The organism is Lacinutrix algicola (assembly GCF_001418085.1).
Taxonomy (GTDB): domain Bacteria; phylum Bacteroidota; class Bacteroidia; order Flavobacteriales; family Flavobacteriaceae; genus Lacinutrix; species Lacinutrix algicola.
Genome location: NZ_LIQH01000039.1, coordinates 1 through 115,343, shown reverse-complemented (window position 1 = coordinate 115,343; position 115,343 = coordinate 1). Strand labels below are relative to the sequence as shown.

The following is a 115,343-nucleotide window of genomic DNA, read 5'->3' as shown; positions in this document are numbered from 1 at the left end:
CAATTGCACTTTCTGCTACTGCTGGATGCTCGTTAACGGCATCTTCTATTGGTGCGGTACCTAAGTTATGACCAGATACAATGATGACATCGTCTACTCTTCCTGTAATTCTATAATAGCCAACCTCATCTCTTAATGCACCATCTCCAGTAAAGTATTTATTTTCATACGCAGAGAAATAGGTGTCTTTATAACGTTGGTGATTTCCCCAAATGGTTCTAGCCATACTTGGCCAAGGAAACTTGATACATAAACGTCCATCGACCTGATTTCCTTTAATTTCGTTTCCATGCTCGTCCATTAATGCGGGCTGAATACCAATAAATGGTAGTGTTGCATAGGTTGGTTTTGTTGGTGTTGCGAAGGCTATTGGCGTTATCATAATCCCTCCAGTTTCGGTTTGCCACCAAGTATCTACAATTGGTGCTTTTTTCTTACCAACATTATCATCGTACCAATGCCATGCTTCCTCGTTTATTGGTTCTCCCACGGTACCTAATACTTTTAGGGATGATAAATCGTGCTTTTCTAAATGCTCTACTCCTTCTTTTGCCAAAGCTCTAATGGCTGTTGGTGCTGTATAAAATTGGTTGACTTTATGTTTTTCTACAATCTCCCAGAAGCGTCCAAAATCTGGATAACTTGGTACACCTTCAAACATAACCGTTGTTGCTCCATTACAAAGCGGACCGTATACGATGTAACTATGCCCAGTAATCCACCCTATATCTGCAGTACACCAATACACATCTTGTTCTCTATATTGAAACACGTTTTTAAACGTATATGCTGTGTATACCATGTAACCTGCAGTGGTATGCACCATTCCTTTTGGTTTCCCAGTAGATCCTGAAGTATATAGAATAAACAAAGGATCTTCTGCATCCATAATTTCTGGTACACAATCGTGATAAGCTTCATCCAATAAAGGTTGTAACCATTTGTCACGTCCTTCTTGCATGCTTATATCTGAATTAATACGTTTTGCTACCAAAACAGTATTTACGTTTGGACACTCTTCTAAAGCCTCGTCTACAATCCCTTTTAAATCGATTGTTTTCGCACCACGATAAGAACCATCACTTGTAATTACTAATTTACAATCGCTATCGTTAATTCTTGTTCCTAATGCTGTTGAAGAAAATCCTGCAAATACTACAGAATGTATTGCTCCAATACGTGCACAGGCTAAGACAGAGACTGCTAATTCAGGAATCATTGGTAAATAAATACAAACACGATCTCCTTTACCAACTCCTTGTTCTTTAAGTACGTTAGCAAATCGGCACACGCGTTCGTGCAATTCTCGATATGTAATATGAAGCGCCGCTTCGTCTGGACTATTTGGTTCAAAAATAATTGCTGTTTTATCTCCTCTTGTATATAAATGCCTGTCTATACAGTTTTCTGTGATGTTTAACTTTGCACCTTCAAACCATTTGACTTCTGGTTTAGAAAAATCCCAACTTAATACGTTGTCCCATTTTTTACGCCACATAAAATGTTCTTCGGCAATTTCTTCCCAAAAACTTTCTGGATTTCTGACGGATTTACGGTAAACTTGGTAGTATTCTTCTAAGTGTTTTATGTGATAATTACTCATAATGTATTAGTTAAGATTTGTTTGAATACTTAGACTATGTAAGTACTCAAAATTATTTGTTTTATTTATGAATCCCAATACTATGGGCTTGATATACTGATTTTATTTCGTCTATTATTGCAACATCATCTATTGTTGATGGTATATTATACTGCTGCTCGTCTGCGATATTACGCAACAATTTACGAAGAATTTTCCCGCTTCGTGTCTTTGGTAATCGGTTAACGACTAACACCTCTCTAAATGAGGCTACTGCTCCAATTTCTCGTCGTACATCTTGTATAATTTCTTTCTGAATGGTATGGTTTCCAGAAGACTCTTCGGTTTTTAAAACGACTAATCCCAAAGGTTTTTGACCTTTAAGTTCGCAATGCACACCAAATACGGCACATTCTGCAACAGATTGGTGTGAGGCTACAATTTCTTCCATTTCGGCAGTAGATAAACGGTGTCCTGCAACGTTAATAATATCGTCTACTCTACCTGTAATAAACACATATCCATCTTCGTCTTTATAACCGCCATCTCCAGAGAAATAATAACCTGGAAAACGGTCTAAATAACCAGATTTAAAACGTTCCGGATTTCCCCAAAGGTTACTTAATGTTCCTGGTGGTAACGGCAGTTTTATTACAACGTAACCTTCAACCGAAGATTCTACTTCTTCGCCTTCTTCGTTTAATATTCTAATATCGTAACCAGAAACAGGTAAGCCTGCAGAACCTGGTTTTACTTCTTGCAATCCTACACCAACCATATTGCAAATCATTGGCCAACCACTTTCCGTTTGCCACCAATGGTCTATTACTGGAACTTTTAGTTTTTCTTCTGTCCAACTTAGCGTCGCGACATCACAACGTTCTCCGGCTAAAAACAAATTTTTAAAGCAAGACAAATCGAAACGTTTAATCATGTTTCCATTTGGATCTTCTTTTTTTATTGCTCTAATTGCTGTGGGTGCTGTAAACATTGCTTTTACATTATGCTCACTAATAACACGCCAAAAAGTAGATGCATCTGGTGTCTTAATCGGTTTTCCTTCAAATAGAATAGTTGTGTTTCTATTTATTAAGGGTCCATATGTAATAAAACTATGACCTACAACCCAACCAACATCACTTGCTGCCCAAAACGTTTCGCCTTCATTTACGCCATAAATGTATTTCATAGAGAATTTTAAAGCAGTGGCATAACCACCTGTATCTCTAATTATACCTTTGGGAGTTCCTGTGGTTCCTGAAGTATATAATATATATGACGGATGAGTGGATTCTATTGAAATAGCTTCAATTGAAGGAGAATCTTCTACTAAAGTAGTGTAATTTACGTCGTAGTTTTTCTTCGGAATTTCAACACCTAATTGTCGGTCGAAAACAATAACATATTCTGGCTTATTTTTAGCTTTAACAATAGCCTGATCTACAAAGGGTTTGTAAGGAATAATTTTCTCTATTTCAATTCCGTTAGATGCAGTAATTATTGCTTTTGGCTTACAATCGTCTATTCTAATTGCCAACTCATGTGGTGCAAAACCACCAAATACCACCGAATGTATTACACCTATTCTAGCACAGGCTAACATAGCATATAATGCTTGCGGAATCATAGGCATATAAATAATACACGTGTCTCCTTTTTGCAGTCCTAAACCTTGTAATCCACCTGCTAATTTTGATACTTCGTGGTGTAATTTATTAAAGGTAATATGCTCTTTTGCATTGGTAACTGGCGAATCGTAAATAATAGCATTCTGTTCTCCAAAACCATCTTTTATGTGCTTGTCTATACACAGATAACTTAGGTTAAGTTGCCCATCTTGAAACCATTGATCGTACTCATATTTATCTTTAGATAATATGCCTTTTGGTGCTTTAAACCAATCCAATTGCATCGCTTGTTCTTGCCAAAAAAGCACTGGCTGCTCAATACTTTTTTTATAAAATTCTTGATAATACATAGTTAAGCTTTTTTAGAATTAAATAAGCCAAACCAGTTAGGATTAAGTATTTTGAGTTTGATAAGTACCCAAATAATAACCACAAAACAGATACCCAAAACTATAGAAAGTATAGGGCTTGCGTTTGTGTTATTTTCAAATTTTAACCTTAAATAAAGCGTTACTATTACATAAATACTTATAATAATATCTGACGCTAATGGGTTGATGTGAAATTTCATGTCTTTAAACTTTAATTAAACTTAGTTTGTTTGCACACAAAACCAATTTTAATAAAACTCAAAAATTATTTCTAAGTCACTAGTTCCAATATTTCTGAAACTATTTTTTTATAGAAAAAGGTTTTGTTAAATACTTATCTGCTCCAAGTTTTAAACCTTTTTCAATATCTGAAGCTTTATTTTTAGCTGTTAAAAACACCACTTTGGTCTCTTTTAAGCTGTCTGTATTTTTAATGTGTGTTAAGGTTTGATACCCATCTACATTTGGCATCATAACATCTAACAAAATAACATTAGGAATATGATGTTTTAAAATCTCTAAAGCTTCACTTCCATCTCTTGCAATAAACACTTCAAAATCTTGTTTTTTGAAAGCGTATTCTAACGACATTACAATATTGGGCTCGTCGTCAACAATTAAAATTTTCTTCTTCATACTTTATATGACAACAATTTACTTAAAAGGTATGGTAAAAACAAGCGTTGCGCCTTTTTTAACGTCTTTTTTTGCCCAAATTTTTCCGTTATGCTTTTCTACTATTTGTTTTGTGATTGCTAAACCTAGTCCACTGCCTTGTGGCTTAATAGTATTTTGATGTTTTGATTGGTAAAATTTATCGAAAATATAATCATGATCTTCTTCGGGAATCCCTTTACCGTTATCGGTTACCGATATTTCAAGCAACTCGTTTCCTAATTTATAATCTACTTGTATGACTCCTGTTTTTGATGGACAAAATTTAATTGCATTGGATAATAAATTGGTAAACACTTGAAGAATACGATCTTCGTCATAATTGGTTTTAAAACTGTGCACATTCTTATTTACAATTTTCACTTCTTTTTTTACAGCAATTTGATAAATACTACCAATAGCTTTAGCAATAGTTTTTTGAATGTCTTGATATTGCATATCTAAATGCAAACGTCCAGTTTCAAGTTTTTCGAAATCTAGAATATTATGTATTAATCGTCCCAAACGATCGGAATCTTGAAGGATGTTTTTTAAAAATTGTGCCTTTATCTCTTTCGGCATATCATCGTCTTCATCCATTAACAACTCTGTTGCAGCTCTAATACCTGTAATTGGTGTTTTAAGTTCGTGCGCTACAGTATCTAAAAACTCATCTTTTTGCTTGTCTTTACTTATTAATTCTTCATTGGCATCTTTAAGTTTTGAAGATAGCAAAGACAATTCATTAGACTTATCTAAAAGTACTTTATTACTGATGATGTTTTCCTTAGATTCTTCTAAAATCTTCAACACTTCTACTAAGCTAATTTGCTCTTCTTTTACCACACTTGCAATTAATATTTTAGCTGAAGCCGAACCAATACTACCAGTTAACAGTGTTTCAGAAAAATTAATTAATCGTGCATCTGCCAATTGTGTATCTTGAGGTAGCTTATATTTAGTGAAGAAAATTCTTAAGGCTCTGGTTGCTTTTTTTTCACCTAAAAATCGAATTAAAACATTTTTAATATCTGTAACATACGCTTCACCTTTCCAAACAAATGCACTGTCTTGAAGTTTAGTGAAATTTTGATTATCTACAAACATTTCGGCATAATTACGTTCTCTATAATTTCCTTTAGACATTAATGAAAACACTAAATAACTCATAATATTAAACGTCATACTCCAGAAAAACGCATGTGCTGGCGGACTTAAAAAATCGACACCAAATAATGCATAAGGTTTTAAAGCTGAAATACCGAACAAGCCATACTGCGTAAAATCGTCCGTACCTGTGTACGCTTGTAATGTAAATGGTAATACCAAAGTATATATAGCTATAAAAAAACCTATAAGTATACCTATAATTGCTGCTTTTGAAGACCCTCGATTCCAGTACAAGCCAATAAAAAAAGAAGGTGCCAATTGCGAAATAATAACAAACGAGATTAAGCCAATAGAATACAACGATAACTCCTTTGAAAATATTACATAAAAGAAATACGCTGTAATAATTATGGTAAAAATAGAAATACGACGAATATTCTTAATGTATTTGGAATTTCGCTCTGGTTGGTTTTTTATAAATTTATCAAGAAAACCATAAGGTATAATTAAGTTGTTACTTACCATAGTTGATAATGCCAATGTAGATACAATAACCATTGATATTACTGCCGAAAACCCACCTAAAAAAACGAGTGTGGCTAAAAAAGAATTCCCGTTTTCGAGAGGCAACAACAATGAGTAGTATTCTGCATTTTGTGTGGATCCAAAAGTTAGTTTTCCTGCCCAAGCAATAAATATAACAAACAGATTAAAGAGTAATAGATACAAGGGAAACAACCAAATAGCCTTTTTAAGATGTTTCTCTCTATTGTTTTCTAAAACAGAAACTTGAAATTGTCTCGGCAATAAAAATATAGCCATAAAAGACAACCCTATTAAGAAAAACCAGTTAAAACCGTCCTCTACACCACTAAGCGTAGTGAGTTCTTTAAAGTTTTCTGTATTTGAAATCTGATTGTAAATATCTGTAGTACCATCAAATAGGTAAAAAGTAACATAAATACCAATGGCTAAAAAGAATACGAGTTTTAAAACCGACTCGAATGCTACAGTAGCAATGATGCCTTTGTGTTTTTCGGAAGCATCTGTATTTTGCGTGCCAAAAAAAGTAGCGAATATTGCTAATAATAAAGCGACGTAAAATGTAGAATCGTCAATTACAGTTGTAGATACATAACTAGTATCGTCGGACATGATTTCGAACGTTTCTGACACTGCTTTTAATTGCAACGAAATGTATGGCAAGGTTCCGAACAAGCAAATTAAAGTCACTAATGCTCCTAAAAACCTATTGTTACCATAACGTAATGAAATAAAATCGGCAATAGATGAAATTTTATGTTGTTTGGAAATTCTGATAATTTTCCGAAGTACAACAATCCACAAAGGTGCTGCTATAACTGGCCCTAAATAGATTGTTAAAAAGTTAATACCCGAATTTGCGGCAATACCAACACTACCATAATAGGTCCAAGCAGAACAATACACTGCTAAAGACAAAGTGTAAACGTATGGATTGTTAACCCATTTACTTTGTCGTTTTTTTTCACCTAAAAAAGCAATGTAAAACAAGACTGCTAAATAGATAACAATTATAATTATTAATGCGTAGTTATTCATAATGGCGTTTTAAAACTATGTATGAAATAACAATAGATAGCAACCAAATTGAAAATATAGAAAAGTATAACGTAGGAATACCATAAACAGCACCTTCAAAATTAAAAATAAGAATGAATGGTATATTAAAAATTAAACATAATGCTATCGATAATACCACTAGCTTTTGTTCGTGCCGTTTTTTCATTTGGATGATTGGTTTTCTTTTCCGCGAAAGCGAAAAAATAATAACTTTACTAATATAAGAAAATCAGCACTACAAAATGTAATGCTGATTTGCTAACTAACTAAATTTAAATTAAGTTCAATATTCTTTAGCTTTCGCTGAAAAATATTCAGACAGAACTCAATACTTTAATGGTCTTGAGCCTCACCTGCTCCTGAAGGTATTCTAATACTTTCAACCATATCTTGTACATCTTGCGGTGGCTCAGGCGTCATACGTGATACTATTAATGATATTACAATGTTTACCGTCATTGCAATGGTACCAAATCCTTCGGGAGACGTACCAAACCACCAATCTTCACTTGTACCACCACCAAACATGTCTAGTTTGAATTTCATCATATAGAATAGCATTAAAACGATACCTACAACCATTCCTGAAATGGCACCTTGGCTATTCATTCGCTTATCGAATATTCCTAAAATAATGGCCGGAAAAAAGGAGGCTGCTGCGAGACCAAAGGCGAGCGCGACGACTGCAGCTACAAATCCTGGCGGATTAATACCAAAATATCCTGCAATTAAGATAGCTACAAAAATTGCTATTCTTGCTACTTTTAATTCATCTTTATCTGAAATATCTGGCTTTAATTGTTTTTTAACTAAATCGTGAGAGACCGACGTTGAGATTACTAATAATAATCCTGCTGCAGTTGATAATGCTGCTGCCAATCCACCTGCTGCTACTAATCCAATCACCCAATTTGGTAAGTTGGCAATCTCAGGATTTGCTAATACCATAATATCTCTATCGACATATAATTCGTTTTCAGCATTACTTGGATTAGAAACTATACGTTCTCCGTTTGCTCCTCTCGCTTCTGTATATTCTGGTTTTTTACCTGATAACGAATTACCAGCTACATATTGAATTTTTCCATCTCCATTTTTATCAGACCAAGCAATTAATCCTGTATTCTCCCAGTTTTTAAACCATTCTGGAATTTCTTTATACTCTTTATTACTAACCGTTTCTATTAAATTTGTTCTTGAAAACACTGCAATTGCAGGTGCTGTTGTATAAAGAATGGCAATTAAAAATAATGCATAACCTGCAGATTTACGTGCATCTTTTACTTTAGGCACTGTAAAGAAACGTACAATTACGTGTGGTAATCCTGCTGTACCTGTCATTAATGCTAAGGTAATTGCAAAAACATCCCAAGTAGATTTTGTTCCGCTTGTGTATTCGTTAAAACCAAGTTCTACATGTAACTTATCTAATTTATCTAATAAAAACTCACCACCTTCAACGGTTCCTCCCATTCCTAATTGTGGAATAATGTTTCCTGTCATTTGCATAGAAATAAAGAATGCAGGTACCATAAAAGCAAAAATTAATACACAATATTGTGCTACTTGTGTGTATGTAATCCCTTTCATACCTCCTAAAAGTGCGAAGGTTAAAACAACTGTCATCCCGATAATTACACCTATGTTAATATCGACTTGTAAGAATTGTGAAAATACAATACCAACACCACGCATTTGACCTGCAACGTAAGTAAACGATACAATTAATGCGCAAATTACTGCTACTGTTCTTGCGGTGTTAGAGTAATATCTATCACCAATAAAATCTGGCACTGTAAACTTTCCAAACTTACGTAAATATGGTGCTAAAAGTAACGCTAAAAGCACGTATCCACCAGTCCAACCCATTAAGTAAACAGAACCATCATATCCTGAAAAGGAAATAATTCCTGCCATACTTATAAAGGAGGCTGCACTCATCCAATCAGCTGCAGTAGCCATACCATTTGCTAAAGGAGAAACACCTCCACCTGCAACATAAAACTCTTTTGTTGAGCCTGCTCTTGCCCAAATTGCTATTCCAAAATATAAGGCAAAAGTAATTCCTACTAATAACCATGTCCAAAATTGTACACTCATAATATTATTGTTTTTAAGTTATTAGTTAGACTACTCGTCGTAACCGTATTTTTTATCTAGTTTGTTCATTAATCTTACATACACGAATATTAATATTACGAATACATATATAGAGCCTTGTTGGGCAAACCAGAAACCTAGTTTAAAACCACCAAGTCTAATTTGATTTAATTCTTCTCTAAAGAGAATGCCACACCCAAAGGATACAACAAACCATATAACAAGTAATATTGCTAAATACTTTATGTTCTCTTTCCAATACGCCGAAGCGTTTTTTTGTTTTTCACTCATAGTTGTTCGTTTTATAGGTATATCATGGCTTGAAGCGAAATAGTATTCGAATCTAAAGCTCCAAATTCTTGATTTTTATATTCTAAAGTTAATTTTGAATTGTGTCCACTCATATAAGCATTTACACCAATGCCTAAAGTAGATCTATCGTCTCCTACAGCATCATAACTATGCGTGCCGTAACTAACATAAGGTTGGTATCTTGTTTTGGTTTTATCGCCTTTAAAAACGTAACCTACATGACCATAAACCATACTTCCTGTTCCATAAGCACTGTATAAATAGTCTTTACCATAATCACTATTTTGGTATACAGCATACGCGGTAATTGCACTTCCTTCTTCTCCAATTGGAGCATCATAAAATGCATCTACTGCAAATATTGATACGTCTTCACCTTCCAAATTTGGCGTTAAAGCAGTACCAGAATCTATTACAGATCCTTTAGGATGTAAAAAGAAACCTGCTCCTACATTAAATATTTTTTTTCCACCTAAATAACTACCTACTTTATAAGGCAGAAAGTTAGATTCTTGATCTAAGAAATTATAATCGAAATAACCTGCGTAAGTTTTACCAGCATCTTTAGAACCTAAAGTTGCGCGACCATTATAGACAGCATCTCCACCTGCAACAGCAGTTCGAGCATCTAAAGTTGAAACTGATGCATCATTAATAGCAACACGATATTGCAATTTATCGAATTTACCTTTTGCAAAAACACCTAAATGACGTGCAAATTGATCGGACAAGCCAATAGTTGCCCAAGATTGACGATTATTATCTAACGTCATCATGTTAAGCGTACTTTGATTGTTTAATCTAGAAATACCATTAAAGTAATGCAAACCACCACCAACTGTGTGGTCTTTACCTAAATTGTATTGTGCCCAAACATCATGAAAAAAGAGTTGTGAGCCATCTCCTTTTCCTGTTGGACTAAGTGTAGAACTTGTTAAGCTGTTTAATCCGAAATGTGTTACAATTAAAAAGTCTTTATTAATTTGTGCAAACATTAATATACGAGCACGACGTAAATTAAAATTTAATTTACTGTTTTCGTTTCCGTTGGCATCAAAAGTATCGTCTGTATTGTAATTGGCTTGAACTTGCGCCCAAGAAATAAGCCGAAGATATTTAGATCCATCTTCGTTAAATTTAAACTTAAGACCACCATCGTAATCTGGAGAGCCTTGAGCGGTCATAAATTGAAAGGACATTAAAAAGAGTCCGGCCAATAAAAGGGTTTGTTTTCTCATTGTTTAAAGGATTAATTAGTACTTAATTAGTTTTGTGTGCACTACTAAGCTCTTAAAAACAATGTGTTAACAAAAAATTAATATATTTTTATGTTAATTTAATATACTAATCTTTAAAACGCTCCCATTTAATTAACATGAATTTATCTCCTAACTCTGTAACAACAACACCTGCTCCTTTTATGTTTTCAGAATTACTAAAATAAATTGCTAATTCTGAAGCATTTAAAATCTTGTAAGTAGGATGGTAATTTGAGTTATAAGGTCGTTTAATATTATACTTTTTCACCCAATTCATGATACTAACGTGAGAAATACCTAAAATGCGTTCAATTTCTCGATACGTTAAGCCTTCTAAATATAATTGTAACGATTTGTTAACGTAGTAGTCGTCTATCTTCTTTCCTATCTTATTTACAGAGAAGAAATAGTTGCATTTTTTACACTTATAACGCTGTCTATTATTGACAATTCCGCTTTTAATGTAATGGTCTGACCCACAATTTGGACATAAATCTACTGTCATATATATTAATTTAGCATAAATATATCAATTTAGCAATATAAATAAAAGCATATTGTTAAAAACTTAAGAATTAGCAATAAAAAAAGCTCTAAAACTAAGATTATACTTAATTTTTAGAGCTTATATTATTAAAATGAAAATATAGCTAGTTACATATAAGTGTTAACCATTAAAAAAAGACTCTTCTTCTTTAGTTAATAATCGTGAATGAATTAAGAAACGAAGACCTAGCGGAATCTCTAAAGAGAAACTAGCACCTCGCCCTTCGGTTACATCTACTGTTAAATGTGTGTGTTTCCAATATTCGAATTGATCTTGATTCATATAAAAATTGACATCATTCAAAGTTCCCAAAAGAATATCGCTTTCATCTAAATACATATCTCCTTTTTCGAAAACCATAGGTGCAGAACCATCGCAACAGCCTCCACTTTGATGAAAAATTAAATCGCCATGTTTTACTTTTAACTGCTCTAAAACCTTCGTTGCCGCTTCTGTAATTGCTACTCTTTCCATACTATTGATTTAAATTTATTAAAAAAAAGCTGAACTACAAGTTGTAATCCAGCTCTTCTCGCTATTCAACTTCTATTAAAAGAAACCTAATTTATTTTTATCGTAAGAAATTAGCATGTTTTTAGTTTGACGATAGTAATTAAGCATCATCACATGGTTTTCTCTACCAAATCCAGATTTTTTATAACCTCCAAAAGGCGCATGTGCAGGATAAGCATGATAGCAATTTACCCAAACACGACCTGCTTTTATAGCTCTTGGTATTTGGTATAGTTGGTGTGCGTCTCGCGTCCAAACACCAGCTCCTAGTCCGTAAAGTGTATCGTTAGCAATTTCTAAAGCTTCAGCTTCGTCTTTAAATTTAGTCACACAAACTACTGGTCCGAAAATTTCTTCTTGGAACACTCTCATTTTATTATGACCTTCAAGTATTGTTGGCTTAATATAGAATCCGTTTGCTAGATTACCTTCTAATTTATTAGCAGAACCTCCTGCCAGTACTTTTGCACCTTCCTCTTTTCCTATTTCTATATAGGACTGTATTTTTTCGTATTGATCTTTAGACGCTTGCGCACCAACCATTGTATTTGCATTGTATGGATTGTCTTGAATTATTGCATTGGTTCTTTCTACAACACGTTTCATAAAAGCATCATAAATATCTTCTTGAACCAAAATTCTAGAAGGAGCAGTACACACTTCACCTTGATTAAATGCAAATAAAACAGCACCTTCAACGGCTTTGTCTAAATAAGCATCGTCATGATCCATAACCGAATTAAAGAATACATTAGGCGATTTACCACCTAGTTCCATCGTTACAGGATTTAAGTTTTTAGACGCGTATTGCATGATTAACTGACCTGTTGTGGTTTCACCAGTAAACGCTACTTTATCGACCTTAGAACTTGATGCTAATGGCTTTCCTGCTTCTGGACCAAAACCGTGTACAATATTTATAACTCCTGGAGGAAAGACTTCAGCAATTTTCTCCATTAATAAAGTTGCTGTAGATGGCGTTTGTTCTGCAGGTTTTAAAACCACACAGTTACCAGTAACTAAAGCTGGAGGTAATTTCCATGATAACATTAAAAGTGGAAAATTCCATGGAATAATCTGACCAATAACACCTAATGGTTCTTTTATATTTAAGGATAATGTATTTTGGTCTAGCTCTGCTGCGCTTCCTTCTTCCGAACGAATACAAGCTGCAAAGTAACGCCAATGATCTACAGCTAAAGGAATATCTGCATTTAATGTTTCGCGAATAGGTTTTCCGTTATCGCAAGTTTCCATAATAGCAAATTCCTCTAAATTAGCTTCAATAATATCTGCTACTTTATTTAATAACGTTGCTCTTTCTGTTGCTGAGGTATTTCCCCAAGCTTCTTTTGCTGCATTTGCTGCGCCTAAAGCCATCTCTACATCTTCTTTTTGAGAACGCGGATATTTAGCTATTAAACTATTATCGATTGGAGACGTATTTTCGAAATATTGTCCACCTATGGGTTCTACAAATTTTCCGTTTATAAAATTGCCATATTTCTCTTTAAATACTGGTTTAGAATAACTCATATAAAATCGTGTTAAATTATTAATTAGATAATTTTTTTATGTAAAAAATATATTATCTTTATTTTTGATAAAGTTATTTTATCATATCCTAATTATCTTGAACGTATATATCATAATTGTGAACATATCTATTATTAACAGATTTGTTAACAAAAAAATTTAACATTAAGTATGGAATCGCTATTAAATCATCATAAAAACCATAGAAAACTAACCACTTTGGTAGAAAACAGAACGACTTATAGCGCTGATTATGCTGAACTTAATATTTTTGAAACTCACGCTTATGCGGAAAAAGTATCGTTGACCTTTAATTTTCCAATTATAGCAAGTATGCTTACCGGAAAGAAAACGATGCACATTGATGGTTTTGAAGCTTTCGATTTTTTTCCAGGTGAATCTGTAGTTATGCCAACCAATAAGGAAATGGTTATCGATTTTCCTTTAGCCACAAAAGAGAGTCCGACACAATGTTTAGCATTAGGTATTGATGCTTTTAAAATTGATGAGGTTGTTGAAAAATTCAATCAACAAGTTGCCATTGAAAATGAGAATAAAGATTGGAATTTAGATGAAACCGCTTCGCATTTAATAAATAATATAGATGTTAATCATTTAATTGAACGCCTAACCTACACCTTTACAAACAATAATAAATCTAAAGATGTACTCTTAGATTTAATGATACAAGAATTGATTATTAGATTGTTACAAACCAAAGCAAAGTCCTTAATTATAAACGATCCGAATCAAATTTTTAACGATACAAGAATAGGCACCGTTATAAAGTTTATTAAAGAGAACTTAACTAATAAAGATATTAGCGTAGACTTACTAGCAAAAAAGGCTTACATGAGTACGTCTCATTTTCATAAACAGTTTAAAAATACTTTAGGAATCTCTCCTATTGATTACATAAATTCTGAAAAGATTAAGTTTTCGAAAAAGCTTATTAAAGAATCTAAAGATTTTAGAATGTCGGACATTGCATTTAAATCTGGTTTTAATAATACCAGTTACTTTAACAGGCAATTTAAAAAAATGGAACTAATGACACCTCAACAATTTAAGGCGTCTATTAATAGAGCTTAAGCATTTTTCATTCTCTTAAAATAAGCTTTCGCTTCTTTTACAACTCTTGGTGCTAAAATTAATGTTGCTGTCATTGTTGGTATTGCCATTAGTGCAAATATGCCATCTATTAAATTAATCATTAAGGCCAACGAAGTTGTCGCTCCTAAAATGATGCTTAATATATAGAAGTAATTATAATAATGCTTGTTTTTATCTCCTATTAAAAACGACAAACATTTTCCGCCATAATAAGCATACGAGAATAAAGAAGATACACTAAAAACCACAATGCAAAGTAATAATAAATACCTACCATAAACTGGCATTGCCGCTCCAAAAGCATTTGCGGTTAAACTTACTCCATTAGCTTCTGTTGTTTGCCAAACTCCTGTAACTAAAATAGCTAAAGCGGTTAATGTACACACAATTAATGTATCTATTGCCGGACCCAACATTGCAACTAAACCTTCACGAATAGGCTCGTTAGTTTTTGCTGCTCCATGTGCTAAAGGTGCTGTACCAATACCGGCTTCGTTAGAAAAAGCACCTCTACGAACCCCTAAAACTATTAATCCACCTAAAAGACCACCTAAAAAAGCATCACCTTTATAGTTTTCTGCTGCAAAAGCATCTGTAAAAATAAGCTTGAAATAGGTCGGAACAACCTCCGCATTAGCGACTAAAATAATCATGATTAGTACGAAATAAAGCAATACCATACTTGGCACTAACTTAGAGGCTACTTTACTAATTCGGTTTAAACCTCCAAGAATTACTATAGAGGTTATTACTACTAAAACAATACCTATTATTAAGTTTGAAGTAAAATTTACTACTATTCCATTTGGTTTTAAAACGATATCGTTAATAGCTTGTGTTAATTGATTCACGTTAAAAACTGGCAATGCTCCTATTAAACCACAAAGACTAAAAAATACAGCTAACGGTTTCCAATGCTTACCAAGACCTTCTGTAATAAAATACATTGGTCCACCTTGAGTTTTACCTTCACTATCTTTACCTCTATACATAATTGCCAAACTCGAGGTGAAGAATTTTGTAGACATACCAATGATTGCGCTAATCCACATCCAAAAAACAGCTCCTGGTCCACCAATAGAAATAGCAACTGCAACTCCTGCAATATTCCCCATACCTATGGTAGATGATAATGCTGTTGTTAAGGCTTGGAAATGAGTTATTTCTCCTGAATCTTCAGGATTATCAAATTTACCTCGAAGCACTTGTATGGCATGACCTAAGTACCGAAATGGTAAAAATCGAGAAAGTACAAGTAGATAAAAACCACCTCCAATTAATAAAATAAGTAATGGAAGTCCCCAAACAAAAGAGGCGAAATCCGCTATAAAATCGTTTATTAATTTATACACGTAAATTGAGTTTAGACTTTAAATATAACCTATTATCTTTACACTTTTAAATATCTCTTTTATTTGAACCCAAATAGATTATATTTTATTGATGCCGTACGTGCATTTGCTATTTTAATGATGCTTCAAGGCCATTTTATTAGCACACTCCTAGACCCAATTTATAACGACAATACTAACATCATTTACAACATATGGTACTATTTTAGAGGTATTACTGCTCCTGTTTTTTTTACTATATCTGGTTTAGTTTTTATTTACTTAATATTAAAAGCAAAGGCTAAAGGTTGCGATAAAGCTAGAATAAAAAAAGGCTTAGAACGTGGTTTAATGCTAATTGCAATAGGTTATCTATTACGTATTCCTTTTTTAGGTTGGCTCTATGGTAGTTTTAATACTTACTTTTTAATAATAGACGTCTTACAGTGTATAGGCTTATCCTTAATATTACTTATTGGTTTATATATTTTATCACTTAAAAAAGATCGTATATTATCTGTTGTATTATTAGTTATTGGGATTTTATGTTTTTTATACGAACCTATTTATAAAGATCTTAATTTTAATTGGCTACCAGAGTTCTTTGCGAATTACCTAACCAAAGCTAACGGCTCGATTTTTACCATTTTACCGTGGTTTGGATTCGTTGCTTTTGGTGGTTTTTTAGCTACAGTATTTTTTAGACATGTACACAAAAAACGGTTTAGATTAATAACCTCAATTCTGTTTTTTATCATCGGTTATTTATTAATCTCATGCTCTTCATGGGCTTTAATGAGGCTTTATTACATAACAGATATAGAAATATTTAAGGCTTCTGCATATTATAACTACCTGTTTACTCGCTTTGGAAATGTGCTTTTATTTTTTGGTGTTTTTTATAGTTTAGAAGACTTTTTAAAACAGTCTATAATTACCAAAATTGGAGAGAAAACGCTCTCTATCTATTTTATACATTTTGTAATTATTTTTGGAAGTTTTACAGGCATTGGATTAAAACATTTTTTCTACAAAAGTCTAACACCAATAGAAGCTGTTATTGGTGCTATATTATTTATTATAATGGTTTGTCTTATTTCTTTTTATTATGTAAAAACGAATGCATTTATTTATAAACAGATTCGTAAAGTGTATTTTAAATTGAAGCGATAAAACTTTAAAGGAAACCCACTTGTTTTATGAACAAAAAAAAAAAAAACCTCACTAGTCTATACAACAAGTGAGGCTTATCTATTTTGCAAAATGCTTTTAAGCTAAATATGCCAAAACATTTTTTTCTATGCGCTCATTAATATTAGAAACATCTGCTTTTACAAATGGCTCTCCCATTATATTCTCGAAAAGCTCGATATAACGTTCTGAAACCGTTTCAATGTATTCATCACTCATTACAGGAACAGTTTGACCTTCTAATCCTTGAAAATCGTTAGCAATTAACCATTGTCTTACAAATTCTTTAGACAATTGCTTTTGTGTTTCACCCTTATCCTGACGCTCTTGATAACCATCTGCGTAAAAATAACGTGAAGAATCTGGTGTATGGATTTCATCGATTAAAACAATTTTTCCATCTTTAGTTTTTCCAAATTCATATTTAGTATCTACAAGAATTAATCCGCGAGATGCTGCTATTTCTGTTCCTCTTTGAAATAATTTACGTGTATAATCTTCTAAAATGATATAATCTTCTTCGCTAACAATTCCTTTTGCAAGAATATCTTCGCGCGAGATATCTTCATCATGATCTCCCATTTCTGCTTTAGTTGCAGGTGTAATAATAGGATTAGGAAATTTATCGTTTTCTTTCATTCCTTCAGGCATTGCAACGCCACAAAGCATACGTTTTCCTGCTTTATATTCTCTAGACGCATGACCAGACATATAACCACGAATTACCATTTCTACTTTAAAAGGTTCGCACAAATGACCCACAGCTACATTAGGATCTGGAGTTGCTGTTAACCAATTTGGCACTAAATCTTCGGTAGCTTTCATCATACTTGTTGCTATCTGGTTTAGTATTTGCCCTTTGTATGGAATTCCTTTAGGCATGACAACATCGAACGCACTTAAACGATCTGTTGCAATCATTACTAATTCTTCGTCGTTTATATTATAAACAGCCCTTACTTTGCCTTTATAAAGACTTTTCTGATTTGGAAACTTAAAATTGGTATCTGTAATTGTGTTATTAGCCACGAGTGTAATAGTTTTTAGTTGTGTGTTGTGTTACCTATATTTTAGGAGTTACAAAAATATTGATTAATTTTAAATTTAATGTCATTCTTAGCCTTTTGAATTAAGAAAATACCTGAAACCTTTTAAATAAAAAATCAATGTCTCTTATTATTGAGATTGCCACAATCGTTCCTCTTTAGCAATAAGGACATAAACGTTTAGCACTGATTACTTCATTCATTTTATTTACCTAAGTATCAATTATTGCATAGCCCTGATTGATACGGCATCCTTTTTTGCCATTAAAAGCAAAAAAGATATAGTGGAAAGCAGGTTCCTGGCTCCTAAAAAACTATGCTTCTATATTTTCTATGTTTCTATACGCTGCAATTACTGCCTTTACTAGTTTATGGCGCACAACATCTTTATCGTCTAAGAAAACCATGCCAATACCATCTATATCTTTTAAAACCAATAAGGCTTCTTTAAGTCCAGAAACGGTACGTCGTGGCAAATCTATTTGTCCGGGATCGCCTGTTAGCAAGAATTTTGCGTTTTTTCCCATACGCGTTAAAAACATCTTCATTTGTGCGTGCGTTGTGTTTTGTCCTTCGTCTAAAATCACGAATGCATTATCCAAAGTACGTCCACGCATGAAGGCTAAAGGTGCTATTTGTATGGTTCCATTTTCTATGTATTGTGCTAGTTTTTCGGGAGCAATCATATCACGAAGTGCATCGTAAAGTGGCTGCATGTATGGATCTAGTTTCTCTTTTAAATCTCCTGGAAGGAAACCTAAATTCTCACCTGCTTCTACTGCCGGTCGCGTTAAAATAATACGTTTTACTTCTTTATTTTTTAATGCTTTTACCGCTAAAGCAACGCCTGTATAAGTTTTTCCTGTTCCAGCTGGACCAATAGCAAACACCATATCGTTTTTACGCATAAGCTCTACTAGCTTACGTTGGTTTGCTGTTTGGGCTTTTATTAGCTTTCCATTTACACCATGCACTATGGTTTCTCCACTTTTTGCAGTGGTATTATAATCTTGGCTACTATTACTTGTTAATACGCGCTCTATTGCGTTCTCGTCTAACTTTTTATGTTTAACAAAATGCTTGGTTAACATTTTTAGCTTTCTGCTAAACTCGTCTAAAAGCTCCTCTTCACCAAAAGCTTTAATTTCGTTACCACGTGCAACAATTTTTAATTTAGGAAAATGTTTTTTTAAGAGTTTAATATTTTCGTTTCCAGGTCCAAAAAATTCTTTTGGAGTGATTTCTTCAAGTTGAATTATTATTTCGTTCAAAAGCGTATCGTTTTAATTAAGAATTTCTATTCTATTTTCTTAGTTTTGTTCTTTGTTATAAACTTAAGGAAGTTAGTTAACTTTTAGTACTATTAATCAATAAAAATATCAACAATTATTAAATGGCAATTATCACATTAACTACAGACTTTGGTGAGAAAGATCACTTTGCTGGTGCGATAAAAGGTGCTATTTATAGTGAATTACCAGATGTAAGGATTGTTGACATCTCGCATTCTGTATCACCATTTAATATTCCTGAGGCTGCTTATATTATACAAAATGCATATAGCAGTTTCCCAGATGGCACCATACATATTATTGGTCTTGACTCCGAAATCAATCAAGAAAACAAACATATTGCTATAGAATTAGATGGACACTTTTTTGTGTGTGCTAATAATGGAATTATGAGTATGATTTGTGCAGAGATAGTACCAAACCAAATTGTAGAAATTAATATTCACGATAAAATTGAAACCAGTTTTCCTGTACTAGACGTTTTTGTTAAGGTAGCCTGCCATATTGCTCGTGGAGGTACTTTAGGTGTTATTGGTAAAAGTATAAGTACTATTAAACCAATAAGAAATTTAGAGCCTTATGTTAACGAAGAGAAAACACAAATTATAGGTAGCATTATCTATATAGACAATTACGGCAACGTAGTTACAAATATTAAAAAGTCGTTTTTTGAGAATATACAAAAAGGACGTGCTTTTGAGGTTTCAGCAAGAAGCCATAAGTTTAAAAAAATACACGCTAAGTATAGCGATATTATAAATTTCGATATACCCGAAGAAAACAGAAACGATGAAGGTCGTGGTTTAGTGGTTTTTAACTCGTCTAACTACTTAGAGATTGCCATTTACAAAGGAAATACTGGCAACGTTGGTGGCGCTAGTAGTTTAATGGGTTTAAAATTACGAGATACTGTTACTATTAATTTTGTAAAACCAGTATCGAACGTTCCATTATAAGGGTTTAAATAAAATTACTTTTCGCTTACGCGGAAATAAATAAAATAGATATAATTTATGTTTGTAAGAATTGTTAAATTGAGTTTCGCTGAAGAAAACATAACATCTTTTTTAGCAAATTTTGAAACGGTAAAAGAAAAAATCCGCAGCTTTGAAGGTTGTCAACTTCTTGAATTATATCGCGATAAACACAATACAAACATCTTTTTTACGTATAGTTATTGGAATACCGAAGACGATTTAAATAACTACAGACATTCTGAGTTGTTTAAAGGGATTTGGGCAGAAACAAAGCCTATGTTTAATGCTAAGCCAGAGGCTTGGAGTGTCGATAAATTAGAGAGTTTAAAATAACAAGATTAATTCATGAACTTCAATAACAAAGTTATATGGATAACTGGCGCCTCTTCTGGAATAGGCAAGCATTTGGCTATAGAATTATCTAATCTGGGCGCCAAACTTATTTTATCTTCTAGAAACATTGAAGCATTAGAAACTGTTAAAAACCTCTGTAATCAATCATCCGAAATTAAATTAATCACTCTAGATTTAGAAAATTACAATACTTTAGAATCAAAAGTTGAAGAAGCTATTTCTGCTTTTAAGACTATCGATATATTAGTTAATAATGGAGGTATTAGCCAACGTTCTTTTGCAAAAGAAACAAGTATAGACGTAGACAAACGTATAATGGATGTTAATTATCTAGGAACGATTGCATTAACAAAAGCGTTATTACCTCACTTTATAAAAAACCAAAACGGTCATTTTGTTACAACAACAAGTATAGTTGGCAAAATTGGTACGCCCTTACGCTCTAGCTATGCTGCAAGTAAACATGCACTACATGGTTTTTTTGATAGTTTAAGAGCAGAAATACACACAAATAATATAGCTATTACTTTGGTTTGCCCTGGATTTGTTAACACCAATATATCTTTAAATGCATTAACTGGAAACGGTAAAGCACAAAACAAAATGGATAATGCTACCAAAAACGGAATAGCACCAGAACATTTTGCTCGATTAATGGCTAAAGCAATATATAAAAAGAAGCAAGAAGTCTATATTGCTGGCTTTAAAGAAAAATTAGGCGTTTATACAAAACGCTTTTTCCCAAAATTGTTATCTAAAATGATACGCAAATTAAGCGTAACCTAAATTTAGTAGTACTTTTACAAAAACACAAGAATTTAAATGTTAGCACTCTTAAAAAAAGAAATAAACTCGTTTTTCGCTTCACCAATTGGTTATTTGGTGATTGCTATATTTTTATTATTAAATGGCTTGTTTTTATGGCTATTTAAAGGTGAATTTAATGTTCTCGATTATGGTTTTGCAGACCTATCATCGTTCTTTTTATTATCGCCTTGGATTCTTATTTTTCTTATTCCTGCTGTTACAATGCGTAGTTTTAGCGACGAAAAAAAGCAAGGTACTTTAGAGCTTTTATTAACCAAACCAATTTCGCATTTACAAATTGTTCTTGGCAAATATTTTGGAGCATTTTTATTAATAATTTTAGCACTTATACCTACTCTACTCTATGTTTATACTGTTAACCAATTAGGTAAACCTGTTGGTAATTTAGACGTTGGTAGTACTTTAGGCTCGTACTTAGGATTACTTTTTTTAGTTGCTGCTTATACGGCAATTGGTATTTTCTCTTCTACTTTAAGCGATAATCAAATAGTGGCTTTTATTATAGCCGTTTTTCTATGTTTCTTATTTTATGTTGGTTTTGAAGGTTTAGCAGATATATTAGGAAACTTTGTAGAGCAAATAGGTATGGCATCTCATTTTAAAAGCATGAGTCGTGGCGTTCTAGACACAAGAGATATTATCTATTTTTTAAGTGTTACTGCGTTATTTATATTTTTAACTGTAAAACGTATAAATGCAGAAGGCTCTCAACCTATAAAATGGATACACCTAGTTATTATCCCTATAGCTTTGATTGTTTTAAATGTTGTTAGTACAACTATTTACAAACGTTTTGATTTAACTTCAGATAGTCGTTATACATTAAACGAAGCTTCATTAAATGTTATAAAAGATGTCGATTCTCCAATACTAATTGATGTCTTTTTAGAAGGTGAAGATTTTCCTTCAGAATTTAGAAGATTACAAACAGAAACAAGACAATTACTAGAAGAGTTTACGGCATATAATAGTAATATAAAATTCAATTTTATAAATCCTATTGAAGACGAAGCTACGCGCGAACGTAACATTGCTCAACTTACAGACCGCGGCTTAACACCAATGCAATTAAGCGTTCAAGATAATGGGAAACAATCGCAAACCGTAATTATACCTTGGGCTTTGGCAAGCTACAACAATCAAACGGTAGATATTCCTTTAGTTAAATACAAAGTAAATGCCAACCAACAAGAATTGGTAACAAACTCTGTACAACACTTAGAATATGCTTTTGCCGATGGTTTAAGCAAATTAATAAACCCAAAACGTAGAAAAATTGCTGTTTTAAAAGGTAATGCAGAACTTGAAGATCTTAAAATAGCAGACTTTCTAACCACACTTGGTCAATACTATTACATTGCTCCTTTTACTTTAGATAGCGTTGCTACAAATCCACAAAAAGCTTCGAAATCACTAAATACTTACGATTTAATAATTGCTGCAAAACCTACTGAAGCATTTTCTGAAGAAGAAAAATATGTGCTCGATCAATACACCATGAATGGCGGAAAAAGTCTCTGGCTTATAGATCAAATTAACATGGAGAAAGACAGTTTATTTAATCCTCAAGGTATGAATGTTGCCGTACCTCGTGATTTAAATTTAACCAACTTCTTTTTTAAATATGGTGCACGAATAAATCCTTTACTAACAAGTGTTAAGAGCCAGAATATTGGAAGAATAACCTTAGAAACTGGTCAAGATGAAAGTTTAAAGCTCCAACATTTTTTATGGCCCTATTCGCCTTTAGCATTAAGCGATGTAAACCACCCTATAACAAATAACATAAACTTTGTTAAGTTTGATTTTGCAAACCAAATAGACACGCTTAAAAACGATATAAAGAAGACTATTCTACTTAAAAGTGATAAACCAAGTCGTTTAGAAGGTACTCCTAAAGAGATAAACCTAAGTTTTGCTTTAACAGAGCCAGATTCTAAGCTTTTTACTAAAGACAGACAAAACCTTGCTGTGCTTTTAGAAGGCGAATTTACATCGGTTTATAACAATCGTGTAAAACCTCTTCAATTAGAAAATGACAAAACAAAAAGCACCGAAACTAAAATGATAATTATTGCCGATGGAGATGTTATTAAAAACGACATAGACAAAGGTAGACCAACAACTTTAGGGTTCGATAAGTGGACAAAAGAGACTTATGGCAATAAAGAATTTTTGCTTAATGCTGTCAATTATCTTTTAGATGACGACGGACTTATAAACATTCGAAGCAAGGAAGTAAAAGTTGCGTTTTTAGATCAAGCAAAAATTGCAAAAGAAAAAACTAAATGGCAAACCATTAATATTGTGTTGCCTTTACTGCTATTAGGCTTGTTTGGTTTTATTTTCAACTTTCTAAGAAAACGTAAATACGCTAAAAGAAGTTAAAATTAGCATCACTATTTTTTCTTTTTAATGAAAAAATTCTGTTAATAAGTTTCTTTCTGTTTTAGACAGTTAAACAATATATTTGTAATAACTAATTATTGAGAATTTAACGACCAATATACATATGAAGTTTATAGTATCAAGTACATACTTACTTAAGCAATTACAAGTATTAGGAGGAGTAATTAACAGCTCTAATACCTTACCTATTTTAGATAATTTTCTTTTCGATATCGATAATAACGCATTAACTGTTTCAGCTAGTGATTTAGAAACGACTATGTCTTCAACTTTAGACATAGAAAGCGATAGCAAAGGAAGTGTTGCTATTCCTGCACGTTTATTATTAGACACTTTAAAAACGTTTCCGGAACAACCGTTAACCTTTACTGTTGAAGAAAATAACACTGTAGAAATTAGCTCTAATCATGGTAAATACGCTTTAGCTTATGCAGATGGTGCAGAATTTCCTAAAGCTGTAGCGCTTGAAGATCCTTCTAGTACAACTATAGCCGGACATATTTTAGCAACTGCTATTAGTAAAACAATTTTTGCTGCCGGTAACGATGACTTAAGACCGGTAATGAGTGGTGTTTTCTTTCAGTTTTCTACAGACAACTTAACGTTTGTTGCTACTGATGCTCACAAACTTGTAAAATATACTCGTGAAGATGTTTCTGCTTCTCAAGTTGCAGAATTTATTATGCCTAAGAAACCTTTAACGTTGTTAAAAGGTATTTTATCTTCTAGTGAAGAAAATGTAACTATTGATTATAACGATTCTAATGCAAAATTCACTTTTGAGAATACTGTTTTAATCTGTCGTTTAATTGATGGAAAATATCCTAATTACGAAGCGGTAATCCCAAAGGAGAATCCGAATAAATTAAGTATTGATCGTACTCAGTTTTTAAACTCTGTTAAACGTGTTAGTATTTTCTCAAACAAAACAACACACCAAATTAGATTAAAAATTGCTGGTGCAGAACTTAATATTTCTGCAGAAGATATCGATTACTCTAATAAAGCTGAAGAGCGTTTAACTTGTGATTATCAAGGAGACGATATGCAAATAGGTTTTAACTCCCGTTTCTTAACAGAGATGTTAAACAACTTAAGTGCAACAGATGTACAATTAGAAATGAGTATGCCTAACAGAGCTGGAATTTTAACTCCTATTGATGGATTAGATGAAGGTGAACATGTAACAATGCTTGTTATGCCGGTTATGTTAAATAGCTAATTTTCTGAATATTAAATAAAATAGATTTTTTATTTTACTGAAAAATCTCCAATATTATAAAAACGCAACCTCTCGAGGTTGCGTTTAGCTTTTTAATACTACTGTAGAACGAATAATTTTGTCTTTAAAATAAATTTAATTGATGTTTGTTACTATGATAAATCATTATTCATTGATTTATCTCGCTAATTAATCTATACCACAATGAAACATCAAATTAAAATACTATTACTAACCCTGTCTTGTACAACATTATTTTACTGCAACACAGATGATGATTCAAATGAAAACATTAATAGTGCTAACGATTTTATTGGAGAATGGTTACGTAGCGACTCTACGGACGATATTAAGTATAAAATGGTTTTCACAGAACAAGTTTTAGAAAATGATTCTGAAAAAATAGGCTACATAATTAGCAGTGTTATCTATAGTACTGGAGAGGCTACATCTAGTTTAGGTGATTTTAATTGGAATATTAATAACGATGTATTGACTTTAGATAAAGTTGTAACAACTTTTCAATTTTCATCTAATAAAGAGTCGTTGCTTTTACCAAGTTTTTCGGAATTAGATTTTATAAAGCAATAGTAAATATATTATATCTATAAATTAAAAAACGCAACCTCTTCAGGTTGCGTTTCTCTTTATCTTAAAATAAAATTCAACTAACTAACAAAATTATAAGATAAAGGTATTTTCTTTTTACTTACTAGTTTATAAAATTATAGCTTAATGGATATGTTGGGTTTTCACCATTATTAGCTTTAATAGCATTAATAATTGGAAACAATACTGAAACAACTCCCAATACAATAAAGCCTACCAATCCAAGTCCAAATAATAGAATTAAAGGAATACAAATTATAAAGTTTACAATTAAACTTAACTGGAAGTTAATAATTTTTTTTCCTTGTTCGTCTATTTGGTAATTCTCATCTTTTTTAGTGAACCATATTATTAATGGTACTATTAAACCTCCAAAACCTGTTATTGCAGTTAATAACTGGCTTAAATGAGTTAATACTAATAATTGTTTATCTTCTTTCATAGCATTTTGATTTAGTGTGCTGAATAAATTCAACTGATTGATTGATACTTATATGACGCTAGTCTAACAAAATTGTTACAGTTTTACTCAAAAAAATTATGAAAACAAAAAAAACTCATTCTGCTCTAAAAATAGAGAAAAATGAGTTTTTGATAATTAATTATTTTACAGCTATAGTCTAGCTTGGCAACTCATTAAAATTAATGAGGCAATTTAGTCCTTAAAGCACCATAAACAAAAGTTCCTAAAAGTGCTCCTAGAATTAAAACTAAAATACTTGGTAGCATAGAACCTAACAATACATACATAGGTCCTGGACAAGCTCCTGCTAAAGCCCAACCTAAACCAAAAATAATACCTCCAGCAATATATCTTGTAAAGCCTTTGTCTTTTTCATTTATTATAATCTCATTGCCGTTAAAATCTTTAGATTGATTACGTTTTAAATACTTAACAACTATAATTCCTAAGACGATTGCAGATCCTATAATGCCATACATGTGGAAGCTTTTAAACTGAAACATTTCGTAGATACGAAACCATGAAGCAACTTCAGATTTAATAAACAATATGCCTAAAAATAAACCGATGCCAAAAAATGATAAAAATTTCTTCATAACTCTAAAAAATTAAAGGGAATATAAGGTGTACCATTATTAAACCACCAATAAAAAAGCCTATTACAGCTATTAAAGATGGGAGCTGTAAATTACTTAAACCTGAAATGGCATGACCAGAAGTACAACCTCCTGCATAGCGCGCTCCAAATCCAACTAAAAATCCACCGATTAAAATAATAGCAAAACCTTTAACAGTTAATAAACTTTCTATACTAAATAACTCTGTAGGTAAGAATTCTGTATTCGTACTATTGATACCCAATTCTTGAAGTTGAGCAACTACATCTGGATTTATTTGAGGAGCAGTAGGAGATAAAAATTGTAAAGCAATAAATCCTCCAACAATAACTCCAGCTACAACATATAAATTCCAAGCGTCTTTTTTCCAATCAAACTTGAAAAAATCCATCAACTTTCCTGCACCACCAATAGAACACATGGTTCTTAGACTTGAAGACATTCCGAATTTTTTACCCATTTTAAGAAGTAAAAACATTGTTAATGTAATTAATGGACCAGCAACGTACCATGGCCAAGTACTATAGATTATATCCATATTGAGTTTTTTATTTTTTAAGTGTTGTTGGACAAACAAAATCTGAAACAGGAATACCCGCTTTTTTAATAGCTGCCATTCCTCCTGCTACATCTACTAAATTATGAATACCTCTACTTTTTAATATAGAAGCTGCAATTACTGAACGGTAACCACCACCACAATACACGTAAAAAGATTCGTTTTTTGGAAATTCTGATAAATGAGCGTTTAAGTTATCTAAAGGAGTGAAATTTGCATTTTCAATATGTCCTGCAATAAACTCACCTTCTTTTCTTACGTCGAATACCGGAATGTTATCTTTTTCTAATCTGTTTTTAAATTCATCAGCAGAAATAGAAATTAAATTGTCTGTTTCCTTTCCTGCCTCTTTCCATGCCTCAAAACTACCATCTAAATAACCTAAAGTATTATCGAAACCAACACGAGACAATCTTGTAATAGCTTCCTCTTCATTTCCTTTATCTACAACCAATAATAATGGCTGTTTTACGTCTGCAATTAAAGCTCCAACCCAAGGAGCAAAACCACCTTTTAATCCTATAAATATAGAGCGTGGAATGTGACCTTTAATAAATTCTGATTGATGACGAACATCTAAAACCAATGCCTCAGTTTCGTTTGCTGCTGCTTCAAAAGCATCCGGAGACAAGGCTTTTGCTCCTTTTTTTATTACTTCATCTATATCTTCGTAACCTTCCTTATTCATTTTCACATTTAAAGGAAAATATTTTGGTGGAGGTAATAAACCATCTGTAACTTCTTTTATAAATTCAGCTTTAGTCATGTCTGCTCTCAAAGCGTAATTCATAACTTTTTGGTTACCTAATGTATCTACTGTTTCTTTCATCATGTTTTTTCCACATGCAGAACCTGCTCCATGTCCTGGATAAACAATAACATCGTCTGCTAACGGCATAATTTTAGAACGTAAACTATCAAAAGATAAACCTGCTAAATCTTCCATAGTCATATCTGCAGCTTTTTGAGCTAAATCTGGTCTACCAACATCACCTAAAAACAAAGTATCACCACTAAATATAGCATGGTCTTTTCCGTTTTCATCTTTTAACAAATATGTTGTACTTTCCATAGTATGGCCAGGAGTATGTAATGCTGTAATAGTTACTTTTCCTAGTTTAAAGACTTGATTATCTTCGGCTATTATCGCATCGAAAGATGGGTTTGCTGTTGGTCCATAAACTATTGGTGCTCCAGTTTCTTTAGATAGCGTTACATGTCCAGAAACAAAATCTGCATGGAAATGTGTTTCGAAAATATATTTAATTTTAGCGTTATTATTTTCCGCTTTAGCGATATAATTTTTCACTTCACGTAAAGGATCTATAATTGCTACTTCGCCTTCACTCTCTATGTAATATGCGCCTTGTGCAAGGCAACCCGTATATATTTGTTCTATTTTCATCTTAATTCTATTTTAAATTTTACCAAAAACTATATTTATTTTGTTGCTATTTATTTTTAATTTTTCAAATTTACTAATGTTTGTAAAAACCCAAAATAATATAGCTATAATACTAACTCCTTTAAAACTATATAAATTGACATCGCTAATACAAACCAGCCAAAACTCTTTTTTAATTTTTTCCCAGAAACAAATTTAGAAAAATAGCCACCTACTAAAATTCCAATTATTGTTAATAATGAAAATGTTAATAGAAAAAACCAATCTACGTCTAGGGTTTGCACATCTCCACAAAAACCTATTAAAGAGTTTATAGCTACAATAATTAAAGAGGTTCCAACTGCTTTTTTCATATCTAAACCAGCCCAAAGTACTAATGCTGGAACATACAAAAAGCCACCTCCTGCACCTATAAGACCTGTTATAACACCAATAATTACACCTTGAATAAAGGTTTTATAATAAGGCTGAGGAACATTGCTTACAGCCTTACTTTGTTTTGATTTAATCATAGAAAAGGCGGCTAAAAACATAATTATAGCAAAAAATATCATAATTGCCATTCCTTTAGACAATGAGAAATCTCCTATAGTAAAAAGTGTTTCAGGTATTGCTGGTACTAAATAACGTCTTGAAATAAAGACTGCAAGAAATGATGGAAAACAAAAGGCTAAACCTGTTTTAAAATCTACTAATCCTTTTTGATGCTTTTGAATAACTCCTACTAAAGACGAAGAGCCCACAACAAATAAAGAATAAGCTGTAGCAATAACTGGATTAAACCCTAAAAAATATACTAATAAAGGTACCGTAAGAATAGAACCTCCGCCTCCAATTAATCCTAATATTCCGCCAATAAAGAAAGCGCCTAAATATGTTACTATTTGTTGTAAATCCATTTTTTAAGAAAAGTTATTGAGTAAATTTAATTAACTTTTAAGTGTTTATTGTAACAATAGTTACACTAACTATAAATCTAGAATTTTAATACTGTTTCTACTAAGTTCTATTTTACCATTAATTTCAAGCTTTTTTAAAATTCTAGAAATTACAACTCTAGAGGTATGCAAATCGTTTGCGATATCTTGATGTGTTACTATAATAACTTCGTTATGGTTAACCATTGCCTTATCTTTTAAATATTTAAACAATCTCTCGTCCATTTTTAAAAATGCTATAGTATCTACAGCTTCTAGTAACTCTGTCATGCGATCGTGATAGCTTTGTAAAATAAACTTTTGCCAAGTTTTATATTTACCTAACCATGATTCCATTTTTTCTACAGGAATCATTATTAGTTTTGTATCAGTTTCTGCAATGGCTCTAATTTCACTTTTTGAACTACCTAAACAACAAGATAATGTCATGGCACAAGTATCACCTTGTTCTATAAAATATAAAATTAATTCATCTCCTTTTTCGTCTTCTCTAAGAATTTTTATAGCACCTTCAATAAGTAAAGGCATAGACTTAATATAGTCTCCTATCTCTATCAGTTTGGTTCCGGGATCAATTTCTTTGTAAATACCGACTTCGTTAATTTCTTGAAGTAAATCATCTTCAAATAAATATCCGTATTGTTCTGTAAGTGTTTTTAACATAACTGTTTTTAGTCATGCAAATTTAGGGTTTTGTCTTCCCTATCTTGCAAAATATTTTATATTTAACGCGAGAAACAAATTACAAAATTTATTAGAATTATTAATAATAAATTATATAACTCTTAAAAACTTGTTAAATAAACCACTTAAACGTATTTTACGGTTTTATACCGAAAATTAATTTTGTATTTATCTTAATTAATTCTTAAAATATAATATCTGCTATATTTGCTTTATGACAAAAATTATTAAATGTGCTTTACTAATTGACGACGATAAGGTTACAAACTTTTATAACAAAAGAGTTGTTAGTAAACTTGATAACTTTCAAGAAGTAAACACTGTAACTAATGGAGAAATGGCATTAGATTACATTATTAATTCTAAAAATGGTTTATGCAAAAAACCAGATTTAATTTTTTTAGATATTAATATGCCCGCAATGAATGGTTGGGAATTTATTGAAGAGTTTAACAAATTAGATACCTCTTTTACTTCAAGTATTAAAATAGTTATACTTACCACTTCTAATAGTAAAGAGGACTATGAAAAATCTTTATCTAATGCTACTGTAGACGATTTTATAAATAAACCTCTATCTGTTGATTTGTTATCAAACCTTATAGAAAATCACTTTTCTATAGAAACATATTAATTTAGTTATTATTACTTATTTTTAAAACAACTAACATTTGTGACTCCTTTAAAACAATCTAGAAAAACGTATTTACTATTTTCTATTCTATTCTTTACTTTAATTAATCTTTTTGCACAAGATAGAGCTACAATTAATGGTGTAGTTACTGATGATTATGGTGCTTTACCAGGAGCGACTGTTAGTATTGAAGGTAGCACTTATAAAACAACCACAGACTTAGATGGTAGTTATTCTTTTAATTTGGAAGAGGGAGATTACGTTGTTGTTGCGTCCTTTGTAATGTACGAAACTAAAGCAAATGCATTAAGTGTAAAAGTAGGAGAAACAGTATTACAAGACTTTAAGTTAAAAACAGGTTTCTCTATGGATGAACCAGTCTCTTTAGGTACAAGAGCACAACCACAATCTTTATTAAAAAATACAGCTGCAGTAGATATTATTTCACCAGAAGAAATAACAAATGCTTCGCAAATAGAATTAAGTCACCTACTCCATTATTTAGTTCCTTCTTTTCATTCTACAAACCAAACCATTGCAGATGGAACAGATCATATTGATCCTGCAACCTTAAGAGGTTTAGGTCCCGACCAAGTACTAGTCTTAATTAATGGAAAACGTAGACACAATAGTGCTTTACTAAATGTTAATGGAACCGTAGGACGTGGAACCGTTGGTACAGATTTTAACGCTATACCTGTAGCTTCAATACAACATATTGAAATTTTAAGAGATGGTGCAACTTCTCAATATGGTTCTGATGCTATAGCAGGTGTTGTTAATATTATTTTAAAAGAACAAATAGAGACCATAGAAATTGATGCACGTTACGGTTTAAATACAGAAGGTGATGGAAAATCTGTTTATATGGGAACTAATTTTGGTTTTAAAGTTGGAAACAAAGGTTTTATTAATGTTACTGGAGAATATAGAAAGAAAGATGCTGTAAATAGAGCGGGTAATTATAATGGAACTGTATATTCTAACAATGCAGATGAAGATGCGTTGCTAATAGCCGAAAATGATTTTTTCAGTACAACTGGTTTCGATAATAAACAAATAATGGAAATTGGAAGTGCCGAAACACAAAATTTATCTGTTTTTTTAAATAGTGAATTACCAATTTCTAATACTGCTCGCTTCTATTTTAATGCTGGTAGAAACTATCGAGAAGGAAAATCTAAAGGTTTTTTTAGACTGCCAAAAGATGAAGATAGAGTTGTTTTAGAACTCTATCCTAATGGGTTTTCTCCTGAAATATTAACAGATATTCAAGATGATGCAATTGTTATTGGTTTTAAAGGTGTAAAAAACAATTGGGATTTAGATTTTAGTCATTCTATTGGAAAAAACAGTTTAGACTATACTGTTAATAACTCCAACAATGCTTCTCTTGGTATTGCATCTCCTAACACCTTTTATTCTGGAGGATTTCAATACAAACAAAGTACTTCTAATATTGATATCTCACGACAATATGATTGGTTAAAAGGTTTAAACGTAGCTTTTGGAGCAGAAATTAGAGTAGAAAACTATCAAATTATTGCTGGAGAAGAAGCTTCTTACATTAATGGAGAATCTACTTATATAGATGAAAACGGAGACGAACAACCAAGAATACCCGGTGCTCAAGTATTTCCAGGTATACAACCAGAAAATGAATTAAGTAGATTTAGAACAAATTCTTCTGCCTATGTTGACTTAGAAACTAACATTACAGATAAGCTTTTAGTTAAAACAGCCGCTAGATATGAGTCTTACAACGATTTTGGTGGACAATTAATTTATAAACTATCTGGGCGTTATGCTTTTAATGATAATATAAGTTTAAGAACTGGATATGCTACAGGATTTAGAGCACCATCTTTACATCAAGTTTATTTTCAAAATATAAGTTCTCAGTTTATAAATGGTGAAATTGTACAAGTTGGTACTTTTAATAACGAAAGTGCTATTGCATCTGAAGCTTTTAAAATTGGTGAATTAAAACCTGAATTATCAAATCATTTTAGTGCAGGATTAAGTGGTAAAATAAAAGAGAGTTTTACTTTTACTCTAGACTATTATTACATAAAAATTAAAGATCGTATTGTTTTATCTGGACGTTTTGCCGAAGGATACGAAACCACTTTAGAACCTTTTAATGTTAGTGCTGCACAGTTTTTAACAAACGCCATAGATTCTAAAACCAATGGTTTTGACGCTGCAATAAATTACAGAAAACCTATTGCAAATGGAATGTTTAAAGCTTCTTTTGGAGCTAACTTTACAAAAACAAAGGTTGTTGGACCTATAAAAGTATCAGAATCTTTAATTGGCCAAGAAGAAGTACTTTTTAATAGAGAAGAAGTTGCTAGAGTTGAAAGCTCTCAACCAAATTTTAAAATGAATACAAGTTTTTCTTATAAAATTAACGACTTTAAAGTACAACTAAATAACACTTATTTTGGTGAGGTGGAATTTGTACATCCTACAGATGGTGACCAAGCTAATTGGGTATTAAATACATTAACAAATAAGATAGAAACAAGAGATCAAACATTTACCGCTAAACTAGTAACGGATTTACTACTATCTTACGATATAAATAAACAAGTAAAGTTTACGCTTGGTGGTAATAATATTTTTAATGTATATCCAGACAAACAAAAACACTCTGCTAACATAGATAATGGTAACTTTACCTATAGTAGACGTGTGCAACAATTTGGCGTTAATGGAGCAAATTACTATTTACGAGCGCTTATTAAATTATAAATGAATAACTCGCAATCTAAAATAAACCTCTTTATACTAAAAACAGCTCTAACATTGCTGTTTTTTCCTTTATTTGGCTACGCTCAAGTTAATACTACTAACCAACAAGTAAAGAGGTTACAACGTGCTATTTTTATATTTAATTTTGCCGAACAAGTAACTTGGCAAAACCAAGACGACCATTTAGAATTTAAAATTGGTGTTTTAGGTCCAGATCGAACGTTTATAGACTTAGCAGCACTTTCTCAAAAACGTAACATTAACAACAAGAAAGTAAAAATTATTAAATTTAATAGCGTAAAAGACGTGTCTAATGTTCAGTTGTTATACGTTAATAAATCTTTTAATTTTGATATCGATTATATTCTGAATAAGATATCTAATAAAAACATTCTATTAGTAAGTGAAGGTTATAGCTATAAGACTTCAATGATTAATATGGTTAATATTGGAAACACCTTTGAGTACGAAATAAATAATAACTTATTAAATGCTGAGAATTTTACAATAGCAAATTCTTTAAATGAACACAGTATTAGTTCTTCAGAAAAATGGAAAAAACTATTTAAAACTACAGAAGCCTCTTTAGAAGAAAACAAGAAGTTAACAGCAGAAAAACAAGCCGATTTAAAAAACAAAGAGCAAGAAATCGAGAATAACAAAGAAGCTATAGCTTATCAAAAAAATACTATAATAGAACAAAAAGACTCTATAGAAACTGTACAGAATCTTGCTAACGTAAGAAAAAAATGGCTAGACCTTTTGTCTCAAGAAAATAATTTACAAAAACAAGAACTAAACTCTAAAATAGAAATAGAGCAAGAACTCGAAAAAACTATTTTATCTCAATTAGAAATATTAAAAAATCAAGAGGATAGAATAAATTCTAGCAATGCCCTAATACTTAGCCAAGACGATAGTATTAAGAAACAACAAATTGAAATAAGAGAAAATTCAGAAATATTAAAAGGGAAAAATAATACTATAAATACACAACGCAGTATTAGTTATTTACTTGTTGGTATTATACTACTTGCACTGCTTGGTGCTTTTTTACTGTATAAAAACTATAAAATAAAGACGAAATTATCTCAAACTCTAAAAGTAAAAAATGCAGCTATATTAAAGCAATCTCAAGAATTAGAAATTAAAAATAATGAACTTGAGCAATTTGCATATATAGCGAGTCATGATTTAAAAGAGCCGTTAATTACCATTTCTAGTTTAATTGATCTTTTAGTCGAAGACTATGGAGAACAATTTGACGAAGACGGGCGTTTAAGTTTAAAATATGTAAAAGAATCTAGTTATAGAATGCAAAAACTAATTGAAGGCATTCTCTCTTATTCTAAATTAGGAAAGTCTAAAGTATTTTTAAATATTGATTGTAACAATCTAATAACTATACTAAGAGCAGATTTAGATAATGTTTTTACCAGAACAAAAACAGAACTTACAACTGCTAACCTACCAATAGTTAAAGGAACAGAATTAGAAATACGTTTATTGTTTCAAAATTTAATTAGCAATGCGATTAAGTTTACTAAACCAAATGTTACTCCTAAAATAAAAATTGAAGCTAGACAAACACTTATTAATAATGTAAAGTATTGGGAATTTTCTATAACAGATAATGGTATTGGAATTCCTAAAAAACATAAAGAAAGAATCTTCTCAATTTTTCAACGTTTACACTCTAGAGATCAATACCAAGGTACCGGAATAGGTTTAGCACATTGTAAGAAAATAGTCGAGGCTCATGATGGAAAAATATGGTTTGAATCGACTGTTAATGTAGGAAGTACTTTCTTTTTTACAATTCCTGTTTAAATTAATGATTACTTTTAGGTTGTTGAAAACATAAGGATAGCATTTTATATAATTCGGGATGCTTTTGTTTAAATAACTTTGGTCTTTCAAAAAAATACTCGGAAGCTACAGAGAAAAATTCAGCCTCACTTGTACCACCATATTTTCTAATATCTGAAGCATCGTTATTAATAGCTTCCATTTCTTTATACATTAATTCTAACCAAGGTTCAATATATTCTTTACCTAAAAAAAACTCTGGTATACCATCTGTTTGCCCATCCATTTTATCTAATAAATGTACAAACTCATGAACCGGTGTATTATGTTTGTCTGTTTTATTACTAAAAGCTAATCTAATTGCCTTTTTAGACAAAATCATTTGTTTTTCAAACCTTCCCGTGCCTACCATTCCTAGTATTTTCTTGTTTTCATCTTTATCAGAAAACTGTAAATCCTCATTAAAACTGTCTGGGTATACAATTATACCTGTTAAGTTATTATAACTCCAATTAGGAAAACCAAAAACAGGAATAATTCCGCTAGAAGCAATTAATATTTTATCTAATTCTTCTATTTCAGTATTAACGCCATCAATATTTATTTCACTTAAAAAAAGAGACATTCGTTTTCTAAATATTGCTTGGTCACCTATTGAGAGATTCTTGTAAAAAAGTACTTTATTAATTAATACATTATGCCAATGGTCTGGGACTTTTTCTACTTTCTTAGGCTTTGCTTTAGAAAAAGCATAGAATACAAAAACCACTAATACTATAAAAACAAGTGTGTAAATCATATTTATTTAATTGTTTTTGCAAAATATTCTAAATATAAGAGAGAAAAAAATATATGTTTAGTTAATAAGTGTACTGAATAATTATCTTAGCACAAAAACTAATAAAGATGTTAAAAGCTATATTATTTGATATGGACGGTGTTATTGTAGACACAGAACCACTTCATAAAAAAGCCTATTTTTTAATGTTTGATGCTTTTAATATTAAAGTATCTAATGAATTATATGAATCTACTACTGGACAATCTACAATTAATGTTTGTAGAAATCTTTGCAATATTTTTGGCTTGGAAAACAATCCTGAAGAATTAGTACAATGCAAACGTAAAATTTTTACTGGTCTATTTCATAGCGATCCAAGCTTAAAGCTTATAAGTGGTGTTTTAGACTTAATAAAGAATTATTACGATAATGGATTAACTTTAGTACTCGCCTCTTCTGCGTCTATGCAGACAATTAATAATGTATTTACACGCTTTGAATTAAATCAATATTTTAAAGCTAAAATTAGTGGTGCAGATTTAAAAGCTTCTAAACCACATCCTGAGATTTTTGAAAAAGCTGCAGAACTTTCAGGATTTCCTAGAGCAGCATGCATGGTTATTGAAGACTCTACAAATGGAATTAAAGCAGCAAAATCTGCAGGTGTTTATTGTATAGGCTATAACAGTTTTCATTCTAAAAATCAAGATTATAGTTTAGCAGATATAGTTGTAAATGATTTCTCTCACGTCCTATATGAAAAAATTAATGACCTTTTAGTGAAAAATTAAAAACTTAAATCCCTGTTTTTACGTAATTAATCTTCTAACACTTTTTATAAATTAAAAATTGAGTAAATTTAATAGAATCTGCTTATCGACGAGTCACAAATTACTATTAGAGATGCAAAAAGCTACAATTCTAAAAAATAATATCAATTTAAATTACCCAGATAATGACAAATAAAAAAAGATGCTAGATTATATTAATCTAACATCTTTTAATCCATTATTAAAAATAAGGAAAGTTTACAATTAGTCTCTTCTAAATTTTTTAAGCAAGGTGTAATACTGGTTTTTGAAAATATTAAATCTCTCTATTACTAATACATAGCTATCTCTCCTTTGTTCATGGACTTTTAGTCTATTTAAATCATATTCAGTAGTACCATACTCAAGTTCTCTATTAAGCTCTTGCTCATATTTACATAAACTTGCCATTAGCATTACATTTTTTCTACGCATTGCAAGAATTGTACTAGATACCGAAGCATTTTTTATTAATTGCTTTTCTATAACACTTAAGTGGTCTAGTTCTGTATTAAAAGCCTCTAAAGCGTTATGCCAAGAACACACCTCGTTTAAATCTTTTTTAATACATAGTCTTCTATGCAAATCTATTTTATGTAATGTTATCAAGTTTATGTTATTATTATAATTTAGTTAGACTTTACAAATGTAAACCTCCCTTGTACTTTACTAAAAAACTCATCTTTAAGCCTTCTATACTTATCTAAATGATATAAGTAGCTTCTTCTATAACTTTCGTGCTCTGTTATATACACCATATCGCATTCTGTGTCTTCACATTCCACGATATTTAATCTAGAATTTGAGTACTTGTTAAGAGCATTAAAAAGTATTTCATTTTCAACTTGTTTTTTTTCGAATCTCACTATAACACTATTATCATCTAACTTATCATTAAGTTCATTTTTACAAACATTAATAAGGTTTGATAGTTCTTTATTAATGTATTTTAAATGATTTATCCAATTATCAAGCTCCATAGTATTTACTTTATGTGTAACATCTACATTAGTATCGTGATTGAATATTTCTAAATTTTCTGTTTTCATAATATTAAGTTTTAAATAACTATATATAATCCCTTTAGTGTATCCTCTCTTTTAACGTCGACAATCTCAAGTTTTTGCTTTCCACCTGGAAAATCCCAATCCACAACATCTTCTTTAGAATAGCCTAAAAGAGCTGCTCCCATAGGCGCTAAAACAGATATTTTATTTAACGATAAGTTTTTATCTTGCGGGATAACTATTTCTAACATTCTTTCCCAACCTTTATCCGACTTTACGGTTACAATACTATTAAACCTAACTACATCTTTAGGCACTTCCTCTTCATCTACAATAGTTGCCGTTTTTAGTTCTTCGGATAATTTAAATAAAGACTTTTGCACTTCGTGATCATCTGCATAACCCGAAATATTAAGTATGCGTTTTAAATATACATACTCCTTTTTTTCTAAAATTAAACTTCCATACTTCATAATATCTTTCTTAAATTTTAATAAATCAAGGAAAAATTCCTCTTTGTATATATGCCTTTTCAATACGTTGTATTGCTATACAAAATGCAGCTGTACGCATATCTACACCTTCATTTTTTGAGTAATCGAAAACCTTATTAAAAGATTCTTTCATCTTTTTATCTAGTTTAGCCATAACTTCATCTAGTTGCCAAATTTCTCCATTTCGGTTTTGTAGCCATTCAAAATAACTACCAACAACACCACCAGAATTACATAAAATATCTGGAATAATTGAAACACCTCTTTCTAGAAGAATTTTTTCTCCTTCTACATTTGTTGGCCCGTTAGCACCTTCAGCAATAAGTTTTGCCTTTATTTTAGATGCATTTTCTTTAGTAATTTGGTTTCCTAATGCCGCAGGAATACAGATATCACAATCTAAAGTAAAAAACTTGTTTTTATCTACAGTTTTCGTGTCTGGAAAATTTACAATGCTACCATCGTTAATACGGCTGTAATTAAAAAGATCTTCTACTTTAATTCCTTTTTGGTTTTCAACACTTCCAAAAGCATCTTGAACACCTACTAAAATTGCACCATCTCTTTCTAAAAAGTGAGACGCCCAATAACCAACATTACCAAAACCTTGAACAATAAATGTTTTTCCTTTTAAGTTTGTTTCGTTTTTTTCTGCCCAAAATTTTATTGATAAATACACACCATATCCTGTTGCTCTATCTCTACCTTCTAATCCTCCACTTCCATCTGGTTTACCTGTAACAACATGTTGATTTGCTGTACGCTCTGCAGGTGGACGCGTACTCATGTAAGTGTCTGCAATCCAAGCCATAGTTTGGCTACTTGTATTAACATCTGGTGCTGGAATATCGTGTTCTGGCCCAATATTATCTGCTAAAGCAAATGTAAAACGTCTTGTAATACGTTCTAATTCGGATTGAGAGTACTTTGAAGGATCAATTTTAATTCCTCCTTTTCCTCCACCATATGGTAAACCTGCTAACGATGTTTTCCATGTCATCCACATTGCTAATGCTCTAGCAGCATCAATATCTACAGTTGGATGGTAGCGTAAACCTCCTTTATATGGTCCTAATGCATTATTATGTTGTACTCTATATCCTGTAAAAACCTCTACATCTCCATTATCCATTTTTACTGGAAAGTTGACAAGGATTTCGTTATTAGTAATACTTAAAATTTTTCTAATATTTGGATGAAGGTTAATATGGTCTGCAGCACTATTAAACTGCTCCATTACATTATCCATCATACCTCTTACTGGTACTTTTTTAGTTGCTTTTTTTATATTCGCTGTTGCTATTGTCATTATAAATGATTTTTTTTAATTCTTATTTGAAATATCTATTTGTAATTGATCTCTCGTTATACTTATCTATAATATATTTTTTTCTTGAAACTCTGCTGCTCTCGTTTTTATCTATTGTATTTCGAGTTGTAAATGCCGAAATTAATGTGTCGAAAATCATAATTTTAATTATTAATATTAAACTAATTCTAGTTCGCGTTTTGGTTGCTTTACATTATCCATAATAGCTTCGTGCGGCCTAAATTCATCAAACTCACTACACGACCAGACTTTCTCTTTTTGTGTTGTTAATGCACATGAATTGCTATGTTTACAACTCGGGCAAATATTAAAGTGATTCATATTAAAAACTTTTTTAATGTTATATATACACCAAAAAGCAATGCGTGTGCCAAAACATTAAAAAAAAAGCAGCAAAATACAGAAGCCCTTATAAACAAAGGCCTTCTAATAATAAGATGAAATAAATATGAATTATTGATATGGGAACAAATTACCCAACCGAGTAAAAATGTACCACCAAAAAGGTTAGTCTAAAAGTTTTTGACGAATAGTTTTGCGGTCTATTCCTAGAATTTCGGCAGCTTTAGTTTTATTGTTGCCTGTTGCTCGTAATACTTTTTCAATGTATTGTTTTTCTATGGTTTTTAGTGGTAGTAAATCACCTTCTCTAAAATTTAAAGCATATTTTAAATGTTCTGGCAAATGCTCTACATCAATAACTTTATCGCACATAATTACAGCACGTTGGATAACATTTTCCAATTCTCTAATGTTTCCAGGCCAATTGTAACGTTCTAAAACGGTTAGCGCTTCTGGAGTAATTTGAATATATTTATCCTTGTACTCTACTCCATATTTAAATAGAAACTTATCTACCAACAAAGTAATATCGTCTTTTCGTTCTCTTAAAGGTGCAATTTCAATTTCTACAACTGTAAGTCTATAAAACAAATCTTCTCTAAAAGTTTGTTTTGTTATCATTTCTCTTAAGTTACTATTTGTGGCAGCAACTATACGTACATCTATTTTTTCAGCCTTTGTAGCTCCAACTTTAACAACTTCCTTCTCTTGCAATACACGTAATAAACGCGATTGCACAGTTAAAGATGCGTTACCAATTTCGTCTAAAAAAATAGTACCTCCATTTGCTGCTTGAAAAAGACCTTCTCTATTGGTTTCGGCTCCTGTAAATGCGCCTTTTAAATAACCAAACAACTCGGCTTCCAAAAGATTTTCTGGAATTGCACCGCAATTTACAGCAATAAATGGCGCTCTAGAAAATTTACCTTGGTAATGAATTGCTCTTGCAACCAACTCTTTTCCGGTACCACTTTCTCCTTTAATAAAAATAGTAGCCTTATTATTTTTTACACGTTCTATAACCTGAATAACATTATTTATTTTTTCAGAATTACCTATAATTTCTCCGTAAGATTTATTTTTATCTACAAGTATTTTTTTAGATTCTATTTCTTTTTCTTCTGAAGAATTTAAAGACCTATCTAAAGCCGATTTTAATTCAGATTTTGTAAATGGTTTTGTTAAATAATCTACCACTCCAGATTTAATAGCTACTAAAGAATCTTGAACCGAAGGATAACCAGTAACTACTAGTTTTGGTAATTTCGGGTAATGTTCTGACACAAATTTTATAAGCTCAGACCCATCTACTTCGGGCATTTTTAAATCTGTGATTAACAAATTTATGCTAGTATCTCTTAAAATAGTAACGGCTTCTTTAACAGAGATAGCTTTAAAAACATGATAATTCCATGATTGCAAATGGCGTTGCAACAATTCTAGAATGTTTACATCGTCGTCTACAATAAGTATATTTTCTTTACGTAACTGCATAACTATATATTATTTAGGAAGTGTTACTGTAAAAATAGCACCTTTATTTTTATTGTTTTTAGCTGTTATTGTTCCTTTATGTGATGATACAATACCATGCACCACACTTAAACCAAGACCAGAACCATCACCAATAGGTTTAGTTGAAAAAAATGGTTGAAAAATTTTATTTTGATCGTCTGTTGATAAACCTTTTCCTTCATCAATTATTTTAAGAACAATCTCATTTTTTAATGCTTTAACTTCTATTGTTACCAACCCATTTACTGGCGAAAAATAAATAGCGTTTATTAATAGATTAAAAATTATTTGAGTTAATTGTATTGGATCTGCTTTAAGCCACATCTCCTCTTCTTCTATTTTTACAATATATTTTACCTGCTCTTTTCTAAAGGTTGCATCTAATAAATTAATAGCATTTTTAACATTAGGAACAATATTTACACGTTTCATTTCTTGAGGCATTTCGCAAGCAAAAAACATTAACTTTTTAACTACTTCTCTAGAAAAAATTGCATTTTTAATAATTTTATCTACATCATTAGTTTGCTTATTATTAGTCGTTAAATCTTCTTTTAATAATTCGGCAAAGCCTAAAATATTAGCTAAAGGTGTGTTGAGTTCATGAGCAATACCTGCGGTAATTTCTCCCAAAATCCCTAATCTATCGGCTCTTTCCATTTGCCTCTTTAAGGAGGTTTCATTTTTCTGAATTTCTAACCGCTCCAACAGGTTTCCAATTTTCATGGCAATATTATCAAGAAGTAATTGTTCTTCGTCTAAAAAATCTTCAATTTTAAACTTACTGGTTTCTAAATTTGCAATTAGTTGCCCTTTAACTTCATTAAAAAGAATTATTTCCGAACTAATCGCAATTATACTTCCTTCTCGTTTATCTGTAGAGATACAAAAGGCTTCTGTAATAATATCAACTTCAGTTTCAGCAGGAAATTGGAATCCTTTTTTTATACTGAAAGCAATAGCCTTAAGCGTATCTTCTATAAGTTCTTCATTTGCATTTACAATGATTGAAGATACTTCGTATAGACAAGTAAGCTCTTTAATACGCTCTTTTAATGCTTGCTCTGTTCTGTTCATTAAATTACTATTTCTAAGTTAATATTACAATTGTATTGAAAGACAGATTAATTAGTATAAACAACTTCGAAAACAGCTAAAGGAGCTCTTTTTCCAATACTTAAAGATAAAACATCATCTTTTATGGTGTAATTACCTGTTAAGTTAAAATTTTTTAAAAATTCAGTTTCGTTTATAGTAATATCTGGACATGCCATAAGTGTTGATAATACATTTGTAAAACGAATAGTATTTCTTTTCTCTAAAATAAATGTACCTCCAAAAGTATTACATCCAGCAAATCCTTTTAGTCTATTATCTTTAGATTTTAAAATGAAAAAAGTTTCGCATGTTTGATTTTCTACCATATTAATTTCTCTACTGTTTAAGGATTTTAGTTTCCAATATTTTTCGGTTATAGTATCACTTATTACTTCAGAATTTGTCTTTTTTTCAGAATTACAACTCATTATAGATATCATAATTATTGCTAATAATGTTATTCTTGTTTTTATAATACTATTTTTATTTACTTATATCTACAAATTTACTTTTACTTATTATATAGCCAATCAAAAAACTATAAAGTATAGCTATATTAATATTTAAGATTTATATAAATTCTTGTTTTAGTGAGAAACCGTAGAAATTACGTTGCTTACATAAAACATATTTAATCATTTTATCGTGTTTATTTACATTTAATCGTAAAGCTTTGTTTTTACGGTTTCAAAAAAATTACTCCTTTTTAAATAAAGTAAATTTAGCTTTTACCTAAAAGCAATCATTTAATGTTAGACAAAAACATAAACAAAACTGAGCTCACAAAAATTATTAGAACCTTAATTGCTTTTATAATTGTAGATGGAAAAACATTTGTAGCCGATGAACAAAAGGAGGCTTACATTAAACAATACATCTTTACGTTGTCTAAGTCTTTAAATGGTACAAACAATTTTATAAATGTAAATACGCTTTGGGAAACTATGGAAAAAGACATTTTAAATTATACAAAAATAGAACAGAATAAAAACACCACTAATCATGGATAAGAACTTATTCTTTATACTAGCAATTATTTGTATAGTGTTAATTGTTCTTGTTTTTAAAGTTTTAAAAGCCATAGAAAAAATTAAAAGAATACGATCTTCTGGATCTAATAGCTATAACAATGTCTTTTTTTACAAAGCAGTAAAAAATATTTTCCTTAGAAATTTACCTAATTAATATATTATTAAAAATGAAAAAACCACCCTTTCGAGTAGTTTTTTCTTAATTTAAAAATGAGTTTTTCTTTTAGTATTTCAACTGAATACTATTTGATATACTGCTTCAATATACTTTTAAGAAGTCTTACATCTTTATCTTTTTCACGACTTAAATTCTTTTTATCATCGCATTCGAATAAAGAATAATCAATTTCAATTAAATTGATATCCTTTTTTTCAAGGAAATCTTTTCGTCTTTTGTTGTATTTAAGAATCTGTTCTCCTCGAGTAATACCACTTACTGTCATTACATCAAGTTTTTCTAAATATTCTTTAGTTTTGTTCTGCTTTTCGGTAAACTCTATAGCTAAATTTGCTGTTTCATAAAAAGCTGCTAAAGGTAATTTTGTTCTTGTTTTTCCTTTTTTGTGCATGTCTCCTAACAAACCTGCAAAAGTGTGTTTACGTGAGGCCTTCTCTTTAAGCAACTCGTCGCAAAGATCTAAAATGTAATATTCATCGCTGTTTTCTCTTAATTCTTTAGATCTGTCTTTTTTAGAGACCTTAACTATAGCTTCATTTTCGGTAAACTCAGCACCTTCTCTTACTAAATACCAATACACAGCAGTTTCTATTCTTTGTGCATGAACAGATGGTATTGCATCTAGTTTATTTTCTTTATCTAAAGCTCTTAGTACTTTTCTAAGTGGTAAGCCTTTTTTATTATCTTTTGCAAAAACACCTGCTTCAATTAAAGCTGGCATAATATCTTTTACTGGAATCCAATCCTTTTTTGTATTTGTATTAAAGTAATTTTCTACTACTTTATTTATTTGGGTTACTCTGTCTTCTTTACTTTCCCTTTTCTCCATAATTGTTACTTTTATATTAATTGTATTAACTACAACTAAAACGGCTGCAAGATAACTCTATATTATTATACTTCTTACTTAATTTAAACGGTAATTATTATATTAATTTTAGAATAAAGCGCTTAGCTAAATTCTTAATAGACTCTAATTAACATTAATTAGCTGCTTCTTTTTGCGTACCAATTCTAAAACAACGTTCAACGGCTAAGTATAATGGATTACCATGTTTCTCAGACCAAAACCCATCCAAAATATCTTGAGTAATACATTTGTATACCACAACGCCTTTATAAATAAGCTCATCATCGCCTTTATAATTAAAATTAATAACCAAAATATTATCTTTAAAAAAGCCAGTTCCTTGTTGTACTTGGCTCTCGTTTATTACCCACTTAGCGTTAACTCTATTGTTTTCGTTTAAGGTTAATTCTAATGTGCCATTATAGGTTGTTCCTGCTTCGTCTTGATTGCTTCCTTTAATGTTATAGATTCCTGGTAGTTGGTTCAATTGCATGTAATTAAAATTTTGAATATGTTTTATCCTATCAATATTTAAACGAACTCTTGTATAAATTCTCTCATTTTATTAAATATACACTCCTATTTCATTTGCTTTTAAAATAGTGTTAGCATGTGTGCTAATAATACAATACTCAACAAAAAGCAAATTTTAGTATTTACTTTATAATTTTAAATATAAACCCTTATAATATAAAGGTTTATAACGTTTTTGTTTGTATTACTTTGTATACTTATTTACCGATACAAAAATTCGCAAAAATATTACCCAACAAATCGTCGCTTGTTATCGTACCAGTAATCTCACCAAAATGATACAACGCTTGCCTAACATCTATAGCTAATAAATCTCCCGAAATACCAGTTTCTAAACCAGATTTTACGCTGTTTATTTCTTGAAATGCTTTTAAAAGTGAATCGTAATGGCGTGTATTGGTTACTATCGTTTCGTTATTTCTAAGCGCTCCAGTATTTACAAAACCTATTAGTTTTTCTTTAAGTTCCTCTACTCCAACACCAGTTTTTGCAGATAATAAATGAAGTTCTTCAAACTGAGATTTTAAGGTGCTTAATTCGGCTTCATTTAAAGTATCTACTTTGTTAGAGATAATTATTAATGGCTTTAATGGGAAACGGTTTTTTATTTTCTCTATTTCTACCTTCAATCTTTTACTTTCGGTTTTAAACTCTTCAGCAGAAAACAATAAAACAACCACTTGGGCTTGCTCCATTTTTTCGAAAGTCTTTTTTATACCAATACTTTCTACAACATCTTCTGTCTCTCTAATTCCTGCAGTATCAATAAACCTAAAACCGATGCCTTCTATTACTAATTCGTCTTCAATAGTATCTCTAGTGGTACCTGCAATATCACTTACGATGGCGCGTTCTTCGTTTAAAAGGGCGTTTAAAAGTGTCGATTTACCCACATTAGGCTCACCAACAATAGCAACAGGAATTCCATTTTTAATTACGTTTCCTACAGCAAAACTGTCTATTAAACGCTTTAATACAAACTCTATGCGTACTATTAATTCTTTAAATTGCGTTCGGTCGGCAAATTCTACATCTTCCTCAGCAAAGTCCAATTCTAGTTCTATTAATGAAGCAAAATTCATTAATTCTTCGCGTAGTTTTGCAATTTCGCTAGAAAAACCACCACGCATTTGTTGCATCGCGATTTGGTGTGAGGCTTCGTTGTCACTGGCAATTAAATCTGCCACAGCTTCTGCCTGACTTAAATCTAACTTTGCGTTTAAAAAGGCACGTAAAGTAAACTCTCCTGCATTTGCCATTCTACAACCATTTCTAAGAAATAACTGAATAATTTCTTGCTGAATGTATATAGAACCGTGACAAGAAATTTCGACTACATTTTCTCCTGTGTAAGAGTTTGGGTTTTTAAAAACAGAAACTAAAACTTCGTCAATAGTACGTTTCCCATCCATTATATGTCCTAAATGGATAGTATGCGTTTTTTGCGTTGTTAATGATTTATTCTTTTTAACAGACTGAAAATTGGCGTCTGCAATAGTAATGGCGGCTTCACCAGATAATCTTATTATTGCTACTGCTCCAGCACCAGAGGCTGTTGCTAGCGCAACTATGGTATCGTTATTATAATTCATAAGACTATATTTTACCTATTTTTTTCATGACAAATAATACTACTATTGGTAAACCCATTAGTAACATCATCATTAAATCTTGTTGAAGTAAACTTGGCGCTAAAATTAGAGTCATTGCATAACCACCAACTGCACCTCCAAAATGGGCATCGTGCCCAATGTTGTCTGTTTTGTTTTTCATACCATAAATGGAGTATAGCAAGTAACCTATCCCGAAAACGAAACCTGGTATAAAGAAGTTAATTTCCATCCAAGGATCAAATAATATTGAAGAGTATATTATACCCATTACTGCTCCACTTGCTCCAACTGCCGAATATTGATATTCATTTTTATGAAAAAGGTAAGACAATAAACTACCTGTAATTAAACTAGCGAAATATATTATTACAAAACTTAATTCTCCAATGCGATAAATAACACCATTTGCAAAGAAAAATAATGTAAGCATATTAAATAATAAGTGCTGCGGATTTACATGAAGAAAACCAGACGTTAACATTCTTATTTTCTCACCTCTTTTTATAGCACCAATATTGAACTTATACTTTTCGAAAAAACTAAAGTCATTAAATCCTTTAATAGAGAATAGTACATTCGCTATTATTAATACAATTGTTACAACATTTAAATTACCCATTAAGTATTCTGTTTTTTTAAATATAGCATATATTTGCTGCTACAAATTTAAAACTAATTCATGCAATTAATAGCGTACATTTTAATTTATCCGTTTTTATGGCTAGTATCTATCCTTCCGTTTAGGTTATTATATGCTTTTTCAGATTTTCTGTACCTTTTTATCTATCGTATTTTCGGTTATCGTAAAAAAACTGTGCAAGAAAACTTAAATCTTGTTTTTCCAGAGAAATCTTCGGAAGAAATAAATACCATTACAAAAAAATTCTATCATCATTTATGCGATATGGTAGTTGAAGCTATAAAATCTATGTCGATTTCTGAAGCTCAAATGAAAAAACGCTACGCATTTACAAATATTGAAGTCCTTCAGAAACTAGAAAAAGAAAAACGAGACGTTATTATAATGTGTGGTCATTATGCGAGTTGGGAGTGGATTTTCATTCTTCAAACCTACGTTAGCCATAAAGGATTCGCCGTTTATAAAAGATTGAATAACAAATATTTCGATGGTTTAGTAAAACGTATTCGTGCGCGTTACAATAGTCATTTAATTACAACTAAAGAAACCATACAAACACTAAAAGACGTAAAAGCAAGTGGCGAATTAAGCATTACTGGTTTTGTTGCAGACCAATCTCCAAAAGTGGATAAAGCACACCATTGGAACGATTTTATGGGTATTAAAGTTCCTTTTTATACTGGTGCCGAAATGTTAGCCAAAGACCTAGATATGGCAGTTGTATTTTTTGATGTTAGAAAAATAAAACGTGGGTATTACGAAACGACGTTTAAAACAATTGCAGAACACCCAAAAGAATTTGATAATTACGAGATTACAGACGCTTTTAAGATGCTTGTTGAAGCACAAATAAAAGAGCAGCCTGAATATTACTTATGGACACACAAGCGTTGGAAACATCGTGATAAAGTACCTGCCAAATTCCTTTAAAAACATTAGGTCTTCAAATAAAAAAATCCAAATAAGAAAAGCTATGATTTTTTTGTTCAAGAATTACTTTTTGCTTGAGATGTTTCTTTTTATTCTAAAATATTACATTTCAAACCAATCGCTAACTCTTACGTCATTTTTTGGAACAAATGTTTTATGTATAAACTCATTATTAGCTTTGTTATACTCATAATCTTTAGCCCATTCTTTATGGTTCTCGGCTAAAGCAATTAAGCTTTCACAAACGTAATCTATCTCATCGCAAGTAGTTGTTGGATGAATAGACATACGTATCCAACCTGGCTTACGTATTAAATCTCCTAAAGAAATCTCATTCACTAAACTATGCGATTGTTCTTGATCTACGTGCAATAAGTAATGACCGTAAGTACCCGCACAACTGCAACCACCACGAGTTTGTATTCCGAATTTATCGTTTAATATTTTAACACCTAAATTAAAATGCAATTCTTCTACGTAAAAAGAAACTACACCCAAACGGTCTTTATGGTCACCAGCTAGAATTTTAATATTATCAACGCCATCTAAATTAGAAAACACTTGGTGTAATAATTCATGCTCACGATCAAGCATGTTTTTAACTCCCATTTTGTCTTTTAATTTAATACACAATGCTGTTTTTATGGTTTGTAAAAAACCTGGCGTACCACCATCTTCCCTATCTTCTATACTTTCAATATACTTGTGTTCTCCCCAAGGATTGGTCCATGATACAGTACCGCCACCTGGACAATCTGGCACCATATTTTTATATAGTTTTTTATTAAAAACTAATACACCAGAAGTTCCGGGTCCACCCAAAAATTTATGAGGCGAAAAGAAAATAGCATCTAGTGCTTCGTCTTCATTTTCAGGATGCATATCGATATCCACATACGGTGCAGAACATGCAAAATCTACAAAACAAACACCACCATGTTTGTGCATTAGTTTTGCTATTTTATGATGTGGTGTTTGGATACCTGTAACATTACTACCACCAATAACCGAAGCTATTTTTAGTGTACAGTCTTTATATTTTTCTAATAGTGTTTCTAAGTTTTCTAAACTGAATAAACCATCATCGCCAGCAGGAATTACTTCTACTTTTGCCATAGTTTCTAACCAAGACGTATGGTTAGAATGGTGCTCCATGTGCGTTACAAATACTACAGGACGAATTTCGTCTGGTATTTTAGCATATTTGGCAATATTCTCTGGTACTTTTAAACCTAAAATACGCTGAAACTTATTGACAACACTCGTCATGCCGTTTCCAGAAACAATTAAAACATCGTCCGCATTTGTATTTACATGACCTTTAATAATATGTCTTGCTTTATGGTAAGCATTCGTCATTGCTGTACCAGAAACAGTCGTTTCGGTATGCGTATTTGCTACAAAAGGACCAAATTGATTGACGATCTTATCTTCTATTGGTCTGTATAAACGACCAGAAGCTGTCCAATCTGTATAGATAATTTTTTGCTTTCCGTAAGGCGATTCAAATTCTTGATCTATACCAACAATATGTTTTCTAAATTGAGAAAAATAAGCTTCTAATTCAGACTGTCTTTCTCTTGGTGTTTTTGTAGTAATCATAATAATTATATTATTCTATTAATACTATATTTTAGCGATAGCTTTAATTTCATCAATAATCTTATTGGCTAAATCATCTGCTATTTGCTGCGACTTTGCTTCAGTATATATTCTAATAATTGGTTCTGTATTACTTTTTCTTAAGTGCACCCAATTTTCAGCAAAATCAATTTTTACACCATCAACAGTGTTTAAATTTTCATCTTTATACTTTGCTGCCATTTCCATTAAAATAGCATCGACATTAATTTGTGGTGTTAAGGCTATTTTCTTTTTACTCATAAAGTAACTAGTGTATGTTTTTTTTAGTTCACTTACACTTATTTTCTTTTCCGCTAAAAGTGTTAAAAATAAAGCCACACCAACTAAGGCATCACGCCCATAGTGAGACGCTGGATAAATAATACCACCATTACCTTCTCCACCAATTACAGCGTTATTTTTTTTCATTAACGTTACTACATTCACTTCTCCAACAGCACTAGCTTCGTAAGTTCCACCATGTTTTTCGGTAACATCGCGCAAGGCTCTTGTTGAGCTCATATTACTTACCGTATTTCCTGGGTTTCTACTTAAAACGAGATCTGCACAGGCTACTAATGTATATTCTTCGCCAAACATCTCTCCGTTTTCATCCATAAAAGCTAATCTATCTACATCTGGATCTACAACAATACCAAAATCTGCATGATGTTTTATTACTTCCGCAGATAAATCTGTTAAATGTTCTTTTAAAGGTTCTGGATTGTGCGGAAACTCTCCTGTTGGATCACAGTATAACTTTACAGCTTCTACGCCTAAACGTTCTAATAATAAAGGAATAGCAATACCTCCTGTTGAATTTACACCATCTACAACAACTTTAAAATTTGCTGCTGCAATCGCTTTTTTATCTACGTATTCTAATTCTAAAACTTCGTCGATATGGATATCGATATAAGCATCATTTTTAGTAATTTCTCCTAAACTATCTACATCTGCAAATTGCATATCATTGCTTTCTGCTATCTCTAAAATTTTGGCACCTTCAGCTGCATCTAAAAACTCTCCTTTAGCATTTAATAATTTTAAAGCATTCCATTGTTTTGGGTTATGACTTGCTGTTAAAATAATACCACCATCGGCATGTTCCATTGGTACTGCAATTTCAACAGTAGGTGTTGTAGACAAATCTAAATCTATAACATCAATACCTAAACCTACTAAAGTATTCATTACTAGGTTTTGAATCATTGCTCCAGAAATTCTAGCATCTCTGCCCACAACAACACGATAATTATCTTTAGTACGTTGTGTTTTTAACCAAGTACCGTATGCTGATGCAAACTTTACTGCATCAATTGGTGTAAGGTTTTCTCCAACGTTTCCTCCAATAGTACCTCGAATTCCTGAAATAGATTTTATAAGTGTCATGAAATATAATTTTTAAAATTGAACTACAAATATACTATTTCAAAAGCGGATTTATCTATTCTGAATTCGTAAATTCGACCTATGAATTTTCTCGCACACATATATTTATCTGGAAATAACAAAGACATAACTATTGGTAATTTTATTGCAGATGGTATTCGTGGTAAAAAATACCAGAAATATCCAACAGATATACAAACAGGTATTTTATTACATCGCCAAATAGATACGTTTACAGATGCTCACAAAACAGTAAGAATAAGCACTAAAAGGCTTCATAAAAATTATGGACATTATTCTGGAGTAATTGTAGATATTTTATACGATCATTTTTTAGCTAAAAACTGGAGTAATTATTCTAACGTGCCATTAGCTGAATATATTGATAATTTCTACAGTAGTTTACAAGATAATTTTGAAGTATTACCGGCTAGAATTCAAAAAATGATGCCTTATATGATTGCCGATAATTGGCTATTAAGCTATGCTACTATTGAAGGTATTGGAAAAGTTTTGGTTGGTATGAATAAAAGAACACAAAACCGATCTCAAATGAATTTAGCCGTAAACGAACTTCAAGAATTCTATGATGAATTTGAAGATGAATTTACCCGCTTTTTTGATGAATTGATTCAGTTTTCATCTAAAAAATTAAAAGAAATAGAAGACAGATAAACCTTACATTTTATCATTCAGAACGAAGTGAAGAATCGTTAAAAAACAGATACTAAAAATGAAGCTTAAAAATACACTACTCGTAATCGCGACAATTACAATCTGTTTTTCTTGTAAAAAGAAAGCACCTATTCGTGGTTTAGTTACACAACAAGCAATGGTTGTTTCGGCAAGAGTTGAAGCTTCTAACATTGCAAAACAAATTATGGAACAAGGCGGAAACTCTTTTGATGCTATGATGGCTACAGATCTTGCTTTAGCTGTGGCATATCCAAATGCAGGAAATATTGGTGGTGGCGGTTTTATGGTTTATAGATTAAACGATGGCAAAATTGGCGCTTTAGATTATAGAGAAAAAGCACCATTGGCAGCTACAAAAGACATGTATTTAGATTCTTTGGGAAATGTTATTCCGGATATAAGTACACGCGGTGCATTGGCTGTTGGAATTCCTGGTACAATTGCAGGTGTTTTTGAAGTACATAAAAAGTTTGGTTCATTACCTATTGAAACCATTTTAAAACCTGTTATCGCTTTAGCAAAAAGAGGTGTTATTGTTACTAAAAAGCAAGAAATTAGAATTGCAGAAAAGCAATCGGATTTTAAACTAACCAATAAAGATTCTATTCAGTTTCTTAAAAACTGGAAAGCAAATGATACTATTAAATATCCAGAATTAGCAGAAACACTAACGCAAATAATGAAAAACGGTCGTGATGAATTTTACAAAGGAAAAACGGCTAAAATATTAGCGCAGTTTATTCAAGATAATGGTGGTATAATTACTGAGGAAGATTTAGGGAACTACCAAGCAAAATGGAGAACACCTATTACTTTTAATTACGACGATTTACGTATTATTTCAATGTCTCCGCCTTCAAGTGGTGGTATTACTATGGCACAAGTATTAAAATCTGTTGAAAGTTACAACTTAGATGAATTTGGACACAACTCTGCAAAAACAATTCAGCTTTTAGCTGAAGCTGAACGTCGCGCTTATGCAGATAGAAGTTATTATTTAGGTGATCCTGATTTTGTTAAAGTCCCTCAAGATAAATTAGTAAGTGACACCTATTTAAAAGACAGAATGTCTAGTTTTTCTTTTGAAAAAGCAACACCTTCAACCGCAATTTCTCATGGTACTGTTGATATTGTAGAAAGTGATGAAACTACGCACTACTCTATTATCGATCAATTTGGAAATGCTATAGCTGTAACAACAACTTTAAATTCTTATTATGGTTCTAAATTATATTGTCAAGAATTAGGTTTCTTTTTAAACAATGAAATGGACGATTTTTCTAGCAAACCTGGCATACCAAACGTTTACGGACTTATTGGCGCTGAAGCCAATGCTATTTTACCAGAAAAACGTATGTTAAGCTCAATGACGCCAACTATTGTAGAAAAAAATGGAGAGTTATTAATGAGTGTTGGAACACCTGGAGGCTCCACAATTATTACTTCGGTTTTACAGACTATTTTAAATGTACACGAGTTTAAAATGGGTATGCAAGAAGCTGTTAATGCACCTCGTTTTCATCACCAATGGTTACCAGACGAAATTAGAATGGAACCTAATCGCTTTAATACAAAAACCATTACAAGTTTAGAACAAAAAGGCTATACTATAAACGAAGAACGCTCGCCAGTAATTGGTATTGTAGATGGCATTTTAGTATTACCCGACGGTTCTCTTGAAGGTGGAGCAGATTCTCGTGGTGATGATGCTGCTGCTGGTTTTTAAGTATCATTCCAAGGACGTAGGACGTGTAAATGTGTTGTACATAAAAATATAATTAATAAAAAAAATTTCCGTTTTAACGGAAACGAAAAAAAGCTTTTCGATGAGAAAAAAGAAAAAACTTACACCAAAAAGAATATTAAAATTTGTAGCAGGAACGGTTATATTTTTAACACTACCTACACTCCTACTCTTTGGTTTTTTATATATTAAGTACAATGAAGATTTACCTGTTGGAGAAAAAACAGCACAAGCAGATGTCTTAGCTAATAAAATGCTTAATGCCTTAAATTACGATGCATACAAGACAACAGACTATATAGAGTTCACCTTTAAAAAGCGTCATCATTATAAATGGAATAAAACTGAAAACACCTGTGAAGTCTATTGGAAAAACTACAAAGTTAATTTAGATTTAAATGATAGTTCTAAAAGCGAAGCGTTTCAAAATGATATAAAAATTGAAACTCAAGAAAGGAACGCATTAATAGAAAAAGCGATAAGTTATTTTAATAATGACACCTTTTGGGTTGTTGCGCCTTATAAAGTTTTCGATGAAGGCACAACACGAAGCATCGTTACTTTAGAGAATAACGAACAAGCCTTATTAGTGACTTATAGTTCTGGTGGCTCTACTCCTGGAGATTCCTATTTATGGCATTTAGATGAAGCTGGGAAACCTAAAAGTTTTCAAATGTGGGTAGGTATTTTACCAATTAATGGACTAGAAGCTTCTTGGAGCGATTGGACAACTACCGAAACAGGAGCTATGTTACCAACATTTCATAAAATGATGGTTTTAGGACTGGAAATTGAAGGGATTAAAACAATTCCTGATTCTGGTAGAACTTATTATTATCCAAATACTGAGTATTATATTAATTCCGAAGACAAAACTGAAATATCATTAGATTCAATAAAAGACTTTAAAAGTATAATTAAAAAAATAGATAGTATTACGTGTACAGAAAAAACTGCTGTAGTAACATTAAAAACAGAAAAATCTACTTTCAAATTTATACCATTTAGCAGCTGTAAACATCAATCTAATTGGTGCCCTAAAGGTCGAAACCTAATTGAAGTCTCACCAGGAAAAATTGTTCATTCTTCTTTTGGCGAAAAATCAATAGATAGTCTTCCTAGATATCTAGAAAAACATTTATTAAACAATGGAAAAGATATTGTATTTTCTGAAAACTTAACAAAACCTGTTATGATTTTCACTTCAGATTCTACAAAAAACAGGAATGAATTGAAAAATACTTTTCAAAAAATTTTCGAAGACTTTAATAGCATAAATAAATCTTCTGAAGAAATTTTATCATTAAGAATGGTACTATATACTACTTCAATAAGTGATTTACCTCCTCCACCAAGACCTAAATAAAGTTATTAATCAAATGAAGGACGCTTTTAAAATAACATACGAAATATTAATGTACCTCTCTAGACTAACTGGTTTTAGTTACAAAGAGATAAACATAATTGTTTGGTTTATTATTATTCCTTTGTCTTGGGCTTATTTAATTGACAAAATTTACAAATTCAATTATTTAAAAATTGTAACATCTATAATAATTAGCTTAACACTTCTTTTTACAGATGATTTTACTGTATTTTCAAATTGGCTATTTGATATCTCTGCTGATTTTTTAAGAAGTTTTAATGTTGTTGGAAGTAATTATATTGCTTCTTCTGTAATCATTTGTGTACTTATCCCTATTGTCATTTATTTTGTTTTAATAAAAAAAGCATTCTTCAAAAAGAATAAAAAAGCTACTTAGATTTCTGCCCAACAAACTGTTGTTCCTTTACCTTAAACAACACATTAAACGTTGTTAAACTTCCATAAATACGTGTAATATATTGTTGTAAATCTATCTTCTCTTGTTCTTCAAGATTACTAGAATTTACTTTTTGTTCCATTACACGTAGTCTATCGCGAACCATTGTAATTTTATGAAAGAAATCGTCAATCTTAATTTCCTTACTTTTTAAATTAGTGTCTGCTGGTTCCAGAATTAGTTTACCACCTTTCCATTTGTCACCAATATGTATTACTTCCGAGACATCGCTATACTTTTTAAGAATACTAACTAAGCTACTTTCAATATCAAAAAGACTAACGGCATCAACTTCGTTTTCGGCAGCTTCAATAACTTCAAACGCTTCGTTTAGTGGTATTGTTTCCAATCCATTTTCTATAAACGTTACCCAATAGTGTTCGCTATCAACGTTTGTTACCACTCCTTTCCCATGTACTTCGTGGCTAATTCTTGAGCCTATTCCTAGTATTTTCATTAAAAAACTTGTTTCTGCATTTCCGCGAAAACGGAAATTTAATTAATGTTAAACTTAATTTTAAAGAGGATTCCGTATTAACTGCGGAATGACAAAATATTTAAAATCGAAGTTAAAAATTAATTATGAAAAATTGAAGTCAATTTTAATAAAATCCTAACTTATTCCATTTCAAAAAGAAAGCTAAAAACCGTAACTTCGCAAATCTGCTTAAAAAGAGCAGAGTTATGCTTTTGCTATGACAAATTTTGAAGAAAATATTGAGGTACAAGGTGCCAGAGTTCATAATCTAAAAAATATAGACGTTACTATTCCGCGAGAAAAACTAGTTGTTATTACTGGTTTATCTGGTAGTGGTAAGTCGTCTCTTGCTTTCGATACTATTTATGCCGAAGGACAGCGTCGTTATATAGAAACGTTTTCGGCTTATGCGAGACAATTTTTAGGAGGTTTAGAAAGACCAGATGTAGATAAAATTGATGGGCTATCTCCTGTAATTGCAATAGAACAAAAAACGACTAGTAAATCACCACGTTCTACCGTTGGAACTATTACCGAAATCTACGATTTTTTACGTCTATTTTACGCTCGTGCCAGTGATGCGTACAGTTACAATACTGGCGAAAAAATGGTGAGTTATAGCGATGAGCAAATAAAGACGCTAATTATTGAAAGTTACAAAGGCAAAAAAATAAATATTCTATCTCCTGTCGTTCGTTCTAGAAAAGGACATTATCGAGAACTTTTTGAGCAAATTGGTAAGCAAGGTTTTGTAAAAGTGAGAACCGATGGCGAAATAAAGGATATTGTTAAAGGTATGAAGCTGGATCGTTATAAGATGCATGACATCGAAATTGTAATCGATAGACTTAAAATTGACGATAGCATTGCAGACGATAAACGTTTAGACGAAAGTATAAATACAGCCATGTATCATGGTGAGGATGTTTTAATGGTTATTGATCACGATACGCAAGAAGCACGTTATTTTAGTAGAAATTTAATGTGTCCTAGTTCGGGAATATCTTATCCAAATCCCGAGCCAAACAATTTCTCATTTAACTCACCAAAAGGTGCTTGCGATAATTGTAATGGTATTGGTGATTTATACCAAGTTAACGAAAACAAAATAGTCCCAGACGATAGTTTATCTATTAAAGCTGGTGCTTTAGCGCCTCATGGTCCAGAAAAGAAAAGTTGGATTTTTAAACAATTAGAATTAATTGCCGAACGCTTTAATTTTAAAATGACAGATGCTTACAAGGATATACCTAATGAAGCAAAACAAATTATATTATACGGAGGTAACGAAAAATTCTCTGTCGATAGTAAAACGTTAGGTGTAAAAAGAGATTATAAAATAGATTTTGAAGGTGTTGCTAATTTTATTGACAGCCAGTATAAAAATGCTGAATCTACCTCATTAAAACGTTGGGCAAAAGAATATATGGACAAAGTAAAATGTCCTGTTTGCGAAGGTTCTCGTTTAAGAAAAGAGTCTTTATACTTTAAAGTCGCGGGAAAAAACATAGCAGAATTAGCAAATAAAGATATTGTCGATTTAGCTGAATGGTTTAAAACTTTAGAAGAAAATTTATCTGAAAAACAAGTAATAATTGCTGAAGAGATTATTAAAGAAATTAAAGCAAGACTTCAATTTTTACTAGACGTTGGCCTAGCCTATTTATCTTTAAACAGAAGCTCTAAATCCCTTTCTGGTGGTGAAGCACAACGTATTCGTTTAGCTACACAAATAGGTTCGCAACTAGTTGGTGTTCTTTATATTTTAGATGAACCAAGTATTGGTTTACATCAACGTGATAACGAAAAATTAATTAATTCTCTTGTTGCACTTCGCGATATTGGAAACTCTGTTATTGTTGTAGAACACGACAAAGATATGATAGAACGTGCAGATCACGTTATAGACATTGGACCACGAGCAGGAAAATTTGGTGGTGAAATTATTAGTCAAGGCACACCAAAACAACTATTAAAAGAGAAAACTTTAACTGCAGAATATCTAAACGGTAAAAAGCAAATAGAAATCCCTGCAAAACGAAGAGAAGGTAATGGTAAGTTTATGGAGCTTAAAGGTTGTACAGGTAACAACCTTAAAAACGTATCTATAAAATTACCTTTGGGAAAAATGATAGGTATTACAGGTGTTTCAGGAAGTGGGAAATCTACTTTAATTAACGAAACGCTCTACCCTATTCTTAATGCTTACTACTTTAACGGTGTAAAAAAACCAATGCCTTACAAAAGCATAAAAGGTTTAGAACATTGTGATAAGGTTATAGATATTAACCAATCGCCAATTGGAAGAACACCAAGAAGTAATCCTGCAACATATACAGGTACTTTTGGAGAAATTAGAAGCCTATTCGCTAAAATTCCAGAAGCTATGATTCGTGGTTATAAACCTGGCCGTTTTAGTTTTAATGTGGCTGGTGGACGTTGTGAAACTTGTAAAGGAGGCGGATTAAGAGTTATAGAAATGAATTTCCTTCCAGACGTTTACGTAGAATGTGAAACCTGCCAAGGCAAACGTTTTAATCGTGAAACTTTAGAAATTAGATACAAAGGAAAAAGCATTAGTGATGTCTTGAATATGACTATTAATGAAAGTGTAGATTTCTTTGAAAACATACCTAAAATTCATAAAAAACTAAAAACCATTAAAGATGTTGGTTTGGGCTATATTACTTTAGGACAGCAAAGCACAACACTTTCTGGTGGTGAAGCACAGCGTATTAAATTAGCAACAGAATTAAGTAAACGCGATACAGGAAATACCTTCTATATTTTAGACGAACCAACAACTGGATTACATTTCGAAGACATTCGTGTATTAATGATTGTACTTAATAAACTTGCAGATAAAGGTAATACTGTACTAATTATAGAACACAATCTAGACGTTATTAAAACTGTAGATTATATTATAGATGTAGGTTACGAAGGTGGTAAAGGTGGTGGAGAAATAGTTGTGAAAGGTACTCCGGAAGAAGTTGCGAAACATAAAAAAAGTTATACCGCTAAATTTTTAAAAAAAGAACTAAATTAGCAAGCTTGATTTTTCAGAAAAAAGAGTGATATAAAAATAAATAACCGTTCTGTTACCGAAAACACATTAAGTTTAAATAACAGAAACAAAAACAAATAATATAGATGAGAAAAGAACAACATCACAAAGGTTGGAATGAGAAAAAAACAAACGATTCGTGGGCAATCTTCAAAATTATGGGAGAATTTGTTAACGGATTTGAAAAAATGAGTCAAATTGGTCCTTGTGTATCTATTTTTGGATCGGCAAGAACAAAACCAGATCATAAGTATTATAAATTAGCCGAAAGCGTAGCAAAAAGTATTTGCGATGCAGGTTATGGTGTTATTACTGGTGGTGGACCAGGTATTATGGAAGCTGGTAATAAAGGTGCACATTTAGCTGGTGGAACTTCTGTTGGATTAAACATAGAATTACCTTTCGAGCAACACGATAATCCATATATCGATAGCGACAAAAGCTTAGATTTCGATTACTTCTTTGTACGTAAAGTAATGTTTGTAAAGTATTCTCAAGGTTTTGTTGTAATGCCAGGAGGTTTTGGAACTTTAGATGAGTTATTTGAAGCCATCACTTTAATACAAACTAATAAAATAGGTAAATTCCCTATTATTTTAGTTGGTACAGATTTCTGGTCTGGATTAATGGATTGGATTAAAAGCACAATGTTAGATAAGTTTTCTAATGTTAGTCCTGGCGATTTAGATTTAATTCACTTAGTAGATACTGAAGATGAAGTTGTTACTATTCTAGACGCTTTCTACAAAGAATCTGGATTAAGCCCTAACTTCTAAAAAACACAATCGTGATAGTTTAAAAAGTAAAATTTTGAATTGTGCTTTTTACTACGCAAATTAATATGCAGGTTTTGCATAGAAAACCTTAGAGTTCTTGTGTTATAACAAGCCTATTCTCTTTGCAAAACCTTCTATTAATTAGAAAACAATTACTTCAAAAAATAAGTATACAATTTTAACAGCTGTAGTTTCGTTATTATGAATGTAACTACACCAAAACTTATCATTTAAAAGGTTTTAATAAAAAGTATTGCTTCTTTTAGTAATAATACTATTTTTAATCTAATTATATTTTTAGTAAATAAAACCAAGTTTCTCTATTTACGTAAGTATTTAGAATAGCATGAGACCATTAATAGAAACTATTTCTATTATTAAATGTGAAGAATTAATTATTAATACTACATCATATTTAAACGGAATGTGTTATGTTGCAGTAAATCAAGTTAATGTTAAACCTTTAAAGTTTATAAAATAAATTGAATCTAAATTACGCTTCCTTATTACTATGCCTACTCTTATGTTTTTCGGCTTCAAGCCAAAACAAAATAGATATTAATGCTACTTTCGATATAGAAAACAAAAGCATTACTATAGAGCAAACTATAGAGTATTTTAATACTTCTAATGTTGCATTAGATGCTATTTACTTAACAGACTGGAGCAATAGTTATTCAGAAAAAAATACACCTTTAGCAGAGCGATTTGCAGAAGAATTTAAAAACACCTTCCATTTTGCAAAAGATGAAGATCGTGGATTCACAAATATTACTTCAATTAAAGAAAATAATAGTGAAGCTAGTTATACGTATTTAGAAAAACATCCAGATATTATTAAGGTTGGTTTAAACCAAACTCTTCTACCAAATAAAAGTTATACACTAAACCTTAGTTATACAGTACAAGTGCCTAACGATAAATTTACACGTTATGGAATTACAAACGAAGGCGATTATAATTTAAGATATTGGTACATTACTCCTGCCGTTTTTAATGGTGAATGGAAATACTTTAGTAACAAAAATTTAGACGATGCCTTTGTGCCAAAAGCAGACATTAGTTTAGAGGTTAACTATCCTAATAATTATACTTTAATAAGTGAGCTGGACGAAGAATTTACTAAAGAGATAAATGAAAACAACACAAAATCTACACTACTAAAAGGTAAGGATAGAATTAATTCTAAATTATTTCTAAATAAAAAAGACACTTACAAAACTGTTGAAACTGATTTTTTTACGGTAGAATCTAATATAGACGAAGAAAATTTAAAACCTGAAGAAGTTGCTATTGTTACAGATAAAGTAGCAGGTTTTATAACTAAAAACTTAGGAAGTTATCCGCATAAAAAAGTATTATTAACAAAAATTGATTATAAGAAAAGCCCTATTTATGGATTAAACTTATTGCCAGATTTTGTGCGTCCGTTTTCTGATACGTTTCAATATGAGTTAAAAATATTAAAGTCGACTTTACACAATTATCTAGAAAACACTTTGCTACTTAATCCAAGAGAAGACCAGTGGTTAATAGATGGCATACAAACGTATTATTTAATGAAATACGTTGAAGAGTATTATCCAGACATGAAAATCCTGGGAAAGCTTGCAAATGTTTGGGGTGTTAGATCTTTTCATGCTTCAGATTTGAAATTTAACGATCAATACAACTTTTTATACATGCATATGGCACGTTCTAACCTAGATCAGCCATTAGATATGCCTAAAGATTCACTTTTAAAGTTTAATAAAAATATAGCTAATAAATACAAAGCTGGTGTCGGTTTAAAATACCTAGATGAATACATGGATTCTAATTCCATGAATAAAATGCTTACACAGTATTTAATAGAAAACAAACTAGAAACAACAACGTCTAAAGCTTTTAAAAACTATTTAAAAACGCATACAGATAAAAATATTAATTGGTTTTTTGAGGACTATGTAGGCACTAGTAAAAAAATAGATTTTAAAATTAAATCTGTTAAAAAAACCGATGACTCATTAATAATTACTATTAAAAATAAAAAAGACCATTTAATGCCGGTCTCTTTATTTACTATTAAAAACGACAGTGTATTATCTAAGCAATGGGTTGAAGGCTTTAAAGGTTATAAAACAATAACCATTGCAAATAATGATGCAGATAAGCTAGCATTAAATTACAATACCACTATTCCAGAAATGAACCTAAGAAATAACTGGAAATCTTTAGGTGGTTTTTTATCTAACAATAAACCATTACAGTTTAGATTGTTTAAGGATATTGAAGACCCTAACTATAGTCAAGTGTTTTTTATGCCAGAATTTGCTTATAACTTTTACGATGGTTTTTCACCAGGTTTAAAACTATATAATAAAACACTTTTATCTAAGAACTTCCTATACCGTTTAAGTCCTAAATATGCTATAAAAAGTAAGCAGCTTGTGGGTAGCGCTTCTGTAAGCTATGCAGATAGAAGAGAAAACAAAAGAAATTATTACACTAAATATGGTATTGGAGGTGAATATTACAACTACGCTCCTAACTTATCTTACACTTCTTACACTCCTTATGTAGATTTCAGGTTTAGAGATCCAAGTAATTTAAGAGACAATAGAAAGAGTTCTTTAAGTTTTAGATATGTGAATATAGACAGAGAAGTAGATCCAACTGGAGAGTTTGAAACAGATGGTGAGCCTAAATACAGTGTTTTTAATGCAAGATACGGAGAGAGTGATCCTAATTTAAAAAACTTTAGTGCTTGGAATACAGACTTACAATTGGCTAAAAACTTTGGTAAAATTTCTGCCACTGCAGAGTTTAGAAAGCTTACCGAAGGTAACAGACAATATAATTTACGTCTTTATGCAGGTTCGTTTATATACAATAAAACATATCAAGATACCGATTTCTTTAGTTTTGCTTTAGACAGACCTACAGATTACTTATTCGATTACGACTATTTAGGGCGCTCTGAAGAAGCAGGATTATTAAGTCAGCAATTGGTAGTGTCTGAAGGTGGCTTTAAATCGCAATTAGAACCAGCCTTTGCAAACCAATGGATAACAACAGCAAATACAAGTACAACCATTTGGCGTTATATTATGGCTTATGGAGATCTTGGTTTAGTTAAAAACCATGGTAAAAACCCAAAATTTGTTTACGATGCAGGAATTCGTTTAAATTTAGTTGAAGACTATTTTGAACTCTATCTACCTGTATATTCTAATTTAGGATGGGAAATAGCACAACCTAATTACGACCAAAGCATACGTTTTATAGTTACTTTATCTCCACAAACATTACTTAAATTATTTACCAGAAGATGGTATTAAACATTAAGTAATTCTCAACGTACTTTTTATTTATCGAATATTTTTTAACTATTCTTATATAAATCGTGTTTTTGTTAAAAATTTAGCAATTTTTTAAGACGATTTCGTATTGCAAAAATCACTTTTATTAATTAGATTTGTGTTTCTAAAAAACCATAACTATGAGCACAAATTCCGACTTAAAAAAAGAGCTATCCTTTAACGATTTTAAAGCACAGGTTTTAGAAGATTATAAGATTGCTGTTACAAGTCGAGAATGTAGTCTACTTGGTCGCCGTGAAGTTTTAACTGGAAAAGCCAAGTTTGGGATTTTTGGAGACGGAAAAGAAGTACCACAATTAGCTTGGGCTAAAGCCTTTGCAAATGGAGACTTTAGATCTGGTTACTACCGAGACCAAACTTTTATGATGGCTATTGGAGCGTTAGATATTCAAACCTTCTTCTCTGGTTTGTATGCCAACACAGACATTTCTTTAGAGCCAATGTCTGGTGGTCGCCAAATGGGTGGACACTTCTCTACTTTTAGTTTAGATGAAAACGGCCAATGGAATAACCTTACAAAACAAAAAAATTCAAGTTCAGATATATCTCCTACTGCTGGACAAATGCCAAGGCTTTTAGGTTTGGCTCAAGCCTCTAAAATTTACAGAAATGTAGAAGGGATTGATGATACTAAGTTTTCTAATAAAGGAAACGAGATTGCTTGGGGAACTATAGGTAACGCTAGTACAAGTGAAGGCCTATTTTTCGAAACCATTAATGCTGCTGGTGTTTTACAAGTACCAATGGTAATAAGTGTTTGGGATGATGAATATGGTATCTCAGTACATGCAAGACACCAAACTACAAAAGAAAATATTTCTGAAATTTTAAGCGGATTCCAACGCGATAACGAAGCAAAAGGTTACGAAATACTTCGTGTTAAAGGATGGGATTACGTTGCGCTTATTGAAACCTATCAAGAAGCTGCTAAAATTGCAAGAACAGAACATGTACCAGTATTAGTACATGTAAACGAATTAACGCAACCTCAAGGACACTCTACTTCTGGTTCTCACGAACGTTATAAAGATAAAGAGCGTTTAGCTTGGGAAGCAAAAACGGATTGTAATGTACAATTACGTAAGTGGATGGTAGAAACTGGGATTTCTACAGACGAAGAGTTAATTACAATAGAAAAGGGAATAAAAAAAGCAGTTCGCGAAGGAAAAAAAGCAGCATGGAATGCTTACTTAAATCCTATATTAAATGAAAGAATTACCATTTCTGAAATATTAACACAAGTAGCCGATTCAAGTGCAAATAGAGTATTTATTGAGAAAATAAATAATGAATTACTTGCAATTGCAGAGCCTGCTCGTAAAGATTTAGCTGTAGCAGCAAGACGTGTTTTAAGATATTTAGTTTCAGAAAATTCTTCAGCTAAAACTCAATTAACACAATGGATAGATTCTTATTTCGAAGCTATTCAGCCAAAATACAGTTCTCATTTACATAATGAAACTGCAACGGCAGCACAAAACATAAAAGAAATCAAACCTATTTATGATGGCAGCAACGAAGAAGTTGATGGTCGTGTGGTTTTAAGAGATAATTTTGACGCCATTTTTACTAAATATCCACAATCTCTAATTTTTGGTGAAGATGCTGGAGCTATTGGAGATGTAAATCAAGGTTTAGAAGGTTTACAAGAAAAATACGGAGAGTTACGTGTCGCAGATGCTGGTATTCGCGAAGCAACTATTATAGGTCAAGGTATTGGAATGGCTATGCGTGGTTTAAGACCAATTGCAGAGATTCAATATTTAGATTACATTATGTATGCGCTACAAATAATGAGCGATGATCTTGCAACAGTACACTACAGAACTAAAGGGCGCCAAAAAGCACCTTTAATTGTACGTACTCGTGGACATCGTTTAGAAGGTATTTGGCACTCTGGCTCACAAATGGGAGGTGTTTTAAACCTAATTCGTGGTATTCATGTTTTAGTACCAAGAAACATGACTAAAGCTGCTGGTTTTTATAACACTTTATTAGAAAGTGACGAACCTGCTTTAGTTGTAGAATGTTTAAACGGTTACAGACTTAAAGAGAAAAAACCAACCAATTTTGGAGAATTTAAAACACCAATAGGTGTTGTAGAAACTGTAAAAGAAGGAAACGATATTACAGTACTTTCTTATGGTTCTACATTAAGAATTGTACAAGATGTTGCAAAAGAATTATTGCAAGTTGGTATAGATGTAGAAGTTATTGATGCGCAATCTTTATTGCCTTTCGATATAAATCACGATGTTGTTAAGAGTTTAGCAAAAACAAATCGTTTAATGATTATTGATGAAGATGTTCCTGGAGGTGCTTCAGCTTATTTATTAGATAAAATTTTAAACGAACAAAATGGTTACCAATATTTAGATAGCCAGCCAAAAACACTTGCAGCAAAAGCACATAGACCTGCTTATGGTACAGATGGAGATTATTTCTCTAAACCATCAGCTGAGGATATTTACGAAGCTATTTATGCCGTAATGCATGAAAACAATCCAAATGACTATCCTAAATTGAGATAATATTTCTGCATAAAAATAATAAAACAGAGCGTTTACTTTTAGTAAACGCTTTTTTTATGCTTTAAATTATGATGTGTATTGAAGGCTTTATTTTTCTTGAATTTATAAAGAAAATAAGTTAATACCATTTATTACTTACTTCCTTAATTTCTTCTTTAGCATCCTCTATCATTTGTTCAGATTTATCAGCATATTGTATCATACCAAACTTATTGATAGTCTCTGCTGAAATACCAAGAAAATTGAAACTTGTTAATAAAAAGGGTGTTGCAAAATTAACACTTTTATAAGGTTCAATTCCAAAATCGCTTCCACTTGTCATTAATACTAGAGCTTTTGTGTTTTCACATAACCCTTTAATCCCTGTTTCAGTATATGTAAAGGTTCTTCCTGCTTGTATAACCGCATCAAACCAAGCTTTTACTGTTGCAGGAACCGAAAAATTATACATAGGACTTGCCAAAACAACAAAATCTGTATCCAGTAATTGTTGCATCATTTTATCATTTTTAGCTAAAACTTTCTGCTCTTCATTTGTAAGTTCTACACCTCCGAAGTTTCTATTTACATAAAGGTTTAAATTCTCTTTTAATAATAAATCTGGAGCTTCTTCTGCTAAATCAACAAATGTTATTTCTGTTTTATCTTGATTATTTTCTATGAAGAAATCAAGCATTTTTTTTGTATTTGAGTTATCTCGTGGAGTATAGCTTAAAATTAATGTCTTTTTCATTTTTAATATTCTTTATATGAGTATGAACAAATTTATATTAAATTTACTATAATATATATACTACTATACTAAAGTATATCAGTATACTTTAGTATAGTAGTATTATTCAAGTAAATCTAAAATAAATAAGAAATGAATAAAATAGACACTTATACACCTACAGAATGTAAAAAATTTATTCTCCCTGTTCGTGATGTAATAGATTTAATTGGAGGGAAATGGAGATTACCTATTATTATAGCTCTTTCGTTTAAAATTCATAGATTTAAAGAATTAGAGCGCCAAATTGAAGGAATAACTCCAAGAATGCTATCTAAAGAATTAAAGGAGTTAGAAATAAATGGATTAGTCAATAGAGAAGTATTTAATACTATGCCTGTATCCGTTCAATACAGTCTTACCGAATATGGAAAATCATTAGATAAAGTAATTGAAACAATGAGAGATTGGGGCTTAACTCATAGAAACAAAATAATTAGTGAATAAATAACAAAGCATAAAAAAATATAGAGTATCTGTATTAATTCCAAAGGTCTGTGTTTATTTACAAATTCCTTTAAATATAAAATTAGGTATTTATATGAAAAATAAGAACAAAATATTTATATTTAGCTAAGTAATAAACCGAAACGAAAGTGCTTATTTTTTACCCTACGTCTCTTATATTAAGCGTAAACGAATCTTCCTAAATCACTAAAAAAATTAAATCCTAAACTAACATTTCATTTTAAGTTCTAAAACATCAAAAATGCTAACAAAAAAAGATAAAGTTCAACTAAGAGGAAATATTTTCAGACATCTTGATGGCATTGCAACTGCAACCACAATGTTTTCGTTACATAAAAAAGGTGTTTTAACTTTTCTGTTCAAAAACAAAACAGTAGAACTTTCTAGACTAGTGTCACATTTTGAAGCTAACGAAGGTTATTTAAATGTGGCACTTCGCGTATTATGTTCGCAAGGTTGGTTAGAACAAGAATTAGATAACAAAAACAATACAGTTACCTACTCTACTAATAAAAACAGTGAAACTGCTTTTGCACTTGCTCACCTTTACGAAGATGCTGTAACTATTTTAAACTATGCTGTACACTTTCCTGTAGAACATATAAGAAGTGATGCCTTTATTGTTTTAGAACGTGTTTTTAAAAAATACAGTGATAACTACGGATTAAAGACACCTGAAGAAAATACAATAGAACATCAAGTTTTAAAACATATTGAAGGTTGTATTGTTGCGCCAATTACTGTAATGCTAGGCGTTAACGGTTTGTTTCATAAATACTTTATGGAAGCTTCTTTTGCTGCCGAAGAATACCATAAAGATCCAGAAAGTTTTAAAAAAATATTAGATTTCTTAAGTCATTTAGGATGGTTTAAAAAGAAAAACGGAAACTACCAGTTTACAGATCAAGGTTTGTTTTTTGCCAAACGTGCTTCGGCCTATGGTGTAACCGTTTCTTACTTACCTACATTTTTACAGTTAGACGAGTTGCTTTTTGGTAATCCATTGGTATTAAAGACTGAAGATGGAGAAACCGAAAAACACGTACACAGAGAAATGAATGTTTGGGGATCTGGAGGTGCACATTCAACTTATTTTAAGGTGATAGATCAAGTTATTATTAAGCTTTTTAATAAACCAATAGACGAGCAGCCAAAAGGTATTCTAGATATGGGTTGTGGTAATGGTGCTTTTATTCAGCATATATTCGATGTTATCGAACACCAAACGCTACGTGGTAAAATGCTTGAAGAATATCCATTACTGCTTGTTGGAGCAGATTTTAATAAGGCAGCATTAAAAGTAACACGCGCCAATTTAATTAAAGCAGATATTTGGGCAAAAGTAATTTGGGGAGATATTGGTAGACCCGATTTATTAGCAAACGATTTACGAGAAGATTATAATATTGAACTTAAAGATTTACTAAACGTACGTACCTTTTTAGATCATAATCGTATTTGGGAAGCACCTAAACATCCAACAAATCGTGTAAGTAACTCGTCTGGAGCATTTGCTTATAAAGGCAAACGTATTAGTAATAATCTGGTTGAAGATTCTTTATTAGAACATTTACAAAAATGGAAACCTTATGTAGAGCAATTTGGTTTGTTAATTATAGAGTTACATACTATAAACCCAAAATTAACAGCAAAAAACATAAGTAAAACTGCCGCAACGGCATACGATGCTACACATGGTTATAGCGATCAATATATTTTAGAAGTCGATGTTTTTAATAAAGTTGCAGCAGAAGCAGGATTAAAACCAGATTTAAATCATTTTTCTAGATTTCCAGATAGCGATTTAGCAACAGTAAGTGTAAATTTGCTTAAAGGATAAGTTATGCTGAAAGAAAACAATTTAACCACTAGAGATTGGCTTGCTATAGAACGTACCAAGTTAGCCAACGAACGTACATTTTTAGCCTATTTTAGAACGTTTATAGTCTTTTTAGCTTCTGGTTTCACCATATTAAAGCTTGAATTTTTAACCGAGCTTAAAAGCCTTGGAATAGCCTTACTAATAATAGCTCCAATAATTTTAATTATAGGTTTAGTACGCTTATTTAGAGTAAAAAACATAATTAAAAAACATTATAAAGTGTAATTTATCATTCCTGCTTAGACAGAAGTGTACACAATAAACAAAAGGTTTCTGTTTTTACGGGAACACAAAAAAGTATTTTTTTTTAATGAAAGCAGTTTCAGTAGTTACTATAAGAAAAGAATTAAAACATAAATCTAGCGAAGAACTTGCCGAGCTATGTTTACGTCTATCTCGTTTTAAAAAGGAAAACAAAGAACTACTTACCTATTTACTTTTTGAAGCAGATAGCGAAGCTGGTTATATAGAAACTGTAAAACAAGAAATCGACGAGCAGTTCAAAATTATAAACACAGACAGCTTTTTCTACATTAAAAAAAGTGTTCGTAAAATTCTACGAAACACAAAAAAATACATCCGCTATTCGCTTAACAAAGAAACCGAAGTAGAACTCCTACTCTATTTTTGTAAAAAGTTAAAAGCTATGAAACCTTCAATTTCTAGAAACACAACTTTAACAAATATCTACGATCGTAATATTGAAGCCATTGCTAAAAAAGTCTTGACTTTACATGAAGATTTACAGTACGATTACACATCGGCTTTAGAGGATATGTAATATCTAAACTATTTAGATTCTATAATTAGGTACACAGATGTACTATCGCCAACATTAAGTACTTCGTGTTCGCTTAACTCACTTTTAGACCAAGTAACACCTGTTGCAACCGGAATAGTACGTGTTCCTTTTGCATCTGTTATTTGAAAAGCACCTCCTGCTAGCGTGTAACCAAAATGTGGTCTATGGTAATGTTTTTGATGTCCTACATTAGGAGGAAACGTGCATTTTAAAATACGTTGCTTTTTAGTTTCGTTTAAAACTTCACATACCTTTTTACCTTCCCAACCTGCCTCTAAAGGATCTGGAAGTGTTTGTACAGATTTGCAAGAAACCATTAGTATTATTAATAAAAATATAGATTTTTTCATAGTACAAAACACTTCACAAAGCTAAGTGCGTTATTAAGTTTTAAAAGTAAATTAGTCTTAGTTTTATTGAAGACTACTCTTCTTTTGTAATTAATTTAAAATTCTAACAAGTAATTCTTTTAATAAGTCTTTTTGTGGTACAGCGTTAGAATTAACACCTTTACTTTTTAAATCGAATTCACGAATAGTAGCAATAATACCACTTACTTTTCGCATTGGAAACTTACGCGCAGCATCTAAAAATTCGTTAACAAAATAAGGATTCACTCGCAAAGCAGAAGCCACACTTCTTGGCGATTTATCGGTCATACCATGTAACTGCAACAATTGTGAAAAGAAATTAAATAGTAAAGCAACAGTAACTACCATTGGGTTATCTTTTGGGTTGTCGCCAAAGTAATTAATAATTTTAAATGCTTTCGCATCGTTACGAGCGCCAATGGCTTTTCGTAATTCGAAATTATTATAATCTTTACTAATTCCTATATTTTCTTCAATATGCGAAGGCGTAATTTCTGTACCTTGTGGTAAAATAATCTGAAGTTTTTCTAATTCATTATTAATTTTACCTAAATCTGTACCCAAAAACTCAACCAACATTTGTGACGCTTTTGGATCTATCTTATAGCCTTTTGTAGACAACGTTCGTCTTATCCAATCTGGCACTTGGTTGTCGTAAAACTTTTTACTCTCGAAAACAACACCAACTTTTTTTATGGTTTTATAAACAGCCTTACGTTTATCTACACTTTTATATTTATAACAAATAACCAAAACTGTAGACGGTTGTGGGTTTTTAGCATAATCTGCTAATTTATCGATAGTACGCGATAAATCTTGAGCCTCTTTTACAATAACAACTTGCTTATCTGCCATCATTGGAAAACGCTTAGCATTACCAACAATATCCTCTATGGTAACATCTCTACCATACAAAACCATTTGGTTAAAGCCTTTCTCCTCTTCTGCCAACACATTGTCTTGAATAAAATCTGAAATTTTATCAATGTAATATGCCTCTTCTCCCATTAGTAAATAAATAGGTGCAAGATTCTTATTCTTTATGTCTGTAACTAGTTTTTTAACCTCGTCCAAAGTAGTATAAATTCCAAATTAAATAATTCCAAATTCCAAAATTGAACGAATAAATAGTCCTTGTTATTTGGTTTTTGATTGTTGAAGCTTAACTTTGAAAAAACTATAAATTGCTTTGATGCAAGTACTCAATTTTCCGAAGTTTACGTTTCGTTTCAAAAATAGCGAAAATAAAGTATCTATATTCGATGCTATTCGTAAAAAGTTTGTGATTCTACAACCCGAAGAATGGGTAAGACAGCATTGTGTTCAATATTTAATGGATGTAAAAGGTTATCCTAAATCACTTATAAACGTAGAAAAAGAGCTTAAAGTCAACGATTTAAAAAAGCGTTACGACATTGTTATTTTTAATCCAGATGGTAGTATTCACTTAATTGTTGAGTGTAAAGCACCAAAAATAAAAATTAAACAAGATACTTTCGATCAAGTAGCACGTTATAACCTAGCATTAAACGCAACATATCTTATGGTAACTAATGGATTAAACCATTATTATTGTGTTATGGATTTTGAAGCCGAGAAGTATGGTTTTCTAGAGGATATTCCAGATTACAGTGAGCAGTATAAAAAAAAATGATAGAATTCTTAATTGAAATATTAGCATATATAGTTTTCTCTTATCCAGGAGCGGGCTTTAGATGGTTAATTTCTAGATTTTGGAAATCTGAAAAAACATTTAAAGAACTTCATGATGAAAACATTGAGTTAAATGGAGCGCTTGGGCTTATAATAATTGCATTACCAATAATAATTTATAACTTAATTTAAAATTGAAAATAGCAGTAGTCATATTAAATTGGAACGGAAAAGCACTTTTACAAAAGTTCCTTCCTTCTATTCTCGAACATTCTCAAGAAGCAACTATTTATGTCGCTGATAATGCATCTACAGATGATTCTATCGCTTTTGTAACTTCTAATTTTCCTGAAATAAAAATCATTAGAAACAAAGAAAACGGAGGTTATGCTAAAGGTTATAATGATGCCTTAAAGCATTTAGAGGAAGATATTTTTTGTTTGGTTAATAGCGATATAGAAGTTACCAAAAATTGGATCTCTCCTATTTTAAATACGTTTAAAACGGAAAGTAACACCGCTATTATTCAACCTAAAATACTAGACTACAAAAAGAAAACTCATTTTGAATATGCTGGTGCTGCTGGTGGTTTTATAGACAAATATGGTTATCCCTATTGTCGCGGACGCATTTTTGATACTATTGAAGAAGACAAAGGACAATACAATATTAATTCTGAAATATTTTGGGCTTCTGGAGCTTGTTTTTTTATTAGAAAAGATGTCTTTAATACTTTAAATGGTTTCGACGAATCGTTTTTTGCACACATGGAAGAAATAGATTTGTGTTGGCGCGCATTTAATTTAGGTTATGTATCTAAATATATTTCAGAATCTACAGTCTACCATGTTGGAGGTGCCACGCTTAGTTCTACCAATCCTAAAAAAACATATTTAAATTTTAGAAATAGCCTTGCTACCCTTACTAAAAATGCCTCAGGTAATATTTTTATTCTACTTTTTATTAGATTAACTTTAGATGGTTTAGCAGCTTTTAAATTTTTAATAGCATTTAAATTCGCTCACATAGCAGCTATTTTAAAAGCACATTTTAGCTTTTACACTCGTTTGCCTAAATTATTAAAACAAAGAAAGAAGCTGCAAAAGAAAAGCAATTATTACAACATAAAATCTGTGGTGTGGTCTTATTTTGCTAATAAAAAAAGGTACTTCTCCAATTTGTAACCGTTTTAGCAAAAATTTTGTTAATACTTCTTTTAACATTTTAAAATTCTCTATTTTTGAACTGTTTAAATTTAATTTTATTCTAAAATGATTATGAAAAAACTAATGATATTTAGTGCAGTAGCACTATTAACTTTAAGTTCTTGTGTCTCTAAAAAAGACTTTATGGCACTTGAAACAAAGCAGAAAGAAACTCAAGACCTTTTAAATACAGCAACTGTTAAACTAAATAGCTGTTTAGCAGACGAGGCAGCCTCGGCAGCACGTATTAAAGAACTTCGTGAACGCTTAGCAGACATGAAATCTAATAATTTAGCTTTAATTGAAAGTACTAAAGACATGACGGTTTTAACAACGCAAGGTGCTAAAAACGTTGAGAAGTCTTTAGAAAGCTTAAAAGAAAAAGATTTACGTATTACAAGATTACAAGATGCGTTAACTAAAAAAGATAGTGTAACACTAGCTTTAGTAACTAGCTTAAAGAAAGAAGTAGGTTTAAATGACGAAGACATTGAAATTAATGTTGAAAAGAGCGTTGTTTTTATCTCTTTATCTGACAAGTTATTATTTAAAACAGGAAGTTACAATATTAGCGATAGAGCAAATACTATTCTTGGTAAAGTAGCTACTGTAATTAACGGTAAGCCAAATTTTGAAGCAATGGTAGAAGGCCATACAGATAATGTACCTTATAACAGAGGTGGTGTTTTATTAGACAACTGGGATTTAAGTGTTAAACGTAGTACTTCTATTGTAAGAGCTTTACAAGAATTAGGTGTTAAACCAGAACAATTAATTGCTGCAGGTCGTGGAGATCATTTACCTTTAGTAGCTAACGATTCTCCTACTAATAAAGCTATTAACAGAAGAACTAAAATTTACATTTTACCAAAAATCGATCAGTTCTATGAAATGATTGAAACGGAAATGAAAAGCTTATCTCAAGAGAACTAAATCTCTTTAGAAGTTATAATAAAAAAGCCCAATCTTACGATTGGGCTTTTTCTTTTTCTAATATATCTAATTATATGTCCATACCGCAAGTTCGTTACCTGATGGATCTAAAAATTGAAATCGACTACCGCCAGGAAACATAAAAATATCGACTTTAATTTTTCCTCCAGCATCTATAACATTTTGTTTTGCTTCTATTAAATTCTCATGATAGAGTACTACTAATACTCCATTAACAATTGCATCTTCCGTTTTTTCGAAACCTCCATCTATTCCAGATTCTTTTTTAGAAAATGAAGTGTAGTGCTCTCCGTAATCTGTAAATTTCCAACCAAAAACTTTAATATAAAATGCTTTGGTTGCTTCAATATTGTTTGACTTAAATTCTATATAATTTACTGTATTGTTTGTAGGTTTCTTCATCTTAAAAAATTTCTAAACTACCTTTACCTTCTCTTACAACAACAGGCTCTTCATTAGATAAATCTACAATTGTAGAGCCTTCGTTACCTCCATAACCACCATCTATAACAAGGTCTACTAGTTTATCCCATTTTTCAAGAATTAGCTCTGGATCTGTAGTATATTCTAAAATTTCATCGTCATCTCTAATAGATGTAGAAACTAATGGATTACCTAAAGCTTTTACAATCTCTAAGGTTATGTTGTTATTTGGAATACGAATACCTACTTCTTTTTTCTTTTTAAAAACAGAAGGTAACGACTTAGAACCTGGTAATATAAAAGTATAAGGACCTGGTAATGCTCGTTTTAAAATTTTAAAAGTAGACGTATCAATCTGCTTTACATGATCGCTTAAATTACTTAAATCGTGACAGATAAAAGATAATTTTGCTTTTTCTAACTTAACACCTTTAATCCGTGCAATACGCTCTAAAGCTTTGTTATTATTAATATCGCATCCTAAAGCATAAACAGTATCTGTAGGGAAAATTATTAATCCTCCTCTTTTTAAAACGTTTATTACTTTTTTAATCTCCTTAGGATTAGGGTTTTCTTCGTAAATTCTAATAAAGTCTGCCATTATAAGTATCTTTAACTATCGTTTACTAAAGTAAATACTTATTTGTTTATGAAAAAAATATCTGTTCATTATTTATTAGCTTTATTACTATTATGTAGTCTTTTTTCATGTACTGAAGATTCTAATACCAACACAAGCATTCAAAACTCGGATACTTCTCTAGAAGCTAAACAATTACTAAATATAGCATATGGTAATGATAGCTCTCAAGTTTACGATATTTATTTACCTGAAAACAGAAACCTAAACACTAAAGTTATCATTCTTATTCATGGTGGTGGTTGGACATCTGGTGACAAAACAGATATGAATTCTTATAAAGACATTACTCAAGAAGAGTTTCCTGAATATGCTATAGTTAACATTAACTACCGTTTAGCATCCCAAGGCGTTTCTTCCTTTCCCAATGCAACTTAATGATATTACTGCCGTTGTAAACCACTTAAAATTAAACCAAGAAGAATATTCTATTTCTAACAATTTTGGTTTTATTGGTGTAAGTGCAGGTGCACATTTGGCGATGTTATGGAGTTATAGTTATGATGTGGATAATAACACCAAAATGGTTGCTAGTATAGTTGGGCCAACAAATTTAGCTGATACTGCCTACGCAAATAATCCACAATTACCAATAGACCAATTAATACTTTACTTTGGTTTAACGCCTACTACAGTTTTTTTAGAAACTTATAGTCCTTTTCACCAAGTAGAAACAACTTCTCCTCCTACTATTTTATTTTATGGAGGAATGGATCAATTAATACCGAACTCTCAAGGTATAGATATGGATGCCAAATTAACAGAATTAAATATTATCCATGAATTCACCTTTTACCCAAACGAAGGACATGGTTGGACTGGAACTAACCTATTTGATACTTGGTCAAAACTGAAGTCTTTTATTATAGCCCATCATTAAAAATTTAAAAATTTAAAAATCTTTTAAAGCTTCTTTTGTAAAAACTTGAGCTTTGATAGTTAAAAATGAAAATAAAAAAAACGAAAGTATTAATAGTGTCTTATATGTCTTCATAACTTAAACAATAGTTATATTAAGTCAATAAGTTCATCATTATAAACTTATTGACTTAAATATTTTAAACATTAAGACAGTTTCTTTAATTCAATTAAAACTTTTAATCTAAGAAAAAATAAGCCTTAACAAATGGCTTAGTAATTAAAATTCTAATTAACGCGTACGAGTACGTATGCGTTCTAGCTTAGCAAAACGAAGTAATAATTTCTTTTTACCACCAAATTCAAAGTCAATTTCAGCTTTAACATCTGCACCTTTGCCTTCGATGCTTAATACTTCTCCTCTACCAAATTTTAAATGTTTTACATTCATACCAACAACAAGGTCTTCTGTTTTTATGCTTAAGCGCGAATTCTCACTCGCACTTGCAACTACTTCAGCTTTTGTTGGAGCTTCAATTTCTGAAGCTTTTTTCATTTTCTTTGGTACGCTTATCTCGAAATTTACGGGTTCTTTCTTCTTTGCCACTTTCTTTTGAAATTTTGGTTGTACTGCTTTTTTAAATCTTATTTTATTTGGTGGTGCATCTCCAAATATATCTGCTGATAACATTGGATTTATGCGACGCTCTTCTATTGGTGTTGTAATATCTAAAAACTGATCGTCGATTTCTTCAATAAAACGACTTGGTTCTGAGTCAACTAACTTTCCCCAACGGTATCTAGACAATGCATAAGTTAAATATGCTTTCTTTTCTGCTCTGGTCAAAGCTACGTAAAATAATCGTCTTTCTTCCTCTAGCTCACTTCTGTTGTTCATACTCATGGCACTTGGAAACAAATCTTCCTCCAATCCTACTACAAAAACATGGTTAAACTCTAGTCCTTTTGAAGAGTGAATAGTCATTAAAGCAACATGGTTTGGATCGCCTTTATCGCCATCTAAATCTGTTGCCAATGCTACATCCTCTAAAAACTCTGCTAAATTATCTTTAGAATCGACAATTTCCATTTGTCCTTCAACAAAATCCTTAATACCGTTTAATAATTCTTCTACATTCTCTAAACGTAAAACACCTTCTGGAGTACCGTCTTTATTAAACTCTCTTATTAAGCCAGTCGTTTTTGTAACATATTCTGCTAAATCAAAAGCATTTGCTGTTTGATTCATGACTTGGAAACTTTTAATAAGCGTTACAAAATCTCTAAGCTTATTTTTGGTCCCTCCATTTATATTTATATCTACGGTATCTATATTCTCCAGCAAACCAAAAATGGTTTTACCAGATTCGTTAGCAGCAACCATTAATCTATCTATAGTTGTTTGACCAATACCACGTCCAGGATAATTGATTACACGTTTTAAAGCTTCCTCATCTGAAGTATTTAAAACTAAACGCAAATAAGCTATAACATCTTTTATTTCTTTTCTTTGATAGAAAGATAAACCTCCGTAAATACGGTAAGGAATACTTCTTTTTCTCAAAGCTTCTTCCATAGCACGCGATTGTGAGTTGGTACGGTATAAAATAGCAAAATCACTGTTTTGCAAGTGGTTTGTCATTTTTTCTTCCCAAATAGTACTTGCTACAAAACGTCCCTCATCACCATCGGTTAAAGAACGATTAACTTGTACTTTATCTCCATCATCGTTAGCTGTCCAAACTACTTTATCTAATTTTGTTTGGTTATGCTCGATAACCGAGTTTGCTGCACCGACAATATTTTTTGTAGAACGGTAGTTTTGCTCTAAGCGATACATTTTAACATCGGCATAATCCTTTTGGAAATTTAAGATGTTATTAATGTTTGCTCCACGGAAGGCATAAATACTTTGGGCATCATCACCTACCACACAAATATTTTGAAATCTATCTGCTAGTGCTCTAACAATTAAGTATTGAGAATGGTTTGTATCTTGATACTCATCTACTAATATGTATCTAAATTTGTCTTGATATTTTCTTAAAACTTCAGGGAAACGGGTTAATAACTCGTTGGTTCTTAGCAACAAATCATCAAAATCCATTGCTCCTGCTTTAAAACAACGATCAACATAATTTTTGTAAATCTCACCCATTCTTGGTCTACGAGCCATAGCATCGGCCTCAATTAAATCTGGATTTTTAAAATATGCTTTTACAGTTATTAAACTGTTTTTGTAAGAAGAGATTCTACTATAAACCTGCTTTGTTTTATAGATATCTTTCTCTAAACCCATTTCTCTAATAATAGAGCCCATAAGTTTTTGAGAATCTTGTGTATCGTAAATTGTAAAGTTACTTGGAAACCCTAAATGGTGTCCTTCGAAACGAAGAATTTTAGCAAAAACAGAGTGAAAAGTTCCCATCCACAGGTTTTTTGCTTCTCCATCTCCTACGATCTCAGCAATTCTGCCTTTCATTTCTTTGGCAGCTTTGTTTGTAAAAGTAAGTGCAAGAATGTTAAAAGAATCTACACCTTGGTTCATTAGGTAAGCAATACGGTAGGTTAACACTCGTGTTTTTCCTGAGCCTGCACCTGCAATAATAATCATTGGCCCATCTTTTTGAACTGTAGGCTCGTATTGTGCTTCGTTTAACTGACTTAAGTACTTTTCCAAATTTCTTGTTTTTTTAAGGTTACAAAAATAACCAATGTAACTCTTTTAATCCCTTGTATTTGTTAATAATTATAAACAATTAGTCATCTTTTTCACCATCTCCTGCCATTGCAGAAAGCAAACCAGCTTGTGTATTTTTCCAAACAAAATTAAAAACGGACTTTGTTTTATCTCTCACGACTTCTTTAGTATCGCTATTTCTAAAGTTATCCGCTTTATCCTTACTACTGTCTGAAACAAACACATTAATTAAACTTGAGAGCAATTTATTTTTTTCCTGGCCATTTTCTTTAAGTATAATAATATCGAATTTATCATACTTTGTTTTTAAATTCACATTAGATGTCTCAAGATTACCATCAATTGTAAAAAATGTTTTGGATAATTCTCCTTCTAATTTTAAATTTAGATTTGTCTTCATAAACTGGTTTAGACTATCTGCATTAAGGTTTCCTAAATCGGCTTTAAAAACAAAATTATCATTAACATTGTTCACATTAAAAGACCACTCTACTTTTAGCGGAGTATTATCCATAAAATTACAATTAATATCAATTTTAGTTTTATCTGTATCAAGATAAGTATTGCTAATTTTAGTCAGTTTTGCATTAAAATCTAAAAAGTCTAGCTTGCCAGCAATATGCTCTGCTTTCACTTTTTCCTCATAGCTTATTGTTCCGTTTAAAATATCTATTAAATTTATATTTAGTTTAAAATTTAAATCTCTTAGCATTTTACTATATAAATCTTTTTCAACTAAATCATCTACAACAAGCTTATCTCTATAAATATTAAACTTTGGATTATTAATGATTACATTATCACAATCCACACCTATTAATTTAGTGTTATTAAAGTCTAATTTTTGATTATTAATTTCAATTTTAGGTATTTCTAAATCAAAATAATCACGCTCTACTTCTATTACTTTAGAAAGTTCTTTTTTTGAATATTTTGTTTTAAACTTTAAGTTTGATAAAGTTATTTGATTATTATCAATCTTTAAATTATCAACAAATAAATTTTCATATTCACCAACTTGATGCTCTAAACCATTTATAATTATAGAGGACGTTTCAAAATTGAATAAAGAGCCTGCCTTAGTAGATTGATCTTTACTGAAATTAGTCATTAAAAAATCGATCTTATTAATTTTACTAATTATAGAATCATTTTCAACATTATAAACTTCTAACGTTCCTTCATTAACAATAATATTTTCAATGTTTAAAGTCTGTTTTAATTTAGACATTACAGTTTGACTGCCTTTGTCTGTATCTGTTAATTTGTTGTAATAATACACAACATTGGGTGCGTTAAATTCTAGATCACTAATACTTAAAGTACTATTAAATAAATAATCCCAATAGCTAAAGCCTTTTATAGATAAAGATTGCATATCTACCTGAGTATTAATTTCTTTTGTTGTTTGTCCTTTTATAGTTATTAAAGGTTTTTCAAGGTTAACATCGCCGCTTAAAAGGTTAATGTCTACATTTTCATACATTAAAGAAACATGCTCTGGTAAGCTAGCTAAGTTATTTTCTATTTTATTTTCAACTACAGATTTCGCTATAATTAAGCCTACTATTAGCAGACTTATAAAAAGCGTTAATGCTATAAATATTTTTCTGTTCTTATCTGACATCTTATAAAGATAAAGCTAAGTCCCTTAACTACAATAACATTTAAAATACCTTTAACAATGGTAGCTAGCATTGTCTACTCTTTTCAGTTTTATTCATTTATTTATAATCTAAATTAAAGATTATCCTTACTTTTGATTTAAAATTTATATAACAAATGGATACTTTTTTAACTTTTATTTCTAGCATCTCTTGGTGGCTGTGGATTATTATAGTCATTGCTATTGTAGCGCTTCGAGACGTTTTTCAGCGTAGTCACACTATTAGCCATAACTTCCCAATTGTTGGACATGTTAGGTATTGGTTTGAAAGTATTGGACCAGAAATTCGTCAATATTTTGTAGCCAATAATAGAGAAGAATTACCTTTTAACCGTATAGAACGTGGTTGGATTTATGCATCTGCAAAAGGCGAAAACAATTACGAAGGTTTTGGTACAGATCGAGATATTTATGCACATCAGCATATTTTTATTAATAATGCAATGATACCTTATAAGTTAGCCGAAGATCACGTTAATAATAAAGATAAATACTTTTTACCTTGTGCTAAAGTTATAGGCGCACATAATAAACGAAGAAGACCTTTTCGTCCTGCCTCTATTATTAATGTTTCTGCAATGAGTTTTGGATCGTTATCTGCTAGAGCAATAGACTCCCTTAATAAAGGTACTAAAATGGCTGGAGCATACCACAATACTGGAGAAGGAGGTTTATCTCCTTACCATAGTAATGGTGGAGATGTTGTATTCCATTTTGGAACAGGTTACTTTGGTGTTCGTGCCGAAGATGGTGGTTTTTCTATGGAAAAGATGAAAAAACTTGTTGAGGATAATCCTTTTATTCGCGCAATAGAATTAAAACTCTCTCAAGGTGCAAAGCCTGGAAAAGGAGGTGTTTTACCTGGAGCAAAAATAACTCAAGAAATTGCAGATATTCGTGGTGTTGAAGTTGGTAAAACCGTTTTATCTCCACCAAATCACAAAGCATTTGATACTATTCCTGAAATGGTTGATTTTATTGAAGCTATAGCTGAAGAAACTGGTTTACCGGTTGGTATAAAAGCAGCCATTGGGAAACTAGAACAATGGGAAGAGCTTACAGATATTATGAAAAACACAGGGAAAGGTCCTGATTTTATTACTGTAGATGGTGGTGAAGGTGGAACTGGTGCTGCACCTCCAAGTTTTGCAGACCATGTTAGTTTACCTTGGGTTTACGGTTTTGGTGATTTATATAAATTATTTCAGAGAAAAGAACTAGAAAAACAAGTCGTTTTTATTGGTAGTGGTAAATTAGGATTCCCTGGTAAAGCTGCCATGGCTTTTTCTATGGGAGTAGATGTTATTAATGTTGCTCGTGAAGCTATGATGAGTATTGGTTGTATTCAAGCGCAAGTTTGCCATACTAACAAATGCCCTAGTGGAGTTGCTACGCAGAGCCAATGGTTACAACGTGGTATTGATGTGCCTCTAAAATCTGAACGTGCTGCACAATACTTTAAATCTTTTAGAAAAGAATTTATAGAAATTACACATGCTGCAGGTTACGAGCATCCTTGTGAATTTAAAATGAGTGATATTGAAATAAATGTAGACGACCACAATTTATCTTCTGAACTTAGTGTTACTTATCAATATCAAAAAACACCCGTACCTTTTAACGGTATGCAATCTTTAAAAGATTGCGAACATTTAGGTGGATATTATAAGCAAAAAATAAAAATCTCAGATTAAATTAATCTGAGATTCTTAAAAAATAAAAGCCATTTCTGTAAACAGAAATGGCTTTTTACTTATATAATTAAAATAGTACTTTAATTATCTCTTATAACGTGTATGGTTACAGAAAGTGACTTTACTAATCCTTGATTGTCTGTATATGTTCCATTAATAGTAGCATCAATATAATTCCCCATGCTTCCATAATTAGATAAATTTAACTGTAAGTTGGTTGGTATTGAATAATCTAAATCTATACTCGATGCTTCGAAACCAAATTGATCTAGCGCATAGTTACCAGGCGTAATAGTGTCTGATCCAATATAAAAATAACCATTACTAGTCTGTGCTCCTATTGAAAATCCAACACCTTGCTGATATGCATTTGCACCTAAGTTCGTTAAATAATATTCTGTAGCATTATTATCTACCTGCAAGGTTATAAATTCTGAAACCGTTGAGCAAGCTATTATATTTCCAACATTTATATTACTAAAGTTAAATGGTAATACTGTAGTGGTTTGGAAAGTATCAAAATCTACACCTTCCAATTCAAAACTAGGTAACGAAGGACATTGTATAACACTTAAAGAAAAACTTCCATTTGTTACATCTACAGCTGCATATTGACTACCATAAAGTAAAGCTGTGTAACCATTTACAACATTATTATTAGAGCAATTAACTAGATTACCAGTAACTACTACTGCACTAACAGTTGACATAACGACATCTCCATAATTAGTATTTGTAGAAAACGGACCAACTGTAGTACTAAACACCTCTACGCCACATAAATCGAATGCTTTTAAAGTTAACGTTTCATTTGCTGGAATTAACCCACATATTTCACCATCTCCATTAGAATATCCTACTCTACCATAAGTTGCTCCACTTCTCCATAATTCGGTTTTTACATTAGACAACGGTATGTTAGAACTGTCTACAATATTTAAACATAATGTTACAGTAGGAAACTGTGCGTCACAGTTCCACCATGAAAAATGAGAAACTTCACCAATATACTTACCTCCTATTAAATTAGCTTCACCATCTTCTACCCAATATCCATTTACCTCATCAAAATGCCATAATGGTATTGTAGAAGGCGCCACTCCATTTTGCGCTGGATCCACAGGCATCTCTATTTCTGCTACATGACCATCTGCAATATTTAATTTTTGTCCAGAATCTCCTTTTAGTTCGACATTAAGCATACCATAAGTTTCTAATAAACGCTCCTCATTACCGGTGTTTATTGCTTGTAAATTTCCAGGCATAACATCTTCTACGTTCGGATTTGCTGGATCTAAATGATACATATAAACATCTACATTACCAGAATAGGCACTTCCACTTTCATCTTTAAAAGCACCATCAAAACTTACTTTAGTTCCATTACCTAAACTAACTTCACTTGCTACTCCCGAGGCAACAGTACCTGATAAATTCTCTGCAATAAGCATAATACTAGTGTTATTTACTCCTTGTGTTGGCACAACCGAGCGCATACCTTTTAAATAACCTGATTTTTCTGCTGTAATAAATGCTTGCTTTTGTTTAACAGATGCATTATCAATCATAAAAACACCATTGTCGTCTGTAATGGTTGTTTTGTTTCCTATAGATATATTTACATTACCTAATGGCATAGAAGATGCATTAACGATTCTTCCCATAAAATCGCGTTGAATGGTAGAGCCTTGATCTATTTCGCTAGAATTAGATCCGTTATTAATTGTTGGCATATCTACGCCTTCATTTTTTTCGCAAGAATTAAAAAAAGAGAAACACATTAGCATTAATGCTAACATTACTCTGGAAGTTGTTTTTTGGGTTTTCATAATATTTCTATTTAAAAGATTAATATTTAATTATTCAACCTTATATAAAAACAATTGTGTTTTTGTTACCCTATTTTTAAAAATTAAATTAATTGGTTTTTGTTATTATAAATAAAAAGCCATTTCTGTTTAAGAAATGGCTTTTTATTTTTTTAAAATTTGTACTTATTAGTTATCTCTTATTACATGAACAGATACTAACAAAGTCCTTGTGTTTCCGCTAACAAAATCCACATAAGTTCCAGACATAGTCATATCCATATACTGGCCTGCAGTTCCAAAGTTGGTAATAGTAGTCTGTATAGTTGTTGAAGAAGAAGGTATGTTTAAATTGTTAAGTTCTATCCCAATATATGGAGTACCTGAAAACGGATAGGTTCCTAATGCTGTAGTCGTACCACCAATTAAAACAGTATCTCCATTATCATTATCAGCACTAATACTATTTGAATTTACATTAAATGAATTTGCAATTATATTACTTAAAAAATATTGTATTGGTTCATTATCTACTTGTATTGTAATAAACTCTGTTACTGTATTACAAGCAATTATATTACCAATATTAGAGTTCGCAATGTTATAAGGTATAACTGTAGTTGTTTGAAATGTATCATAATCCACACCTTCTAAACTAAAACCAGTTAATGATGCACATGGAATAGTACCAAATGAAAAACTTCCGTTTGTTACTGGAGCTGAAGCGAATTCGTTTCCATAAATTATTGATGCATAACCATTAGTTACATTTGTATTTGTACAATTAACAAGGTTACCAGAAATTACAGCTGCAGTAATAGATGATAATACTACATCGTAATCTGTATCTACAGAAAATGGACCTATGTTAGTTGAATGTATTAAGGTTCCGCATGAATCATAAGCATTTAAGGTTAACGTTTCATTTAATGGCACATAACCGCATATTTGACCGCTACCATTAGTATAATCGAATCTACCACTATTAAAATTGTTTTCTACAAGTTCTATTTTAACATTCGATAAAGCGATATTAGAAGCGTCTTTTACATTTACACATAATACAATTGCAGGAAATGGTGCATCCCAGTTCCACCAAGAAAAGTGTGGTACATCACCAATATACTTATTACCAACTAAAGTTGCTTGACCATCTTCTATCCAGTGTCCAGCAACCTCATCAAAATGCCATAATGGTATTGTTGAAGGTGCAACACTACTTTGTGCTGGATTTATTGGTAATTCTATTTGTGCTACGCTTCCATCTGCAATATTTAATTCTTGTCCAGAGTCGCCTCTCAACTCTACATTTAACATTCCTAAAGACACTAGTACACGTTCCTCTTCATTAGCATTTTGCGCTAGTAAGTTTCCAGGCATAACATCGTCTATTGCTGGATTAGATGTCTCTAAGTGATACATGTACACATCTACATTACCTGTATAAGCATTGCCGTTATCGTCTTTAAAATTACCATCAAAACTTACTTTAGCTCCATTACTTAAAGTAACATCACTAGGTATTCCTGAAGCTACAGTACCTGCTAAATTTTCGGCAATAAGCATAATACGTATACTATTAGCACCTTGTGTTGGTACTACAGATCGCATTCCTTTAAAAAAGCCTGGTTTTTCTGCTGTTATAAATGCTTGTTTTTCTTTAACAGAAGCATTACTAATTATAAAAACACCATTAGCATCTGTAATAGCGGTTTTGTTACCAATTGTAATGTTTACATTGTCTAAAGGTGATGAGGATGCATCAACAATTCTACCCATAAAATCTCTTTGGATAGTTGCTCCAAAATCTAAAACAGATTCGGTATCTTCTTCATTGTTTATTATTGGCTCATCTACTCCTTCATTTTTCTCGCAAGAAGTAAACATAATACCAAACATTAGCATTACTGCTAATAAAACTTTTGAAGTTGTTATTTTATTTTTCATAATTTGTTAATTTAAAATTTTATTGATTTGATTATTCAAACTTATATAAAAACTATTCCTTTTTTGTTACCCTATTTTTTAACAATTAGTTTCATTTGATGAATAGCTTGGTTGATTAAAACAAAGGATTTAACAGACTAACTAAATTGCTCTAAAAACGCTTTTTTATTTGCTCTAGATATTGGTACACGTTGATTATCCTCTAAAACAAGATAGCCTTCATTTTCAAAATGACGTACTTTCTCTAAGTTAACAACGTGTGATTTATGGCATTTAAAAAAAGTAGCATTTAGTAGTTTCTCAAACTTACCTAAGTTATAAGAACTCATTATTGTTTTACCATCGATTAAGTGAATTTTAGTATATCCTTCATAACCTTCTAAATGCAATACTTCTTCTTGAGGTATAAAAGACATCCCTTTTTGAGTAGGAACAATAATTTTATTACTTGAGATTGTGCTAGTTAAAAGGTTTACAAGTTTATGGCTACTTTCCAACTCACTTTTTGTTTTTATAATGTGTAATGCTTTATTAACAGCGGTTACTAACTCCTCATCATCTATAGGTTTTAAAACATAATCTACTGCATTTTGTTTAAATGCTTCTATTGCATATTCGCTATAAGCAGTAATAAATATTACTTGAAAATCTACTATTTCTAATTGCGCCAATAAATCGAAACCATTAATTCTAGGCATTTCAATATCCAAAAACACTAAATCTGGTTGCTTCTTTTGTAATACTTTAATAGCTTCTTCAGGTTGTTGAAACGTATTTTTTATTGCAATACTCGGGAACAGCTTTCCTAGTTTTTGCTCTAATCCTTTTAGGTTAGAGATTTCATCGTCTATTAATATTGCTGTTAGTGTGCTCATAAATTAAAGTTGCGTAATAATAAATGTCGATATGTTTCCTTTATCATTTAAACTAGGATGCAATTCCTTTTCGGAATAAAATATTTCCCAATGTCTCGATTGATTTAAATACTTGAGTCTATCTGCCAAAACGTTAGAAGACTTTACCTTTCTTTTTCCTCTTTTCTTTGTATTTATAAAACCTACACCATCATCCATAACCTCAACTTTAAATTGTTTTTCAGTTAAAGCAATAAAATTAATGGTAACATTACCATTGTCCATTTTATTAAAGATACCATGATTTATTGCATTTTCTACAATTGGTTGCAAAAGCATGGTTGGTAGCTTAGTTGTTTTATTTTTTAGTTTTTCATCTAAATTAATAACATATTGAAACTTATCTTTAAAGCGTAATTTCTCGATATCAAGATAGTTAGTTAATAGTTCTACCTCCTTTTCTAAGCTAATCTCTTTTTCTTTAGACCACTCAAAAAACTGTCTAATTAGTTTCGAAAACTTAACCAAATAAGCTTCTGATGCTTCCATTTGATTATTGTTAATGTAATATTGAATAGCCGCTAAAGAGTTAAACACAAAATGCGGATTCATTTGTGAGCGCAACGCACGGAGTTGTAGCTCACTGAAACGTTTCTCTTCAACTATTTTTTTATTCTTCTTAAATTGTAAACGCCTAATTAACTCCCAAGACATATAAACAATTATTATCACCGCTAATAAAACAGATGCTATTTTAAACCAAAATATTTGCCACCACAAAGGTTCAATGGTGAAGTTTAAGCTTTTGGTAATAGCATTAGACTGGATTTCTAATTCATATTCGCCAGGTTGAAGATCGTTAAAGTTTATAGTTTTTACATTAGAATAAATCCATTCTTTTTGAATAGGCTCTAATCTGTAATTATATAAAAAATTAGTATTGTTTTCTGAAAAATCTAAACTTGAGATTGAAACATTCATACTATTATTTTTTACATAATCTAAAACTGCTCCACATGATGCTACTACTGGCTTATTATTATACCTAACATTTTCAAAATAAATATCTAATAATTGCGATTTGTTTTCTTGATTTTTAGGCAAAATAGCGATTCCGTTATTTGTACTTACTATAAGCTCTTCTCCTTTAACAATAATACCACTTACACTATTTGAAGGTAATCCATCGTTTTTAGTGATTACTTGTTTTAAACTATAATTATTTTCTACCTTCTCGTATTTTAACACTCCCGACTCTGTAGCCAACCAAATAATTTCATTTTCTAAAAAAGAATTATTTACAATTAAAAACTCTGAATCTGGTAATTGTTTAATCGTTTTTAAGTCTGAAATAAATGCTCCAAATCCATCGGTGTTTAACAAAACTTCTTTATTTGAAATTTTATTGATTTTTAAAATAGATTTATTAAACTCTTGGTTAGTAAAATTAACAGATTCAAATTTACCATCCTTAAAAAACTTTAAACCATTAGATGTTGCTACCAATAGCATATTATTAAAAGTAAACAAATGGTTTATTCCACTTTGCGCATAGCTTGCCTCAACATTAAAACTGTTTGGATTAATTTTATTTATACCTACGGAATAAACGCCGTATAAATAGTCATTATAGAATGCTAACTCCCTTGCTTTATCGTTAACGTTATATAATCCTGAATCTACTTTAATCTCTGTAATTATATTGTTTCTAACTGCTTTTAAATTTCTTTTAGAAATATAATACTCTGTATCTAACTCCTTAATAAAAGTTGCATTATAGATATAACTTTCTTCATTTATATATGGAACAAATTCACCTTTTAAAATATCGTATTCATAAAAGCCTTTACTAAAAACATTAGCAATAATCTTATTGTTCACGTTGTTTATATTAGTAACACTTTTATCTACTAAACAATAATTTACATTTTGCTTCTCTATTGGTAATTGGTAAATACCATTTGTAAAAGTAGATATCCAAATAGATCCTGTTTTATCGATAAAACCAAAATGAGCTTTTAAATTACCAGGTATATAATATGTTTGCTTGATGTGTAGTTCTTTGTCTAAAACACCTACAAACCCTTCTCCTGAAACTTGTATTTGATTATTAATTAAATTTAATCTTACATGTTTAGATTTTTCAATTCCAATTTCATCTTTAAATGTTCTTTTATATAATTCTAAAGTATTTAAATTGATAATATTATACTGCTTATCGTTTACCCAATAAAAAAGACTATCTGTAATTTGACCTCTATAATTATTTTTTTTTAAGACAGTATTAAAATCATATTTTTTAACAGTTTTATTGTTCTTATCTTGAATTATAAGCGAATCTAAGAATGTAGTTGTTTTAAAATATGAAACATTAGGATGCTTTAAATACCTTACAGCATCTAAACTCCCAAGTCTACTTTGTTGTAACAATCTCCATTTTCCATCTTTTAAAACATGGGTTTTATTTGTACTTGTTAGAAAAATTTCATTCCCAATTTGGCTTGATAAAATGGGATTAAATATCTCTCCTTTTTCTTCACTTTCGAAAGCATGTACACTATCATTTTCAATATATCCAAGTTTAGATGTTTTAGAGAGGTACCACACTTTACCATCTGGTGTTGGGTATATTTCCCAAACGTCGTTATTAGCTAAACCATCTTTTGTTGTAAACTTTTTAAAGTCGGTACCATTGTACTTTACCAAACCTTTGTCTGTAGCAATCCAAATAAAACCCTTAACATCTTGAGTCATTTTGTATACGTGTTTACTTGGCAAACCTTCTTTTGTAGTATAGTTGGTAAACTGTTGCGCAAACGAAAAATGCCATATCAAGATGAAGAGTAAAGTGATATGGCGTTTTATAGTATTCAATTGTAGTTGTTTAGTTTAAAACAAAAGTAATGGTTTTATTGTTGCAGTTAATACATACACTTTATAACTAAAACCTAAGGCTAATGATTATTAACCTTAGGTTTTAAAATTACTCCATGCTCCTACTTCTTATTATCGTTATAAAATTTTAAAGCATCACGAAAAGGAAAACCAAAAAAGGCGTCTCTACCTTCATAATGAATAACCTTTACACCATCTGCTATATCATTAAGAAAAATGATTTTATAGAAATTTTTTTCGTCTAAATTCCTTCCGTTAATTAAATAATATTTTACAATTTCTGTTTTCTCAGCTTCGCTTAATTCACTTGCTTTTTCCGTTTGTGTTTTATTTTCTAACACTGTAGTCTTACTTTCATTTTTACAATTAAAAACAAGCAAACTCAAAAGCAGAAAAATATATTTTATCTTCATATTTATTTAACTTACACTACTTTTATTAGTTATTAATAGAGATGTAATTACCAAACCCTGGTGAATACGTATTTATAAGATTTAAACTTCCTTGGCTTACATCGTAAATGTGCAATCCATCTTCATCTGTTACATAAGCTATATTAGACTTAACAGTAACACCACTTGCATTACTTAATGCTTGAGAATCTACCACCACCATATTACTTAAATCTACCATAGTAACACCATCAAAACTACTTTGTAAAGGCGCAGAACTACTTGGTTTTGTAGTTATAAAACCATAATTACTATCCACTTTAAAAGCGGTTGCATATCCTGAAATATCCACTTCAGATACCGCTGAATAACCAGAAGTCCCTTCTTCTATTTTTTTAAGTTTTGCATCTTCAATGTTTGCTACAAAATGTTGAGTACCGTTATTTCTTATCCAACTATGAAAACTTGCGTTTGCGTTTGGATATGATGCTATATCTATATCTGTAGGAAAATCTAACATAAGATAATTAGAATTAACTGGAGAACTTGGGTCTATAACATCAAAACCGTATAATCCGGCCCAAATACCTAAAGCAGTCATTCTATTATTAATTAACGATAAGCTCATAACGTCATGATTCTCAAAAGAAGTTACTGCTTGAGTAGATAAATTTATATGGTGAATACCTCTATATTCATCTGAAACATATAAATAATCTCCAATTTTATCAATATCTGAAAGCCTTCCAAACTGTCCACTTTTTGCAATAGATTGATTTAGACTAACACTACCTGTATTTGTTACATCGTAACTGTTTAAAAATGGTTCAATGGCATCAAAATAGCCTAAATACGCAATATTATCTATTACCTCAACAAAGTACGCTGTGTTTGCTGTTGCCGAATACTCAACATAAGGTAAGTAAGGATCAAATACATTAACAATTTTAAAATCTGAACCATCTGTAATGTAAACATAATCTGACGCTGTTATAACCTCGTCTATATCTACACAGTATTGTCCTTCTACAAGGCCTTCTCCCGTACCAGAAAACTCTAATAATATTCTATCACCTATTTGAGATCCTCCTTGTACAGTTGTTAAGTTCATTGGATATTGTGAAGTCCCATAAAAAGGATCATTATCTATTGACAAAAAGCTACCTCCTGTTGTGTTCCAATTTTGTTCTAAAGTAGAAGTGTCTCCACTATTTACTGCAAAAGTGTAAAAATTGGTAACAGTTGGACCATTATTATTAAAAATATGGAAATAATTACCTTGAGGGTGACCTGTTACATAATGCACTGTTAACGCTTGGTCATCTATTATATAATTTTCATTATAAGTAGATATAGTATAGCCTTGAGCATTAGTATCACAAGGATTGTATTGCACCTCTTCTGCATCGTCCGAATTACAACCAACAAATATTAAACCTATTATTAGTAGTAGTGTTATTTTATTTTTCATTTTAAAAATTTTTAAGTCGTTTATTTAAATTTATTCATCTACTGTTTCATCATAATCTTTGTTACTATTATTACGAATTTCTGCTATTAAAACATTTATAAAAAACGTATAATTATGGAAACATTTAGACTTGCTTTTAGTCTTCAAAAACACCTAATGTTCCTTCGTAATGTCCTGAAATTAATTCACCAGAAGTATTTACAAACGTATAGTCTACATCGATTGTACTGTTGGTTGGGTTTACATTATCTATGTTTATAGCATTAATTGTAACTGAATGTCCAAGTGTTGCTGGACTGTAAATAGTACTATTAGTTTCATTGCCTTCGCCAAATTCTACATTTGTACCATCTATATTTACAAACGTTTGCGGACTTGAAGAATCTACCTGCAAATCTGTAACAACATTAGAATCGTTACTTGAAGCGATATATGTAATACCAGCTGTTGGTGGAATACCTGTTTGTAAACTTGGGTTTACAGCAACATCTATGCTAAGTACAACAAATTGTGTTGTATTTACAGAAAGCAACACCTCATCACTCGTTCCGTTTATATCTGTATCGTTATCTAATAATCTTCCGTTTAAAAAGAAGAACCCATAATAATCTGGAGCTAATGGATAAGCATCATCATTATCTTCATCAATTTCTATATAAGCATTAGATGTTGGATAAAAAACAGGAGTTGTATTGTTTTCATGGTGCGTAAAACCATCGAGAGTTGTAGATGGATCTACTGAATCTGGCGTTACTTCGTCATCATTACTATCGCAACTAAACATTGTTACTGCGAGTAGTAGTAAAAGTGATTTTATAATTTTCATAATTAAATATTTTTAAGTTGAATAATGTTGTAATGTTAATCTAATATCAATCCTAAAGTTCCTTCATAGTGACCTGTAATCGTTGTGCCATTTGTATCTAAAAAAGTATAATCGATATCAATAGTGCTATTTGAGGGTGTTGAATAATCTATATTGATAGCATTAATATGTACAATGGGTCCAGATGTTCCAACGTAATACCAAGTACCATTAGCTTCTTGAATATGACAAAAATCTAGTCCGTTTTCTGTTCCAAAAGTAGGATCTGGTTGCACGTTATAACCCAATAATGAATCGGTTGAATAACCTGCATTAAATCCGTTTGTTAATACACTAGAAGCGATATAACTATTTCCAGAGCTAATTAGTCCTGCTGTTAAACTTGGATTAGAAGCACCTGCTATTACTTTTAACTTTACTAAATTGGTTGTATTGTCTGAGTATCCATAAGCATACCCAATACCTACATCTCCAAAAGAATCAGTCATTCTACCATCTGTAAAGAAAAAATTATAATAATCTGGAAAACCTCCGCCATCAATATCTGCTTGATCAATGGTAATGTATGCGTTCTCTGTTCCTTTAAAACTATTGTTAATTGTAAAACCGTCTGTTGGTGTTACAGGAATTGTTTGTTGGTCGTCATTATTATCACAACCAACTAGCGTTATTGTTACTAAGATTAATAATGCTTTAAGTGTTTTTAATGTTTTCATAATTAAATTATTTAAGTGTTCATCTTTATATCAATAAGACTCTAAAAATGTTACCCTAAGTTTATAGTTATTATGTATCTCTTCTTACATGAATTGTTCCTGTAATAGATCTTGTTACTCCATTAACATCTGTAAAATCTCCAGAAAAGGTAACATCAATATATTCCGTTGGATTTCCAAAATTTGTAATTATAAATTCAAAATTCTGTGTGGTTGTAGTATTTGTATTTAAATCAATTTCTGAGATAACTAATAAAGGTGCACTTGGATCTGTTAGACTATAAGAGCCAACTACTATTGTGTCTATTTCAAAATTAACTTCGTCAAATGATGTTTCACTATCAGCAAGCACCTGAAATCCGGTTATACCACTACCATTACCACTATTATAAGCACTAATCATAATCTGTTGCGTTGTAACAGCTGGTCCATTATCTACTTGATAGGTAATATATTCGTCTATAGAATTACAAGAAATAATAGTTCCTATATTGGATACTGGTTGAGAAAAGATAAAAGGAATCACTCCTGTAGATTGTGAATTATTATAATCTAAACCTTCTACAAAACCGCTTGTGCTTCCATTACATATTAATGTACTTATCTCAAAAACACCATTTTCTATGTATTGAATAGTTTGATATCCACCATAACTTAACTCTACATAACCATCTATTACAGGACTACCATTACAGTCTAAAAAGTTTCCAGTAATAGTTTGTAATGCTGGACTATTGGGTATCGTAATCGTTTCGTTTATCCAAGTTGTAGCATTAGTAAAAGGACCAATAGTGTTTGTTGACAAGGTATTTCCACAATCGTCGTAAGCAGTATATGTTATCGTTTGATTAGTTGGTACTACACCACATATTTCTCCTAACGCATTAGATACACCTGTTCCAGGAAAAGGATTACCAGGAAAAGATAAGTCTACATTTACATTAGCTAATGGATTTCCGTTAGCGTCCTCAACAGTTAAACAAAGTACTTCTGTTGGAAAATTTATATCGCAATTCCACCAAGAGAAATGAGATACAGTACCAACATATTCACTACCTGTTTTGGTTGCAAATCCATCTTCTACCCAATAACCAACAGCTTCATCAAAACTCCATAACGGAATAGTAACAGGTGCAGCGCCAGACAATACACTTGGAATTGGCATTCTAATTTCAGCAGTGCTTCCAGCTGCTATTTGAAGAGGATTACCACTTGCATCTGTTAAACTAACATGCAACATACCATAGGTTTGTAACATTTCGAAATCATCTGCAGTTGTTTTTCCTAAAAGCATTCCTGGCATTTCGTTAGCAATAGTTGGACTAGCAGGATCTATATGGTTCATCGAGTAATTAACGACTCCGTTATAAGCATTACCGGAAGCATCTTCAAAACCGCCATTAAAGGTTACTTTTGTTCCATTAATTAATTGTATTTGACTGTTTAATGGTAGTGGCTGTATGTTTTCTGTTAACAATACTAAATCTACCTGACTAACATCTTGTGTAGGCGCTACCGTTTTTAATCCTTTTAAATAGCCTATTTTATTTACTTCTATACAGGCAAAGCGCTCTTGTACTGTAGCATTTTTTATAATAAAAACACCTTTTGCATCTGTTGTTGCCGTTTTTGTACCTATGCTTACTAAAGCGTTACTAATTGCAACGTTAGATTCGTCTTTTATAGAACCCATAAAATCACGTTGCACTTGACTTCCAAATTCAAATTCTTGATTTGTTCCTCCCGAAGTACCTTCGCCGTCTATCGATTCATTTTTATTACAACTATAAATGGTAAGGGCTAATAAAAATAGCAATATTGGTTTTAAAAAATTTTTCATTATTTATAATTTTAGAAGATTATTGTTTTTTTATTAATTAGTTTCAAATCCTAAAGCGATATAAGGAATAGCGGTATCATATTCTGCTGTTCCTCCACCTTCAAAACTTGAGGCTTCAAATTTTACATTAACACCTGTTATTGGATATAAAAAAGAAGTGTTATCTGTTTTCTCTATAATTTTACCTTCTGCTTGATTTATATTAGTATAACCTGGAGCAATTGTTCTCCATACGCTAATATAATCTCCTGCTTGTACACTTAATGTTTGAGAGATATTATGAAATTCTAACTGAGACTGAGAAAACGAAAAATCATCTTCGTAAATAAATCCGTTATTATTATTCGTCATTTTAATAGTATAATTACCCGAGTAGCCTATAGGATTTTGATAACCTACACTGCATATATTGCCATCGGCAAGTATTCTTATAGCATAATGGTGTACTTCTAATGGTTTTCCATCAATTATACCTGTGTAACCGTTTGCACTAGAAAAAGTATCTGCTACTTCTGTAATTACATAACCTTCGTTACAACTATTTACAGGTGTATTTAAATTATCGTCGCTACTGCAGCTAGATATTATAAAAACCAATAGTATTAAAAGTGTTTTAAGTGAAATTTTCATGATTTAAGTTTTAGTATTTACAACTTATATAAAGACAGCAACCATTTTGTTACCCTTATTTAAGAAAAAAGAATCGGTAATAGTCACTCACGTAAATAAAACCGATTCAGTATTCAGATTAATAGCATTTTAAAAATAACAATAAAACCGACAATAAAATATTGCTATTTTACAACACGTTGTTTTCATTCTATAAAAAAGAGCTTTCATTCCATGAACGGTTTTCTTGTACAATACTTAAAAACATATTAAGTTTGTTCAATATTTAAAACCGAATATAAATGGGAGATCAATTATTAAACTTATTAATGTATGCTATACCGTCTTTAATTGTTGGAGCTATAGCTTTTTTGTTTTTTAGAGAACATATAGAAAATGAAGATAATAGACGTAAGTTTATAATGCACAAACAGCTTCAAAAAGAAGCTTTACCGCAACGTTTGCAAGCTTACGAAAGACTATCTATATTTTTAGAACGTATTTCTCCTAACAAGTTATTAATTAGAGTTACACCTCTTTCTAGTAACAAAGATGATTACGAAGCGCTTCTTATTAAAAATATAGAACAAGAATTAGAACACAACTTGTCTCAACAAATTTATGTTACAGATAATTGTTGGAGTATTATTAATGCTTCTAAAAGTGCTACGGTACAACTAATAAGAAAAGCTGCATTAAGCGATAAAGTAGATTCTGCAAATAAACTAAGAGAAGTTATTTTAACAGATATGATAGATAAAACACCACCAAGTAGCGCAGGATTATCTTACATAAAACAAGAAGTTAGCGAGCTATGGTAAAACTAAAGTTAACACTCAATAAAAATAAAAAGCCATATCTAATCGATATGGCTTTTTCTTTTTAAATGTCTTCTAAATCTCTACTTATTGGCACTGTAGAATCTATAGGATCACTATCACCATGCTTTTCTTGTGCATATAAATAACCTTCCATCCACCATTTCTCCATTAATCCTTTATTAAAAATAAGTGAATTTTCTGTTAGTTTTGTTGGTGTATAATACAAGTTAAGCTTTACATTTTTATGTCTTGCTGCTAGTTTACCTATGGTTATATCTCCTCTTTCAACCTGATCAAGTAAATGACCAAAAAGGTTTATCATTAAAGAAAACGGATTTTTACCAAGTACTTTATTGTATTCTAAATTTTCACTTTCAAGAATAATAGCATCAATTTCTGTAGCGCCTCTGTTTATCGCTTCTCGAATAGGCACAACACAACCTAAACCTCCATCGGCATACTCAAAGCCATTCTTTTTAACTAAAGACATAAATGGTATATAGTTACAAGAGATCCAAATCCAATCGCAAAACTCTTCATAATCAAAATCGTTAATAGATTTATATTCAGTTCTGTTTTTAGAAAGATTAGCAACCGTTACAACAACATCTTCTTTTGTATCTCTAATTTTATTAAACTCTTCTATAGTAAAATTCTTCTTAATAAGCTTTCTTAAAGATTTACTTTCACCAAATGTGCGTTTCTTTTTTATAAACTGAAGCATCGTATTAAAGTAGTTTATAGACACATATTCTCTACCTTTTTTCTTTTTTACTACAAACGGGTTTATACTAAAAATAGAATGCTGATTAACGTGCGTAAACACATCGTACAACTTACCAATATCGTTTGAAGCCAAATGTGGTACAAGCAAACTTCCTGTTGATGTTCCTAAATACATGTCGTACTCACGACCTTCTTGCTCAATTAAATATTGTGCTACACCTCCTGCAAATGCACCTTTACTTCCTCCTCCTGAAATTACTAATGCTCTCAATTAATACTTATTTTTTATTGGTTAGTAGGCTTGATCAACAATAATACTAGATAATTTATTGCTTTTTAAGTTCTTCCTGCAAATTAGCGATAATCTCTTTATATTTTTCGTCTTCGGATAATGTTTTTAATAAATCTTTTGCAAAACTCTTAAATCTCCAATTATGATGCTTTGTTGCATCTATTAAATTTAAAAATGTTTCAGTATTAAAAACTTGTAAATTATTAATATAAGAAAATGCATTTTGTCGTGTTTCAACACTATACTTAGCATTTGTATAATCGCTTAATTCATTAATATAGTTCCTGTTTAATCCCGCATTATATTCTGGTGTTAATAACGCCAAGGTTAACCATAAAGACCTCACGTTTTTATTGTTAAAACCAATAACACCATCTGTAGCATTTAAATAATTAGCTCTATCGCTAGGAAACTTAGACCATAAATTCATCAACGCAATTTCTATTGTAGTGTACGATGCGTCTTTTAACAACGATTCGCTTTCCGCTTTAAAACCATCTGGAATGTACCTTGCCAATAATTGTCTTGTTTTTATTTCATTAGAATTAAAAGCTTCTTGTATTAAATCTTTATACGTTGGATAATCTGGTTTCTTTATCGCTTCTTTTAAAACCGCTTGTCTTTCTGTATAAAATCCTTTTGGTAGCTCTGTAACCAAGCTAGAAGCAATGTATCCATTCTCATCTGTTCTGTAGGTTAAATAATCGGCATCGTCTATAGTTTCTAAAAAAGCAATACTTTCATTCTGTTTTAGAGTGGTTCTCATTTTTGCTATTGGCAATTTTTCAGATAATAACCATTCGTTTTCAAAACTGCTTAAATTTTGTCCAGACACTTTTTCAACTTCAGCTAAAAAATCATGAGTCTCTACATTTTTAAAAGCATACTTATTCAAATAAACCTTAACTGCCTCTTTAAACGCCTTCTCTCCTACTTTCTCCTTTAAAACATGTAAAGCCCAAGCGCCTTTTTTATAAAAGGTCGTACTACTTGCTTTCGGGTCCAGTAAAGCTGTTGCCTCTTCTGCTACTTCTTGATTAATTAACTCCTTTGCATATTCGTAAAGCGTATTGTAGTAATAATCATCTCCAAAAACAGCACGTTCGGCCAATAAAGCATAATATGTTGCAAAACCTTCTTGCAACCAATGGTGCTTGCTTTCTGTTGCTGTTACAAAATCGCCAAACCACTGGTGCGCCAATTCATGTGCGTTTACGTTTACGTAGTTTTTATCTACAAACGAAGTTTCATCAATCATAAAATCGTCGCTAAAAATAGTAAGACTTGTATTCTCCATTCCAGAATATAAAAAGTCTTTAACTGGAACTTGCTTGTAGTTTTGCCATGGATAAGCCACACCTATTTCTTCTTCTAAGAAATCGAACATTTGCTTTGTGTAACGATACGTTGGCTCTACTCTTGCAGAATCTTCAGGATAGTAATACAATTCTAATGGTATTCCGCTTTTAGAAACAATCTCCTTTTTATTGTATTTACCAATCGCTAATGCTACAAGATAACTTGCCATTGGTTTTTGCATATCGTAATGCCATGTGGTGGTTGATTCGTTAATTTGTTTATCTGTTAGTTTTCCGTTAGCCAAAACTTCGTAACCATTCTCATAAGTAATAGACAAATCGAATTCTATTTTATCATTAGTATCATCTATACTTGGTAACCAATTACTAGTATATTTTCCTTGACCTTGTGTCCAAATCTGATTTGAACCATCTTTCTCAACGAAGTATAGTGCTTTTTTAGGCTGAGCGAAATAAATCATTCTAAAAGAATATATCGAATCTTTTTTGAAATTATACTTATGCTTTTTGAAAACTATTTTATTATCCTGATAATCATTACTCGCGTGCAAGTTACTATCATGAATTTCATAATGATGAATATTATTTCGAACATCAATATATACTGAATCAATATCTTTTAAAACCTTAAAACTATAAATTGAAGAACCTTTAACCTCCTTTTTATTATTGTCAAAACCAATATCTGCTTTAACCGAAATAAAATCAACATATTCAGTTTGTTGCGCTTCCGCGGAAAAGCCCATTAGAGAGATTAAAATAAAAAGTAAGTATTTCATAAGTGAATTTTAACAAGTTTAGAGCAAAATACAATTTTTTAAGAATCTTATGGAAATACAAAAACACAATAAAAACCTAAATTTTAATAGATTCTTATTTTTTGTAGCAGCAACCTAATAATTATACTTTCACCTTAAAAAGAAATACATTAAATTCGTTTTCTAATGACAACAAATCTTCAAACTTCTATAGACTACCTAAAAGGTGTTGGACCAAATCGAGCCGATTTGCTTCGCAAAGAACTTGGTATACATACCTACCAAGATCTTATAAATCTATTTCCAAATCGTTATTTAGATCGTACAAAATACTATAAAATAAACACGCTATATCAAAATACTGCCGAAGTTCAAGTTATAGGAAAAATTACAAGTTTTAAGGAAATTGCACAAAAAAGAGGCAAGCGTTTAGTGGCTACTTTTCAAGACGAAACTGGCACCATGGAATTGGTTTGGTTTCGTGGTCAAAAATGGATTCGCGAAGGTCTAAAAACAAATACGCCATATGTAATATTTGGCAAGGTAAATAATTTTGGAGGGAAGTATAATATGGCACATCCCGACATTGAATTATTGAAAGAACATGAGCAAAATTTACGCTCTGCTTTGCAACCCATTTATCCATCGACAGAGAAGTTATCGACCAGAGGAATCACGAACAGAATGATGACAAAAATCATGCAAAATTTGTTCATAGAAACTGGTGGAAAGTTCGTAGAAACGCTCTCTAAAAACTTGCTTGAAAATTTAAAATTAGTACCTAAATCTGAAGCGCTTTTAAACATTCATTTTCCTAAAGATTCCGAAGCACTTTTTAAGGCAGAATTCAGACTAAAATTTGAAGAATTATTTTACATACAATTACAATTAATTCTTAAAAATTTAATCCATAAATCGAAGATAAAAGGTTTTCCATTTGAAACCGTTGGCGAACCATTTAACACCTTTTTTAAAAACCATTTGCCGTTCGAATTAACTGGTGCACAAAAAAGAGTACTCAAAGAAATTAGAGCAGATATGGGTAGTAATGCCCAAATGAACCGCCTTTTACAAGGCGATGTGGGCTCTGGGAAGACTATTGTAGCACTAATGTCAATGCTAATAGCGGTTGGCAATGGTTTTCAAGCGTGTTTAATGGCGCCTACTGCTATTTTGTCAGTACAGCACTATAATGGATTAGTTGATCTATGTAAAGATTTGAAAATCAGTATTAAACTTCTTCAAGGTTCAAGTAAAACTTCAGAACGTCTAGAGATCCACGAAATGCTAGAAAGTGGCGAATTAGACATCCTAATTGGCACACATGCTGTACTCGAAGATAAAGTGAAATTTAAAAATTTAGGCTTAGCAGTTATAGACGAGCAACACAGATTTGGTGTAAAGCAACGTTCTAAATTATGGAAAAAAAACACCTTCCCTCCTCACGTTTTGGTAATGACTGCGACACCAATTCCAAGAACATTAGCCATGTCCGTTTATGGTGATTTAGACATCTCTGTAATTGACGAATTACCACCTGGTAGAAAGGCCATAAAAACAGTCCACAGATACGACTCAAACAGACTAAAAGTTTTTCAATTTATACGTGCCGAAATCAAGAAGAAAAGACAGGTTTATATTGTCTATCCTTTGATACAAGAAAGTGCCCAAATGGACTACAAAGATTTAATGGATGGCTACGAAAGTATCGCTCGAGATTTTCCTGCTCCAGAGTTTCAAATCTCCATAGTTCATGGCAAAATGAAACCCGCAGATAAGGAGTTCGAAATGCAACGTTTTATAAAAGGACAAACACAAATTATGGTGGCAACAACTGTAATTGAAGTTGGCGTAAATGTGCCAAATGCATCAGTCATGATTATAGAAAGTGCAGAGCGTTTTGGGCTCTCTCAATTACACCAATTAAGAGGTCGAGTTGGTCGTGGTGCAGAACAAAGTTATTGCATTTTAATGACGAGTCACAAGCAATCTGAAAACAGTAAAAAGCGAATTGAAACCATGGTAAAAACCAACGACGGTTTTGAAATTGCAGAGGTAGATTTAAACCTTCGTGGACCTGGAGATATTATGGGAACACAACAAAGTGGAATACTAAATCTTAGGATTGCAGATATTATAAAAGACAGCGACATATTAAAACATGCAAGACACCATGCTAAAAAACTTTTAGAAAAAGATCCTTCACTTGGTCATGCAGAAAATGCTGTAATTTTAGAAACTTACAGACAAATGAGTAAGTATAAAAACATCTGGAATTATATTAGTTAGTTTTAAGTTACAGTCACAGTATTTAACTTCCTATTGTTATTCTTTTGACACGAATAATACTAATTATCATTAATCTGTGCGGTCTTACTCTTAACTAAAATCTCACAAATTATTATCGTTTTACTCAAAAGCTAATCGCACACCGCTCCTTCCTTCAAATGAAGGAAGGTGGTTTTACAAAGTAAAAGTAGATGGTTTGAAGAAAAAGAGAGAAGCTTCTTTTTTATTAGTATTACTTTAGCAAACAACTCGTAAGCTTCGACTAAAACTAAAGACTTATCTCTCACAACTTATGGAAACAACAAAAACAGATATACTTATTATTGGTGGTGGTTTAACCGGCTTAACACTCGCTTACTATCTTAAAAGCATAAACATAAAAGTCAAAATTCTAGAAGCTAACAACACAGTTGGTGGCAGAATTAAAACACAATACAATACCAATCAAGCACCAATAGAATTAGGAGCTACATGGTTAATAGACCAACAAACTAATGCATTAGCGCTCCTAAAAGCGCTTGATACACCTATTTTCGAACAACATTATGGTAACACAGCCATTTACCATCCTAATCAAGATCAAGCAGCGCAATTAGTACAATTACCACCAAACAATGCTGCTAGTTATCGTGTTGCAAATGGCACCTATTCTATTATTAAAGCTTTAGAGCAAAAACTAGATACCAATACCATTGCATGTAACCAAATCGTGCAATCTATTAAATTGCTTCCCGATGGTTTAGAAGCCAAAACAAAAGACGTAACATACCATTGTAAACATATCGTTTCTACACTTCCACCATTATTGTTTTCTAAAAGCATAACCACAGAACCCGCATTACCAATAGCTATTCAAGACCTTTTAGAGCACACTCACACTTGGATGCATAATTCTATAAGAATTGGCTTTACCTATAAAACACCATTTTGGAAAGCAGAACGTTCCAGTGGCACCATTTATAGTAGTGGTGATATTATTCAAGAGTTTTACGACCACTCGAATACAGATGAAAGCACATTTGCTTTAAGCGGTTTTATAAACGCTTCATTCTCTAAATACACTAAGGAAGAACGAAAAAACACAGCCTTAAAACAACTACAAAGCTATTATGGAAAACAAGCTTTAGATTTTGAAAGCTACGCAGAGTGTGTTTGGGAAAACGAAAAACACACAACTGTTTCCAGCGACAGCTTTTTAATGCCACAAACCAATAATGGTCATCCACTATTTCAAGACTCTTATTTAGATAACAAGTTATTTATAGCTGGAGCCGAAACGAGCCCTACATTCTCTGGTAAAATGGAAGGCGCCATTAGTAGTGCTCAGTTTGTTTTTAATAAACTGAAGGCTATTTACAAATAAAAACTTTTTAGCATCGTCAGTTCAAGTGATACGACTTTAGGAGTTTTGTATCGAGAACCTTTTTAAACGTAGCTAAACCTTGAAAAACTATAACGACATCTCGATACAAAATTCTAAAAAAGAATTTCACTCGAAGTGACACGTGTAAACTATTTCTATTATAATTATCTTTACAAAAAATAGTAAACTATGAGCATGCTTCACCTAAAATTAGAAACCGATCCACGTTGGGTAACCATTGTAGAAAGTAATATTGAAGAAATATTAACAGATCATGCTTGGTGTGAGCAAAAAGCAGCAACCAATGCTATTACTATTATTACACACAATAGTGAACACGAAGAACTGGTTACAGAACTTTTAAAGCTTGCTAAAGAAGAGTTAGAACATTTTCAAATGGTGCACGATATCATTAAAAAGCGTGGATACACTTTAGGTCGTGAACGTAAAGACCATTATGTAAACCAACTATACAAGTTTATGAATAAAGGCGGTAGCAGACAACAAAGTTTTGTCGATCGTTTACTATTCTCTGCTATGATTGAAGCACGAAGCTGCGAACGCTTTAAATTGCTTTCTGAGCGTATTAATGACGAAGAACTCTCTAAGTTCTACCACGATTTAATGATTAGCGAAGCTGGACACTACACCACTTTTATAACCTTTGCTAGACAATATGGAAAAGGTATTGATGTCGATAAACGCTGGCAAGAATTAGTGGAGTTCGAAGGTATACTGATAAAGAGTTATGGCAAGAGCGAAACTATACACGGATAATTAATTTATTCTATTAACTTTTATTAGCCATAACATTAGCTAAATAACTAGCATCTTTTGATACGCCTCCTAATGTTGCAGATCCACGAGTAAACATCCAAGGCAACCCTATAAAGTATAATCCATCTATATTACTAACACCTCTGTAATTTTTAGGGTAACTATTTTCGTCTAACTCTAATCCTTCAATCCATTTAAAATTTGGACGATAACCTGTTGCCCAAACAATATTTTTAATGGTATCCTTTTTTTCTGTTTCAAAAAAGATTTCTTCATTTAAAGCATCTTTTGTTCTTCCTACAGATATTACATTCTCTCTTGACAGAATCTCTTTAACGTCTGTACCAATAACTGGCTGAGTAGAAGAGTTAATCCTCTTTCCAATCCAACTATACTTACTATAACTTAAAAAGCCAACTATTGTAAACCACCACCATAGTGTTTTACCTAAAAAATGCTGAGGTAATGATCTTACAGTTGTATCTCCAGAAAAATAAACAGTTCTATTTTTATCTTTAGAGATTTCGTTTAGTATTTGATATCCTGAATCTCCTCCACCTACAACTAGAGCATCTCCTTCTTGTAATTGATGCACACCTTTATAGTAGTTACTATGCATTTGAAGAATCTTTTCTGATATTTTTGTATGACAAGGCGGTGTGTAAGGAATATGAAAAGGACCTGTTGCAACAATTACATTTCTAGCTTCAATTTCACCATCTTTATGTGTAATAAAAAAACCTTCTTTTGTTTTACGTACCGATGTAACTAATGTATTTAATTGTACAGGAATATTAAACTTCTCTACGTATAATTTAAAATAGTTAGCTACTTCAACTTTAGTAGGATAGTGCCCTTTAGCAGCATCAAACTTTAAGCCTGGTAAATGATTATATTCTGTTGGAGTAAACAATTTCAAAGAATTCCATCTGTTTAGCCATGATGCACCAATTTCGTTTTCACCATCAATAACCACAAACTCCTTTTTCATTAGTTTTAAATGATAAGCCATAGCTAATCCTGCTTGAGCTCCTCCAATTACTACATAATCTAACATCTTAATTATTTATTATAATTCTATGCAAAAGTAGAAACAAATGCAAGAACTATCAGCCATAATCTTAATTATAAAAGTTCTTCTATTATTACTCTAAAAAAACACTTAAATAATAATCAATAAGAAATAGTAGTGATTCTATAAAAACGACATCCTGTAACAACTCTATAACCTACTCAGCCAACAACTTAGCAACAAATGCTTTAAATTCTGTTTTAAACTCTGTAAATTTTACGCCAGTTGCAGGACCATTAAAACCTGTATGTATTTTGCGCACTTTACCTTTTTTATCTACAAAAACCGTAGTAGGATAACTTAATACATGGTTAAGCATTGGTAGTTTTTCTTGCGCTTTTTGTTTACTTGTTGTACCTGTTTGCGCCAATAAAATAGGATACGTAATATCAATTCTATCTTTTAAACGCTTAATACTTTTAAAGGCTTTTTTGTCAGTTTTAGCATACTCAAAAGCTAAGGCCACAATCTCTAAACCTTTATCTTTATTCTCTTTGTAGAATTCTGCATAGTATTTACTCTCATCTAAACAGTTAGGACACCAAGTTCCCATAATTTGCACTAAAACTACTTTATTTTTAAAACGCTTATCGGCTAAAGAAATTATATCTCCCTCAGCATCTGGAAAAGCAAAAGCTAAACTATCGTAACCTTCATTTAAATACGTCAAAGCATCTGCGCTTGGTAATTGATAACTTTCGTTTCTTTTTGCAGTAAAAGGTTCTTCCCAATGGCTTCCGGAGTAAAAAGTTCCATTAATTGTAGAATCGGTTACTTTTCCGGTAAACAAAAAGGCATGTGCACCATCAAACGTAGAAAGCTTTAAATCTACCCCATTAATTACTCCTTCTAAAAAACGATAATCTCCTGTTTCTGTTAAAAACGTTCCTGTAACTTCGTTTCCGTTTTGTTTAAAAACACCTTTTGCAATGTATTTGTCTGCTTCAGTTTCTGGACTAAATACCGTTTCCCAATTTCCAGTAATATTTGCTTCGGCTTTAGCCTTAACATTAAAACGTGTGTTATTTTTTTCAGCTTTAAACGGCACCACCCTATCTTTCCCTTCTATTATAAAGTTCCCTGTTAACGTTTGGTTTTTAACTTTAGCTGATAATAAAGCCTCGAAAACAGGCATATTTATAAATACAGAATCGTTACGGTACTCTATTTCATTAACCTCTATTTGTTCTTCGGCATTAAAAACAGTAAGATTATTAGCATCTTTTACTTTAAATGTAAATGGCAATACTTCTGTATCGTTTATTTGAAGCTCTGCTCTATAATCACCATAACTTAGAAACTCTTGTGTAGATTGTTCCTGACAAGAAAAAATTAATGTAATGGCTAAAAGCGCTAGTATTTTATGCATTTTGGAGTGTTTTAAATATTATTCGAAATAACAACAAAAACCTAACAAATAAAAACGCAAAAAAAAAAAAAGACACCGCTTTCGCAGTGCCATTTTCATAAAATAAGGCTTGAGGGAAACCTCATTTTAAATTATAATTTAGGCTTTATCATCGTCATTATCATCAAGATCACCTTCCTTAGTCCCTTCACCTTCCATGCGCTTTGGCTCTGTCTTTTCATCTTTTAATTCAGATGATTTTACAACTTCTGCATCTTTTCTTAGAATTGTTTTAACCTCAATCTCTTCTTTTTCAACTTCAACTTTCTTCTCTACTTTAACCTCTGCGTCTACTTTCTCTTGTGCCGTAACAAATTGTGTACTTGCAAAAACTAATGCTATTGCTAAAAATAATACTTTTTTGAAATTTTTTATTTTTGAGATAATTTTAAGTGGATTAGTAATTTATATATAACAGTAGATACGGCGATAAAAGAAAATTAGACTTTTCAATTATAACATTTAACACTTTTTCAAGAACAAATTTATTACAATAAAAAGCGATTCTTTGGTTTTAAAAAGCCGGAACTATTGTTATATTTGCGCTCTTAAAGCACACCACATGAAGATTTCTTACAACTGGATAAAACAATTTATAAAGACAGATTGGACACCAGAACAAACTAGCGAATTACTTACAGATTTAGGCCTTGAAGTAGAAGGTTTAGACACTTACCAAAGCATAAAAGGTGGATTGGAAGGTATTGTAGTTGGAGAAGTTTTAACCTGCGAACAACACAGTAATGCAGACAAACTTAAGGTTACTACCGTAAATATTGGAGCCGATGCTCCTGTACAAATTGTTTGTGGAGCACCAAATGTTGCTGCTGGCCAAAAAGTACCTGTTGCTACAATTGGCACTACTTTATATACTGAAGAAGGTGAAGCATGGACCATTAAAAAAGGTAAGATTCGTGGAGAAGAAAGCTTTGGAATGATTTGCGCTGAAGATGAACTTGGTCTTGGTAAGTCTCACGATGGTATTATGGTTTTAGATCCAGATACTATTGTTGGTACTGCTTGTGCCGATTTATTTGATATTGAAAACGACCAGGTTTTTGAAATAGGTTTAACACCTAACAGAGCAGATGCAATGAGCCACTTTGGTACTGCTCGTGATTTAAAAGCTGGTTTACAACATAAAGACATAAATCTAGAATTAATAACGCCTTCTGTGAGTTCTTTTCACGTAGATAGCCGTTCATTAAAAATAGATGTAGATGTACAAAATAAAGAATTAGCACCACGTTATTGTGGCGTTACCATATCTGGAGTAAAAGTTGCAGAGTCTCCAACTTGGATACAACACCGCTTAAAAGCTATCGGTTTATCACCAATAAATAATATTGTAGATGCTACAAATTATGTATTACACGAACTAGGGCAACCACTTCATGCTTTTGATGCTGATAAAATTTCTGGCAATAAAATAGAAATAAAAACTGTTGATAAAGGTACAAAGTTTACAACTTTAGATGGTATTGAGCGCGAATTACACGAAGACGATTTAATGATTTGTGATACAGAAAAACCTTTATGTATTGCTGGTGTTTTTGGCGGTTTAGACTCTGGAGTTTCTAATAATACAACTAAAATTTTCTTAGAAAGTGCTTACTTTAATCCTGTGAGCGTTAGAAAAACAGCAAAACGTCATGCTTTAAATACAGATGCTTCTTTTAGATTTGAACGTGGTATCGATCCAAACATTACAGAATATGCTTTAAAACGTGCTGCTCTATTAATTCAAGAGTTAGCAGGTGGTGAAATTACTAGTGATGTTTCAGATTCGTATTCTAATAAAATTGAAGACTTTCAAGTACATATAACTTTCGATAAAGTTACAAAACTTATTGGCCAAGAAATTGATAAGGAAATTATAAAAAGCATTTTATCATCTTTAGAAATTAAAGTTAATAATGTAACAGAAACTGGTTTAGGTTTAACGATTCCTGCCTATAGAAACGATGTGCAACGTGAAGCCGATGTAATAGAAGAAATTCTACGTGTGTATGGTTATAACAATATTAAAACCACAACAAAACTTAACGCTTCTATCTCTAATTCTTCAAAATTTGAAGATCATAAGCTACAAAATGTTGTTGGTAATCAATTAGCCGCTCAAGGTTTCTTTGAGATTATGGCCAATTCTTTAACAACTCCTACTTATATAACACTTAGCGATCAGTTAAAAGAAGAACACAATATAACAATGCTAAATCCTTTAAGTAACGATTTATCTGTAATGAGACAGTCGTTATTGTTTTCTGGATTAGAAGCTGTGTCTTATAATATTAACCGTAGACGAAGTGATTTAAAGTTTTTCGAATTTGGAAAAACATACCACGATTACAACGGTACACGTGAAGAATACAAGCATTTAACTTTATTTGTTACAGGAAATAAATCTCAAGAAAGTTGGGCAACACCACAACAAAAAGGAGATTTCTTTTACTTAAAAGGAACTATTGAAACGGCTTTAGAGCGTTTAGGAATATCTCGATACAGAGCAATGCCTACAAAAAACGATGCTTTTACAGAAGGGATACAGTATAGTCAAGGTAAAACAGTTTTAGTAGATTTTGGAATTGTAAAAAACAAGATTAATAAACATTTTGATATTAGTCAAGAGGTATTATTTGCAGATTTTAACTGGGATAATATAATTGAAATAGCAAAACGTAATAAAATTAAATTTACAGCAATACCTAAGTATCCTGAAGTTAGACGTGATTTTGCGCTTTTATTAGACAATAAAGTAACTTTTGAAGAAATACATACTATTGCAAAACAAACTGAAAAACAACTACTTAAAAACGTAAATCTTTTTGACGTCTACCAAGGTAAAAACTTACCTAATGGCAAAAAAAGTTACGCTGTAAGTTTTATGTTTCAAGACGAGCATAAAACACTTACAGACAAAGTCGTAGATAAGATAATGAACAAACTTCAAAAGAACTTTGAGAGTAAATTAGGAGCTGAATTAAGATAAAGTATGCTATTGTCTATTAGAAATATCGCGTTTATTTTTATAGTACTTTTTACTTTTAAAGTAAGCGCTCAAAGTATTATAGATGAAGAAAAAAAAGACACTTCCTCTACCGGAAGATTGTTGCTACATGATACTAAACAAGCTATATTAGGTGTAAAACATTCTTTTACCAGGCCTTTTCATTGGAAGAAAAAAGATTTCACAACGTTAGGAACTGTAATTCTTGGAGCCGCTGCGCTATCTACTGTAGATGACGAGACCAGTGCTTTTTTTGTGCGTCAAAAACCACCAAAACTTTTTCAAGAATTAGGAACTCGTTTTGGAAGTCCTCAAGTTTACTTTATTGCTAACGCGGGTATTTATGGTTACGGCTTATTTGCTAAGAACGAAAACATAAGAAAATTAAGTGTTTTAATTATTGCATCCTCTTTTACTACAGGTGTAATACAAAGTGTTAGTAAAACCGCTTTTGGTAGAACACGACCGCTAAATGGTTACAAAAGTAATGAGTTTAGATTTTGGTCTAAGGAATCTGGATTTCATTCTTTTCCATCTGGCCATACAGTACTATCTGTTACAATGTCTCATGCTATAGCAAAACAGTTTGATAACACTTGGTCCAAAATAGCTGTTTACTCTCTAGGATCTGTCGCTCCTATTTCTAGATTATTTGCTGGCGCTCACTGGCTTACAGATGTTGGTCTTGCAACTGCTTTAAGTATTGCAGTTGTAGATAGTGTAGATAAATTTCTATTCAACTCTAAAGCATATACCTACAAAAAAGAAAAACGCATTGCTTGGAACATGTCTTTTTCTGGTAACCAAATTGGATTAATTGGCACCTTTTAAATACTATTTATACCATATTTATTATAAAGGCAAAGTATTGATAACGAATCAAGTCTACATGTCAAAAAAAATACCATAAAACATTAATAAACAAACCATTACACAATACGTAATGGTTTTTCTTTTTAACAAGGATTTAACTTATCTCATAAAGTAGTCTTTTTCGCTATATTTTTATTAATATTGTTCCTTATCCAAACAAAACCTAACCAATGAAAAAAATTCTACTATTACTTTCTATTGCAATTATGATGAACAGTTGTGCATCTATACTTAATAGTAAAGTTCAAAAAAATGTTAACGTAAGAACCAAAAATGCTAAATCTGTAGTTTATGTAGATGATGTTAAGCAAGGATCTGGAAGAAATGTAAAATCTAAATTACCAAGAGATCGCCAAGTTAAACAACTTAAAATTGAAACTGAAGGCTTCAAAGATCAATACGTAGTACATTACCAAAATCAGAAATCGGCGTTACACATTTTATCTTGGGTTCCTTTTGGTGTATTATTCTACCCTCCTTTTATGGATTATGGACCTAAAAGTTTTAACTATAAAAAAGAAGTTTCAGTTAAAGAAAAATTAATACCTATTGCCATTAAAACTGAAGATCAAAAATACCTTTTTGTAAAAAACACAGAATTCGATCTTGATGAGAAGGCCTTAAAAATTAGAAAAATTAAGCACCGTTCCCTTAAAAAGAATAAGAAAAATAAGTTTAAAGACGTAGACACGAATGTAGATAAAATTGAATTTGATAATTCTATTTTTACATCCTCTTTAAACAACCTTTTATTAAAGTATAAGTACTCAGACTCTACTAATACTATTTTTAAAAACAAAACAAACTCTGCATACTTAAGTGCTAAAATTAGCAAGTTAGATATACAATATGTATATCAATCTGCTGCTAAACGTTCAATGAGTTTTTTACAAGCCGAAGTTAATGTTGCTTGGGATTTTCAAGATGTTTACGGACAAACAATCTATACTAAAAGTTACAAGGCTAAATCTGGACAGTTTTCTATAGATTATAATAAAGAAGCAACTGCTCTTTTAGCTGTTGAAGATGCTATAGCATCTTCTTTTTTAAACTTTATTGATAACAAAAAAGTTAAAGAGCATTTAAGTAAAGATAATATTGCTGTACAAAAAACGCTACCATACATTACACTATCTAAAGGAACAACTATTAATGATGTAGATTCTGCATTAAATGGAACAGTTACTATTAAGGTTGCCGAAGGTCATGGAAGTGGATTTAAAGTAAGTACAGATGGTTACATTTTAACTAATTTTCATGTAGTTGCTAATTCTAAAGAAGACATTACTGTTGTAACAAAAGATAATAAGGAATACAAAGCTAAATTAGTAAGACAGAGTGAAAATTTAGATTTAGCGTTATTAAAAGTAGATGCTACTTTTAACAGCCATTTTACTTTACCTGCAGCTAAAAACTACAAAACTGGTGATGATATCTTTATTATTGGAACTCCAACTACTGTAGAGTTAGGACAAACGTTAAACAAAGGTATTATTTCTGGAGACAGAGAAAATGAAGGAGTTAAATTAATTCAAACCGATGCTGGTGTTAACGGAGGTAACAGTGGTGGACCAATGATTAGCAAAGAAGGCACTTTAATTGGTGTTATTAATGCTAAATTATCTGGTGTTGGTATCGAAGGTTTAGGATTTGCAATTCCTGCAGAATTAATAAGCAAAGCATTATTTATTAAATAATAATTAAGCATATAATTACAAAAGCAAGTTATACAATGCCTCCAAAAAGTTTAATACTGTTTGGAGGTATTTTTATGTAAAGAAAAGACGCAACCTTTTATCACTTTATGCATCTATAAGTAAACAAGCATGAGGCAAATACTTTATTTTCTATCCATAGTTTTACTACTAAACTCTTGCGCTACATTAACAAATAGAAAAACAACTAAAATTTCTATTTCTGCAGATACAGAAAGTAACATTGTTTATAATACAGATACTATCGCTATTGGTAAACAGTCCATTAAAATAAAACCTTTACGATCTAGAGACTCTTTAAGTTTGGTAGTCTTAAAAGATGGTTATAAGAATGAATTCGATATAAAAGCAAAAAACAGTATTGCTTTTTTTACAAACATCCCATTTAATTATGGCTTAGGTATGTTGGTAGATTTAACTAACCAAAAACGTTTTACCTACAAAAAAAACCTTCATTTTTCTTGGGACAGTATAAATAACAACTTCAACCTATCCCTTAAAAAGATAAATGAAATAAAAAAAGGGACTACTTTTATATATACTTCTCCTCTTAATGCAATAGACGTATTCTCCACTCCTATGCTTACTTTAGGTACAGAATATTTTGTTTCTAATAACATTAGTATTAGCACAGAGTTTGGAACAAAATATACTGAACGCTTAAGAGATCAATCGAATACTACCCTTATAAAAGATAAAGGTTATTCTTTTAGAATAGAACCAAAACTATATAATAAAATTAATTTAACAGGAAACACAACTTTAAACGAATACTTAAGTTTAGAACTTCGGATTATTAAAAACAATTATAATGATAGCATAGGTTATTTTGAAAATCAACTTGATCCAAATCAAGAAATAGCATTAATTACAGACGATTTTGCTAGAAAAAAAACCATTACTTTAATTAACTTAAAATACGGAATTAACGTACCAGTCGGAAAATTGTTTTATTTCGATTTCTATTCCGGTTTTGGTATCAGATTAAGAAAAGTAGAAAACTTAGCTTTAGAGTTCGATAATGAAATACATTACCTAAGGGATGATGATAACCATTATGATTTTTTCCGTGACGAAGGTTTAAAGACCATTAATAAAAATAAAGAATTTAATTTTTCTTTAGGTTTTAAATTTGGCGTAAAATTGTAGCACCTTAAGAGAACAATAAACTTATTCTATTATAAACGACATAAAGAAATGACCAATAAAGAGCTTAAAGAATTTCTAGACGCTAAAGTAGAACAATACAATAGACCCGATTTTATCACTAGCGACCCAATACAAATTCCGCATTTATTTAGTAAAAAAGAAGACATTGAAATAGCAGGTTTTTTAAGTGCTACCATTTCTTGGGGAAACAGAAAAAGTATTATTACTAATTGTAAAAAAATGATGGATTTGCTCGATCATTCTCCTCACGATTTTATAATGAATCATCAAGAAGAAGATTTAGAAAAGCTAGAACCTTTTGTGCATAGAACCTTTAATGGACTAGATTTTATCACTTTTATAAAAAGTTTAAATCATATTTACACCAATCACAACGGCTTAGAAGCAGTTTTTGCAAAACATGCAGAAAAGGATTCGTTACAAAAAGCAATACATTATTTTAAACAATCCTTTTTCGAAATAGAACATTTACAACGCACTCAAAAGCATGTTAGCGATCCGCTAAAAAACTCGGCAGCAAAACGTATAAATATGTTTTTACGGTGGATGGTTAGAGACGATAATACTGGAGTAGATTTTGGTATTTGGAAATCGCTATCGCCTTCTCAATTATCTTGTCCGTTAGATGTGCATTCGGGAAATGTTGCAAGAAAACTTGGGCTTTTAAAACGAAAACAAAATGATGGTAAAGCATTAGCTGAATTAGATGCCGCACTCAAAAAACTAGACAAAACCGATCCTGTAAAATATGATTTCGCATTATTTGGTTTAGGTGTCTTTGAAGGTTTTTAGCTAGAAAAGAGATACTACTTATTTCTATAAATTAGTTTCTTTTTACTCCTTCTCTATCAAATCATTTAAAAATGAAATCTTCAATTTTTATTTTGCTTAACTTTGTCCTAAAGGATAAACAAATTACACACTAGTTTAATCCATTAATTTTAAACAATTTAACTCTAGTTTTAATTTGATAACTCCTAAAATTCCTAAAAATGAATCTGCTCGACTTAAAGCGGTTAACTCTTACCGCCTTTTAGACACTTTACCCGAAGAAGATTTCGATAATATTACAGGTTTAATTTCTAATGTTATAGATGTTCCTATTTCTCTAGTAACACTTATAGATCTTGATAGAAATTTTTTAAAGTCTCATCACGGTGTTCCTTTTAACGAGTCGCCAAGATCGACTTCTTTTTGTGGACATGCTGTTTTATGCGAAGATGATTTGTTTATTATTGAAGATGCAAGAGAAGATGAAAGATTTAAAGACAATCCATTAGTAAAAGAACACAACGCTATATTTTATGCAGGAGCTCCTTTAATAAATGCAGATGGCTTTGCTTTAGGAACACTCTGTATTTTTGATACTAAACCACGAGTTTTAAATAAGAAACAAAAAGAAATGCTAATTGTTTTAGCTAAACAAGTGGTACAACTTTTCGAGCTTAGAAAAAATAATTTAGAACTTAGAGAAGTACGTAAAGAATTAGTACAACAAAACGAAAAATTAAAAAATTTCGCAGGCCACGTATCTCATGATATGAAGATGCCTTTGGCAAATATGATAGTAACCTCAGATATTTTAAAAAAGAAATATGAAGGACAACTAGATGAAAAAGGTTTAGAGTATTTAGGCTATTTAAAAAGAGCATCGTTTACGCTAAGCGAATACATTTCTAATTTATTAGAACACTATGAGAGCGACAAAGTTGAAGGTGATTTTGAATCTTTTCATATAAATCATCTACTTGAAGATTTGGTAGATTTACTTCAAATAAATACTAATTGCCATATTAACTTCCCTGAACAAGATGTTGAAATAGAGTGTAATCATGTTGCTTTAGAGCAAATTTTACTTAACCTTATTGGTAACAGTTTAAAATATAGTGATAAAGAAAATACTGTAATTGATATTTCTTGTTTTGTAACAGATGATTTTTACAATTTCGAAATAACAGATAATGGTATTGGTATTCCTGAAGACAAATTAGAGTCTATTTTCGAGTTATTTTCTACTGTAGGCAACTTGGACCGTAATGGAAACAAAGGCCATGGTATAGGTTTATCTACAGTACAGAATTTAGTAAAATCTTTAGGAGGTACAATAGCAGTTAATTCAAAATTAGGAGAAAAAACTAGTTTCAGTTTTACTGTCGCTAAACCACACTAATATTCAATAAAATATATAGAATATAAAAAAGCCTGTTGAA

Annotated in this window: 101 protein-coding genes and 1 pseudogene (1 of these 102 running past the window's edge); 45 read left to right on the top strand and 57 right to left on the bottom strand. The window is 31.3% G+C overall.

Annotated elements, in window-relative coordinates; all coding sequences use genetic code 11:
* The 11 genes from acs to ASC41_RS11440 all read right to left on the bottom strand — a co-directional run.
* Window positions 1-1,603, bottom strand: partial view of an acetate--CoA ligase gene (gene acs, locus ASC41_RS11485; protein WP_055436791.1) — the 5' portion only. The gene continues 305 nt to the left of window position 1, outside the view; the window shows 1,603 of its 1,908 coding nt (coding positions 1-1,603); it begins with the start codon at window positions 1,601-1,603; its stop codon lies off the left edge, out of view.
* 61 nt (window positions 1,604-1,664) lie between these two features.
* On the bottom strand, window positions 1,665-3,560 hold the full coding sequence (locus ASC41_RS11480; RefSeq protein WP_055436790.1) for an acetate--CoA ligase: 1,896 nt from the start codon (window positions 3,558-3,560) through the stop codon (window positions 1,665-1,667).
* A 2-nt stretch (window positions 3,561-3,562) separates the two neighbouring features.
* Window positions 3,563-3,781: a hypothetical protein gene (locus ASC41_RS16645; protein ID WP_055446294.1), complete on the bottom strand. Its 219-nt coding sequence runs from the start codon at window positions 3,779-3,781 to the stop codon at window positions 3,563-3,565.
* A gap of 100 nt (window positions 3,782-3,881) precedes the next feature.
* The gene (locus ASC41_RS11475; protein ID WP_055436789.1) at window positions 3,882-4,217 is read right to left on the bottom strand and encodes a response regulator transcription factor; all 336 of its coding nucleotides are present in this window, start codon (window positions 4,215-4,217) and stop codon (window positions 3,882-3,884) included.
* 18 nt (window positions 4,218-4,235) lie between these two features.
* Entirely contained in the window at window positions 4,236-6,926 is a 2,691-nt protein-coding gene (locus ASC41_RS11470; RefSeq protein WP_055436788.1) for a sensor histidine kinase, read from the bottom strand.
* A 354-nt stretch (window positions 6,927-7,280) separates the two neighbouring features.
* A complete protein-coding gene (locus ASC41_RS11465) occupies window positions 7,281-9,047 on the bottom strand; it encodes a sodium:solute symporter family protein (RefSeq protein WP_055436787.1) in 1,767 nt (588 codons plus the stop codon).
* A 30-nt stretch (window positions 9,048-9,077) separates the two neighbouring features.
* Window positions 9,078-9,338 carry a DUF4212 domain-containing protein gene (locus tag ASC41_RS11460; RefSeq protein WP_055436786.1) on the bottom strand — a complete coding sequence of 87 codons (261 nt, stop codon included), beginning with the start codon at window positions 9,336-9,338 and terminating at the stop codon, window positions 9,078-9,080.
* An 11-nt stretch (window positions 9,339-9,349) separates the two neighbouring features.
* Window positions 9,350-10,597 (bottom strand): hypothetical protein, encoded by a 1,248-nt coding sequence (locus ASC41_RS11455; protein WP_055436785.1) that lies wholly within the window; start codon window positions 10,595-10,597, stop codon window positions 9,350-9,352.
* A gap of 106 nt (window positions 10,598-10,703) precedes the next feature.
* Window positions 10,704-11,123, bottom strand: a complete 420-nt coding sequence (locus ASC41_RS11450; protein ID WP_055436784.1) for a transposase-like zinc-binding domain-containing protein — start codon at window positions 11,121-11,123, stop codon at window positions 10,704-10,706.
* A 162-nt stretch (window positions 11,124-11,285) separates the two neighbouring features.
* Window positions 11,286-11,639 (bottom strand): DUF779 domain-containing protein, encoded by a 354-nt coding sequence (locus ASC41_RS11445; protein ID WP_055436783.1) that lies wholly within the window; start codon window positions 11,637-11,639, stop codon window positions 11,286-11,288.
* A 75-nt stretch (window positions 11,640-11,714) separates the two neighbouring features.
* Window positions 11,715-13,214, bottom strand: a complete 1,500-nt coding sequence (locus ASC41_RS11440; protein ID WP_055436782.1) for an aldehyde dehydrogenase family protein — start codon at window positions 13,212-13,214, stop codon at window positions 11,715-11,717.
* A 171-nt stretch (window positions 13,215-13,385) separates the two neighbouring features.
* On the opposite strand from ASC41_RS11440, the gene ASC41_RS11435 reads away from it, so the two are divergent.
* Window positions 13,386-14,306 carry an AraC family transcriptional regulator gene (locus ASC41_RS11435; protein ID WP_055436781.1) on the top strand — a complete coding sequence of 307 codons (921 nt, stop codon included), beginning with the start codon at window positions 13,386-13,388 and terminating at the stop codon, window positions 14,304-14,306.
* Here ASC41_RS11435 and ASC41_RS11430 read toward each other — a convergent pair.
* The gene (locus ASC41_RS11430) at window positions 14,303-15,679 is read right to left on the bottom strand and encodes an alanine/glycine:cation symporter family protein (RefSeq protein WP_055436780.1); all 1,377 of its coding nucleotides are present in this window, start codon (window positions 15,677-15,679) and stop codon (window positions 14,303-14,305) included. The two genes, ASC41_RS11435 and ASC41_RS11430, sit on opposite strands and share 4 nt — an antisense overlap.
* Window positions 15,680-15,742: 63 nt before the next feature.
* On the opposite strand from ASC41_RS11430, the gene ASC41_RS11425 reads away from it, so the two are divergent.
* Window positions 15,743-16,831 carry a heparan-alpha-glucosaminide N-acetyltransferase domain-containing protein gene (locus tag ASC41_RS11425; RefSeq protein WP_083477196.1) on the top strand — a complete coding sequence of 363 codons (1,089 nt, stop codon included), beginning with the start codon at window positions 15,743-15,745 and terminating at the stop codon, window positions 16,829-16,831.
* Window positions 16,832-16,927: 96 nt separating this feature from the next.
* On the opposite strand, the gene ASC41_RS11420 is transcribed toward ASC41_RS11425, so the two are convergent.
* On the bottom strand, window positions 16,928-17,878 hold the full coding sequence (locus ASC41_RS11420; RefSeq protein WP_055436779.1) for a phosphoribosylaminoimidazolesuccinocarboxamide synthase: 951 nt from the start codon (window positions 17,876-17,878) through the stop codon (window positions 16,928-16,930).
* Window positions 17,879-18,209: 331 nt separating this feature from the next.
* On the bottom strand, window positions 18,210-19,166 hold the full coding sequence (locus ASC41_RS11415) for a PhoH family protein (RefSeq protein ID WP_055436778.1): 957 nt from the start codon (window positions 19,164-19,166) through the stop codon (window positions 18,210-18,212).
* A 122-nt stretch (window positions 19,167-19,288) separates the two neighbouring features.
* On the opposite strand from ASC41_RS11415, the gene ASC41_RS11410 reads away from it, so the two are divergent.
* The 6 genes from ASC41_RS11410 (at window position 19,289) to ASC41_RS11385 (ending at window position 25,568) form a co-directional block, all read left to right on the top strand.
* The gene (locus ASC41_RS11410) at window positions 19,289-20,143 is read left to right on the top strand and encodes an SAM hydrolase/SAM-dependent halogenase family protein (protein ID WP_055436777.1); all 855 of its coding nucleotides are present in this window, start codon (window positions 19,289-19,291) and stop codon (window positions 20,141-20,143) included.
* Between the two features lie 57 nt (window positions 20,144-20,200).
* The gene (locus tag ASC41_RS11405; RefSeq protein ID WP_055436776.1) at window positions 20,201-20,497 is read left to right on the top strand and encodes a putative quinol monooxygenase; all 297 of its coding nucleotides are present in this window, start codon (window positions 20,201-20,203) and stop codon (window positions 20,495-20,497) included.
* 12 nt (window positions 20,498-20,509) lie between these two features.
* Complete coding sequence (locus ASC41_RS11400) at window positions 20,510-21,304, top strand: SDR family oxidoreductase (protein WP_055436775.1); 795 nt, start codon at window positions 20,510-20,512, stop codon at window positions 21,302-21,304.
* A 36-nt stretch (window positions 21,305-21,340) separates the two neighbouring features.
* Window positions 21,341-23,734, top strand: a complete 2,394-nt coding sequence (gldG, locus tag ASC41_RS11395; RefSeq protein WP_055436774.1) for a gliding motility-associated ABC transporter substrate-binding protein GldG — start codon at window positions 21,341-21,343, stop codon at window positions 23,732-23,734.
* A gap of 124 nt (window positions 23,735-23,858) precedes the next feature.
* Window positions 23,859-24,977, top strand: a complete 1,119-nt coding sequence (gene dnaN, locus ASC41_RS11390) for a DNA polymerase III subunit beta (RefSeq protein ID WP_055436773.1) — start codon at window positions 23,859-23,861, stop codon at window positions 24,975-24,977.
* Window positions 24,978-25,181: 204 nt separating this feature from the next.
* The gene (locus tag ASC41_RS11385; protein WP_055436772.1) at window positions 25,182-25,568 is read left to right on the top strand and encodes a hypothetical protein; all 387 of its coding nucleotides are present in this window, start codon (window positions 25,182-25,184) and stop codon (window positions 25,566-25,568) included.
* Window positions 25,569-25,689: 121 nt separating this feature from the next.
* Here the strand turns inward: ASC41_RS11385 and ASC41_RS11380 are convergent, their stop codons facing one another.
* From ASC41_RS11380 to ASC41_RS11355, 6 genes are all read right to left on the bottom strand, one after another.
* A complete protein-coding gene (locus ASC41_RS11380) occupies window positions 25,690-26,028 on the bottom strand; it encodes a DUF4870 domain-containing protein (protein ID WP_055436771.1) in 339 nt (112 codons plus the stop codon).
* Window positions 26,029-26,228: 200 nt separating this feature from the next.
* Window positions 26,229-26,645 (bottom strand): YeeE/YedE family protein, encoded by a 417-nt coding sequence (locus ASC41_RS11375; protein WP_055436770.1) that lies wholly within the window; start codon window positions 26,643-26,645, stop codon window positions 26,229-26,231.
* A gap of 4 nt (window positions 26,646-26,649) precedes the next feature.
* Entirely contained in the window at window positions 26,650-27,204 is a 555-nt protein-coding gene (locus ASC41_RS11370) for a YeeE/YedE family protein (RefSeq protein ID WP_055436769.1), read from the bottom strand.
* A 10-nt stretch (window positions 27,205-27,214) separates the two neighbouring features.
* Window positions 27,215-28,630 (bottom strand): MBL fold metallo-hydrolase, encoded by a 1,416-nt coding sequence (locus ASC41_RS11365; protein ID WP_055436768.1) that lies wholly within the window; start codon window positions 28,628-28,630, stop codon window positions 27,215-27,217.
* Between the two features lie 104 nt (window positions 28,631-28,734).
* Complete coding sequence (locus ASC41_RS11360; RefSeq protein ID WP_055436767.1) at window positions 28,735-29,529, bottom strand: sulfite exporter TauE/SafE family protein; 795 nt, start codon at window positions 29,527-29,529, stop codon at window positions 28,735-28,737.
* A 69-nt stretch (window positions 29,530-29,598) separates the two neighbouring features.
* The gene (locus tag ASC41_RS11355; RefSeq protein ID WP_055436766.1) at window positions 29,599-30,231 is read right to left on the bottom strand and encodes a Crp/Fnr family transcriptional regulator; all 633 of its coding nucleotides are present in this window, start codon (window positions 30,229-30,231) and stop codon (window positions 29,599-29,601) included.
* A 235-nt stretch (window positions 30,232-30,466) separates the two neighbouring features.
* Between ASC41_RS11355 and ASC41_RS11350 the strand changes: the two genes are divergently transcribed.
* From ASC41_RS11350 to ASC41_RS11340, 3 genes are read left to right on the top strand one after another with little or no spacing between them, the layout of a single operon-like run.
* Window positions 30,467-30,886 carry a response regulator gene (locus ASC41_RS11350; RefSeq protein ID WP_055436765.1) on the top strand — a complete coding sequence of 140 codons (420 nt, stop codon included), beginning with the start codon at window positions 30,467-30,469 and terminating at the stop codon, window positions 30,884-30,886.
* Between the two features lie 39 nt (window positions 30,887-30,925).
* Window positions 30,926-33,643, top strand: a complete 2,718-nt coding sequence (locus tag ASC41_RS11345) for a TonB-dependent receptor (RefSeq protein ID WP_241489660.1) — start codon at window positions 30,926-30,928, stop codon at window positions 33,641-33,643.
* Entirely contained in the window at window positions 33,644-35,473 is a 1,830-nt protein-coding gene (locus ASC41_RS11340; protein WP_055436764.1) for a YfiR/HmsC family protein, read from the top strand.
* Between the two features lies 1 nt (window position 35,474).
* Here ASC41_RS11340 and ASC41_RS11335 read toward each other — a convergent pair whose 3' ends face one another.
* Window positions 35,475-36,251: a M90 family metallopeptidase gene (locus ASC41_RS11335; protein WP_055436763.1), complete on the bottom strand. Its 777-nt coding sequence runs from the start codon at window positions 36,249-36,251 to the stop codon at window positions 35,475-35,477.
* Between the two features lie 107 nt (window positions 36,252-36,358).
* Between ASC41_RS11335 and ASC41_RS11330 the strand changes: the two genes are divergently transcribed.
* The gene (locus ASC41_RS11330; RefSeq protein WP_055436762.1) at window positions 36,359-37,024 is read left to right on the top strand and encodes an HAD family hydrolase; all 666 of its coding nucleotides are present in this window, start codon (window positions 36,359-36,361) and stop codon (window positions 37,022-37,024) included.
* Between the two features lie 243 nt (window positions 37,025-37,267).
* Here ASC41_RS11330 and ASC41_RS11325 read toward each other — a convergent pair whose 3' ends face one another.
* From ASC41_RS11325 to ASC41_RS11295, 8 genes are all read right to left on the bottom strand, one after another.
* Window positions 37,268-37,651: a hypothetical protein gene (locus ASC41_RS11325; RefSeq protein ID WP_152971466.1), complete on the bottom strand. Its 384-nt coding sequence runs from the start codon at window positions 37,649-37,651 to the stop codon at window positions 37,268-37,270.
* Window positions 37,652-37,671: 20 nt separating this feature from the next.
* A complete protein-coding gene (locus tag ASC41_RS11320) occupies window positions 37,672-38,091 on the bottom strand; it encodes a hypothetical protein (protein ID WP_055436760.1) in 420 nt (139 codons plus the stop codon).
* 11 nt (window positions 38,092-38,102) lie between these two features.
* Window positions 38,103-38,522 (bottom strand): GreA/GreB family elongation factor, encoded by a 420-nt coding sequence (locus tag ASC41_RS11315; RefSeq protein WP_055437070.1) that lies wholly within the window; start codon window positions 38,520-38,522, stop codon window positions 38,103-38,105.
* A gap of 25 nt (window positions 38,523-38,547) precedes the next feature.
* The gene (locus tag ASC41_RS11310; RefSeq protein ID WP_055436759.1) at window positions 38,548-39,852 is read right to left on the bottom strand and encodes a Glu/Leu/Phe/Val family dehydrogenase; all 1,305 of its coding nucleotides are present in this window, start codon (window positions 39,850-39,852) and stop codon (window positions 38,548-38,550) included.
* 177 nt (window positions 39,853-40,029) lie between these two features.
* Window positions 40,030-40,194 carry a hypothetical protein gene (locus tag ASC41_RS16930; protein ID WP_160318805.1) on the bottom strand — a complete coding sequence of 55 codons (165 nt, stop codon included), beginning with the start codon at window positions 40,192-40,194 and terminating at the stop codon, window positions 40,030-40,032.
* Window positions 40,195-40,380: 186 nt separating this feature from the next.
* On the bottom strand, window positions 40,381-41,709 hold the full coding sequence (locus ASC41_RS11305) for a sigma-54-dependent transcriptional regulator (RefSeq protein WP_055436758.1): 1,329 nt from the start codon (window positions 41,707-41,709) through the stop codon (window positions 40,381-40,383).
* A gap of 9 nt (window positions 41,710-41,718) precedes the next feature.
* Complete coding sequence (locus tag ASC41_RS11300) at window positions 41,719-42,807, bottom strand: sensor histidine kinase (protein WP_055436757.1); 1,089 nt, start codon at window positions 42,805-42,807, stop codon at window positions 41,719-41,721.
* Between the two features lie 47 nt (window positions 42,808-42,854).
* Window positions 42,855-43,268, bottom strand: a complete 414-nt coding sequence (locus tag ASC41_RS11295) for an META domain-containing protein (RefSeq protein ID WP_083477195.1) — start codon at window positions 43,266-43,268, stop codon at window positions 42,855-42,857.
* A gap of 309 nt (window positions 43,269-43,577) precedes the next feature.
* Here ASC41_RS11295 and ASC41_RS11290 point away from each other — a divergent pair, with 309 nt between their 5' ends.
* Window positions 43,578-43,838, top strand: a complete 261-nt coding sequence (locus ASC41_RS11290) for a hypothetical protein (protein ID WP_055436755.1) — start codon at window positions 43,578-43,580, stop codon at window positions 43,836-43,838.
* Between the two features lie 263 nt (window positions 43,839-44,101).
* Here the strand turns inward: ASC41_RS11290 and ASC41_RS11285 are convergent, their stop codons facing one another.
* The 4 genes from ASC41_RS11285 to ASC41_RS11270 form a co-directional block, all read right to left on the bottom strand.
* Window positions 44,102-44,866 (bottom strand): hypothetical protein, encoded by a 765-nt coding sequence (locus ASC41_RS11285; RefSeq protein WP_055436754.1) that lies wholly within the window; start codon window positions 44,864-44,866, stop codon window positions 44,102-44,104.
* A 154-nt stretch (window positions 44,867-45,020) separates the two neighbouring features.
* Window positions 45,021-45,380 (bottom strand): hypothetical protein, encoded by a 360-nt coding sequence (locus ASC41_RS11280; protein ID WP_055436753.1) that lies wholly within the window; start codon window positions 45,378-45,380, stop codon window positions 45,021-45,023.
* Between the two features lie 238 nt (window positions 45,381-45,618).
* Complete coding sequence (mnmE, locus tag ASC41_RS11275) at window positions 45,619-47,013, bottom strand: tRNA uridine-5-carboxymethylaminomethyl(34) synthesis GTPase MnmE (RefSeq protein ID WP_055436752.1); 1,395 nt, start codon at window positions 47,011-47,013, stop codon at window positions 45,619-45,621.
* A 4-nt stretch (window positions 47,014-47,017) separates the two neighbouring features.
* Complete coding sequence (locus ASC41_RS11270; protein ID WP_055436751.1) at window positions 47,018-47,653, bottom strand: rhomboid family intramembrane serine protease; 636 nt, start codon at window positions 47,651-47,653, stop codon at window positions 47,018-47,020.
* A gap of 60 nt (window positions 47,654-47,713) precedes the next feature.
* On the opposite strand from ASC41_RS11270, the gene ASC41_RS11265 reads away from it, so the two are divergent.
* Window positions 47,714-48,604: a lysophospholipid acyltransferase family protein gene (locus tag ASC41_RS11265; protein ID WP_055436750.1), complete on the top strand. Its 891-nt coding sequence runs from the start codon at window positions 47,714-47,716 to the stop codon at window positions 48,602-48,604.
* Window positions 48,605-48,706: 102 nt separating this feature from the next.
* On the opposite strand, the gene ASC41_RS11260 is transcribed toward ASC41_RS11265, so the two are convergent.
* The gene (locus ASC41_RS11260) at window positions 48,707-50,206 is read right to left on the bottom strand and encodes an aminotransferase class V-fold PLP-dependent enzyme (RefSeq protein WP_055436749.1); all 1,500 of its coding nucleotides are present in this window, start codon (window positions 50,204-50,206) and stop codon (window positions 48,707-48,709) included.
* Window positions 50,207-50,230: 24 nt separating this feature from the next.
* Window positions 50,231-51,619: a phosphoglucosamine mutase gene (gene glmM, locus ASC41_RS11255; protein WP_055436748.1), complete on the bottom strand. Its 1,389-nt coding sequence runs from the start codon at window positions 51,617-51,619 to the stop codon at window positions 50,231-50,233.
* A gap of 81 nt (window positions 51,620-51,700) precedes the next feature.
* Between glmM and ASC41_RS11250 the strand changes: the two genes are divergently transcribed.
* The 4 genes from ASC41_RS11250 to ASC41_RS11235 all read left to right on the top strand — a co-directional run bounded on the left by ASC41_RS11250 (window position 51,701) and on the right by ASC41_RS11235 (window position 55,822).
* Window positions 51,701-52,294 (top strand): acyl carrier protein phosphodiesterase, encoded by a 594-nt coding sequence (locus ASC41_RS11250; RefSeq protein ID WP_055436747.1) that lies wholly within the window; start codon window positions 51,701-51,703, stop codon window positions 52,292-52,294.
* Window positions 52,295-52,352: 58 nt separating this feature from the next.
* Entirely contained in the window at window positions 52,353-54,041 is a 1,689-nt protein-coding gene (ggt, locus tag ASC41_RS11245; RefSeq protein WP_055436746.1) for a gamma-glutamyltransferase, read from the top strand.
* A gap of 100 nt (window positions 54,042-54,141) precedes the next feature.
* A complete protein-coding gene (locus tag ASC41_RS17175; protein ID WP_241489659.1) occupies window positions 54,142-55,425 on the top strand; it encodes a hypothetical protein in 1,284 nt (427 codons plus the stop codon).
* 13 nt (window positions 55,426-55,438) lie between these two features.
* Window positions 55,439-55,822 carry a hypothetical protein gene (locus tag ASC41_RS11235; RefSeq protein WP_055436745.1) on the top strand — a complete coding sequence of 128 codons (384 nt, stop codon included), beginning with the start codon at window positions 55,439-55,441 and terminating at the stop codon, window positions 55,820-55,822.
* Here the strand turns inward: ASC41_RS11235 and ASC41_RS11230 are convergent.
* Window positions 55,815-56,339, bottom strand: a complete 525-nt coding sequence (locus ASC41_RS11230; RefSeq protein ID WP_055436744.1) for a hypothetical protein — start codon at window positions 56,337-56,339, stop codon at window positions 55,815-55,817. The genes ASC41_RS11235 and ASC41_RS11230 overlap by 8 nt on opposite strands.
* A gap of 238 nt (window positions 56,340-56,577) precedes the next feature.
* Here ASC41_RS11230 and uvrA point away from each other — a divergent pair, with 238 nt between their 5' ends.
* The 5 genes from uvrA to ASC41_RS11210 all read left to right on the top strand — a co-directional run bounded on the left by uvrA (window position 56,578) and on the right by ASC41_RS11210 (window position 66,096).
* Complete coding sequence (uvrA, locus tag ASC41_RS11225; protein ID WP_055436743.1) at window positions 56,578-59,409, top strand: excinuclease ABC subunit UvrA; 2,832 nt, start codon at window positions 56,578-56,580, stop codon at window positions 59,407-59,409.
* Window positions 59,410-59,513: 104 nt separating this feature from the next.
* Window positions 59,514-60,203 (top strand): LOG family protein, encoded by a 690-nt coding sequence (locus tag ASC41_RS11220; protein ID WP_055436742.1) that lies wholly within the window; start codon window positions 59,514-59,516, stop codon window positions 60,201-60,203.
* Window positions 60,204-60,549: 346 nt separating this feature from the next.
* A complete protein-coding gene (locus ASC41_RS17250) occupies window positions 60,550-60,684 on the top strand; it encodes a hypothetical protein (protein WP_262494967.1) in 135 nt (44 codons plus the stop codon).
* Between the two features lies 1 nt (window position 60,685).
* Window positions 60,686-63,523, top strand: a complete 2,838-nt coding sequence (locus ASC41_RS11215) for a gluzincin family metallopeptidase (RefSeq protein WP_055436741.1) — start codon at window positions 60,686-60,688, stop codon at window positions 63,521-63,523.
* Window positions 63,524-63,684: 161 nt separating this feature from the next.
* Complete coding sequence (locus tag ASC41_RS11210; RefSeq protein WP_055436740.1) at window positions 63,685-66,096, top strand: alpha-ketoacid dehydrogenase subunit alpha/beta; 2,412 nt, start codon at window positions 63,685-63,687, stop codon at window positions 66,094-66,096.
* 118 nt (window positions 66,097-66,214) lie between these two features.
* Here ASC41_RS11210 and ASC41_RS11205 read toward each other — a convergent pair whose 3' ends face one another.
* Window positions 66,215-66,829, bottom strand: a complete 615-nt coding sequence (locus ASC41_RS11205) for an FMN-dependent NADH-azoreductase (RefSeq protein WP_055436739.1) — start codon at window positions 66,827-66,829, stop codon at window positions 66,215-66,217.
* Window positions 66,830-66,961: 132 nt separating this feature from the next.
* Here ASC41_RS11205 and ASC41_RS11200 point away from each other — a divergent pair, with 132 nt between their 5' ends.
* From ASC41_RS11200 to ASC41_RS11185, 4 genes are all read left to right on the top strand, one after another.
* Window positions 66,962-67,315, top strand: coding sequence for a winged helix-turn-helix transcriptional regulator (locus tag ASC41_RS11200; RefSeq protein ID WP_055436738.1), 354 nt, complete (start codon window positions 66,962-66,964; stop codon window positions 67,313-67,315).
* Window positions 67,316-67,577: 262 nt separating this feature from the next.
* Window positions 67,578-69,176 carry a class I SAM-dependent methyltransferase gene (locus ASC41_RS11195; RefSeq protein ID WP_055436737.1) on the top strand — a complete coding sequence of 533 codons (1,599 nt, stop codon included), beginning with the start codon at window positions 67,578-67,580 and terminating at the stop codon, window positions 69,174-69,176.
* A 3-nt stretch (window positions 69,177-69,179) separates the two neighbouring features.
* Window positions 69,180-69,443, top strand: coding sequence for a DUF202 domain-containing protein (locus ASC41_RS11190; protein WP_055436736.1), 264 nt, complete (start codon window positions 69,180-69,182; stop codon window positions 69,441-69,443).
* A gap of 85 nt (window positions 69,444-69,528) precedes the next feature.
* Entirely contained in the window at window positions 69,529-69,999 is a 471-nt protein-coding gene (locus tag ASC41_RS11185) for a hypothetical protein (RefSeq protein WP_055436735.1), read from the top strand.
* Window positions 70,000-70,007: 8 nt separating this feature from the next.
* On the opposite strand, the gene ASC41_RS11180 is transcribed toward ASC41_RS11185, so the two are convergent.
* Entirely contained in the window at window positions 70,008-70,370 is a 363-nt protein-coding gene (locus ASC41_RS11180) for a cupin domain-containing protein (RefSeq protein WP_055436734.1), read from the bottom strand.
* A 90-nt stretch (window positions 70,371-70,460) separates the two neighbouring features.
* A complete protein-coding gene (gene holA, locus ASC41_RS11175; protein ID WP_055436733.1) occupies window positions 70,461-71,465 on the bottom strand; it encodes a DNA polymerase III subunit delta in 1,005 nt (334 codons plus the stop codon).
* Between the two features lie 118 nt (window positions 71,466-71,583).
* Here holA and ASC41_RS11170 point away from each other — a divergent pair, with 118 nt between their 5' ends.
* From ASC41_RS11170 to ASC41_RS11155, 4 genes are all read left to right on the top strand, one after another.
* Window positions 71,584-72,045 carry a type I restriction enzyme HsdR N-terminal domain-containing protein gene (locus tag ASC41_RS11170; protein WP_055436732.1) on the top strand — a complete coding sequence of 154 codons (462 nt, stop codon included), beginning with the start codon at window positions 71,584-71,586 and terminating at the stop codon, window positions 72,043-72,045.
* Window positions 72,042-72,236 (top strand): hypothetical protein, encoded by a 195-nt coding sequence (locus ASC41_RS11165; RefSeq protein ID WP_055436731.1) that lies wholly within the window; start codon window positions 72,042-72,044, stop codon window positions 72,234-72,236. The genes ASC41_RS11170 and ASC41_RS11165 overlap by 4 nt, the downstream gene beginning before the upstream one ends.
* A gap of 2 nt (window positions 72,237-72,238) precedes the next feature.
* A complete protein-coding gene (locus ASC41_RS11160; RefSeq protein ID WP_055436730.1) occupies window positions 72,239-73,228 on the top strand; it encodes a glycosyltransferase family 2 protein in 990 nt (329 codons plus the stop codon).
* A 93-nt stretch (window positions 73,229-73,321) separates the two neighbouring features.
* Window positions 73,322-74,182: an OmpA/MotB family protein gene (locus ASC41_RS11155; RefSeq protein WP_055437069.1), complete on the top strand. Its 861-nt coding sequence runs from the start codon at window positions 73,322-73,324 to the stop codon at window positions 74,180-74,182.
* 66 nt (window positions 74,183-74,248) lie between these two features.
* Here the strand turns inward: ASC41_RS11155 and ASC41_RS11150 are convergent, their stop codons facing one another.
* Window positions 74,249-74,605 (bottom strand): VOC family protein, encoded by a 357-nt coding sequence (locus ASC41_RS11150; protein ID WP_055436729.1) that lies wholly within the window; start codon window positions 74,603-74,605, stop codon window positions 74,249-74,251.
* 1 nt (window position 74,606) lies between these two features.
* The gene (locus tag ASC41_RS11145; RefSeq protein ID WP_055436728.1) at window positions 74,607-75,227 is read right to left on the bottom strand and encodes an L-threonylcarbamoyladenylate synthase; all 621 of its coding nucleotides are present in this window, start codon (window positions 75,225-75,227) and stop codon (window positions 74,607-74,609) included.
* 48 nt (window positions 75,228-75,275) lie between these two features.
* Between ASC41_RS11145 and ASC41_RS17170 the strand changes: the two genes are divergently transcribed.
* Window positions 75,276-75,644, top strand: coding sequence for an alpha/beta hydrolase family protein (locus ASC41_RS17170; protein ID WP_241489658.1), 369 nt, complete (start codon window positions 75,276-75,278; stop codon window positions 75,642-75,644).
* Complete coding sequence (locus tag ASC41_RS17165; RefSeq protein ID WP_241489657.1) at window positions 75,634-76,146, top strand: prolyl oligopeptidase family serine peptidase; 513 nt, start codon at window positions 75,634-75,636, stop codon at window positions 76,144-76,146. Before ASC41_RS17170 ends, ASC41_RS17165 begins: the two co-directional genes overlap by 11 nt.
* Before the next feature lie 270 nt (window positions 76,147-76,416).
* Here the strand turns inward: ASC41_RS17165 and ASC41_RS11135 are convergent, their stop codons facing one another.
* A complete protein-coding gene (locus ASC41_RS11135; protein WP_055436727.1) occupies window positions 76,417-78,804 on the bottom strand; it encodes an ATP-dependent helicase in 2,388 nt (795 codons plus the stop codon).
* A gap of 79 nt (window positions 78,805-78,883) precedes the next feature.
* A complete protein-coding gene (locus tag ASC41_RS11130) occupies window positions 78,884-80,452 on the bottom strand; it encodes a hypothetical protein (RefSeq protein ID WP_055436726.1) in 1,569 nt (522 codons plus the stop codon).
* Window positions 80,453-80,607: 155 nt separating this feature from the next.
* On the opposite strand from ASC41_RS11130, the gene ASC41_RS11125 reads away from it, so the two are divergent.
* On the top strand, window positions 80,608-82,185 hold the full coding sequence (locus tag ASC41_RS11125) for an FMN-binding glutamate synthase family protein (RefSeq protein WP_055436725.1): 1,578 nt from the start codon (window positions 80,608-80,610) through the stop codon (window positions 82,183-82,185).
* Between the two features lie 80 nt (window positions 82,186-82,265).
* On the opposite strand, the gene ASC41_RS11120 is transcribed toward ASC41_RS11125, so the two are convergent.
* The 10 genes from ASC41_RS11120 to ASC41_RS11075 all read right to left on the bottom strand — a co-directional run bounded on the left by ASC41_RS11120 (window position 82,266) and on the right by ASC41_RS11075 (window position 95,564).
* A complete protein-coding gene (locus ASC41_RS11120; protein WP_055436724.1) occupies window positions 82,266-84,014 on the bottom strand; it encodes a hypothetical protein in 1,749 nt (582 codons plus the stop codon).
* A 168-nt stretch (window positions 84,015-84,182) separates the two neighbouring features.
* A complete protein-coding gene (locus ASC41_RS11115) occupies window positions 84,183-85,940 on the bottom strand; it encodes a carboxypeptidase-like regulatory domain-containing protein (protein WP_055436723.1) in 1,758 nt (585 codons plus the stop codon).
* A gap of 137 nt (window positions 85,941-86,077) precedes the next feature.
* Window positions 86,078-86,815, bottom strand: coding sequence for a LytR/AlgR family response regulator transcription factor (locus ASC41_RS11110; protein WP_055436722.1), 738 nt, complete (start codon window positions 86,813-86,815; stop codon window positions 86,078-86,080).
* Between the two features lie 3 nt (window positions 86,816-86,818).
* Window positions 86,819-89,668 (bottom strand): sensor histidine kinase, encoded by a 2,850-nt coding sequence (locus tag ASC41_RS11105; RefSeq protein WP_152971465.1) that lies wholly within the window; start codon window positions 89,666-89,668, stop codon window positions 86,819-86,821.
* Between the two features lie 122 nt (window positions 89,669-89,790).
* Window positions 89,791-90,030 carry a hypothetical protein gene (locus tag ASC41_RS11100; RefSeq protein ID WP_152971464.1) on the bottom strand — a complete coding sequence of 80 codons (240 nt, stop codon included), beginning with the start codon at window positions 90,028-90,030 and terminating at the stop codon, window positions 89,791-89,793.
* A 97-nt stretch (window positions 90,031-90,127) separates the two neighbouring features.
* A complete protein-coding gene (locus ASC41_RS11095) occupies window positions 90,128-91,552 on the bottom strand; it encodes an LVIVD repeat-containing protein (protein WP_055436719.1) in 1,425 nt (474 codons plus the stop codon).
* Window positions 91,553-91,688: 136 nt separating this feature from the next.
* Window positions 91,689-92,378 carry a hypothetical protein gene (locus ASC41_RS11090; RefSeq protein WP_152971463.1) on the bottom strand — a complete coding sequence of 230 codons (690 nt, stop codon included), beginning with the start codon at window positions 92,376-92,378 and terminating at the stop codon, window positions 91,689-91,691.
* A gap of 35 nt (window positions 92,379-92,413) precedes the next feature.
* The gene (locus tag ASC41_RS11085; RefSeq protein ID WP_055436717.1) at window positions 92,414-93,094 is read right to left on the bottom strand and encodes a hypothetical protein; all 681 of its coding nucleotides are present in this window, start codon (window positions 93,092-93,094) and stop codon (window positions 92,414-92,416) included.
* A gap of 70 nt (window positions 93,095-93,164) precedes the next feature.
* Entirely contained in the window at window positions 93,165-94,934 is a 1,770-nt protein-coding gene (locus ASC41_RS11080; protein ID WP_055436716.1) for a hypothetical protein, read from the bottom strand.
* 33 nt (window positions 94,935-94,967) lie between these two features.
* The gene (locus tag ASC41_RS11075) at window positions 94,968-95,564 is read right to left on the bottom strand and encodes a hypothetical protein (protein ID WP_055436715.1); all 597 of its coding nucleotides are present in this window, start codon (window positions 95,562-95,564) and stop codon (window positions 94,968-94,970) included.
* 281 nt (window positions 95,565-95,845) lie between these two features.
* Here ASC41_RS11075 and ASC41_RS11070 point away from each other — a divergent pair, with 281 nt between their 5' ends.
* On the top strand, window positions 95,846-96,364 hold the full coding sequence (locus tag ASC41_RS11070; RefSeq protein ID WP_055436714.1) for a DUF7935 family protein: 519 nt from the start codon (window positions 95,846-95,848) through the stop codon (window positions 96,362-96,364).
* 61 nt (window positions 96,365-96,425) lie between these two features.
* On the opposite strand, the gene ASC41_RS11065 is transcribed toward ASC41_RS11070, so the two are convergent.
* On the bottom strand, window positions 96,426-97,361 hold the full coding sequence (locus ASC41_RS11065) for a patatin-like phospholipase family protein (RefSeq protein WP_055436713.1): 936 nt from the start codon (window positions 97,359-97,361) through the stop codon (window positions 96,426-96,428).
* A gap of 55 nt (window positions 97,362-97,416) precedes the next feature.
* Window positions 97,417-99,480: a M1 family metallopeptidase gene (locus tag ASC41_RS11060; protein WP_055436712.1), complete on the bottom strand. Its 2,064-nt coding sequence runs from the start codon at window positions 99,478-99,480 to the stop codon at window positions 97,417-97,419.
* A gap of 165 nt (window positions 99,481-99,645) precedes the next feature.
* Between ASC41_RS11060 and recG the strand changes: the two genes are divergently transcribed.
* From recG to ASC41_RS11045, 4 genes and pseudogenes are all read left to right on the top strand, one after another.
* Entirely contained in the window at window positions 99,646-101,748 is a 2,103-nt protein-coding gene (recG, locus tag ASC41_RS11055) for an ATP-dependent DNA helicase RecG (RefSeq protein WP_055436711.1), read from the top strand.
* Window positions 101,749-102,028: 280 nt separating this feature from the next.
* Window positions 102,029-102,277, top strand: a pseudogene (locus ASC41_RS17245) (FAD-dependent oxidoreductase); the annotation flags it as partial.
* Window positions 102,278-103,111 (top strand): flavin monoamine oxidase family protein, encoded by an 834-nt coding sequence (locus ASC41_RS11050; RefSeq protein WP_262494968.1) that lies wholly within the window; start codon window positions 102,278-102,280, stop codon window positions 103,109-103,111.
* 195 nt (window positions 103,112-103,306) lie between these two features.
* Window positions 103,307-103,888 (top strand): MiaE family protein, encoded by a 582-nt coding sequence (locus ASC41_RS11045; protein ID WP_055436709.1) that lies wholly within the window; start codon window positions 103,307-103,309, stop codon window positions 103,886-103,888.
* Window positions 103,889-103,901: 13 nt separating this feature from the next.
* Here the strand turns inward: ASC41_RS11045 and ASC41_RS11040 are convergent, their stop codons facing one another.
* Entirely contained in the window at window positions 103,902-104,945 is a 1,044-nt protein-coding gene (locus tag ASC41_RS11040; protein WP_055436708.1) for a flavin-containing monooxygenase, read from the bottom strand.
* A gap of 172 nt (window positions 104,946-105,117) precedes the next feature.
* Window positions 105,118-106,329, bottom strand: coding sequence for a TlpA disulfide reductase family protein (locus ASC41_RS11035; protein WP_055436707.1), 1,212 nt, complete (start codon window positions 106,327-106,329; stop codon window positions 105,118-105,120).
* A 601-nt stretch (window positions 106,330-106,930) separates the two neighbouring features.
* On the opposite strand from ASC41_RS11035, the gene pheT reads away from it, so the two are divergent.
* The 6 genes from pheT to ASC41_RS11000 all read left to right on the top strand — a co-directional run bounded on the left by pheT (window position 106,931) and on the right by ASC41_RS11000 (window position 115,303).
* Window positions 106,931-109,357 carry a phenylalanine--tRNA ligase subunit beta gene (pheT, locus tag ASC41_RS11025; protein WP_055436705.1) on the top strand — a complete coding sequence of 809 codons (2,427 nt, stop codon included), beginning with the start codon at window positions 106,931-106,933 and terminating at the stop codon, window positions 109,355-109,357.
* Window positions 109,358-109,360: 3 nt separating this feature from the next.
* Window positions 109,361-110,206: a phosphatase PAP2 family protein gene (locus tag ASC41_RS11020; protein ID WP_055436704.1), complete on the top strand. Its 846-nt coding sequence runs from the start codon at window positions 109,361-109,363 to the stop codon at window positions 110,204-110,206.
* A gap of 212 nt (window positions 110,207-110,418) precedes the next feature.
* Window positions 110,419-111,945, top strand: a complete 1,527-nt coding sequence (locus ASC41_RS11015) for a S1C family serine protease (RefSeq protein ID WP_055436703.1) — start codon at window positions 110,419-110,421, stop codon at window positions 111,943-111,945.
* A gap of 129 nt (window positions 111,946-112,074) precedes the next feature.
* Entirely contained in the window at window positions 112,075-113,112 is a 1,038-nt protein-coding gene (locus ASC41_RS11010) for a hypothetical protein (protein WP_055436702.1), read from the top strand.
* Between the two features lie 48 nt (window positions 113,113-113,160).
* Complete coding sequence (locus tag ASC41_RS11005; RefSeq protein ID WP_055436701.1) at window positions 113,161-113,925, top strand: TIGR02757 family protein; 765 nt, start codon at window positions 113,161-113,163, stop codon at window positions 113,923-113,925.
* Between the two features lie 175 nt (window positions 113,926-114,100).
* Complete coding sequence (locus tag ASC41_RS11000) at window positions 114,101-115,303, top strand: sensor histidine kinase (protein WP_055436700.1); 1,203 nt, start codon at window positions 114,101-114,103, stop codon at window positions 115,301-115,303.
* Window positions 115,304-115,343 lie beyond the last annotated feature (40 nt).

What these genes read in the sequence shown, in the direction of transcription:
- ASC41_RS17175 (WP_241489659.1), top strand. Translation starts at nt 54,142, where the DNA reads ATGAGAAAAAAGAAAAAACTTACACCAAAAAGAATATTAAAATTTGTA.
- glmM (WP_055436748.1), bottom strand. Translation starts at nt 51,619, where the DNA reads ATGACACTTATAAAATCTATTTCAGGAATTCGAGGTACTATTGGAGGA.
- ASC41_RS11480 (WP_055436790.1), bottom strand. Translation starts at nt 3,560, where the DNA reads ATGTATTATCAAGAATTTTATAAAAAAAGTATTGAGCAGCCAGTGCTT.
- dnaN (WP_055436773.1), top strand. Translation starts at nt 23,859, where the DNA reads ATGAAGTTTATAGTATCAAGTACATACTTACTTAAGCAATTACAAGTA.
- ASC41_RS11290 (WP_055436755.1), top strand. Translation starts at nt 43,578, where the DNA reads ATGTTAGACAAAAACATAAACAAAACTGAGCTCACAAAAATTATTAGA.
- ASC41_RS11195 (WP_055436737.1), top strand. Translation starts at nt 67,578, where the DNA reads ATGCTAACAAAAAAAGATAAAGTTCAACTAAGAGGAAATATTTTCAGA.
- ASC41_RS11280 (WP_055436753.1), bottom strand. Translation starts at nt 45,380, where the DNA reads ATGCAATTGAACCAACTACCAGGAATCTATAACATTAAAGGAAGCAAT.
- ASC41_RS11360 (WP_055436767.1), bottom strand. Translation starts at nt 29,529, where the DNA reads ATGGATTTACAACAAATAGTAACATATTTAGGCGCTTTCTTTATTGGC.
- gldG (WP_055436774.1), top strand. Translation starts at nt 21,341, where the DNA reads ATGTTAGCACTCTTAAAAAAAGAAATAAACTCGTTTTTCGCTTCACCA.
- ASC41_RS11260 (WP_055436749.1), bottom strand. Translation starts at nt 50,206, where the DNA reads ATGATTACTACAAAAACACCAAGAGAAAGACAGTCTGAATTAGAAGCT.
- ASC41_RS11130 (WP_055436726.1), bottom strand. Translation starts at nt 80,452, where the DNA reads ATGTCAGATAAGAACAGAAAAATATTTATAGCATTAACGCTTTTTATA.
- ASC41_RS11365 (WP_055436768.1), bottom strand. Translation starts at nt 28,630, where the DNA reads ATGAAAATAGAACAAATATATACGGGTTGCCTTGCACAAGGCGCATAT.
- pheT (WP_055436705.1), top strand. Translation starts at nt 106,931, where the DNA reads ATGAAGATTTCTTACAACTGGATAAAACAATTTATAAAGACAGATTGG.
- mnmE (WP_055436752.1), bottom strand. Translation starts at nt 47,013, where the DNA reads ATGAATTATAATAACGATACCATAGTTGCGCTAGCAACAGCCTCTGGT.
- ASC41_RS11235 (WP_055436745.1), top strand. Translation starts at nt 55,439, where the DNA reads ATGAAGGACGCTTTTAAAATAACATACGAAATATTAATGTACCTCTCT.
- ASC41_RS11300 (WP_055436757.1), bottom strand. Translation starts at nt 42,807, where the DNA reads ATGAACAGAACAGAGCAAGCATTAAAAGAGCGTATTAAAGAGCTTACT.
- ASC41_RS11350 (WP_055436765.1), top strand. Translation starts at nt 30,467, where the DNA reads ATGACAAAAATTATTAAATGTGCTTTACTAATTGACGACGATAAGGTT.
- ASC41_RS17170 (WP_241489658.1), top strand. Translation starts at nt 75,276, where the DNA reads ATGAAAAAAATATCTGTTCATTATTTATTAGCTTTATTACTATTATGT.
- ASC41_RS11400 (WP_055436775.1), top strand. Translation starts at nt 20,510, where the DNA reads ATGAACTTCAATAACAAAGTTATATGGATAACTGGCGCCTCTTCTGGA.
- ASC41_RS11020 (WP_055436704.1), top strand. Translation starts at nt 109,361, where the DNA reads ATGCTATTGTCTATTAGAAATATCGCGTTTATTTTTATAGTACTTTTT.
- ASC41_RS11170 (WP_055436732.1), top strand. Translation starts at nt 71,584, where the DNA reads ATGCAAGTACTCAATTTTCCGAAGTTTACGTTTCGTTTCAAAAATAGC.
- ASC41_RS11305 (WP_055436758.1), bottom strand. Translation starts at nt 41,709, where the DNA reads ATGCAGTTACGTAAAGAAAATATACTTATTGTAGACGACGATGTAAAC.
- ASC41_RS11440 (WP_055436782.1), bottom strand. Translation starts at nt 13,214, where the DNA reads ATGAGTTATTCTAAACCAGTATTTAAAGAGAAATATGGCAATTTTATA.
- ASC41_RS11370 (WP_055436769.1), bottom strand. Translation starts at nt 27,204, where the DNA reads ATGGATATAATCTATAGTACTTGGCCATGGTACGTTGCTGGTCCATTA.
- ASC41_RS11045 (WP_055436709.1), top strand. Translation starts at nt 103,307, where the DNA reads ATGCTTCACCTAAAATTAGAAACCGATCCACGTTGGGTAACCATTGTA.
- ASC41_RS11435 (WP_055436781.1), top strand. Translation starts at nt 13,386, where the DNA reads ATGGAATCGCTATTAAATCATCATAAAAACCATAGAAAACTAACCACT.
- ASC41_RS11460 (WP_055436786.1), bottom strand. Translation starts at nt 9,338, where the DNA reads ATGAGTGAAAAACAAAAAAACGCTTCGGCGTATTGGAAAGAGAACATA.
- ASC41_RS11110 (WP_055436722.1), bottom strand. Translation starts at nt 86,815, where the DNA reads ATGAGCACACTAACAGCAATATTAATAGACGATGAAATCTCTAACCTA.
- ASC41_RS11095 (WP_055436719.1), bottom strand. Translation starts at nt 91,552, where the DNA reads ATGAAAAATAAAATAACACTACTACTAATAATAGGTTTAATATTTGTT.
- ASC41_RS11250 (WP_055436747.1), top strand. Translation starts at nt 51,701, where the DNA reads ATGAATTTTCTCGCACACATATATTTATCTGGAAATAACAAAGACATA.
- ASC41_RS11320 (WP_055436760.1), bottom strand. Translation starts at nt 38,091, where the DNA reads ATGAAAACAGAAAATTTAGAAATATTCAATCACGATACTAATGTAGAT.
- ASC41_RS11270 (WP_055436751.1), bottom strand. Translation starts at nt 47,653, where the DNA reads ATGGGTAATTTAAATGTTGTAACAATTGTATTAATAATAGCGAATGTA.
- ASC41_RS11040 (WP_055436708.1), bottom strand. Translation starts at nt 104,945, where the DNA reads ATGTTAGATTATGTAGTAATTGGAGGAGCTCAAGCAGGATTAGCTATG.
- ASC41_RS11010 (WP_055436702.1), top strand. Translation starts at nt 112,075, where the DNA reads ATGAGGCAAATACTTTATTTTCTATCCATAGTTTTACTACTAAACTCT.
- ASC41_RS11330 (WP_055436762.1), top strand. Translation starts at nt 36,359, where the DNA reads ATGTTAAAAGCTATATTATTTGATATGGACGGTGTTATTGTAGACACA.
- ASC41_RS11165 (WP_055436731.1), top strand. Translation starts at nt 72,042, where the DNA reads ATGATAGAATTCTTAATTGAAATATTAGCATATATAGTTTTCTCTTAT.
- ASC41_RS11080 (WP_055436716.1), bottom strand. Translation starts at nt 94,934, where the DNA reads ATGAAAAATTTTTTAAAACCAATATTGCTATTTTTATTAGCCCTTACC.
- ASC41_RS11120 (WP_055436724.1), bottom strand. Translation starts at nt 84,014, where the DNA reads ATGAAAACCCAAAAAACAACTTCCAGAGTAATGTTAGCATTAATGCTA.
- ASC41_RS16930 (WP_160318805.1), bottom strand. Translation starts at nt 40,194, where the DNA reads ATGAATCACTTTAATATTTGCCCGAGTTGTAAACATAGCAATTCATGT.
- ASC41_RS11070 (WP_055436714.1), top strand. Translation starts at nt 95,846, where the DNA reads ATGGGAGATCAATTATTAAACTTATTAATGTATGCTATACCGTCTTTA.
- ASC41_RS11470 (WP_055436788.1), bottom strand. Translation starts at nt 6,926, where the DNA reads ATGAATAACTACGCATTAATAATTATAATTGTTATCTATTTAGCAGTC.
- ASC41_RS11015 (WP_055436703.1), top strand. Translation starts at nt 110,419, where the DNA reads ATGAAAAAAATTCTACTATTACTTTCTATTGCAATTATGATGAACAGT.
- ASC41_RS11190 (WP_055436736.1), top strand. Translation starts at nt 69,180, where the DNA reads ATGCTGAAAGAAAACAATTTAACCACTAGAGATTGGCTTGCTATAGAA.
- ASC41_RS11295 (WP_083477195.1), bottom strand. Translation starts at nt 43,268, where the DNA reads ATGATATCTATAATGAGTTGTAATTCTGAAAAAAAGACAAATTCTGAA.
- ASC41_RS11355 (WP_055436766.1), bottom strand. Translation starts at nt 30,231, where the DNA reads ATGTTAAAAACACTTACAGAACAATACGGATATTTATTTGAAGATGAT.
- ASC41_RS11375 (WP_055436770.1), bottom strand. Translation starts at nt 26,645, where the DNA reads ATGAAGAAATTTTTATCATTTTTTGGCATCGGTTTATTTTTAGGCATA.
- ASC41_RS11405 (WP_055436776.1), top strand. Translation starts at nt 20,201, where the DNA reads ATGTTTGTAAGAATTGTTAAATTGAGTTTCGCTGAAGAAAACATAACA.
- ASC41_RS11060 (WP_055436712.1), bottom strand. Translation starts at nt 99,480, where the DNA reads ATGAAATACTTACTTTTTATTTTAATCTCTCTAATGGGCTTTTCCGCG.
- ASC41_RS11200 (WP_055436738.1), top strand. Translation starts at nt 66,962, where the DNA reads ATGAATAAAATAGACACTTATACACCTACAGAATGTAAAAAATTTATT.
- ASC41_RS11310 (WP_055436759.1), bottom strand. Translation starts at nt 39,852, where the DNA reads ATGACAATAGCAACAGCGAATATAAAAAAAGCAACTAAAAAAGTACCA.
- ASC41_RS11450 (WP_055436784.1), bottom strand. Translation starts at nt 11,123, where the DNA reads ATGACAGTAGATTTATGTCCAAATTGTGGGTCAGACCATTACATTAAA.
- ASC41_RS11285 (WP_055436754.1), bottom strand. Translation starts at nt 44,866, where the DNA reads ATGGAGAAAAGGGAAAGTAAAGAAGACAGAGTAACCCAAATAAATAAA.
- ASC41_RS11155 (WP_055437069.1), top strand. Translation starts at nt 73,322, where the DNA reads ATGAAAAAACTAATGATATTTAGTGCAGTAGCACTATTAACTTTAAGT.
- ASC41_RS11115 (WP_055436723.1), bottom strand. Translation starts at nt 85,940, where the DNA reads ATGAAAAATAAAATAACAACTTCAAAAGTTTTATTAGCAGTAATGCTA.
- ASC41_RS11445 (WP_055436783.1), bottom strand. Translation starts at nt 11,639, where the DNA reads ATGGAAAGAGTAGCAATTACAGAAGCGGCAACGAAGGTTTTAGAGCAG.
- ASC41_RS11385 (WP_055436772.1), top strand. Translation starts at nt 25,182, where the DNA reads ATGAAACATCAAATTAAAATACTATTACTAACCCTGTCTTGTACAACA.
- ASC41_RS11185 (WP_055436735.1), top strand. Translation starts at nt 69,529, where the DNA reads ATGAAAGCAGTTTCAGTAGTTACTATAAGAAAAGAATTAAAACATAAA.
- ASC41_RS11465 (WP_055436787.1), bottom strand. Translation starts at nt 9,047, where the DNA reads ATGAGTGTACAATTTTGGACATGGTTATTAGTAGGAATTACTTTTGCC.
- uvrA (WP_055436743.1), top strand. Translation starts at nt 56,578, where the DNA reads ATGACAAATTTTGAAGAAAATATTGAGGTACAAGGTGCCAGAGTTCAT.
- ASC41_RS11205 (WP_055436739.1), bottom strand. Translation starts at nt 66,829, where the DNA reads ATGAAAAAGACATTAATTTTAAGCTATACTCCACGAGATAACTCAAAT.
- ASC41_RS11335 (WP_055436763.1), bottom strand. Translation starts at nt 36,251, where the DNA reads ATGATTTACACACTTGTTTTTATAGTATTAGTGGTTTTTGTATTCTAT.
- ASC41_RS17250 (WP_262494967.1), top strand. Translation starts at nt 60,550, where the DNA reads ATGAGACCATTAATAGAAACTATTTCTATTATTAAATGTGAAGAATTA.
- ASC41_RS11340 (WP_055436764.1), top strand. Translation starts at nt 33,644, where the DNA reads ATGAATAACTCGCAATCTAAAATAAACCTCTTTATACTAAAAACAGCT.
- ASC41_RS11180 (WP_055436734.1), bottom strand. Translation starts at nt 70,370, where the DNA reads ATGAAAAAATCTATATTTTTATTAATAATACTAATGGTTTCTTGCAAA.
- ASC41_RS11265 (WP_055436750.1), top strand. Translation starts at nt 47,714, where the DNA reads ATGCAATTAATAGCGTACATTTTAATTTATCCGTTTTTATGGCTAGTA.
- ASC41_RS11210 (WP_055436740.1), top strand. Translation starts at nt 63,685, where the DNA reads ATGAGCACAAATTCCGACTTAAAAAAAGAGCTATCCTTTAACGATTTT.
- ASC41_RS11090 (WP_152971463.1), bottom strand. Translation starts at nt 92,378, where the DNA reads ATGAAAATTATAAAATCACTTTTACTACTACTCGCAGTAACAATGTTT.
- ASC41_RS11410 (WP_055436777.1), top strand. Translation starts at nt 19,289, where the DNA reads ATGGCAATTATCACATTAACTACAGACTTTGGTGAGAAAGATCACTTT.
- ASC41_RS11315 (WP_055437070.1), bottom strand. Translation starts at nt 38,522, where the DNA reads ATGAAGTATGGAAGTTTAATTTTAGAAAAAAAGGAGTATGTATATTTA.
- recG (WP_055436711.1), top strand. Translation starts at nt 99,646, where the DNA reads ATGACAACAAATCTTCAAACTTCTATAGACTACCTAAAAGGTGTTGGA.
- ASC41_RS11145 (WP_055436728.1), bottom strand. Translation starts at nt 75,227, where the DNA reads ATGGCAGACTTTATTAGAATTTACGAAGAAAACCCTAATCCTAAGGAG.
- ASC41_RS11230 (WP_055436744.1), bottom strand. Translation starts at nt 56,339, where the DNA reads ATGAAAATACTAGGAATAGGCTCAAGAATTAGCCACGAAGTACATGGG.
- ggt (WP_055436746.1), top strand. Translation starts at nt 52,353, where the DNA reads ATGAAGCTTAAAAATACACTACTCGTAATCGCGACAATTACAATCTGT.
- ASC41_RS11475 (WP_055436789.1), bottom strand. Translation starts at nt 4,217, where the DNA reads ATGAAGAAGAAAATTTTAATTGTTGACGACGAGCCCAATATTGTAATG.
- ASC41_RS11380 (WP_055436771.1), bottom strand. Translation starts at nt 26,028, where the DNA reads ATGAAAGAAGATAAACAATTATTAGTATTAACTCATTTAAGCCAGTTA.
- ASC41_RS16645 (WP_055446294.1), bottom strand. Translation starts at nt 3,781, where the DNA reads ATGAAATTTCACATCAACCCATTAGCGTCAGATATTATTATAAGTATT.
- ASC41_RS11150 (WP_055436729.1), bottom strand. Translation starts at nt 74,605, where the DNA reads ATGAAGAAACCTACAAACAATACAGTAAATTATATAGAATTTAAGTCA.
- ASC41_RS11005 (WP_055436701.1), top strand. Translation starts at nt 113,161, where the DNA reads ATGACCAATAAAGAGCTTAAAGAATTTCTAGACGCTAAAGTAGAACAA.
- ASC41_RS17165 (WP_241489657.1), top strand. Translation starts at nt 75,634, where the DNA reads ATGCAACTTAATGATATTACTGCCGTTGTAAACCACTTAAAATTAAAC.
- ASC41_RS11125 (WP_055436725.1), top strand. Translation starts at nt 80,608, where the DNA reads ATGGATACTTTTTTAACTTTTATTTCTAGCATCTCTTGGTGGCTGTGG.
- ASC41_RS11455 (WP_055436785.1), bottom strand. Translation starts at nt 10,597, where the DNA reads ATGAGAAAACAAACCCTTTTATTGGCCGGACTCTTTTTAATGTCCTTT.
- ASC41_RS11035 (WP_055436707.1), bottom strand. Translation starts at nt 106,329, where the DNA reads ATGCATAAAATACTAGCGCTTTTAGCCATTACATTAATTTTTTCTTGT.
- ASC41_RS11085 (WP_055436717.1), bottom strand. Translation starts at nt 93,094, where the DNA reads ATGAAAACATTAAAAACACTTAAAGCATTATTAATCTTAGTAACAATA.
- ASC41_RS11075 (WP_055436715.1), bottom strand. Translation starts at nt 95,564, where the DNA reads ATGAAAATTTCACTTAAAACACTTTTAATACTATTGGTTTTTATAATA.
- ASC41_RS11220 (WP_055436742.1), top strand. Translation starts at nt 59,514, where the DNA reads ATGAGAAAAGAACAACATCACAAAGGTTGGAATGAGAAAAAAACAAAC.